Raw genomic sequence first — 95,000 nt, forward strand, 5'->3', positions numbered from 1 at the left:
TGAGAGCACGGGCGGCGGGACGCTTGATCTTGGTGCGCTGTCGAGCGACGGCAATATCGATCTGGACACGAGCGGTCTGGTTACGACCAGCACGATTAACTCGCTGGGTGACCTGACCATTGGCGGGACGACCGATCCAGGCGCGGTAACCTTCACTGGCAATGTCAGTGCAGATGCGATCGACATCGATACGACCGGAGTGGTGACGGCGCTCGATATTGAGTCGACCGATGGCGATCTCAACATTCTGGCGGGGGACTCGATCAACGCAGGCGGTGTGACTGCGACCGAAGGCGACGTGATCCTGTCGGCGACGAACAACATCACGACCACTTCGATCAGCTCGAATGAGAACCTTGGATCGGGCGGTGCAATCGACATCGACAGCACCGGCGGCGGCACGCTTGATCTGGGTGCGGTGTCCGGCGACGGCGCGGCCAACTTGGACACCACCGGAACGCTGACGCTGGGTCTGGTCAATATCGGCGGGGCGCTGGTGATCGGCGCGGCCAATCAGCCGACCACGCTGAACTTGAACGACAACATCACCGCTGGCAGCTTCACGTTTACTTCGGCCAACCCGTTCGTGTCGCAGGACATCACCACGACCGATGGTGATCTGAACATCGATGCGGCGTCGATTACGACCGGCGCGCTGGGTGCGCAAAATGGCGGCGGAGTGATCCTGACCGCGACCGGCAACATCACGACGACGTCGATCGCCTCGAACGAGCCTGGTGTTGTGAACGGGTTTATCGATGTTGAGAGCACGGGCGGCGGGACGCTTGATCTTGGAGCTCTAAGTTCTGACGGTAATATCGATCTGGATACGAGCGGTCTGGTCACAACGACGACGATCAACTCGCTGGGTGATCTGACCATTGGTGGGACGACCGATCCAGGCGCGGTAACCTTCACTGGCAATGTCAGTGCAGATGCGATTGACATTGATACGACCGGAGTGGTGACGGCGCTCGATATTGAGTCGACCGATGGCGATCTCAACATTCTGGCGGGGGACTCGATCAGCGCAGGCGGTGTGACTGCGACCGAAGGCGATGTGATCCTGTCGGCGACCAACAACATCACCACGACCTCGATCAACTCGAACGAGAACCTTGGATCGGGCGGTGCGATCGATGTGGACAGCACGGGCGGCGGCACGCTTGATCTGGGTGCGGTGTCCGGCGACGGCGCAGCCAACCTTGATACCACTGGCGCGCTGATAACAGCAGGCGGGAATGTGGGAGGAGCGTTGGTCGTCGGCGGCACAGCCGATCCGTCTTCGATTACTTTCACCGGAAACTTCACCGCCGCGAGCATGGATCTCGACACGACCGGTCCAGTGAATACCCAAGACTTGTCTGCCCCCACCGGGCTGATCGATATTCAGGCTGGCACGACCATAACGACTGGCGATGTGACAGCTGATGCCGTGAATTTTGTGGGCAATGGTGCGATCCAGACCGGCAATGTGACGAGCAATCAGTCGCTCAGCCTTGCAGCAACGGGCGGAAGTCTAACGACCGGGAACGTGGTCGTGAACAATCTGGGAGCGTCAGTGACGCTGCGGGCCAGCGGCGCGACCAGCGATGTCACGACCGGATCGGTCAATTCGAATGGCGGCGACATTTTCATCACTGCGGAACGCGATATCATGGCCGCTGCGGTTGCGACGGCGCTGGCGGGAACTCCGACCGCAGGGACGGTTGGTATGCATGCCGGTGGTTCAATCACCGCCGGACAGGTGGATGCGGGTGAGGATATCCGGATCGAGTCCGTCGGCAGCACCGTCACGATGGCCGGAGCGACGGCGGGCGATGATGTTGTTATCAGTGCTGCAGGCGCGATTAATGTTACCGGGCCAGTCGTAGCCAGCGGAAGCGGGCCTGATCTGTTCGCGGTCTCCTTTGCCGGAGCGCCAGGTGTCTCGAACATGGTGTTCGGTGCCGAGTCGCTGCTCGGATCGAACATCGATATCGACACTTCTGCGGCACTGAACGCAACCGACCTGACCGCAAGTGCGGGCGGGATTGACGTGGATGCGGACTCGATCGTCGCTGGCGCTGTTAGCGCGACGGGCGGCGACGCTTTGCTGACGGCAACAGGCAACGTCACGACGGTTTCGATTACTGCGGTCACCTCGGGAGCAGGCGGAGCGATCGACGTCGACAGCACCGGCGGCGGGATACTCGATATCGGCGATCTGAGTGCGGATACGACCATCGCGCTCGACACCACCGGTACGCTGGCTGCGAACACGGTGACGTCTGTTGGGGCTTTGACGGTTGGCGCGACCGCTCAGCCAAGCTCGGTCAACTTCACCGGCAACGTGACCGCCGGTAGCATGGACATCGACTCAACGGGCGCGTTGCAGGCTCTCGATCTGACAGCGACCGCTGGCGATATTGATGTCGACACTGCCTCGATTGCTACAAACGCAGTCAGTGCAACCGGCGGTGATGTCTCGCTTACAACCAGTGGGGGCATCACGACGGCCTCGATCACAGCGGTCACATCCGGCGCAGGCGGCGCTATTGACGTAGACAGCACCGGTGGCGGTACGCTCGATCTGGGCGATCTCACTGCCGATACGACAATCGATCTCGACTCGAGCGGGACGTTGGCTGCGAACACTATCGCTGCCACGGGCGCACTCACAATTGGCGGCACGGCGCTGCCTTCTTCGGTCAGTTTCACCGGTAATGTCTCTGCAGGAAGCATGGATATCGACGCTACCGGTCCGCTGACAGCGCTTGATCTCGATGCGACAGCGGGTGCAATCGACGTCGATGCCGGTTCGATCCTCGCTACGAATGTTTCGGCAACGGCAGGCGTCGCGCTGGATGCGACTGGCGCCATTACAACCGGCGACATCGATGGAGGCGGGACGATCAACGTCGCCTCTACCGGTGCAAGCGTGAGTACCGGGGACGTGGTCGGGAACGCGCTCGGAGGCAGCATTACTCTGCGCGCCGCCGGTGCGACGAGCGATGTCAGCGCGGGCACGATTAACTCCAACAGCGGCGACATCTTTGTCTCGGCCGAACGCAATATCACCACTGGTACCGTTTCGACTGCGCTGGCTGGGGCTCCCACAGGAGGCACGATAGGCCTGCATGCGGGCGGATCGATTGCCGCCGGACAGATCGCGGCAGGCGAAGATCTGCTGGTTGAATCCGTCGGAAGCACCGTGACGTTGGCCGGCGTGACCGTAGGCGACGATGCGACGATCACAGCGGCAGGAGCGATCGATCTTCAGGGCCCAGTTGTGGCCGATGGCAGCGGACCTGATGTTTTCTCGGTTATGTTTGCGGGCGCACCAGGTGTTTCCAACTTGTTGTTCGCTGCCGAAGCGCTTCCGAAATCGAATATCGTCATCAATACGCCGGCGGCGGTTACAGCAACTGATCTGACAGCGAGCTCGGGCGGAATCGATATCGATGCCGGATCGATCGCCGCGAACACGCTGGCCGCCACAGACGGCGATGTGGAGCTGACGGGTACAGGCACCATCACCGCGAGTTCGATCACTGCGAGTATCGGCGTAATGGCGATGGGCGGCAACATCGACGTCGACAGCACTGGCGGCGGCATGTTGAACCTTGGCGACTTGGCCGCAGGTGCTGGCATTGCGCTGGATACGAGCAGCACTCTTACGGCGAACACCGTAACTTCCACCGGGGCGCTGACAGTCGGCCAAACCGCCATGCCCACGGCAACGACCTTCACCGGCAATGTCACTGCCGGCAGCATGGATATCGATGGCACGGCGACTGGTACGCTGAACGCCCTGGATCTCACTGCCAATGCTGGTGACATCGACATTGACGTCGGCTCAATCACCGCGAGCAACGTAAGCGCGACCGGCAACGCAGCGCTGGATGGCGCAGGCACGATCAGCCTCGCTAACGCGACTGCAGACAGCGACACGAGCGGTGCAGGCGATCTCAGCATCGGGACCAACACGATCCCGGCGCAGCTCAATATCACCGGCACAGCCAGCGGTGTGAACACCTCGCTCCATGCCGACACTCTGAACGTTATCACCGCCACCGCAACGGGAGGCGATCTGGTCCTTTCTGGTGGCACCGTGACTGTGGGTGCCGCGCAGGCGACCAACAACGTTATGGCCGATGCTACCACGTCGATCACCGCCGACACATTGACTGCTGACAGCGATATGAGCGGCGCGGGTGATCTGCAGGTTGGCCTGATGACCGCGCCAGGTCAGCTGACGGTCAACACGGCTGCAACCGGGGCCAATGTGACGCTGCAGGCTGGCCAGATCAATGCTGCTGCAGTCACAGCCACTGCGGGCAATGCAACTCTCAATGCCAGCGGCAATGTCACAACAAGCACTATCACTTCGACTGGCGGTGGCATCGATGTCGACAGCACGGGCGGGGGCACACTCGATCTCGGCGATCTGACTTCCAGCGCGGGCATTGCTCTCGACACGAGCGGGACATTGACCGCAAACACTGCGACTGCTGTCGGCGCGCTGACGGTTGGCCAGACTGCCATGCCCACGGCAACGACCTTCACCGGCAATGTCACCGCTGGCAGCATGGATATCGATGGCGCCGCTGCGGGTACGCTCACAGCTTTGGATCTGACCGCGAATGCCGGTGACATCGATGTGGATGTGGGTTCGATCACCGCTTCCAATGTCTCTGCGACGGGCAATGCCGCGCTCGATGGCGCGGGCACGATCGCGGTGGCCACCGCGACTGCGGACAGCGACATGAGCGGAGCAGGCGATCTCACCATCGGGACCAACACGATTCCAGCTCAACTGACGGTTGCAGGCGCAGCCAGCGGGGTGAATGCATCGCTGCACGCAGACGTTCTCAACGCCGCGACCGTGACTGCAACCGGAGGCGATGCGGTTCTTTCGGGCGGCACGATCTCCGTCGGCGCAGTGACAGCCACCAACGATGTGATCGCCGATGCGACCACTTCGATCACACTAGATACCGTAACCGCTGACAGCGATATGAGCGGTATGGGCGATGTGGAGATCGGTCAGACCACGCGGCCTGGACAGCTCTCCATCACGACCTCGGTGACCGGTGTGAACGTCACTCTCGAGGCCGACAACGTCAATGTGATCAACGGCCTTTCGACCAATGGCGACAATGTCATTCGCGGCGACTCGATCGCGCTTACCGATGTCACGGCCACAGGCGGTGATGCCATCCTCGAGGCGACTGGTAGTGTCACCACCAACTCGATCACCGCGACTTCTGCCGGGATGTCTGGAGGCAATATCGACGTAGACAGCACTGGCGGCGGTGCGCTTGATCTCGGCGATCTGACCGCTGACGCTGGGATCACGCTGGATACCACAGGCTCGATGACTGCTGGCGCGGTGACTGCAACCGATCATCTTCAGATCGGCGGCACAGCCTCACCAAGCTCTGTCAGTCTTTCCGGCAATGTCACTGCAGGCTCGGTGGAAATTCTCTCGACCGGCGGCATTGCTGCGCAGGACCTTACGGCAACCGCTGGAGATGTTGATCTCGACGGTTCGACAATCACTGCGCTGGACGTTTCAGCGACGGGCAATGTCTCAGCCGATGGGGCGGGCGCGATCTCGCTGGCAAGTGCAATCGCCGACAGCGATATGATCGGCACTGGAGATCTTTCAGTCGGCACAAACACCGCCCCGAGCGATCTGACGATTGCAGGGGCAAGTTCGGGTGCGAACGCCAGTCTTGTCAGCGCAGGAGCGCTCACTGCAAGTACGGTTGAAGCGACCGCAGGCACTGCGACTCTGACCGCCGATACTGTCAACGCTGACACAGTCACCGCGACGGGCGGTGATGCTGTGCTGAATACGAGTGGCGACGCCACGATCAACGCGATTTCGGCCTTCACCGCTGGCATGGCTGGCGGAGCGATCGATGTCGACAGCACCGGCGGCGGTGCACTCAGCCTCGGCGACGTGACTGCCGATACGGACGTCGCGATCGACACGACCGGCTCGGTTGCGGCTGGCCAAGTTGCTGCGGGCGGTGCGCTCACGGTTGGCAGCACTGCGGTCCCGAGCAGCATAACCTTTACCGGCAATGTCAGTGCCGCCAGCGTTGGCGTCGAGACCACCGGCGCTATCTCGGCGCAAGATGTCACCGCGACCGCTGGTTCCATCACGGCGAATGCCGCTGACATTACGGCGGGCGCAGTCGCGGCGACGGACGCAATCACTCTCGATGCTGCCGGGCCGATCAACCTCGCGAGCGCTGTTGCCGACAGCGACAATAGCGGTGCGGGCGATCTTTCCATCGGTACCAACACAGCGCCATCTGATCTCACGATACCGGGCGATGTTTCAGGCGCGAATGTAACGCTAGTCAGCGCAGGCGCTGCCACGACTGGCGCAGTATCGGCTGGCAATGGGGATACGGCGATCACGAGCGCAGGGGATGCGACCATCGCCAGCGTAACGACGAGCGAGCTGGCGGTTCAGTCCGGCGGATTGCTGACGGTCGGCGCGATCGACGCAAGCGGATCAGCTGTTCTCGAAAGCGCCGATGTCGACTTGCAAGCAGCCGTCGATGTCGATGGCGCTAGCCTGACGCTTCGCTCCGCACCGGGTGTCTCAGTGGGTCTCGGTGATGGCATGGGAGACTACCAGCTTTCCGATGCCGAGCTCGCCCTTATCGACACTGGTACCTTGGTGATCGATGCAGTTGATCAGGCGATCGAAGTGAGCGGCGTCTCATTTACCGATCAAGCAGGTGCAAACGAAGTGGTGCTTGCGACTTCGGGCACAGGCAGCCTCATCCGGATAGTCGGAGACATCTCCGGCAACGGCAATGGCCGGATTTTCCGCTTTGGCGGTGATGCCGCGATGGGCACGATGCTGGCCGAGCGGATCACGATGGATATCGAAGCGGCCTCGATCGACTTTGGCGATGCAACCTTCGATTTGCGCGCAGAAGACATCGCGTTTGGCAATCAGGAGTTGATTGATGCAGTCGCCGGCCGCGACAGCGGCGATCTGGCGCTCAACATCGTGGGTGATGCCAACTCGCTGCTTTACAACCCGCTTCTGGCGGGTGGGATCGGAGGCGCTCGCATCGCCGATCCGGTATTCCTGAGAGCAGGCAACATCACGGTGACCTATGGAAACTCGGCACTGTTCCAGAACACTGCACCGCCTCAGGAAGGCGGCACTCTGTTCACCGGGATTGAACTTGGACAACCAGGTTCGAACGGAACGCTGGCGCTGAACACGGTTGACGATACCAACACCTTCGCCTTCTTCGGCCAGATTAACGAGCTGGTCGGGACCGCTGCGGCTCTGGCGGGCAGCAATGTGATCCTGCTCGGCAACGACGTTCGCTTGCCGGATACGCGGGTCAATGGTTGCGTGATCGGTAGCGGCGCGGATTGTGTGACCACGATCGTTGGGACCACAGTCATTTCGATCCCGCGCGAGGTGGTTGAGCTGCTGACGGCGGATGCCGGATTGCTTGTCCCGTTCGATCCGCTGGTCGGCACCAACAACGAAGGTCTGTTTTCCGATGCAGCGACTGTCCCTGATGAAGATTGCGAACGAGATGAAAATGGCGCCTGTGTCGGACCCTAAGGAGATGAAGACGATGCCCGCATTGCGGTGGACGAAGATGTTGCTGGGCGGCGCGGCAATCGGCGTTGTCCTGACGGGCTGCGCGACTAGCCAGCCGACGGGATCTGGGCCTGCATTTGCGCTTGGTACCAATGCCAATGGGGAGCCTTGCACCGCCTCGCAAAACTGGACCGACCAGAGCTACGGTGATGCGACCATCAAATACAGCGATGCCTTCTCGGTCAATTGCCGAGGCGCGACATCCGGAGTGCTGTCGCGGGTGCGGACATTCGATTCAGCGTCTGAACGCAGTGCGTTTTCTGCGGCGTTGACGTGCGGCGATCCGGTTTCGGTGGAGCTTGACGGCTTCAACAACGCCAGTGCCCGCCGATGCCTTGATCCCGCGCTCGGTTTTTCGACCGTCGTGATCGACGCGAGCAATGGCGGCACTGCCTATCAAATCTCGTCGGCGCCCAATGCCGTGGGAGCAGGATTTCAGGCGGCGCGCATTCTGGCGGGACTTGATCAGCCTGCATCCGCCCGTTCGGATCGCACCCCGGTTGAGCTCGCAAGCATTCCTGCTCTTCCAGCGGGCGCGACGCTCGCGCAGGCTGAAGCTGGGGCAGGCGAGGCGCTTGCTTCTGTTCTTGGCCGCGGGACGGCTCTGAACTTCCGGGGCTTGCATGCCGATGCCTCGCGGTTCCTGCGCAATTCTCTTTCAAGTCTGCCCGACGATGCGCCGGGACAGATCCGTGCTGAACTTCTGATGGAAGCGGGTCTTGCGGATTCGAATATCCAGTTCTTTGGCTCTGCAAGGCGCAACCTTGACGCCGCCAGCCGCGAGATCGCTCGCCTGAGCAGCGCGGAGCAGCGCATTTTGCGGCCGAAACTGCAGATTTATCGCGGACTCGACGCGCTCAACCAGAGAGACTTTGCCTCCGCGCGTAGCATTCTCTCCTTCCTCGCATCCGACGGCCTTGGCTCGGCGCGTGACCTGAGTGATCCGGTCACTCTCGTGCGGCTCAATTCTGCGCCAGGCGAAGGTGCGGATGTGCGATCGTCGATTGCGCTGCCCGACGAAGAAGCTCTGCGAGAGGCATTCCTGCGCGTTCAGGGCAATTGGGCGCGTAGTGTTGCGGAACTGGCTTTGGACAATCCGGTCGGCGCCGACGCGGCGATCACGGTGGCGCAGGGCGGACTCGATGAACTTTCCGCTGCGCTGCGGAGTGCGAATATTCGGGAAGATGGCCTCTTCTGGCTAAACGCTCGCCTGCTGCGTCAATCCGGACGGATCGAGGCCGACAAGGGTGATTATGGCGCCGCCATCGAGGCGTTCGACGATGCTATCACAGAGCTGACCCGGGGCGCTCTTGCCCGGTCGGGAACAGGCCGTGATCCGGCAATCGCCGAACTGCTGCTAGAGCGAGCGTCCGTCGTGGCGCGTTCAGGGGCCTCGCAATCTGCGGTCGATGAGGCGTACGGCGACGCGGTTCAGGTTCTGGTGGATGCCCGCGAGGAAAGCGCAAGCTATTCGACGTCACTCCTGCAGCCCTATCTCGATCAACTGGCCCTGCAAATGGAAGCAGGCGATAGCGATGCAGCAGGGCGCTATTTCGAAGTTCTTCAGATTGTCGGCGAGACGGGTGCGGCTCGTCAGCTGAGCGCATTGCAAGACATTGTCGCCGAGGATTCGGGCATCGGCGTCAAGCGCCGTCAGCAGACTGACCTTCTGCGTCAGATCAGCCAGCTTGAACTCGATATCGAAGATGCGCGGGAACTGGGGCAATCGATATCCGAATTGGAGAGTTCGCGCGCGCAGTTCCAGTCGGCTTACTTTGAGCTTGATGCCGAGTTGCAAAGCGAGTCGCGGCTGAGCCAGGTTTCGAGCAAACCCGCGGCCTTGAGCGATCTGCAGTCCGTGTTGCGTCGGGGTGAAGCCTATGTCCGTTTCGCAGCTATGGGAGACCGCGTCTTCGGCATGCTGGTCGAGAAAGACAAAGCGCATTCGATCCGTCCTGGCGCGACAGTCGAAGAAGTGCTCGCGATCACAAACGATTTGCGCGCGTCTATCGATGGCCAGATCGCACGCGGTGACTTGACCGAATTTGGCGTTACAGATTCAGCGTTGCTGTACCAAAACCTCTTCCGCGAAGTGGATGAAGTTCTTCGTACCAAAGAGGAATTGGTCGTCGACGGTGGTACCGTTCTTGCCGGTTTGCCTGCTTCGGTACTCGTGAGCGATCGCGGCGCCGCGCTGCGTTTCACGGAGCAGGAGGATCGGTTCGACTATACCGAAATTGAATTCCTCGCGACGCTGATGCCGACGTCCGTTGCGATGTCGCCGCGTAGCTTCATCGTTTCTCGCAACCTGCCGGAATCGAACGCACAGCGTGATTTGATCGGATTTGCGTCACCGCAGCCCATCACCACCGTTCCCGGTTCTGGCGAGCAGATAAAGATCGGCAATTGCCTGATCACGCCTGCGCAGCTTGCTGGGTTGAGCCGCCGTTTCTCACCAATCCCATCGGACGAGATCGGCTACGCGGCAGAAGCACTCGGCCTAAGGGATGGTCCAACACTCGTCAGTGATGCGGCTTTCTCGGACACCGCAGTGCTCAGCCGCGGACAAGAAGGCGGCGATCTGGGCGACTACAAGGTACTGCATTTCGCCACACACGGATTGACTGAAGGCATGTTCGGGTGCCTCGAATCCCCTTCGGCACTTCTCACCTCGCTCGGGACTGATGGCGAATCCGACCTGCTGCTCGACTTCGAAGAGATCGCCGGTCTCAAGCTGGACGCCAATTTGGTGGTCTTGTCGGCCTGTCAAACTGCATCTGCGATTGGCGAGCGCACTGCTCGTCTCAATGGTGATTCCCAGCCTGGCTCTACTCTCGAAGGCTTGGTGCGATCATTTTTTGCCGCGCAGGCGCGAGCGGTGATGGCAACCTACTGGCAGACGCCCAACACCGGTGAGAGCGAGATATTCATGCGCGAGTTTTATCGCAGCGGCCGGACTAATGACATTGCCAACGCGCTCAATCAGGCGCAGCGATCGATGATTCAGGATCCAGCCACCTCGCATCCCTATTTCTGGGGAAGCTTCTTCGTGGTTGGCGATACGGACAACCGCATGCTCGATCAGGCTGGTTCGCGCAGAGCCGCGCTATAAGATCGGGATAAGAAAAGGAACCGAGCACACATGCCCCCCGCAGCCCGAATTACCGACATGCATACCTGCCCGATGGTCAATCCCGGGCCGGTTCCGCATGTGGGCGGGCCGATTATCAAGGGTCAGCCCAATGTCCTGACATGCTTCATGCCTCAGGCACGGGTGACGGATCAGTGTGTGTGCGTCGGTCCTCCGGACGTTATTGTGAAGGGATCAATGACGGTTCACGTCGGCGGTCTTCCCGCCGCGCGAATGGGTGACATGACGGCGCATGGCGGAGTGATCGTCGTTGGCGCGCCTACGGTTCTTATCGGCGATGGTGCCAATGGCGGTGGCGGCGGCGCTGGCGCAGGTGCTGGTATGTCCAGCAAAGTGCCGTTCGACGCGCCAAACTTGCAGGCTCAGGCGATGATCGCTGCGCACAAGGCTGCGAAGCCCTTCTGCCGCCGCTGCCAAGCATAGGCCGCGCGCATGGCGGGGTGGTATGCGATCGTCGATGGTGCAGCCGACCCCCGGCTCTATCCGGTCATTTCGGAATGTGCGAAATACGCCTGCCTTTATGAAGACGACTACGACGAAGACACACTCGCAGCTCTGCCTTATCTGGTCGAGCTAACCGAAGGCGAGAAATTGCCGGATCTCTGGCGCAAGCACGAATCCGGTAGGTTCTGGGGCATCGTGTGTCAGTCGAACCTCGATCTGCCAGCTTTGCGCCGACATATGCGCAAATTCACGACTGCTCGCCTGCCGCTCGGCGAGGTCGTCCTATTCCGGTTTTGGGACCCGCGTGTCTTTGTGACTTTTGCCGAGGATGGCACCGAAGAAGAAGTCGCTCCGTTTTTCGAAAAGGTCGAAGCAGTGATCGCCGATCTCGGGCCGGACGGCAGGCGTCGCTATCATTGGGATGGTGGGGTGCAATCTTCATTCGCCAAACCGAAAGCCGACGCGCCACACGAAGCAGCACCGGGGGCACAAAGCTGAGGTGCTTCGTTCAGTCGCCCTCGTTGATTGCGGCCTTGGTGGAATCGCGCTGCGTGGTGAACATCGTCAGTGCTTCGCCTGCCAAGGCTTCGACTTCCGACGTTTCGAAGGTCAGCGGGTCAAGCGGTTCACCGTTAATCCGGATCTCGTAGTGGAGATGGGGACCCGTCGATCCTCCGGTCGTGCCGACATAGCCGATGATCTCGCCTTGCTTCACAGCCTTGCCCGGCTGAAGACCATCAGCAAACGCATTGAGGTGCATGTACCAGGTCTGCATCCCTTCGCCGTGGTCCAGTCGGATGAAGTTGCCCGCCGCGCCGCGTGGGGCCGCAAACAGGACAGTCGAATCGCCCGAAGCATAAATTGGCGTTCCTGTCGGAGCGGCGAAGTCGACGCCGTTATGCTTTCTTTGCGCCCGGGAGATCGGGTGCGTGCGGTAGCCATATTTGGAAGTTATCCGCGCGCCGTCGACGGGGGTCCGCATCAACCCGCGCTCGTTGCCTTGCCCGCTTTCATCGAACCAGCGCTGCTCCGATTCATCGGGCGGGGTAAAGGCAAAATAGGTTTTGCTGCCTTTGGCCGTGTCGAGCCTGACATAGAGCAGCTTGGGCGGCGCGGCGTTGCGCCCGCTCTCCGTGACCGTTTCCTCCCAAGTAGCCGAGAATGTGTCGCCAAGCGCGACTTCGCGCTGGAAATCGAAGTCGAACGAAAAGGCTTTGGCGAAAGGTGTCGTCAAACTGTCGGGCAGACCCGCTTCCACCGCCGAGGCGTAAAACGTGTTCTGGTTGATCGTTCCGGTAACGGAGCGAACGCGGGTAGTCGCGGCGTCGAGGATGTTCTCGCGTTTGAACGTACCATCGGATTGGCGCGTGAGTTTCACCGAGGTTCCATTAGGCAATTCGGCGCTGATCGTGCGGACGGCCTTCGCGTCGCCATCTTCAGTGAGTTCCACAGCAACGCGCATTTGCTCCTGCGTGCCGAGTGCAGCGATTGCCTCTTCGGCCATAGTGAACGCATCGCCGGTCGGAACGCCCATCTCTTCGAGCGAAAAACCGAGATCGTCGACCCCGCGCACCTGAATGATCCGCACCGATGTGCTCGGAGTGGGTGTGGGTTCAGACGCCGCGTCCGGAGTGGCCTCGGCAGTCTGTGTTTCGGCGGGTCCTTCAGTGGGATTCGGCCAAAGGCAGTAGGCGCCGCCAGCTATTGCGAGCAGCGCGACTGGCGCAGCAATGTAGGCGGGCTTAAGTCCGCCCGACTTCGCCGGTTCAATCGGCGTATCTTCAGCCGGAGCGGCAACCGGTTTCGGGTCCACCCACGTCTTCGGATCGAAAGAGGTCGTTTCCCGCTCCAAATCCTCCGCGCCCAAGTTTCAATTAGCGAAAGAAAAATCCCCGTGAGGCCAAACAGCGTGCTTTATCTGACCCGTCCTGTATGCTTAGTTGCTCGGGAAAGGGGGAGCAAGGCATGAGCGATCGCAACCGTGTTGCTTGGCGCGAAGGCATGTTCCTTCGGCCACAACACTTTCAGGCCCAAGACCGGTTCATGGAATCGTTCGTCGGCGCTCGGCATGATTGGACGCAGCCGTATTCGTGGGGCTTTTCCGAGATTGAAGTCGATGCAGGATTGGCCGAGCTGGGGCAGTTTGCGATCAAGTCTGCCAAGGGCATCATGCCCGACGGAACGCCGTTCTCGATACCGGGCGATCAACCCCCTCCGGAACCGCTCGCAGTAAGCGCGCAGACCCGCGACGCTGATATTTTCGTAACGCTGCCGCCGCGCCAATCGGGCGCAATCGAGTTCGCCGAATCCGAAGCAGGTTCGCTGGACGCACGCTTCTCGGTCACCGAGACGCAGGTCAGCGACAATTTCTCGACCGATCGAGCGATTGAGGGGATTGAAACCGGCACGCCGAATCTGCGGTTTGGTATGACACCGGATGAGACCGAAGGGCGCTTGCTGCTCGGCGTGGCGCGGGTCCGCGAAGTATCAGGTAAGAAACTGATCTTCGATGATCGTTTCATTGCGCCTGCTGTCGATGTTCGCGCGTCGAGGCTAAAGAGTGCGCTTTCCGACCTGATTGGCCGGTCCGACCAGATGGTTGGGGAACTCGCCTTGCGTGCGGCAGAATCGACCGAAGGCGGACAAGACACCTATCGGGCGTTTCTGCTGCTTCAATCGCTCAACCGTTGGGCTGCCATTCTGCGCCACCTAGTGACGCTGCCATCGGTTCACCCCGAAAGGATGTTCGAGAACCTGGTTGCTATGGCGGGCGAGATATCGACTCTGACACGCAAAGAGCGCCGCCCTCCGGAACTGCCCGAATACGATCATGAGAATTTGCAGGGATGCTTCGATCCTGTGATCGATCTGCTCCAGACATTGCTGTCGGGCGAGTTCGATCGTTCGGTCGAACCACTTGATCTCGATGCTCGGGGCCCCGGTTCTTATATGCACGTCGTCAAGAACCGCTCGCTGCTCAAGCAGAGCTACATCTATCTGGCGGTGGCGGACAAGACGAAGTCACTGGAGGATATCCGCAAGCGCTTCCCATCGGTCTGCAAAATTGGTCCGAACACCAAGATGCGCGAATTGGTTGCGAACCAGCTGCAGCCGGGCGTTGCGCTGCGTCATGTCACTACGCCGCCGACGCAGCTTCATGTGCTGCCGGGATATGTGTATTTTGAGCTTGATCGCGGCGCGGCCGACTGGGCCGAAATCTACGATGCACCGGCCATGGGCCTGTTCGTGGCGGATGACTGGCCTGAGCTGAAACTCGAACTATGGGCGGTTAAGCAGAAACAATGAGCGGGGACGACCGGAACAAGACGGTGTTTCGCCCTTCGCCACTGAAGGGCAAAGGCGGCGGCGCCGGTTCCGGAGCAAACTCGCCGGGCGGACAAAGCGGGCAGCAGTCGTCGGGAGGCTTTAGCAGTACCGACGATTGGGATTCTCCCGCACCCCCGGGAACCCCTCCTCCCCCTCCTCCAGCATCGGGTGGATCATTCAAGCCGCTGGACAACGATCCATTCGGTGTCCCGGCCCAGCCAGCTCCATCTGGCGGACCGAAACTCGACACCAGCGATGCCCAGTTTCACGACACCGTTCCGCCCGCTCCGCAGCCACCGGATGATCGTAACCCATTGATGGCGTATGCTGCGCCGGTTCTGGCGATGGCGGCGGCGCTTCAGTCGGGTCGATGGGAAATCTCGATGGGTGAATTCCATCGCCGTGCACGCGAAGCCATCGGTAAGTTCGAATCCGCAATCCAACCGATCTACAGCGAAGGCGTACGTCAGCGGGCCAAGTATGCAGTTTGCGCAACCGTCGACGATATTGCCCAGAACCTGCCCGGCGTGGGCGGCGGTGGTGCGCAGTGGGCGCAGCGCAATATGGTCGTGACGTTCTTCCGCGAGAGTATTGGTGGGGACCGGTTCTGGGATTTTGTGCAGGAGATGCTGCGCGACCCAGCGAAGAACCGCGATCTTATCGAACTGTTCCACGCTTGCATCGCCACCGGCTTCGAAGGACGCACACGCGCGATGCCGGACGGCTTCAGCAAACGGCAACAGGTCAGCGCAAACCTCATCGGAGCGCTCGAACATGTTCGCAGCCTATCCGAGCGCGACATGGTCACTCAGTGGCAAGGCGCCGATGCACCTCGCAAGCCGAACAATTTTTGGAGCATAGTCGGCTTGGTCGCTGCGGCGACCGCTGGCATCTGTTTCCTGATCTTCCTGATGTTCTTCCTCGCGCTAATGGCGAGCGGATCTTCGCCCTATGACCGGGTGGCGGCTCTGTTGCAGGAGGAGCCGGTGGCACTCAGTCGCAACGCTGCTCCCCTTGAGCTCCCGGCAACAGGCACCGAAACTCGGCTTCGGCAATTTCTCTCCAGTGAGATTGATCAGGGCCTGGTGACTGTCGATGGCAACCGAGTGCGCACGACCATCGGTACCCTGTTCGAACCGGCCTCGGATCAGCTGACGTCAGGCCGCACCCCGATCTTCACGAAGATTGGGCAAGCCATCGAGTTTGAGAGCGGCCCTGTCACGGTCGAAGGCCACGCCGATTCCGACAAAATCTCGACCATCGCATTTCCAGACAACATCGCATTGTCGCGAGCGCGGGCTCAGACGGTGGCGCAGATCATCCGAGGCGAGCTAACCGATGCGTCGCGAGTTACCGTGGTCGGTTTGGGAGACACCGTTCCGCTTGCATCCAACGACACAGCCGAAGGCAAGGCGCAGAACCGGCGCGTTGAATTTGTTGTCGAGCTTGGTGAATAGGCGGAGGCTGGCGAGAGAGCGACGATGAAAAAGTTCTTCACTAGCTGGTGGACGATATCGATCTTCACGATCTTGATGTTGATCCTGCTTTGCTCGGTCGGTCTGCCGCTGTTCGTCGAATGGATGCAGCCGCTGTGGGTGCGGCTTACCTTCGCGGGCGGATTCGTCGCGCTGTGGTTGCTATGGTTCTTCATTCGCCGGTGGCGCGCGAAGCGGGCCGAGGCTGCGCTGGCCAAGGAACTGGCTGGTCCCGATCCCGGCGATGAAGAAGCCGAGGCGGTTCAGCAACGCATGGCCGACGCGCTGGCCGAGCTGCGCAAAGCGACCGGCAAGAAGCGGAATTATCTCTACTCATTGCCTTGGTATGTGATCATCGGCCCTCCCGGCGCCGGCAAGACGACGGCGCTGGTCAATTCCGGGCTACGTTTCCCGTTCTCAGATCAGGCGATGAAGGGCACCGGCGGCACGCGCAATCTCGACTTCATGTTCGCCGAAGAAGCCGTTCTGGTTGACACGGCAGGCCGCTATACGACGCAGGATTCCGACCGCGAAGTCGACAATGCCGGTTGGACACGGCTGCTGGAGATGCTCAAGAAGCACCGGCAGTTCGAACCAATCAACGGTGTGTTTGTGGCAATCCCGGCCGACGATCTGCAGCGCGGCGACGTGCGCGTGATTGATGAACACGCCGCGATCATCAGGCGGCGCTTGCGTGAAATACGCGAAACACTGCAGACTGAACTGCCGGTCTACCTGCTCATCACCAAGAGCGACTTGCTCGCTGGTCTGACCGAGTTCTTTGGTGATCTCGATGTCGAGGGCCGCCGCGCCGTCGTCGGCCACACATTCGACTGGAAACACAAACGTTTCTCGTCAGAGGACGTGACGACCGCATTCGATCAATTCGCCAATGATCTATCCGCACGCACGCCCAAGCGGCTCGAGGACGAGAAAGATATCCGGCGTCGCGGTCTGATCCTTGGGTTCCCAGGGCAATTGGGCGCATTGCGCCCGGCGCTGCACCGTCTGATCGAAGGCGCCTTTATCAACGAAGATCGCCCGAGCGGGCAGTTGCGCGGTTTCTATCTTACCTCGGGCACGCAGGATGGTAGTGCGATTGACCGCATCTTGCAGGGTGTTTCGCAGGCATACAGCCGCGACGACCCAGCGGCGCGCGAGGGGGGAAAAGCCTATTTCCTGAACCGCCTGCTGACCGATGTCGCATTTGGCGAGGCCGGTCTGCCGACTGCCGACCCGGTGGTGGTGCGTAAGCGGAAGATCAGGCTGACCGCAATGGTCGGCGGTATCGCGGCGCTCGGATTACTGTCCGTAGCACTCTGGACCGTCAGCTTCTTTGGCAATCGCGACTTTCAGGATCAGTCCGAGCTGGCAGCGGCTGAGATCGAGCAGGAACGCGACACGCTCCGCGCAGATCTGGTCCGCGTGGGAAGCAATGACACGTCGCTGGAACAGCTACTCCCTCTGCTCGACCGGCTCCGCAACATGCCCGAAGGCTATGCCGCCCGGCAGGAGGGTGGACCTTCGTGGTGGATGCGTTGGGGGCTGTTCCAATGGGGCCTCAGCCGCCGCAATGAAGAGACTTATCAGGCCGCCTTGCGCCGAATGCTGCTGCCGCGCGTGATCCTGCGGCTCGAAGACAAGATGCGGCAGGAAGTGAACAATCCAGTTGCTTTGTACGAACCGCTCAAGGTCTATCTGATGCTGGGCGGAGCTGCGCCAGAAGGTAAGATCGATGCAGAAGCGGTGACCGAATACATCGGCCGCGACTGGGCCTATGAAGTCTATCCCGGTGCCGAGATGGAAGGCATCCGCGGCCGCCTCAACAACCATCTCAAGGCGCTGATCGAGGACCCGAACATTTCGCAGAGTTGGGCTGGTCAGAAAGCTCCGCTCGATGCGGATCTGGTTGCGGCGTCACGCGCTAGCGTCGGCACCATGAGCCTCGCCCAGCGGGCCTATGTGATCATGCGCGCCAAGGCCGCCGATCCGACCAAGGATTGGATGATGGGTGACATCCTCCAGCCCGGCGACGCGGCAGCCTTTGCCAACCCTGACGAAGTGATGGGCAAACAAGTGCCGTTCTTCTTCACGGTGGCCGGGTTCAACACCTATCGCTTGCAAAAAGAACTTATCGGCAGCGATCTGCGCGACGAATTGTGGGTGCTCGGCGAAGATGCCGAGACCGCCAGTATCCAGCGCGAACTCAACAACCTCGATGGCGGGATCGCGGGGGCCTATGCCAACGAGTATATCGAGCAATGGCAAGGCGTGATCGACTCGCTCAAGGCTGCCGATTACTTCAACGACCCGCGCGCATTCAGCGCCTTCACCAAGGGTGTATCCCCGCTCAAACTCGTGCTTGAAGAAGTGCGCAAGAACACGACCTTCGACAACTCGATCGAGGAAGAAGGCGGGCGGATGATCCAGGATGAGCTTAACCGCAACCGCTTTGCGCGCGCCGCCACTCGGCTGGGCGGGGCCGGATCCGATGGGCCGCGTGGTCTCACCGCTGATGCACAGATTGCGCAGCACTTCCGCAGCGTCAATGAGTGGGTCGGCGATGGTGAAGGGCCGGGCGAAATCGACGCATTTATCGATGTTGTGCGCCAAACCTTCACGCAGGTTCGTGCTTCACGCGGGCCGGGGCAAGCGGCTGGCAGCGCAGGTCAGCAACTGGCGCAGGCAATCGCTCCGCTGGAGACTGCGGCACTCGAAGTTCCCGACCTGGTTCAGGAATTTGCTCAGGATGTCGCGGGCGGTGGCAGCGATGCGCAGATCAGCGTGCTGCAAGGTGAAACGTCTCAAGTCTATGGCGATCAGGTCCTCGCTTCCTGCGAAGCGGCGGTCGACGGTAAGTATCCCTTCGATGCCGGTTCGAGCGCCGATGCCAGTCCGGGCGATCTCCGAACCGCTTTTGGTGGTGGGGGGCAGGTCACTCAATTCGTCAACACAAGGCTAGAGCCTTACCTTGACCGCAGCGGTGACTATTGGCGCTGGAACAGCAGCGATCCAGTCACAGCCGATTTCAATCCGGCAACTCCGGGCAGTTTTCAGAAGGCCGCCGCCCTTACTGGCGCGCTTAACGAGGGCGTTCCGCTCGGCATTGAACTGAGCGAGCTCGGTAGCAAGGTCACGAAGGTTGAACTGATCACCGGCGGCATACCACTGGCATTCGATATGGATGGCAATGCAACCAACCAGATCGTTTGGCAGCTTGGCGGCGGGATGGTGCAATCGTCCGAGATAAAGATCTACGAAAATCAGGGGATCGAGGGACTCGATCCGATTGAGGAGGTGATCTTTCGCGACACCAAACAGGGGCCATGGTCGCTGTTTCGCGTTCTTGACCGGGCCCGGATTAGCAACCTGTCTGAAAGCGAGATTGAGGCTACCTTCAATCCCGGACCAGGCCGCGCCAAGTTTGTGATCTCGTTCCCCGAAGATCAAAACCCGTTTAGCGGAGGCGGCCTATGGTCGGTGCAGTGTCCGCAGACGCTGTAATTCAGGGCGCGATCGACCCGCCTGCGATTATCGGGAAGCTTCCGGGTCACGGAGATTTTTTGGCGCGCGGCGTGGACTATGCGCTGCGCGAACCGCTCGACCGCTGGATGAGCGAGTGGATTGAGCTGGCCCGGCAAGAACTGGGCAAAGATTTCGAAGCGTCCTACGAAAGCGCGGCACCGTGGCTTTGGGAAGGCACCGTCAAAAACGCGGTGCTGATGCCGAGCGTCGACTCTGTGGGACGATTGTTTCCCGTGCTGGCGGTCTGCCCGACCACCCTGCGGACTCAAGCGATCTACGACACGCTTATCGCTGCGCTGGAAGAGGGGCTTAAGGCTGACGCACTTCGCGAACGGCTAGGTGATCTTGAAGAGGTGGATGGCGAGACTGATTCGGCGAGTTCGTCCGAATGGTTCCTGCCTGAAGGTGCGGAGCAACTGCTGCCCCGGCCAAGTGCACCGTCGAGCTGGGATTCGATACGGGAGCATTTCGCGTGATCGACTACGCCTATACGAGCTACGGCAAGACTGACCCGGGCCTGGTTCGTGCTCACAATGAAGATTCGATGCTGGTGAATGAGACCGCCGGTCTGTGGCTCGTGTTCGATGGCATGGGCGGCCACGAAAACGGCGCGCTCGCATCGCAAACCGCCGCGTCGGCCTTCGACCCGTTCGAGGTGCCGCCAGATTTCGAAACGGCTGTCACGGCGGTTGCCAATCGCATTCACAACGTGAACGGTGTGCTCAAGCAGGCTGCAGAAAAGCAGGACATCTCCAAAATGGGGACAACGGCGGTCGGATTGCTCCTGCGTGATCGGCGCTTTGCGGCCGTCTGGGTCGGAGACAGCCGGGCCTATATCTTCCGCAGCGGAGGATTGTTTCAGCTCACGGTCGATCACACCCATGTGCAGGACTTGCTCGACGAGGGTATCCTGTCCGCTGCCGATGCCAAAGATCACCCGATGTCGCATGTGCTGACGCGCGCGCTTGGCGTCGAGCCGGAGGTTCAGGTTGATATCGTCCATGATGAGGCGGAACCCAATGATCGATTCCTGCTGTGCAGCGATGGGTTGAGCGGACCCGTGCCTGAAGATGAAATCCGACAGATCATGACGCTTCCCGATCCTCAGCAAGCGGTGGACGAATTGATCGCACGCGCGCATGCGAATGGGGCACCAGACAATGTGACCGCGATTGTGGTTGAGATCGGACAAATCGACCCATGAGCAACGATCCCGGCGACGAAGATCGCACTGTCTACCAGCCCAAAGGCGGTGGCAGTGGCGGTGGCGGCGACAAGACACCGCCCGATGACGCGGGTGCGCCCACGCCTGCGCCGGAGCCTTCGCCGGAGCCCGACGCCGGTCACGAGCCGACCGAGTATCAGCCTGCCCCAAGGCGGGCGTCACCTCCGGCGCATGAACCAACTGAAATCCGACCGTCCGCACCGCCACCGAGTCCCGCACCCACTGCGCCACCGCCTGCTCCAACGCCTACAGCGAAGAAGCGCGCCGATCAGCAATTCTCCCAAGGTGATGTCCTGAACGGGATATACCGGATCGAGCAGTTCATCGCGCGTGGCGGCATGGGCGAGGTGTACGAAGCCCGCAACGTCCACCAGCCGCAGGAACGCGTGGCGATCAAGGTCATGCTTCCACACATGGCGCAAGACGAGTTGGTCGCAGCCATGTTTGCCAAAGAAGCAGAGATGCTGACACGGCTGCATCACGAGGCGATCGTGCCGTATCGCATGGCGGCGCGCGACGATCAGGGGCGACCTTATCTCGTCACCGAGTTCATCGACGGTCCAAGTCTTGAGGAGCGTCTCGGTCAGATCACGCTTTCCGATGAAGAATTTGCCGATCTCGCCCAAAAACTCGCTGCAGGACTGGGCACCGCGCATAGCCTCGGCGCGATCCACCGTGACATTGCGCCTGACAACATACTACTTGCCGAAGGCGATCCCGCCCGGCCCAAGATCATCGATTTCGGGATCGCCAAGGATGCGACCGATACCGGAGCGACGATTGTGGGCGATGGGTTCGCAGGCAAACTCAAATATGTCGCGCCCGAACAATTGGGCGAATTCGATCGAAATGTCGGACCTTGGTCAGACATTTACAGTCTTGCCCTGACCCTGCGCGCGCTAGCTGCAGGGAAGCCATCGGATATGGGCGGTTCGTTGTCCGATGCGGTGCGCAAGCGGCAGTCGGTCCCGGATCTCTCCGATCTGCCACCACGCTTCCATGCCGCATTCGAAATGGCGTTGCAGCCGGATCCGAAAGATCGACCGCAATCGATGGCCGAGTTCAATCTGCGTCTGGGCGATCCGACGTCACCAGGAGGAGCGACGGGCTTTGCGCCAATTGCGGGCACAGGCGACACAACATCGCTCGCGGTAGATGATGAAGGGAAAGCGGAAGGCGGGTATTCTGGCGCACTTGAAGGCTTCAAATCCGTCCTGCCTGAGAGTGTCACCCAAAACCGCATGGTGATGATTGGCGGCGGCGTTGCGGCGTTACTGCTTTTGGTTGTCGGAGTGATTGTCGTTGCGAACCTTGGTGGCAGCGATGTGCCTCCACCAAGCAATCGCGCTGAGCAAGGCGACGCAGATGATCCGGCGGCCAACACTGGCCAGCCAGCGGCGATCGCGCTCGGCAGTCCGCAATTCGAACAGTTGGCGCAGCAGGCCACAAACAGTGTGGAATGCGCCTGGCTGACCTATACTGGTTCCAGCGGCAACACAGCGCGCTTTGTCGGGGGTGCGGCCAATCCTGCCGCCGCACAAACCAGCCTGCTTAATACACTCGAAGGTGCAGGCGTCGCGTCTTTCTCGATTGATCTTGGGGACGTCGTGCGCTTCACCCAGCAGAATTGCGCTGCTCTCGATGCATTGCGTGCCGTTCGGAGCGAGCAATTCCTGATCGCCACCCCCCAGGATGTTTATGAAGCGAAGCGGCAAGCGATCACGTTGGCAGACGGCGCTTCACTGGAAGAGGGCAACTATGCCCGCGTTGTCATTCGGATCGACAACCTCGCGGCCGGTGAAGAAGTCGCGTTTCTTGGCTGGAACACTGAAGATGGTATCGAAGCGCTAGAACCAAGCCGCAGCTCGCTCGAAGGGCTTGCCAATCAAATGCAGGGCAACAAGACGGAGCGCGGTTTTGTACTCCCCTTCGCACTGCCATTCGAAGGCAGCGGCAGGCAAAGCTACGGCGCAATCGTACTTACGGGTTCGTCTGCATTACCCGGCAACCTAGTGGGTCGCGGCACGCAGTTCGATGATGCCTGGGCGACACGCTTTACTCAGGGGGCGCAGGCCAATGGCTGGAAGGCCGATGCTGTGTGGTTCTCGGTCGAGGATCAACAGCGCGACTGAGCAGTGCGCAGACATGCGACATCACTTGTCGCTGACCGCATCCTCATAGGCTTGACGGAACTCTTTCGAGAACACCTCCAAGAACGCCTCTGCCGACCCCTCAGCAACACCGCTGAACTGCTTCTCGTAGGCTTTCCAAAGTGCCGCTTCGCGTTGGCCGGGCATCACTTTTGACAGCAATCCGCTGCTCTCCGTCCGTTCGCTTATCGAAGCGGGAGAGAAGCGGTTGATGGTTTCGCGCAGCGCCCCCTGCATCGCTTTGAGCGTGGCGATCTGGTGCGCTTGCAGGTCGCGATACGAATCTTCGATCGCCTGTTCTGCCTCCATGTAGCCGCGCAGCTTGGGGTTCAGCATCATCTGCAATGCCTGATCGACATTGCGCGCAAATTTGAGCGGATTGTTGCCATCGAAACGGAGTTGCGTCGCGCTGGCTCCCATCTCGTCCTTGGCACGTGCACGCGCTTCGAGCAGGATCATCAAGCCTGCGAGCAAGTGGCGCAGCATTCGCCCGGCTTTGGCGGCGGCTTCTTCCTCACTGATCTCAACTTGGGTTGAGGCAACGCCCAGAGCGCTCAAGAGAGCTGCATATGACGCGTCTGGTCCAGCAGACGGGGCGGAAGGCGGCGGCGCACTTTGAGTTGGAGCGGCTTGCGGCGGCGGAGACGCTGGAGGCTGACCGCCGGAATATGCCGTGGGTTCAGCGGCGGCCTGATCATTGCTGCGAGGAGGGACGGTAGTGTCCTGATCCAATGGCTCGGCCTGAACCGGAGGCGTACCATCGAGCGGACCCCCGAAAGGATCACTCCCACGACCCGTTTCCTGAGACCCCTCAAGCGGTCCGCCGAAGGGGTCTTTGCCAGGCGGCGGTGCTTGGGGTGAACTTTCCAGAGGGCCGCCAAACGGATCACTCGATGGTGCAGCATTACTGTCGGACGAACCGTCCAGTGGTCCTCCGAACGGGTCACTCGTCGGTGCAGGATTTCCCTGTTCAGGCCCGCCCAACGGACCACCAAACGGATCTTTGCTTGGCGCGGGCAGGTTCTCCGGCTCCTGACCAGCGAGCTTGCCGGGTTCGATCGGCGCAAAGCCATCATCAGCTTGCTTCTTCGCCGCTGCCAAGGGAGCAAACCCGCCGCCCTCGGTCTCCGGTCCAACAGCAAACGGATCGAATTCGGGATCGACGGTCCACGATGCGTTCGACCAGTCCACCTGATTCGATCCGGCGAACGTGTCGAAGATATCGTCTGCGCTTTGTTCGTGGGTCGACTTGCTGCCGTCTTCGGACCAGCCGGAGGATCGCTCGGGAGCTGGGCCACCGAGATCCCAGCCGCCATCGTCGGCGAAGTCGGGAGTAGCTGGTCGTCGGCCAGTCGGCCGCGATCCGGGGACTTCATCCCATCCAAGGAACTCTGGGCCTTTGCGGGATGCCTCATCGGCAGCTTGCGAGGCCTCATGCCGGTCCAGAGCAGGTCCTGAAAGCTTGGCTTCGACGATGTAAGGGCCCAACCGGAATCGGTCGCCCGGCGCAATTTTGTGCGAACCGGAAATGCGCTCTGTTGCATCGCCGAGGAATGTACCGTTGGTGCTGTCGTCGATCAGAAAGTAGTCGTTCTGCCGGTATTGAACCTCGCAGTGCCGCCCCGACAGAGTCCGCGTGTCGTCTGGCAACGACCATTCGCATGTCATCGAACGTCCGATGATCGCGCCGCGATCACGCAGCACCAGTTCGGTCGGGCTGCCGTTATCGAGCGCCGTGCGATTTACGATTCGAAGGGTCAGCGTCATGTCGTGGTGAGAGCCTCTCGACCACGTGCGGCGACTTTGTCGGCCAAGTCAAGCGTCTGGTTGGCAAGTTCCGGCTGAGCCTTGATATGGCTCGCAATCGCTGACTGGAGCGCCCCGCCGATCAAACTTCCGCAGATATTGGAATCGCTTGTGACCGGCGCATTTTCCTCTGGCCCAATCGAACCACCTGAAAAGAATATCGCCAGCCCGATCAGTGTTTCGGGCCATTCGCCGCTGGATGAGTCCGCCAGTTCGTACATTGCGCGGCGGTTTTCATCGTCCGGTTCGCCGACCCAGCGGAATGCTGCATCTCGTAGCAGTTGACGACGCGCGAAATCGGGATCGCTTTCTTCCAGTTTCGGCAATGCATGAAGCGCCCAGTCGATCGCTTCCAGCTTGGGCAAGGCCGCCGCAGCGTAAGCGATCGCCATGAAAGGATCGTCACCTTTCCGCAGGCTCTGGAAATAATCTTGCGGCGCCACACCCTCTTCCGGCCACACCGCCTTGGGCAGATTCGCCTCCTCGGCGATCTGGCGCGCTGCGCTCCACAAGACAATGGTCCATTGGGTCATGGTCGCTTCCCCCTGCGATACCATTGGCGGTCTCCGGCGGAGACCAGCCAAAAGCTCGATCAATTGATCTTAATCAGGGCGCCCTTCTCGGTCAAAATGCCGCCTGCGGAAACCTCGGTCATGGCGTCGCCTTTGAAGTTCGCCATGAGCGCTTTTGCGTCCAGATTGGTCGGCGTCAGCTTCACCGAACTGTTGCCAACCTTGAGCTCGATTTCCTGCATCGCTTCGATCTTGATCTTGCCCATGCTAGCCTTAATCGAGATGTTGCCCATATCGACGGTCAGAGAGTCATCACCCTTATTGATCTTGGTATCGCGGCTGCCTTCGGTAATGGTGTTTTTCTCGTTCTTTTTGAGCTCGTACTCTTTGTTGCCGTCAATTTTGACCTTCTCGTCCTCTTTGACGTAGCGATCGCGATTGAAGCCGACCTTGAGTACCTCGTTGTGGCCGATATGCGTGCTGGTGTCGTAGCGCACGCGGACATTCATATCGCGTTCGGCGTGGACGAAGATCTCTTCGTCGCCGCCTTTGTCTTCGAACCGGATTTCGTTGGCCAATGGTTCGCCGGTGTCGAGGCTCTCAGCTTGTGTGTAGGCTTTCTGTGCACCGTAAGTGAGCGTGCGCCAGACCGCGCGTGTCTTGTTGGCTGGCAGATCGTAGACCGGCATGTGTTCCTGATTGAACACGCGTCCGGTAACGACAGGTTGGTCGGGATCGCCGTGAAGGAAATCAACAATAACTTCGTGACCCACGCGTGGCAGGATCACGTTACCGAGCCCGCCTGTCTGCGAGACGCGGATCCAGCAGGTTGAGTTTTCGTCAGCCGTGTTGGCGCGGTCCCAATGGAAGCGCACCTTTATCCGTCCATATTCGTCGGTGTAGATCGTCTCACCGCTCGGTCCGGTCACGATCGCGGATTCGACCCCGACTACGCGCGGCTTTTCGGTGCGTCGCTCGGCGCGGAACTGAGTCTTGGCAGGTATTGCGACGAAGCTGATGAAGTCGGTGTCGGTTTCGCTGCCCGAGGCATTGTAGGCCGCGGTCTGCAAGATGTGCTGGGTCGAGATGACCAGATATTCGCCATTCAGGCGTTCGGTCGGGTGAAACTTCACATTGATCGTCGATCCGGCATGCATCCCTTTGGCGGAGGTCTTGCCAAGATAGGTCTGTCGCAGCGATCTGAATTCCTCGAGTCGCACTTTGCTCAGCCGCTTGGCGCGCGCTTCCTCGATGAATTGGCCGGGATATTCGTAGTGTTCGCTCTTGTCCGAGGGGTGATCCGAGCTGTCAGTGGCTTTGCCGTCGACCGCGAGTTCAGGCTTCTTGAAGTCGTAGTCGCGCAGGGAAACTTTTTCGTGACCGGTGCTGGCCACACGCTCAACAAAGCTTTCAAGAATGTGGTGACCGCCGAGACTATCGCCGGCTTTGTAAGATTGGCCTGACGTAGCCGCCGCATTGAAAGCAAGCGTTTCAACAGAACCGGGTTTGTGCGTGCCGGCCTTGTCGCAAATCACCATCGTGTGTTTCTGTTCGCTGTGTTCGTAGAAGTAATAGAGCCCTTCCTGCTCCATCAAGCGTGACAGGAAATTGAAATCGCTTTCGCCGTATTGCACGCAATATTCGAAAGCTTCGTAGGTCTCCGAAACCCGCAACTCAAAATCACTGACGCCTGCGTTTCCAAACACCTCTTTGATGATGTCGATCACCGACTTTTCCTGGAAGATCGCGTAACCGCGTCGGCTGTCCATGAAATGGGTGAAGGGAGCGAGGATGAGGCTATAGAAAAATCCGTCGCCATCTTCGTGGAGATGATTGGCTTCGACCAGCGTGCCGTTGAACACCCGGGCTTCGTCGGTGTCCTCTGTCAGAGTGACAGCAATTTTCTCGCCGAGATGCGGCGCGAGATCGATCTCGCCCAGTGTGGCGGCGATCTGCACTTCTATGCGGAAAGGTTCCGAAAGCGACTCGGAGGCCGTCATGGTGATGAACTCGACCTGCTCGCCGCCTAGGCCAGCTGTCAGTTTTGCTTCGCGAAATTCTGACGTCATTCCCGGAAATCCCCTGAACCGTCTTTCAATCCTGCGACCCGGAGACGCTGTTACGTCTTTACCGACTGGTGGAAACGATCATGCGATCGCCACTTCGTATCACAGATAATCAATTAGAGCCTCACACTACAAGCAAAGAGAGTCCAGCGCTTGTAAGATTGAGCGCATTTTTTGCGGCGATCGCGATTCGCCATGAATTGAAGCCAGTCTTGCGCCGCTCGGGCGGCAGTCCCGCTTTTTCAAAAGAATCGACCGCGACCGCCAAATTCCGGCAAAAACATACAATCTAACTGCGCGACTCGGAGCTATTACACTGCTCAACGATACTGGATTCTCAGCAAGCGATTGAGAATCAAAGTTATACGTGCGAAGGATTAGCGGGCCAAGCCGATCAGCCTGTGCCTGTTGTTCAGTTTTCTAGGCGGAATGCCTTGATTCGGGACAGGGCCATCGGGACGGTCGGAGCGGTTGCGTTCAACTTGTATCAATGGGACTGGGATGATAGTCCGATTGACAGCAAAAGGGCCGGTAGAGCCCGGATCGGCCGCATCTAGAATTTTACTCCCTGTGTCGGGGGGACACTACTTGTGGAGCTGTATGATGAAACTTCCAATTTCGATTCTGACGCTCGCTGCGGCTATCGCACTGCCAGGCGCAGCTTCGGCGCAGCAGGCGGATCCTGAGCGTGTGGCGCAGATGCGCTGCGAGCTTCTCGATATTTGCGGTGACGTTGCTCAATCAGAGAATGAGCGCGTTGACGAAACCATTGATGGTCAGGAATCGCGCAGCGGCTTGATGGGTTCGGCTGATATCCGCGCCGCTCGTCGTCAAACGACGCAGGCAGCAGCACGGCCTTCGACCCGCCGGGTTTCGACCGCGAGCAACTCGCGCCGCGTGAATCGCACCCGCCGCGTTCCGACTACCCAAACCGCCGGGCGCGGTGTGACGGCTGCTCCAGCGGTTGCCATCACTGATGAGCTGAAGGCAAAGGTCAGTGGTCGTTCGAAGCTGTTTGTGACCTTCGGGACCAATTCTTCGACGCTCACTTCGGCTGCCAAGTCGGAAATCGCCAGCCTTGTCGCTGTCCTTGAAGAATCGAAGGCTGCCGGAAGCCCGGTCAAACTTCGGATCGAAGGGCACGCCAGCGCAACCGGCGGTGAGGCGATCAATCTACCGCTCTCGCAAAAGCGTGCGGCGTCTGTCCGTGAGGCTCTGATCGCGGCGGGGATCGATGCCGATCAGCTGGTTTCCGAAGGGTACGGTAGCGCCAAGCCGCTTGACGACACCAAGCCAACCGATCGTGTCAATCAGCGGGTCGAAGCCGTCATAATTGACTGATCGGCTTATTCCCGGGGGTGGGGCGTGAAATCGCTAGTACAACTTCTACTTCCCGTGTCGGACGAAGCTCCGGCCGGCGAAGATTTGGACGAGAGCAACGAGTTCGATCGTCTGCGCACAGCGTTTGAAGCGAATTTCGCTTACGACGCGCGCGTCTCCGAGCCGGATCCGGACGGGCCCGAGCCAGAGCGGGTTGATTGGGATGAGCTGCTCGAACTGATTGAAGAGCTAAGCGACAAGACCAAGGACCTGTTTCTGGCTGTTGCTTACGCTCGCTGCGGCTTTGCGTTGCAGAATGCGGAAGTCGTCGATCATGGCCTGCAATACACAGCGGGTTTGCTCGAAGAGCATTGGGACTCGGTCTATCCAACGCTGGATGGCGATTATGGCCCTGCTGGCCGCGCCTTGATCTGTGAAGATCTAGCCAAGCGCGGCGCGTTCGGATTGCCGTTTCTCCAGCTGCCGATCATGGACGATGGGCGGGGCCGCGTAACCGCTGGTGAACTGATTGATGTCGGAGAAGATGGCGCCGCTGCGGAAGCCTATCCCGAAGTCATGCGCATGCTTGATCAGATGGATGACGAGCAGAAGGAAGAGATTGCTGCGCGTCTGACCTCGTTCCAGACTTCGTTTGACGAGATTGAGGCCGCGTTCAAGGAAAAGAGCGAAGAGGAAGTTCCTGACTTCTCTGTCACGCGCGAGTTCATCGGGAAGGCATCATCGGCCTATGCCGGGCTAACCGGCGCCGATACGGGCGAGGAAGAATCGGCTGGTGAAGACGCTGCATCAATGCCCGCATCGGGAGGCGGCGATGCTGGTCCCGCGCTTAGCGGCGCGGTGCGATCTCGCGATGACGTGGTCAAGGCATTGACTGCGGTCGAACAGTATTACGAGCGGGCGGAGCCTGGGCATCCGGTCAAAGTTGCTGTTGCTCGCCTGCGCGGCTGGGTAACCAAGGATTTCATGGAGATACTTGAAGACATTGTCCCCAATAGCGTGGATGATGCGAAAAACGTTTTGCTTGAACGGGATGATATGGAATGATGCTCGGGAAAATAATTGAACCTTCCCGGGTCCGCATCCGATTCGAAATTACCGCACAATCGGCAGTGGCCGGTTGGTACTGAGCTAAGAAGGGGAAGTCTCAATGGCAGATTCAGGGCAAAAATTCATCAGCCGGAATCGCTCGCCGCGTGTCCATATCTCGTATGACGTGGAAACCTATGGTGCGCGCAAGTCGGTTGAATTGCCGTTTGTCATGGGCGTCATCTCCGATCTTTCAGGCAAGAGCGAAGTTGCCAAGAAAGATCTGAAGGATCGCGATTTCACTGAATTCGATGTCGATAATTTCGACAAGCGGATGGCCGCAATCGCACCGCGCGCGGCGTTCATCGTCGACAACGAAATCGAAGGCGAAGGCAAACTTGGCGTCGATCTTACGTTCAAGAAGATGGATGACTTCGAGCCTGGCAAGATCGCCGAGAACGTTCCTGCTCTCGCGAAGCTGCTCGAAGCGCGCCAGCAACTGAACGACCTGCTGATCCACATGGATGGCAAGCAGGACGCGACCGAATTGCTCGATAAGGTGCTCAAGGATGAGAACCTGCTCAAAGCTTTGAGCGAGGCGAAAGCCGCAGAAGAGCCTGCGGATGACGGCGCTGAAGCAGAAAAGACCGAAGACTAAGCGCCCGTTCAGGGCATGCCTCGCAGTTTGAGACTGCGCGGCCATTAAGGTGGGTTACGGAGGAATAGATGGCTACTGATGCTGGCAAACTAGAAGAAGGGCAGGAAGCTCAAGAGGCGATCGCGATTGACGATTTTGCCGAGCTGATCCAGCGCGACTTCAAGCCGCGGTCCGACGATAGCCGCGACAAGATCAAGGAAGCCGTCGGTACGCTGGCGCAGCAGGCGCTGTCCGGTGCAGTCAAGATGGGCGACGATGTCTTCTCGACCGTCGACCGGATGGTTGCCGAGATCGACAGCAAGCTGTCGCAGCAGATGAATGCAATCCTGCACAACCCTGAATTCCAGGCTCTCGAATCCGCGTGGCGCGGGCTCGATTATCTGATTTCGGGTAGTGAGACTGGTGCCGACCTGAAGATTCGAGTGCTGAATATCAGCCGCTCGGAACTCTCTTCGATGTTCAAGCAGTATCGCGGTACCGCCTGGGATCAGAGCCCGCTGTTCAAGAAGGTTTATGAGCAGGAATTCGGTCAGCTCGGCGGCACGCCATACGGCGCTTTCGTTTGCGACCTGCAGTTCGACCATACATCCAAAGACCTCGCGGTAATGAAGGGTTTGGCCCGTATCGGCGCGGCCTCGCACGCACCGATTATCGCGGCGGCGGATTCGAACCTGATCGGTATGGATGACTGGACCGAAGTTTCGGACCCTCGCGATCTGGCCAACCGTTTCGATACGACCGATCACATGGCGTGGAATTCGTTCCGCAGCTCGGACGACAGTAAGTATCTCGCGCTGACGATGCCGCGCATACTTGGCCGTGCGACTTACACCGTCAAAGACAATCCGATCGAAGAATTCGAGTTCGACGAGGTCACCAATGGCGACCACGACAAGCACCTTTGGGTGAATTCGGCCTACGCAATGGGCGTGCGCATCAATGCCGCATTCCGCGAATTTGGCTGGTGCACGCGGATCCGCGGCGTCGAATCTGGCGGTACGGTTGAGGAACTGCCGATGGCGACCTTCCCGACCGACGAAGGCGGGGTCGATCAGAAATGCCCGACCGAAGTGGCCATCTCCGATCGCCGCGAAGCCGAACTTTCGGATCTTGGCCTCCTGCCGCTGATCCACCGCAAGGGTACGACCGACGCGACCTTCATCGGCGCACAGACGGTTCACAAGCCCGCCAAATATGACGATCCGAATGCGACCGCGAATGCGCGTCTCGCGGCTCGTCTGCCTTACCTTTTCGCCAGCTGCCGCTTCGCACACTATCTCAAATGCATGGTGCGCGACTGGGTTGGCGGAACCCGCGAAGGTCCGCAGCTTCAAGCGGACCTGAGCGATTGGGTTCACCAGTATGTTACGGCGGATCCCGATTCGTCGTCAGAAGAGACCAAAGCTCGGTTGCCGCTCAAGCGGGCCGAGGTGAAGGTGGAACCGGATCCTGAGAATCCGGGGTATTATAAAAGCCGCTTCCTGTTCGTACCGCACCACCAGTTGGAAGGTATGGATGTGAGTGTCAGTATGGTGTCGCAACTACCCCAGGGACAGGGATAATCCTGCCTTGGGCACTACCAAACCACTCAATCTGAGGGAGAAATGAAATGGAAGTTTCGGTTTTTCTGAAACTTGACGGCATCGAAGGTGAAGCCACCGACGATGGTCACGAGAATGAAATCAAGCTGAGCAGTTGTAGCTTCTCTGCTTTCAACTCGTCGTCGTACAACAATGCTTCGAAAACGGTGTCGAAAGGCCAAGCCAATATGGGCGACATCGCCTTCACCAAGGAAGTCGACAAAACGTCGGTGTCCTTGTTCAAGGCGTGTGCTTCTGGCAAGGTCATTCCGAAGGGCGTGATTTCGTTCCAGTCTAACGTTGGCGACGACAAGAAGATCGATTTCCTCAAGTATGAACTCGACAACGTCGTGATCAATACGTACAACTTCTCTGCATCGCAGATGGCCGACGAAAGCGGCAGCGTCACCTACGCGAAGATCAAACAGATCTACGACCAGCGTGACGAGAAGGGTACTTCCAAGGGCAAGGTCGAAGGCTTCTTCGACGTCCTGCAGAACAAGGCTGGTTGAGGCGCGAAAGCGCTTTGAAAAGCTATGTCACAAGCTGATGAATTGCTCGCCAGTGGCGATATCGCTGGCGCTCGCAAGCAGCTGATTGAAGAGGTGCGTGCGAATCCGGGAGACATCCCGATTCGCATGTTCCTCTTCCAAATCTTCGCGCTGCTCGGTGATTATGAACGTGCCAAGGCACAGCTGGAAACGATAGCCAAGCTGGACCCTGAGGCGCGCATGCTCGCGGTTGCTTACAACCAATGCATGGACGCCGAAGAGAAGCGCGCTCGTATTTTTGCCGGCGAAGAAGCTGCTCCGATCCTTGCCAAGGTCGAGTGGGGCAATGCCCTCGCCGACGCGTTGCAGGCGCGCCAACAGGGCGCGGCCAATGCTGACGCACTCTACGCTGCCGCTTTCGATGCTGCGCCCACCAGCGCAGGCAAGACGGATAGCGGTCTCGAATTCGAATGGATGGCGGATGCCGATCCGCGCCTCGGTCCCGCGACCGAAGCGATCATCGCCGGTAATTACGGTCTGGTCCCGTTTGCCGCGCTCGAAGACCTGACAATCAACGAACCGGTTGATCTGCGCGATACGATCTGGGTTCAGGCCGAGTTTGGCATGGCTCAGGGCGCGCGCGTCGCAGGTTTCATCCCGGCACGGTATCCAGGCAGTGAAAAGGCCGATGACCCCGCGATCATCCGCGGGGTTTCTACCGCATGGACCGGCGATGATGAGAACGGTTATTGCCTCGGCCACCGGCTCTTTGCGTTCTCGGACGGATCGGAAATTCCCTTGCAGCAATTGCGCAAAGTCGAGTTCCGCAGCGCCTGAATATGCCGGCCAAAATCCGCCTCACCCCGACTTTGTTCGACAAGCTCGTGTCGGGCAATGATTTCGGCGGACTGTCCGATGAAGACTCGATGCCGACCGTGGCGCGCGAAGACTTTCGAAATTTCGCAGTCGCCAATGTCGAACGGTTCACTGAGAAGTCGCTGAGATCGTCGATCAAGCGCGACCTTGTCTGGTTGCTCAACACGATCGCTTTTGAATCCGCGCAAGACTTGTCGGAGCATTCGCGCGTGCAGGAATCAGTGCTCAATTACGGCGTACGCGATTTTGCTGGGCGCTCGCAGGGTATCGCCTCTGAACGCGAACAGGCCAGAGCTATTCGCCGGGCAATCCGGCGGTTTGAACCTCGGCTCGATCCCAAGTCCCTGCGCGTCGAACCGCAAGGGCGGGCCGACAGTCCCGGTAAGGTCAGCTTTCTGATCGAAGGCGAGATCCTGGGCGGGCCTCAGCTTATGCCGATCCGGCTCAAAACCGATGTCGATCTTGAAAGCCTGACAGTCGAGGTGCGCGAGTAATGGATCCTCGCCTGATCGACTTCTATGAGGCCGAGCTCGAATATTTGCGGGCGCAATCGCTCGAATTCGCGGAAACTCACGAAACCGTTGCGACACGGTTGGGCTTGAACAGCACCGACCGCGATCCGTATGTCGAGCGGCTACTGGAAGGTGTGGCGTTCCTGTCGAGCCGCGTTCACCTCAAGATCAACGACCAGTTTCCCGAGTTTACGCAGCATCTGCTGCAAGCGGTGCAGCCGCATTATCTTGCGCCCACCCCTTCGATCTGTGTCGCGGCGTTCGAACCTACGCCGGGCGACCCCGGTCTGGTCAAAGGCCACACAGTGCCGCGCCGCACCCGGTTGACCGCGGAACCTCCCGGCAGCTCGAACACACCGGTATTCTTTGAAACCGGTCATGAAGTGACCCTTTGGCCGATCAAACTGACCGGCGCAGAATATGTCGGCAGCCGCGCCGCCGCGTCGAAATTCGCGGCCAAGGCTGGTGTAAGAGCGCACGCAGCCCTTACTCTGCGATTCGAACCACAAGATGGTATCGATCTGACAACGGTCGAAGCCGATGAACTCGATATCTATATCGACGGTGGAGAGGGCGTTCCCAACGAGCTCTATCGCCAGATTGTCGGCGAAGCGATTGCGGTGGTGGCGCGCCCGTTAGATTCTGCCGGTGACGAATTCGCACTGCTCGATCTGCCGCAAGAGCATGGCTTTGGCGAGGATTGCGGCCTGTTGCCGTCCGACGGGCGCACCTTGTCCGCCTATCGCACACTGACTGAATACTTTGCATGTCCCGAGCGGTTCCGCTTCACCAAACTGCGTTCGCTGCGCAAGGCATTCGCCCTGTCGAAGAAAGCGGTCGAGGTCACGATCCTGTTCTCGCGCTCCTCCGATGTGCTCGTGCAATCGGTCAGTGAGCGGAATTTCAAGCTCTATGCCTCGCCCGCGATCAACCTGTTTGAAAAGCAGCTCAGCCGCATTCCCTACAGTGAGACCGAGCATGAGTTCAAAGTCGTCGCCGACCGCGATGGGCCGCTCGAATACGAGGTCTACAGGCTGCTCAAGGTCGAAGCATTCGACCGCGAAAATCAGGACCCACGTGAGGTTGCGCCGCTCTATGCGTTCGGGTCGCTGCTTTACGATTATCGCTCGGCCTTGTTCTACACCAACCGGATCCGCATGCGGCGCCTTTCCCGCAAAGAGCGGCGTTTGCGCGGGCGCGAAGACTATGTCGGGACCGACACGTTCATCTCGCTGACCAGTCCGGGCGATCCGTCGAGGCTGGAGAACATTCATGATCTGGCGCTTCGCGCTCTGGTTACAAATCGCGAACTGCCGATGGAGCTCAAATTCAGCGGCGACAGCCATCTGTCCGTGGCAGGCATCCCGGCGCGTGCGATCAAGGTCGTGCGCTCGCCCAGCGCGCCGCTCCCACCGCTTGGTATTGGCGATGCGGCCTGGCGGGTGATTGGGCATCTGACGCCCAACTACGCCACGCTTGTCGGCGAAGCCGGCAAAGATGGTGAGATCCTGCGCAATCACCTCGCACTGTATGGTCGTCCTGATGATCCCGTGATGCGGTCGCAGATCGACGGTATCGTCTCGGTGAAGGGTTCGCATGTGACCCGCCGTGTTCCAGGGCTAGGCCGCATGGCTCTCGCGCGCGGGCTAAAAATCGATATCGAACTCGATGATGCCGCCTTCGATCAGGCGCGCATGTTCCTGTTCACCGCCGTGGTGGAGCGGTTCCTGTCCGGCTTTGTGACTGTGAACTCCTTCACCGAAACCCATTTCCACACCAAGCTGCAGGGGGAAATTGCTGCATGGCCGCCGAGGATCGGCACCCGCGAGCCTATCTGACCTTTGCTCAGGAGGCGGCGAAAAAGCCGAAACGCTTCAGCCTGTTCGCGCTGGTGCGGGGCCTCGCCGCGCGCGCGCTGGACAAGCCGCCGGTTGGGCGCAGCAAGCTGCCCGATCAGGACATCGTTCGGTTGCGGCAGATCGCGCACACGCATTTTCCAGGGCCGACGCTTGGCGAGATCGAAATCAAGAATGGGCGCGCAGAAGCAGGTGGTTATTGGCTCGGTCTGACCGGCCCAATGTCGCCGCTTCCGCTGCACTTCACCGAATTCGCAGCCTATGAACGGAAATATGCGAAGGAACGCCCGTTCGGCGATTTTCTCGACATGCTGGCGAGTCGGTTCCTGCAATTGTTCTACCGGTCTTGGGCAGTCTCCCAGCCAGCAGTGCAGGCCGACCGTCCCGAACATGATCGTTTCGCGAGCTACGTCGATCGCCTGACAGGCGCGACCGAGGGTGCTGGTGAGCACAACTCTTTCCCGGCTGGGGCGAGGCTCCATTATGCTGCGCTATTTGCGTCGCGGCGTAGTGCGGGAGCGATCGAAGGCGGACTGCGCCATTTGCTTGGATTGCCCGTGACTTTGCGCGAATTCGTGCCCGTCAGGCAGGATATCGATCCATCCGATCAGACCCGGCTTGGTATGCAGCATTGCGGATTAGGTGAGGCGGTGCTTGGCGCCCGCGTCTACATGGTAACCGACAATTTCGAGGTGCAAATTACTGCCAGCGACATTGGCGAGTTCCGCCAATTGCAGCCCGATGGCGCGATGTTCCGCGTGGCTGCCGAAGCTCTTGATGCGCTTTCGCCTTCGCATCTTGAATGGGGCATCACCTTGGCCCTGCCGCAATCCAAGGTGGAACCTGCGCGTCTCAACGGGCAGGCGCGGCTTGGCTGGTCTTCGTGGGTGGGGACCGACACGGCAAAAGCTGCCAACGACGATTTACGAAAAGATGTGCATTTGCGCCGCTCAGCGATGAACTATCGCGCGGGCGGAGGACTTTAAGGGGTAATGCGATGACCGAGATTAGCCGTTCCGCGCTGTTTGGGCGCCTCAATCCGACCGCTTTGAAGGCTATCGAAAGCGCGACGGGTTTCTGCAAGATGCGCGGTAATCCGTATGTCGAGTTGGTACACTGGCTGCATATTCTGCTGCAGGATTCGCAGAACGATCTCGCTGCGATCCGCACCGCTTTCAATATCGACGACACGCAGTTGGCGCGCGATACGGTTCAGGCGCTCGATGCGCTGCCGCGCGGGGCAAGCGCGATCTCCGACTTCTCGCCGCAGATCGAAGAGGCGATTGAGAAGGGCTGGCTTTACGCTTCGCTGCAATTCGGCGCTGCCAAGGTACGCACCGGCCATTTGCTGTTCGGAATGCTCAAGACGCAAACGCTCAGTAACGCCTTGCAGAATATCAGCCTCGAGTTTCGCAAGGTCGAGGCCAACCGTTTGGCGGCGGATTTCGAACGGCTTACGAACGGCTCCACCGAGACTACGCAAGTGTCTGGCGGAACGAGCGAAGCCGGTGCAACGGCGGGTGAGCCGGGCGCGGGCACTCCCGGCGAGGGCGGTGCGCTGGCGCAGTTCTCTGTCGACCTCACCCAGCAGGCGCGTGACGGAAAGATCGAAACGATCATCGGCCGCGATGCAGAAGTCCGGCAAATCGTCGATATCCTGCTGCGTCGCCGTCAGAACAACCCGATCCTGGTCGGCGAAGCTGGGGTCGGAAAGACTGCTGTGGTCGAAGGATTCGCCAAACGGATCGCCGAAGGCGATGTGCCGCCATCTTTGCAGGGGGTCACTCTGCGCGCACTCGATATTGGGATGATGCAGGCGGGTGCGAGCGTGAAGGGCGAGTTCGAAAAACGCCTGCGCTCGGTGATCGACGAAGTCGAAGGCTCGGCCACCCCGATCATCCTGTTTATCGACGAGATTCACACGTTGGTTGGCGCTGGCGGTTCCGCCGGGACAGGCGATGCGGCCAACCTGCTCAAGCCGGCTTTGGCACGCGGCAACCTGCGCACGCTCGGCGCGACGACCTATGCCGAGTATCGCCAATATTTCGAGAAAGATCCGGCGCTGACGCGCCGGTTCCAGACTGTCGACATTGGTGAGCCGGACCGCGACAAAGCGATCCTGATGATCCGCTCGATCGCGCCGATGATGGAAGACCATCACCAGATTGTCGTGCTGGATGAAGCGGTTGATGCCTCTGTGACACTATCGCAGCGTTACGTTCCAGCGCGTCAATTGCCCGACAAGGCAGTTAGCTTGCTTGATACGGCGGCAGCGCGCGTTGCGGTGTCGCAGCATGCGACCCCGGCGCGGGTCGAGGACCGCGCGCGCAAACTCGAACTGCTTGAAGTGGAGCGCGAGGTCGTCGAGCGGGAGCGCGGCGCCCAATATCGCTCGGATGATCGGCATGAGAAGATTCTGGCTGAAATCGAGGAGGCGAAAGCCGCTTTGGAAGTGGCTCAGACCAAGTGGGATGCAGAAAAGGAGGCGCTCGCGAAAGTGGTTGAAGCCCGTCAGGCGCTGACCAAAGCGCGAGGCGTGGAGAGCACATCTGACCAAGCTGAGGATGGTCACAGCGAACCAGAAGAGGGCACAGCCGACACTGAGGCCGCGCAAGAGCCGGCGAACGAACCGACAAGCGAACCTGCTTTGCCGGAAGCGGAGTGCGAAGCCAATCTCGCTGCTGCGCTCGCCGATTTGGAAAAGGCGCAAGGCGACGATCCGATGGTGTTTGGTGTGGTGGATGCCGATGCGGTATCCGCCGTTGTTGCCGACTGGACCGGCATTCCCGTGGGCCGGATGGTCAAGGACGAGATCAGATCGACCCTCGACCTTGCCGATCGCATGAAGCAGCGTGTTATCGGTCAGGATCACGCGATGGATGCGATTGCCAAACGGATTCAGACCAGCCGCGCAAAGCTCGACAATCCCAACAAACCCGTCGGTGTGTTCATGCTGTGCGGTCCGTCGGGCGTCGGTAAGACCGAGACCGCCGTGGTCCTTTCCGAACTGCTGTTCGCAGGCGAGGAATCGATGATTACGATCAATATGAGTGAATTTCAGGAGGCGCATACCGTCTCGACACTCAAGGGCGCGCCCGCAGGGTACGTCGGGTACGGACAGGGCGGCGTGCTGACGGAAGCCGTGCGGCGCAGGCCGTATTCGGTCGTGCTGCTCGATGAAGTCGAGAAAGCGCACCCGGACGTCCACGAGATGTTCTTTCAGGTGTTCGACAAAGGCTTCATGAACGATGCCGAAGGTCGCTACATCGATTTCAAGAACACGCTGATCCTGCTCACCAGCAATGTCGGCACCGATCTGATCATGGATATGGCGGCTGACCCGGAACTGGCTCCTGAGCCAGAAGCGATGGCGACCGCACTACGTCCCGAATTGCTCAAGGTGTTCCCACCAGCGTTGATCGGACGCACTGTGCAGCAGGCGTTCTTCCCGCTGGACAAGGACATGCTGGGCAAGATCGTCGACCTGCAACTGGGCCGTATCAAGAAGCGGATTGCAGGCAATCACAAGATCGAAATGGTCTATGGCCAGGACGTGATCGACCTGATCGTGTCACGCTGCAACGACGCCGATTCCGGTGGCCGGATGATCGACAACATTCTCACCAACACAATGCTGCCGGAAATGTCGGTCCAACTGCTCGAAAAGCAGATGGATGGGCTGGAAGTCACTAAAATCGAAGTGAAGGCCGGAGATGCCGGTTTCGAGTATGAGTTCGGCTAGCTCCTGAAGAGGCTGGTTCCCTGACCACACCAGTGAATGAGCCGAGAACCTGGAGCGAATGTGATCCGGCCAATCGGGTCATCGGCCCCGAATTCCGCCCGCCCGTGGTCGCGAAATGCCACACGGCGGTTGGCGCGGGAGCCGTGACGCCAGCACGATGAATGAAGACTTCCGCGTTGGGGAAGTTGTCCCCACGCACCAGCCCGCCATAGACAAGGTTGTTGCCGACCAAGGTGACGCTGAAATCGATGAAGGTGTCGATATCCGGTGCGGCTGGAATTAGCGGCAAGGCCCCTGCCGTTTGCACTGTGAACTTGAGCTCGCGCGATGTGTGCACCAGTTTGGTGACTTCGCAGCTTGTGTCGCCCGTCTTTTGGCGACTGGGCCAGCGTACGTGATAGGATACGCCTGAGCTGCCAACGCCCTCTGCGGTTCCAGCTATCGGATCAAATTCGACGACGCCTCGGGTTCTTGCGGTTCCTTCATAGTCAGGCACCGACCTGCCATCGCCGTGAAATCCGCCTCCGAACGAATTGAATGGTGCGTACCGGCGAAAGTCTAGAACCCAGCTCATCGTGATCTCCCCAAGTGCGCCAACTTGCTATCAGAGAACGGGGTTATTTCAATCGTAGTAGTCGAGTGTTTCGGAGGACCGCAAAGATAGTGCGAAAAGTTCGTTGTTATTCATCCGAGCGACGAAAGAACGAGCAACTGGGGGTGTTTAGAAACTAACCCCAGCCCGCACATTGATCTGCGGTCCGTCCGGATCACTGCGTTCGCCGCTTCCACCCAGTGGAAACGCGCTTTCGACTTCGAAATCGAACACGCCCCAGCGTCCGCGCACACCCGGACCAGCTGAGAACAGCGAGCCTTCGCCAAAGTTCTGATCGATGTCGGACACATAGCCGCCGTCGATGAAGCTGTAGAGCTGGAGGAAATTGAGCGGCAGATCCTCGGTGTTCACCCGGTAGCGCAATTCGGCAAGGCCAGAGATTCCCTCGTCGCCGAGCACTTCGGCAAAATCGTAGCCGCGCACGCGGTACGCCCCGCCAAGCGAGAGCTCTTCGCTCGCCAGCAGCGGTCGATCCGCGAGTTGCCCGGCTGCGGAAAGGTAGACGTCAAGGCGTTTGACGACTGGGATGCGCGTGTCCGCGTTGAAGCGGAATTTGGTGAAGACACCGTCCCCGTCGCGGCGCGATGCGCTTGGATCGCCCAGGCGCGTTGCGCCGAGAATACCGAGGCCGCGCTCGACTGAAAGGCCGGTGCGAATGAATCCGCCGCCTGCCAATGCAAATCGAGTGCGCAAACCGGCTGATGCGGTGACCAGCGTGTCGTCGCGAAGTAAAGTGCCGAGCTCGTCCTGCTTGATCGAGATGTAGGCGACCTCGCCTTCGGCCCACAGGCTGCTTTTCTTCGTGCGTAGTAGCGGCGCGGTGATGCTGGCATTCGCGCGCACAGTGTCGCCGCTGATATCCGATCCGTCGAGAGAACCACCCGGTGCGGTCCCTCCCAAGGCGCCGCTGACGCGGGCAGTCACTCCGCCATCGGTCACTTGTGTTTCGTAGGAACCCGATACGAACAGCAGCTCATCCAGATCCACTGGATTGATGCGAACCGATGTTCGAAGCTCGTCGGAAGAAGCGAGAAGCCCGAAAACCCTCGTGGAGGCGTTTACGCGGATCGGGCCAAAGGTCTCGGTCCCGTAATTGTCCGCCGCAATCCGTCCGCGATTGTCGCGTTCGCCAAGCTTGACCACCAGAATCGAACGTCCGTCGTCACGATTCAACTTCGCACCGCGGAGGATCACGCCGGGAATGTCGGAGACCCTCAGCAAGGTGCTCTCAAGATCATTGCGGCGCGCAGGCCGCCCGATCAGATCATTCAGCATGGCCTGAGCCTGAGCGTTGGCCACGCCATCGATCTCAATTCCGTCGATCCGACCTTCGTCGATCGCGACCTCAATTATACCCATCGCGGCGGCATCTTCATCGATTGAGGTGCGCGCGTAAGGATACCCGGCTTCACGGGCCAGTTCGGCCAGTTCGTCAGTCAGCCGGTCGAGCACTTCATCGGTGAGTGGTTCGCCAAAAAACTGTTCAACCACCGCTTGATATCGCGCGTCTTCGATTGCTTCATTGCCGCGGATAACAACCGCACCAATCTGATCGGTATTGTCGCTTTCACCGCTGTCGAAGCGCCCATCGGGTTCCACTGTCAGAACATTGGCGAAAGCAATCCGCGGTCCCGCTGATCTCTCCTGCGCATGGGCAGCGTGCATGGGAATGCACACGGCAGCGCCCGCCATCAGCGTGCAGATCAGTGGAAGTCTGGTCCCCATAGCGGGCCGCGAGTAACCAGCCGCGCCTAAGAAATCCTTACGTTGGGGGTCATTTTAACATTCTGGAAAGCAGTCGTTTTCACCACTCATTGATCCATGCCTGCGATAAGCGAGAGGGTATAGATAGACGAACTTCGATTTGGATTACCTATGATTGCACATGCCAAGAAATCGCTAGCACTGGCGGCTTTGCTCGCCAGCACCAGCGCCCTTGCGGCCGCGCCCGATTGGCGCGTTTCGGAAGTAAGCGGCAGTGTGACCGTGAATCGCGGCGGCAAGGTGCTGTCCGTGCGGCAGGATTCGACACTGCGCCCCGGCGATGTGATCCGGACAGGCAGCAAGGGCCGTGCGGTTCTGGTGCGCGGCAAGGAATTCGTCGTGGTGTCTCCGGGTGCTCAGCTCAAGGTTGCCGTTCCTGAGGAATCCGGACCGGTCGTTCAGTTCTTCCAGTATCTCGGCAATGCGCTGTTCAAGATCGAAAAGAAATCGACCCCGCATTTCGGTGTCAAAACCCCGTATCTCGCCGCCGTCGTCAAAGGCACGACCTTTAACGTCTCAGTCGGCGCGGATCGCTCCAGCGTTCAGGTGACGGAAGGGGCAGTCGAAGTCGCAACCGGCGATGATCTCGAAGCGGCTCTGATTACTCCGGGTCTGATAGGCTTCGTCGATGCCGATGACGCAGGCGAGCTGATGGTGATTGCTGGCAGCCGCTCGGGCGAGGACCTTTCCGGTGCTGTGGTGCGCGGGACACCTGAATTTTTGAACACGCCGCCTCAGGCGCGAAATGGTTTGGGTGATACGGACGGAGCTCCTGGAGCGTCGGGAATGACGCCGGCTGCAGGGCAGTCCAACCGTGTGCTAGGCCAGAACCCCGCACTCGCAAGTGCGGGCCAGCAGCTGGCTCTCAACCTGATGGATGATGACGTGTCTGGCGGAGCTTCGGCTGGTGAGATCGAACAGAGCGCGACCGTTCTTGACCAGGATCAGCCTGACGCACTTTTTGACGATGCTGGCGAAAGCAGCACTGATAGCGACGAAACGCAGGCAGTCGCGGCCGTTCCTGAGCCAGTGACAGAACTGGATGACAGCAGTCAGGAAGATGAGGTCGCGCCAGAACCAGAACCAGAACCGGAACCAGAACCTGTCGTACCAGAAGTCGCCGATGATCAGGGCGCAGGAAGCGGTCCAACAGGCAATGACGAACAAGATGGAAGCGGCGTCGAAGAGGATATCGACGACGGCAGCTCTGGCGAAGTGGCGACGCTCGATGTGTCCCCTGACCAAACCGACGATCTTGGCGACGGCAATAATGGTCATGGCAATGACGCCGATGGCGGTGACGACAGCAATCCGGGCCAAGGCAATGGCAACGGCAATGGCAACGGTAATGGCGGCGGCACCACCGGGAATGATGAGCTCGATGGAAGTGGCGTAGAGGTTGATATTAGCGACGGAGGATCGGCCCAAGTCGTACAGGTCGACGTAAATCAAAGTGCATTTGGTCCGGGAGGATTTGGCGGCAGTGACAGCAACGGCAACAGTGGTGATGACGCTGTAGTCGACGCCGACGTCGATATCGATGTGGGTCTTGGCACCGATGACGGTCAGGATGATGGTAATAACGGCCATGGCAACGATCCGGACGGGACGGATGACAGCAATCCGGGGAATGGCACCGGCAATGGCCATGGAAATGGCAGTTCCGCGGGCGACGAACGCGACGGAAGCGGCGTTGAAGAAGACATCGATTCTGGCAGCTCAGATGACGCGATAGACGTCGGCATCGACGACGGGAACGCGGACGGCGATGATGCCGGCGGGCAAGGTGGCAATGGCGGAATCTGCCTTGGCAATTTCTGTTTCGATCTGCGCGGCGATGAAGACGAAGATGGCCGCGACGAGAATGACGATGGTGATGGCCGCGCGTGCGGGCGCATCCTTTGTGTTGAAGGGCCCGGCATCGACGAGGACGATGGCGACGACGGCGAAGATGGTACCGAAGACGAAGATGATATCGACATCGGTGATGACTTAGACCTCGACCTCGACGATGATGATGATGGCAACAACGGCCATGGCAACGATGACGACGACGACGATGACAGCAACCCGGGCAAGGGTAATGGCAAAGGTCGCGGCAACGGCAACGGTCACGGGGGTGACGACGATTGAACCGTAGTGGGAATGATGGATAAGCGTGTGCAGAGCTCCGACTGTCGCTGTTCTTCAAATCGCAAACGGCCCGGTAACCCTTTCCAGTCATAGTGCGCTGTTCTTGGGCGAGATTTCTCGCGCAGCAGGAGACGGGCAGTGTGGCTGACGCGAATTTCGCGTGAGAATCGTGATGCACAGATTGGCGCCGCAGCATTTGCGGCTGCCTGCATCGTCGCGCTTGCCATGGTCATTTCGGGCTTCGCGCACTTCCTTGAGCAGAGCCTCCATGATGGCCGCGATCAAATGCGGCTCTCCCCTGCGTCCGGTGACATTGCGATTGTCGAGATCGACGGGCGTTCGCTAGAGGCGCTCGATCAATGGCCCTGGCCGCGCGGTCACTACGCTTCGGCAATCACTGAACTCGATCGACTGGGCGCGGCACAGATTGCCTTCGATGTCGATTTTTCCGCGAATTCGTCGATTGAGGAAGATGGGAAGCTCGCGAAGGCGTTTGCCGCGATCAGTCAGCCTGCGATCCTGCCGACTTTCCGGCAGACCAATGAAGCCGGCGGCAGTCAAACCATCACCGAAACGCTGCCGATCCCGAAGTTCCGTGAGCACACCTTTGTCGCATCGGTGAATGTCGCTCCTTCCGCCAATGGCAGGATCACGCTCTATCCTCACGGCACGACCACGAATGGCACCGCCCGTCCGTCGCTGGCGAATATGCTGGCCAAGACCAGCGGCGAGGTCGATCAGTCTTTCAGAGTCGATCAGGCGATCGACATTTACTCCATCCCGCGCATCTCGTTCGTCGATCTTGTCGAAGGCCGCGTTCCGCGTTCCGCGATCGCTGGTAAGCGGGTTGTGATCGGGGCCACCGCCATTGAGCTGTTCGATCGCTATCCCACTGCGCTTTTCGGCGTTCAGCCCGGTGTAGTGATCCAGGTTCAAGCGGCCGAGACGCTGCTCCAAGGCCGGGCGAGAGGCGGAACAGGTCAATTGATGCCGCTGATCGCCGTTGCGCTGGTATTGGGAGCATTCCTGTGGCGCCGCGGGCGTTCGGGCAAGGGAGCGGCCAAAGGCACTGCCGTGGCAGCCGTCCTGGCTGTTTCGCTTGTCGCTTTGGCGTTGGCATTTGATCAAGCGGCGCTGCCATATGTTCCATTGACCGGCGCTTTGGCATTTCTGATCACCTATTTCGCTGCGCGCAGAGCAATCAAGGCGGGTGTGAGCTTGCAGGCGGAGCGTTTGACCGACACCGCATCACAGCTTCCTAATCGTACGGCCATGCAGATTGGCCTGAAGCGCCGAGAAAACACCATGATCGCTGTGGCGCGAGTGGCAGATTTTGGCGAAGTACTGACTGCGCTCGGCATTTCGCATGTCGCCGAACTCGACCGTGCTATCGCAAGGCGGCTTCGTTTGATGTCGGGCGTGGCGGAAGTCTACCGGCTGGAGAATGGCCTATTTGGCTGGTTCATGCCTGACGAACACGCCTCCGATCTGGATGACGCGTTTGCGGCTGCCCGATCATTGTTCACCGCACCATTCGAAATCGCAGGTGAACGGCTGCGCCTCGGGGTTCATTTTGGCAATGCGACCGACTCGATCGACAATGCCGAGGCAGCGTCGGAAATGGCCCGCAAGCGCGGGCTGAGCTGGTCTTCGAACGCGCGCGGGCTTCACGAAGAAACGCAGTTCCGCCAACGCCTGCTAGGTGAGCTTGACGATGCGCTGAGCAACGGCGCAATTTCGGTCGTGTTTCAGCCCAAACTGCAACTGTCCGACCAAACCATCTCCGCCGGCGAATGTTTGGTGCGCTGGAACAGCCCTCAATTGGGTCAGATTTCTCCAGCGGACTTTATTCCGATCCTCGAAGAGAAGGGCAGGATTTTCGATCTGACTCTCTTCGTTCTGCGAGAAGCATTGCGGTGCCGAGATGACGCCAGAGATTCGGGGCAGGCCTTGAACCTTGCTGTCAATGTGTCGGCGCAGTTGCTTTCGGATGATGAGTTCATCCAGACCGCGTCAGCGATCCTGAAAGACAACGGTGCGCCCGAAAATGGCGGAATAACGCTTGAGATCACTGAGAGCGCGCCGCTGGTCGATTCCGTTTCCGCGCGGTCGGCGCTCGAAGCCCTGTCTGCCGCTGGCGCGCGAATTTCGATCGACGACTACGGAACCGGACAGGCCTCGCTCAACTACCTTCAGGATTTCCCCGCGCAGGAAATCAAGCTGGATCAGAGCTTTGTTCGCAATCTGGTCGCCGACCGCAAGGATCGCATCATGGTCCAGTCGACCATCGAGCTCGCCCACGCGCTTGGGTTCGATATCGTCGCCGAGGGCGTGGAAGATGCAGAAGTGCTGCAATCGCTCGCGCAGCTTGGGTGCGACTACGCGCAGGGCTGGGAGATTGGCAAACCGGTCGACTGGACCGAATTCTCGGCAATGCTCGGCGACAGAAAAGCCATGCAAGCGGCTGCTTGATCCCGTCACTACGTCAATTCAAGCGAACCGGTTGATCAGGTTCTCAAGATACTCCTGGCGACCGGAAATGGGCCTAGGTTCCAGGTTGTTTTCCAGAGCGTAGTCCGCAGCCTGATCAAGAGCCAGCTCACCGCTGAGCACCTTCGCACCGAAATCGCCTTTCCAACCGGCGTAGCGTTGCTCGACAAAGCCACCAAGTTCGCCATCTTCGATCATGCTGGCTGCAGCCAGCAGAGCTTTTGCCATCACATCGACGCCGCCGATATGCGCAAAGAACAAGTCTTCAGCATCGATCGACTGGCGGCGAACCTTCGCATCGAAGTTGAAGCCGCCTGTCTCGAAGCCTCCGCCCTTGAGCAATTCGTAGATTGCCAGGGTCATCTCGGGGACGCTGTTCGGAAACTGATCGGTGTCCCAACCATTTTGCGGGTCACCGCGATTGATGTCGATCGAACCCATAATGCCCAACGCGTTCGCTGTGGCGATTTCGTGCTCGAAACTGTTGCCTGCCAAGGTTGCGTGATTGGCCTCGATATTGACCTTCACTTCGTTCTCGAGCCCGTATTTTTTCAGGAAGCCGTAAACGGTCGCAGTGTCCCGGTCATACTGATGCTTCGTGGGTTCGTGGGGTTTGGGCTCAATCAGGATTGCCCCTTCGAAACCGATCTTGTGCTTGTGTTCGACAACCATGTTCATGAACCGGCCAAGCTGATCGAGTTCCTGTCCGATATCGGTGTTCAGGATCGTGTCGTAGCCTTCGCGTCCACCCCAAAGCACGTAGTTTGCGCCACCCAAGCGATTGGTGACTTCCATCATTGATCGGACCTGATGTGCAGCCCATGCGAAAACATCGGGATTGGGATTGGTGGCAGCGCCTGCTGCATAACGCGGATGGCTGAACAGGTTGGCTGTGCCCCAGAGCAATTGCACCCCGGTCTGCTCGATCTTTTCGGCCATCTTGTCGGCAATTGCATCGAGCTCGCGCGAATAACCGGCAATGTCCTCATAATCGGCGATCGCGTCCACGTCGTGGAAACAGAAGAATGGCGCGCTCAGCTTGGCGAACATATCGAACGCGGCGTCGAGCTTGATCTGTGCGAGGTCCGGCGTGACCGGATCGCCGGGCTTCCATGGCCGGTCGAACGTGCCCGCGCCGAAGATATCGTGGCCGGGCCACGCGAATGTGTGCCAGTAACATACCGCCCAGCGCAGATGGTCGCGCATCGATTTGCCCAAGACCACGCGGTCCGCGTCATAATATCGATAGGCTAGCGGATTGGTGCTGTCGGGCCCTTCATAGGCAATGGCGGGAAGGTCGGCGAAATAGCCCATCAGATGTCTCCGAAACTGGATTTGAGTGTTGGATAGAGCGAGCGGAACAGCGCCAACCGCTGCTCATCATTCGATTGCGGAGTGACCTCAGCGAGAATGTCCGGCTGAGTGCAAACCTCAGCGACGGGTTCCTGATCGACGGCCAGGCGGGCCAGCCGCGCGGCGCCACTCGCCGGGCCGACGCTTGACCCATCGCGGTAGATCAGCGGGATTTGCAGAACGTCCGCAAGGATTTGCGCCCAATATTCCGAGCGAGCGCCGCCGCCGATGACTGACAATTCGGCAGGTCGGGACGTCATTGTGTCAAGCCCGTCTCGCAGGCCGAATGCCACGCCTTCGAGCACCGATCTGACCAATTCTGCCGGACCGGTACCGTGTGTGAGATTGAAGAACGTGCCTTTTGCCGTTGGATCGTTGTGCGGCGTGCGTTCGCCCGAAAGATAGGGGAGGAAGATTGGCAGATCGGACCGGGCGACTTCGCTCGATTCAGCTGCCGCTAGAGCGCTCGCGACATCTTCGAAACCCGTCAGCCGGGAGACCCAATCGAGACATGCCGCCGCCGAAAGCATAACGCTCATTGTATGCCAGCGGCCGGGCAATGCGTGGCAAAAGGCGTGAACCCCGCGTGCGGGATCGGGTTCGAACTGCTTGCCCGCTGCGAAAACGACACCTGAAGTTCCGAGGCTGAGAAACGCCTCGCCTGGCTCTGTCACGCCTGCGCCAATGGCACCGGCGGCCTGATCTCCGCCCCCTCCGGCGACGGCGACTATGGGAAGCCCCAGCTCATCGGCAATGCTTTGACGAAGCATGCCGGAAGTCTCGGAGCCTTCACCAAGACTGGGCATGTGGCTCTCGTCGAGCCCCACTGCGTCAAGCATTTCGGGCGACCAGCGGCGATGCGCAATGTCGAGCCACAGCGTGCCCGACGCATCCGACATATCGCTGACCTTGTCGCCGGTCAGGATCAGGCGGATGTAATCCTTGGGCAGAAGCACTTTCCGGACTGACGCAAAGACCTGCGGTTCATTGTCTCGCAGCCACGCCAGTTTCGGTGCCGTAAAGCCCGGCATAGCGAGGTTGCCGGTCTGTTTGCGAGCCAGCGCGTCAAGCCGTGTCCCTTGCGCTGCGCTGCGCCCGTCGTTCCACAGGATCGCGGGCCGCAGCACCTCGTCACTTGCGCTGAGCACCACTGCGCCATGCATCTGCCCGGATAGGCCGAGCCCCCGAATTCCAGCTCGAAGATCGGCTGGCAGCGCCAAGATGGAAGCCTTGGTCGCATCCCACCAAACGGCCGGATCCTGTTCGGACCAGAGTGGGTGCGGCCTCTGCACGGACAGCGGCTCGACGCTTTGGGCCAGGACGGAACCGATTTCACCGAGAATGACGCTCTTTACGCCCGACGTGCCGATATCGATGCCCAGCCACATCAGACAGTCTCCTTTAGCATGAAGGAGCATTCGACCGAGAAGCTCTCACCCGGCTCGAGCATTTGCAGTCCGGTCTCTTCTCGGCCCAGCGGGCTGTTGATCGCGTCCGGGATGTGGCTGACTGGCTCAACACAAAGGAAGTCTGCGCCAGGCGGTGTGTAGACATGTGTGAAGGGTAGGTTTGCGCTTGGTCTCATCGTCAGGACGTGGCCCGGCCATGCCAATTGAATGGATTGGCTGCCGCCAGTGAAGCAATTGTCGAAACCTTGATCGGCAAACCATTCTGGTTGCCGGTCTAGCAGGCGGTGTTGAGCGGGCAGACGATCAGGTCCCGTTTGCCAATAGCCGTCGAAGGCGCCGCTCAGAGTCGCTCTCTCCCGCGGGAAGTACGGGTGCAACCCCAGACCCGCGGGCATTGGCACTTTGTCGGTATTGGTGAGCGTGAGCGTGTGTGAATAGCCATTCTCCAGCAGCTGGATGTGCTGCTCACTTGAGAATGTCCATGGCCAAATGGACCCATCATGGGCGAGCCCCAACGTAGCTGCATCTTGTCCCGATTGTTTGACCGACCACGGGCTGACCCAGCCAAGGCCGTGGATTGCATGGTGTGGATCGACGCCCTTCTGGGACATCGGGATCGTCCTGATCTCTCCCGTTCGCGACACACGACCATCCGCAATGCGATTGCAGAATGGCACAAGCGGAAAGCACGCCAGATCAGTCGGGTGATCCCCGCCTGCATGCGGGCGGAACACATCAATGCCGCGCCACAGGAAAGAGGTTACGCCGCCACCTTTCCACGGATCGAGGGTGATCTCCAAATCGTCTGAGGTCAGCCTCAACACACGTTCAGCCCTCCATCGCCTCAAGCTCGCGCCCGGCGGTCTCACGCACCATCTTGGCGACAAAGAACACCGAGATGACCGCCGCCGCGGCGTAGAATCCATAGGTTACTGGCAGGCCGATATTCGTGAGCAGCCAAGGAAAGCTCATGATGATCAGGAAGTTGGCGGTCCATTGCGCAAATCCCGATACGGCGAGACCAGAACCGCGAATCTGGTTGGGGAACATCTCCCCCAGCATGACCCACATCACCGGTCCCCAACTGAAATTGAACGCGACGACATAGGCATTGGCGGCGATCAGCGCGGCAATGCCTGCTCCATCGGAAAGGACCAATTCGCCATCGACAAGCGAGCCAGACGCGAACGCGAATGCCATCACGGTGAGCCCGATCGCCATCCCGACCGATCCGATCAATAAGAGCGGCTTGCGCCCAATGCGGTCGATCAGGGCGATCGCGGCGAACACGGCACCGATCGACAAAGCACCGGACAGCACATTGATCTTGAGCGCGTCATTCTCGGTAAAGCCAACCGCTTGCCAGAGCACCGCTCCGTAATAAAAGACAATGTTGATCCCAACGAGCTGCTGGAAGGTTGCAAGCCCGATGCCGACCCATACGATTGTCCGGATGCGCCCCGTTTGGGTGGAAACAAGGTCAGACAATCGCGGCTGATGATCGCCCGCGAGGCTTTCACGAATTTCCTGGAGTTTCGCAGGGACCTGACTTTCGCCAAGCAGTTTGGCCAGAACGGATTGGGCTTCCTTTTCGCGTCTTTTGGCCACCAGGTAGCGCGGGCTTTCCGGGATAAAGAACAAGAGCACCAGAAACAGGGTCGCGGGAACAAGTTCGGCCCAGAACATCCAGCGCCATGCCTCGAACCCGCCCCAGATTTGCGCGCGGCTTCCTCCTGCCATTTCGGCAAGTAGGTAGTTCGACAGGAATGCCGCTGTGAGCCCGACAATGATCATCACCTGCTGGATCGACGACAAGCGACCACGCCGGTCAGCTGGTGCGACCTCCGAAATGTAGGCGGGTGCAATCACACTCGCCGCGCCGACGGCCAGACCGCCGAGGATGCGCGCTATGACAAAGACAGTCGCATCACCAGCAACGCCCGATCCCCATGCCGAGATGATGAACAAGACAGCGGCGATCAGCAGAACGCTGCGGCGTCCAATCATGTCGGACAATCGCCCTGCAATGAAGGCGCCGACCGCGCAGCCGAGCAGCATCGAGGCAACATTGAAGCCGGTGCCGACAGAGGTGGAGTCGAATGCTTCCTGAAGCCCGTCGACGGTCCCGTTGATGACCCCGCTATCGAATCCGAAAAGGAAACCGCCAAGAGTGGCGACCGACACGATTATGCCGATGAAGCGAATATTTTCCGTCCGTTCCCCGCCCATTCGAATTCTCTCCCTGAACCAATGCGAGAGCGAATGTTAGCGGTAACTTTCAAAATAGCCAGATCAATCTGACATCGTGCATGGACCGGAGGATTCTCGCTCAATCAGAGTGCAGGGATGCACCCGTGCAATCGAGCCGGAACTGTCGCCATCGGCGCGAGTGTCGACCTTCGCAAGGACTAGATCGAAGGCGGCAGCTGCCATCTCGCTAACCGGTTGATCAACGGTTGTTAGTTCGGGCCAAACCGAAATTGCAGAAGGGCTGTTGTCAAAGCCGACTACGCTGAGATCGCCGGGTACAATCAAGCCGTGTCGATGCGCTACGCCAATAGCAGCTGCGGCCATATCGTCGTTGCTTGCAAAGATCGCGCTGGGGCGGTTTTGCAGTTGAAATAGGCGCTCGGCCGCACCGACTCCGGATCGATATGTGAATTCGCCATCAACCACTAGTTCGTCGCTAACCGGATGGCCGGCCTCGGCCATGCGTTCGCGGAACCCTTCTTCCCGCAGCGTGCTTGAAACCTGATCCCTTGGTCCGCGTATGAAGCCGATCCGGCGATGACCCAAATCGAGCAGGTGCTGGGTCATGGTCGCCGCTGCTGCCCTGTCATCTATGTTGATATCCATAGGCTTACGAGCATCACTGCCGTTTGCGACGGTCGCCACCGGAATATCGAGTTCCTCGAATACGGACAAGATTTCGCGCGAGCCGGATGTTGGCGGCGGAAGTATCACCCCAGCGATCTTTGCTTTGGCCAGACGTAGCGCAGAGGCGACATACTCCGCTGCGGTGTCCTCGGCGCAAATATCGACGATCAGGTGATTGTCTGACCGTTTCGCTGCTCCTAGCGCTCCTTGCAGGAATCGCCCGAGATAACTGTCCGAAGGATTTGCATAGATCAGGCCGATATGGATATCGAAACCTTTGGCGAGGCGTCTGGCTGACGGGTTTGGCTGGTAATTGAGGGCCTTCACGGCGCGGAGCACTTTTTCACGCGTGCCCTCGCGGACTCCCTCCTCACGGTTCATGACCCGCGACACTGTCATCGCCGAAACGCCGGCCTGACGAGCCACGTCACCGATCGTAACCGCTTGCTGTGTGCGCCGCTTTGCCCGTGCCATCCTCGCCCTCTTTTTCGAGGCCTACTCCGCTAGCTCAGCCATTGCAATGGCATGACACAGTCACATGGTAGCGCTACCAAAACGGAGTCGAAGAAGGAGGCGGCTGGTGCATACATCTTGACCGCTGACGGTAACGACCGGGATAGGAAGTCAACCGAAGTCACGCTCGACAAGGACTGACGTTGGCTACTTCTTTCGCTTCCGCATTCTTGGCAGCAGGAACAGGTAGATGCCTGTGCCCCACATGATGATCAGCAGCACCCCGGTGGGCAGGAACAGGTAGAGCTTCACCTCGTCCGAGAAGAACGACCCGTCATGGATGCTTTCGATCAGGTCGGACCGGCGATAGGCGACGTTGAGCACTTCGGCGGTACTGGTGTCGACCTGGACCTCCCATCCTGAATGTCCGCGCAGTTTGGCCACACCCTTGTCCACGCGCAGATCGATCCGATCGATGTCTGACCATTCACTGATGCCGGCTTCGGGGTAGGCTCGGCTGGCGGCGATCATCTGCTCATAGGTCGCCGTTGGGATTTGCTCAGACACCGCGCCGCGCTCGGTCGAAGGCTGGATCCAGTCGATCTCCTTCTTGAGCATCAGGAATATGCCCGCGGCGAACATGATCCCCGCCGGCAGGAAGACCACGAGTGAAAGCCAGTAATGGACCTGGCGCAGCAGGCGCTTCCAGTTCATTCAGCGGGGATCTTGGCGCCCGGTACCCACGGCGCACCGGCTGCCTCCAACTCGGCCTCAAACGCAGGAACAGTGCTTTCGCTCAAGGTGCGCAGACGATCACGGATCGCCCCGAAATCGGCCTGTGCGTAGCCGAATTGGTCGCGGTGCGTTTGCGTCGGGCCATAGGTCGCCCCGAACAGCCCGGTCATGATGACGCCCAAGCGGCTGCGAACAGTCGGCTGAGTGCGTTCGAACAATTCGTTGCGCGCCTGATTGCCATTGAGCATCCCATCAAGCGCGAACACTTCACTGCGGATGGCTTGCAGGCGATTGTCGAGCGTGGTCGGATCGCCGCGAGTTGCTCGCGACGCTGCGATCTCAAGCAGTCCGACTTTCCGTTGAAGTTCGGAGAGGGTCAGGGCGGTCGCGGTGACTGAGCGATCGAATGCTGAAATTGCGGCCCAGAACTCGGCAGCGTCGGCTTGTGGTGGCAAAGCGCCATCGCGCAGCTGCTCAACCGTGAACGGTTGCGGCGCGACGAGCTCGGTTGTCTGACCACGCACCCGTTTCGACAGCGAAACGGTGTATTGCCCCGGGCTCGCGAGGAAACCGGCTGGTTCTTCGCCATCGGGGCCGAGCGGGCGGGCGGCAGTCGTGTCCGGGAAACGCAGGTCCCAATTGACCCGGTGGAAGCCCTTCTTGGCCGGTCCCTTGATCCGCCGAACAAGGTTTCCATCGGCATCGCGCACAGTCAGCCAGACTGTCGGCGCTGTTTCCTGAAGCTCGGCCGTCATCGCGTCGAAGCCCGGGAACGGCGTATCTGCCCCGTCTTTGACCAGAGGCTTCTCGCGCTCTTGCCTGATGTCCTTGAGCGATTTCACGTCTTCCGCGAGGTAGTAGGTGAAGTTCGCTCCAAATGGAGGATTGGGCGCGCGGTAATAGCCGTGCCCTTGCGAACCGCCTTCGTCGAAGGCCAGCGGGTGCTGCTCAATGTACCACCACGCCTTGCGGCCGGGGAACAGCATTGCCTCCTGATCGAGACTGGCTTCATTCAAAGTGCGCAGCGGCGAAATATCGTCGACGACGAAGAATCCGCGGCCAAAGCTGGCAGCGACCAGATCGTCCTCACGCCGCTGGATCGTCACATCGCGGAATGCGATTGTCGGCGCGTCGCCGCTCATCTTCACCCATTTGCGCCCGCCATCGAGCGTGAAATACAGCGCAAACTCGGTCGCGGCGAAGAGCAGGTTCGGGTTCTTGTGATCCTGCACCACGCGCCAGACGAGGTGGCGGTCGGGGATGTCGCCCGAGATGTCGGTCCAGCTGCGCCCGCGATTGGTGCTCTTGAGCAGGTACGGTTTGAAGTCGCCATATTTGTGATTATCGAGCGCGACATAGACGGTGTTCTCATCGAAAAGGTCGGCGCGAATGTCATTCACATAGGCGGTCGAAGGGACGCCCGGCAGAGAGCTCGCTTCGATCCTCCGCCAGTTGGTTCCCCCATCTTCGGTCACCTGGATCAAGCCATCGTCGGTGCCGACATAGAGCAAGTTCTCGTTGAGCGGGCTCTCGCCGATATTTGCGATCGTGTTGTACTGTGACATGGCGCGCAGGTCCCAGCCTGCGTCCCAGCTCCATTTGCGGCCTTGGATCGGCAATTGGAGACGGTCTTGATTGCGGGTCAGGTCCGGTGAGATCGCCCGCCAGCTGTCACCGCGATCATCCGAACGCCAGAGCCGCTGCGAGGCATGGTATATGCGTGTCGGTACATGCTGGCTGACAAGGATTGGGGCGTCCCAATTCCAGCGCGGGATATCATCGCCCGGCGCCGGTTGCGGTTGAATGTGGATCACTTCACCCGTGATGCGGTCGACCCGCGCGAGGTTCCCCTGCTGCCACTGCGCATACATGATGTTGGGATTGCCCGGCTCAGTCGCGGACTGGTGACCGTCGGCGAACAGAGTGATGAACCAGTCGTCATTGCGGATGCCGTGGCGGTTATCGGTTCGCGACGGGCCACCTTGCGAATTGTTGTCCTGCGTGCCGCCATAGACGAAGTAGAATGGCTCGGCGTCATCAACTGCGACCTTGTAGAATTGCGTAATCGGCAGGTTGTTGATGAAGCGCCAAGTTTTCGTGTGGTCATAGCTTTCGTAAAGTCCGCCGTCGGAGCCGAACAGGATGTACTCCGGATCGTCAGGGCGAAAGGCGATCGCGTGATCGTCCACGTGCTTGTATTCGTTGTTGAGGTCGGACCAGGTCGAGCCGCCATCATTGGAAATCTGGGTCGTGTTTGAGACCAGATAGATGCGGTCGAACGCATGCGGGCTGGCGTAGAGTTCCTGATAGTAATGCGGGCCGGTACCGCCGCTGACTGCGTCCGACATTTTCTCCCAGCTCGCGCCGCGATTGGTCGATTTCCACACTCCGCCTTCGCGCCGGTCGAGTTCGATCGCGGCGTAGATTACGTCGGGGCGCTGCGGCGAGATTGCCATGCCGATCTTGCCCATATTGCCTTTGGGCAGGCCAGTCTTCAGCTCGGTCCAGTTCTCGCCGCCGTCTTCCGACTTCCACAGCGAGGTTTCCGGACCGCCGCCGACATAAGCGGCAACGGTGCGGTGGCGCTGCCAGAGCGCAGCATATAGACGATCTGGATTGCGCGGATCGATCAGCAGGTCAGTCGCTCCGGTAAATTCGCCGGACGCGAGGACGTTCTCCCATGTCTCTCCGCCATCGGTGGTTTTATAGACCCCGCGCTCGCCGCCCGGAGACCAGAGCGGGCCCTGGGCAGCGACCCAGACCGTGTTGGGGTCTTCTGGGTGAACGATAATCTTTGAGATACGCTCGGAGGCTTCTAGGCCGGACTTCTGCCAGGTCTTCCCGCCATCGTTCGATTTGTAGATACCGTCGCCATAGCCGATGTGTCGGCCACCATGGTTCTCACCGGTGCCGACCCAGATGCGGTTAGGATCGGACGGATCGAGCCCGAGTGAGCCGATGGAATAGGAGCCTTGGCCCTCGAACAGCGAGGCCCAGGTCGTACCGGCATTTTCGGTCTTCCAGACACCGCCTGATCCGACCGCCACGTACCATGTCGCCGGATCGTCCTGCACAATCGCGATGTCGGCAATCCGGCCCGACATGAAGGCCGGACCGATATTGCGGAGATTGAAAGCCTCGAAGGTCTTGCTCGAGAGAGCCGGTTGATCCTCGCTTTCCTCTTCATCCGACTGCGCAATCGCCGCCGAGCTGAGACCAAGCGCGACCGCGCATCCGATCAACACCTTCATGATTTTCATCAACGCTACCCCTGTTTCGCGTTCAATCTCCGCAGTCTAGCACAACCGGCCCGGCGGCGAACTATTCGACGATGTCCATTTCGTCGATCAGAGCCTGCGCTCCGTCGACTTTATCCATCACCCACAGCATGTAGCGCGTGTCGACATGGATCGTGCGGGTTGTGCGGGGATCGAAATCCCAGTCCGAATTGACGCTTTCGAACGTGCCATCGAATAGCAATCCGACCAGTTCGGCGCGCGAATTGAGCGTGGCCGAACCGCTGTTGCCGCCGGTCGAGTCGAGATCCGAAAGGAAGTTGACCGGCACCGAACCGATACTGTCGAGCGCATAAGCGCCATAATCCTTGGCTTCGATCCGCTCGAGCAGTTTGTCGGGCGAATTGAAGGGGTCTTCGCCGGTGTCCTTGTCGGTGATCCCTTCAAGCGTAGTGAAGGGCAGGTATGCCATGCCATCGCGCGGACTGCCGCCAAGCACGCTGCCGAATGTAACCCGCAGTGTGCTGTTGGCATCGGGATAGGTCAGCGTGCCAGTCTCCCTCTGCCACTGCGTGATCGCCTCCATATAGGCTGGGCGCAGCGCGAGCGAGCGACCAGAACGCGTCTTGCTCTCGGTCTCAAGCTGGAACCCGTATTCGTACATTGCGACGGCGAGCTGCATGAACGGGTCTTCGCTCGCTTCCAGATCGGCGGTGGAGGCGTCCATCAACGCCAGCCGCGTCTCAGCATCGCCTAGCGTAGTGTCGGCGTAGAATCTGTCGACCAGCGCAGGCAGTTCTTCGGCTGTGGTTTCCGAAGTGAGACCGAGCGCCTGATCGAAAGCCACTACGCGCTCGCCCATCGGCTGCGCGATATAGCCGCTCAGGAACAGCACCCATTCCGCCTTGTCGACCGCTGGATCATAGCGCCGGTCAAGCGCCTGCAGACCCTGACGGAAAAACGTCATGTCGCGGTCCTGATATCCGGACTCGCGCTCAGCATTGGGCTTCTGCCGCTCTTTCGACAGGCGATAGAGGCGCCTCGCGGTTGAAAACAGCGAGGGCCGCGACACGTTGCGATACCAGAAGCTGGTGCGCGAGGCGGCGGCGCTTTCCTCAGACAGAGCAGCCAATTGCCCGATTGCCTCGCCAAAGCCCGCGCGCGCCGGGTCGGCCGCGATCCACTCACCCAATGCAGCTTCGCGCGCACGGCGGCGGTCGACCAGCCCGACCCGGCGCGCGCCATCGATCTGGCCGCGCAGGTTCTTTTCGAAATTGTTGAGACCGGCGAGGCGGCTTTCATACTTCACCCGGGCATCCGATCCCTCGGGCGCTGCGGTCTCGATCGTGACAATCCAATCGGTCAGCAGTGTCTGGAAGGTCGGATATGTCCAGTTGAATGTGTTCTCGACCTCAGCCAGCAAAGTGTAGCGGCTGGTCGAACCGGGATAGCCCGCGGCCATGACGAAATCGCCGTCGTCGAGCCCGCTGGCGCTCACCTTCAGGTGGTGCTCCGGCTCATACGGAACATTGGCTTCGTCGAAGTCCGCTGCCGAACCGTCGGGCGCAACATAGGCGCGGTAGAAGGCAAAATCGCCGGTGTGGCGTGGCCACTGCCAGTTATCGATATCGCCGCCATACTTTCCGATGGAATCTGCCGGCGCATAGACAATCCGCACGTCGCGCACTTCGAGCCGCTTCACGAGTTTATACTGCGCCCCGCCATAAAAGCTGGCGACCTGGCAGCGGTAGCCCGCCGTTTCCTCACATCCGGCGATGATGTCCTTGCGGCGCTGCTGCACCAGTTCGTAGCGCTCAAGCGCTTCCATTCCCTCGGTGCCTTCGCGAACTTGCCCGGTCACATCGGTGACTTCGGTGGTCACATAAATTCGCGATCCCGGTGCGGCGGGCAGTTCATCGCTTTTGGTGGCGGCAAGAAATCCGTCTTCGAGATAGTTGTTCTCAGCCGTCGAGTTGTACTGCACCGATCCGCGTGCGCAGTGATGGTTGGTGACCACCAGCCCCTCGGGTGAGACGAAGCTTGCCGAGCAACCGCCGAGCGAGACCACCGCGCCCATCGGGAAGCCGGTGAGATCCGCGAGTGCTTCGGGTTCAAGCTCCAGACCGGCTTCGCTGAGTTCGTCGCTGATCTCTTGAAGCTGATCGGGCGTGAACATCCCCTCCTTGGCCGAAAGCGGCGCCGCGAGCGACGCGGCGAGCAGGAGATTGATCGTGAAGAGCTTGGTCGGTGTCATCGTATTGGCCTTGTCTATTGCGGCGCTCGACCGGATGAGTCTCTGCGCCAATGAGATAATGTATCTTTATGCGAGTTGCGTCCAGTCAGTTGCTGGCTTGCTCAGCAGCGATCCCGCGTTTGGTGGTCAGGTAGGTGGCAAAACTGGCCAGCCAGTGACTGCCTGAATAATGCTCGTCAGAAACTGCCGCGACGCCGGTTTCGCGGTGGACCTCGGCTGACGCGAGCAGTGCGCCAATTCGTTGGTCACCCTCGGGAAGAGCCGACGCGATGCCTTCGAGCGCCCAGGCTCGCGACAGATTGACCCCGTCGAGATGCACCAGCTTGCCATCAGACGCATCGAGAACAACGCCCGGTTCCAGCCAGTCTCCGCTCCCGTCCGAAGGAATTTGCGGCAGGAATTCGCCGAGCCATGCAGCATATTCGTTTTGCGCCATCACGCGGCGCATCAAATCGGCTTCCATCAGGCAAGGTGAGAGAAAGTCTTCTCCCGACGGTTCGTAAGCGAGTGGGCAATTCACGTCACCGCGGTGGAACGCCAACGTCTTTTCGCGCAGCTCTGAAGCGAGTTCCTGATTGCCGACACCGTCAGCATAGTCGAGCATCAAGCCAAAGGCGAAAGCGGTTTGATTGTGCGTGCCCAAGCGGATTGGGTAAGATAGCTTCGGGAGCCAATCCCTGACCTGCGCGACGATCGCATCCTCCAGCGGTCGCAGGGTGTCGCGCCACTCAGTCAGCTCGGGATCGTCGCTCTCTTCTAACTCCAAAACGAGCTGTAGGTACCACGCGATGCCATAGGGACGCTCGAACGATCTTCGGCCCTCTGCTTCGTAATAGGCGAGCTCGGCAGCGAGATTTTCCTCGGTGAAGCTCTTTGCGAGTTTGGTCCGGATTTCGTCTGCCAGCACGCTGTCGGGCTGCGTGGTCAGCACCCGGCTCAGCAGCCAATGGCCGTGGACCGATGAATGCCAATCGAAGCAGCCATAGAACGCTGGTGTCAGCTCACTCGGCGCCTGCACGTCGTCGGCAGACTGCATAACGTGGCTGATCTTGTTGGGATATTCGCGGTGAACGCAATCAAGCGCGAGAACGGCGAAACGGTCGACGACGGTTTCCGGCGCGGGCCGGTCCGAAGGCGCGCTTTCGGTTGTTCCATCCTCTGAATTGGAGCACGCCGCCAGCAGCAATGCTGCCAGCCCAACACCCAGATGCTTCATGCGACACGTCCCTTTAGCGTTTGCAGCGGCGTAGAGGTTCAGCAAGGCTTGGCGCAAGTGCAACTTGCGAGCCACCGCTTCGATATTCCGCTTGTACGATCTGGCATATGCCCCCAATATTTGAGGATGTCCGAAGGATCGGGATCCCCCGAAACTGATCATTTACGCCGCGAAATGGCCGAGTATTTGCGCCGCGTCGCAGAGCGTGATCGTGACGCATTCGATGCGCTCTATGACCTCGCGTCAGGGAAACTATTCGGGATCGCGCTGCGTATTGTCGGCGATGCAGCGGCAGCTGAGGACGTAACCCAAGAGAGTTTCGTGAAGATCTGGCAGCGGGCAAACGACTATTCGACCGAACTCGGCAGCCCGCTCGCCTGGATGGGCACAATCGCGCGCAACACGGCGATTGATTGGTACCGCAAACACAACAAGGGCGAGACAACCAGCGATGCCGTATTGGAGAATGCCGCTGACACAGGCGCGCTCGCCGATGACTGGCTCGAAAGCGTGCAGGAAAGTGCGCGGATCAAGCACTGCATTGGCAAACTCGGCGAGGATCAGAAATCACTGATCCTCGATGCGTTCTTTGCTGGTTTCACCTACCTTCAATTGGCAACCAGGAAGGGTATTCCGCTCAACACCGTAAAGAGCCGGGTTCGCCGCGGGCTCAAGAATCTGCGAAAGTGCTTGGACGATGAGTGAGTTTCCTAACACTCCAGAGGAGCGCACGCTCCTCGCCAGCGAAATGGCACTTGGATTGCTGGACGGCGATGAATTGGCGCTCGCACGGCGTTTGCAACTGAGCGACACCGGTTTTGCTGCGCTGGTCGAAAAGGCCGAGCGTGACGTCGCGCCGCTCCACGAAGCCTATCCCGAGGTTGCAGCGCCCGTATCGCTCAAAGATCGGGTCAATGCGGCGATCGACACTGAAGACGCAGGTTCGGCAGCGTCGCATCCCTTGCCGGTGAATGACAACGGTCCCGGCCCGTGGCGCTTGATCGCGATGGCTGCGTCGATCGTGGCCCTGGCGCTAGCAGGCGTGCTGGCATTCCAGACGGTGAACCAGCCGGACAGCGTGCAAACGGTGCCTGCCGCTCAGTATGTTGCGCAGATGGCCACGCAGGAGGAGGGCCAGTTTGTCGTGGTACGGTGGAGCGCTGACCGAGCATCGCTCGATGTGCGTGCGGTTGGCCTGGCCGACGACAGCCTTGCTCCCGCGCTTTGGATCATTCCGGAAGACGGTACGCCGCGCTCTTTCGGAACTGCAAACGGCGAAGGTCGGGGTGAACTTGAAATCCCGCGCGATCTCGCGCCCTTCCTGACCGATGGAGCAACGCTTGCGGTGACTATGGAGGACCCGGCCAGCGCCCCGCATGAGGCACCGACCCCTCCGATTATCGCCACCGGGACGTTGCTCGAAATCTAGTGAGCAAAGGCGTGCTGTCGGACGCCAAAAAACTTTCGCAATTGAAGGCAACCTTTTTCGCAGACCTCTCGTAACGGGGCCGAGAGTTGGGAAACCGCGCGCGTTTTCACGTGTCGCGGCCCGAACCCTCGCCATCGGACGTCGGCTCTACAACCGGCCTCATAGAGGGGAATTCGAATGATACTGGCGAAATACCAATCACCTGCAGGTGAGGACGCGTTGCTGCGGGTTCCGCTTCGCTATCGGCTCGCAGCACGGCTGACCAAGTACCGTTACCTTGCCGCCGGAACGGCAGTGTGCGCCTTGGTGCCTCTGGCATTCCAGCTCGCGGAACTGCCGAGCTCTGCTGCCGACCACCTCGATCCGCCCGCGCGAACAAGCCCGGCATCGGACGACACTCCCGACGCGCCTGCCGATATTGCCGACGTCTTTGCGTTTCACGACGACCAGAACGTCGTACTGATCCTGACTTTCGCTGGCCCGCAAGCGACGGATCAGCCGGCGGTCTACGACACCGATGTGCTCTACCGCCTCAATGTCTCCAACGCGGCACCGCGCACTACCACCGATATGCCTATCGAGATCCAGTTCGGGCAGGATATTTTTACCACCGGTGTACCCTTCGGCGTTCGTGTTCGCGGGCTGCCTGGCGTGACCGGCGACCTGATCGGTCCTGTCGAATCCGACATCGTGACCGATGGTGTCCGCGTGCGTGCTGGCTTGTTCGACGATCCATTCTTCTTCGACCTTCAGGGCTTTCGTGACACGCTCAGCACCGGGCAGCTCAGCTTCGACAACACCCGTGATTTCTTCGCCAGACAGAACCTGACTGCGGTTGTGATCGAGATCCCGCGCGACCGGATCGAAAATGGAGCCAGTCTGATTGACGTCTGGTCTGAAACCGCTCGTCTGGGAGGGCAATTGTGATGACCAACCGTTTCCTGAGCGCCGCTTCGATGGCGGCGATAGCTCTTACCCTTTCAGCCTGCGGTGATGACGAAGTTGAAGTCCCGCCAACCATGATGCCGATGCCGACACCAACACCGTCGCCCACGCCGAGCCCAACCGGCTTCGATGTGAGCGCGTGCCTTAATCAGGTGATCCCTGGAACGGGCGGCGTGACAGTGGCTGGGGCGGTGGTGCCCGACACGCTGACGATCAATCTCGGCGCCGCATCGGGCTTTCCCAATGGCCGTCGGCTGGAAGATCCGGTGATCGACGTGACTTTGGGCGTGATTTTCCTCGACCTGGCGGTTCACGGGGCGGGCACGCTTGCGGGGGTTCCGGTGAACCCGGCAGCGAACGACGTGCCATTCCAGGCCGGTTTTCCATATCTCGCCCCTGCGCAGGGTAGCCCACCGATTACCGTGTCAGGCGGCAGCAGCTTTGTCTTCAACACTGCACCAGTGGGCGATTTCGTGAGGGTCGATCGGATGGGGATGCCAGCCGTATCGACTGCGCTGATCGGTTCGGATCAAAAGGACCCGTACAACGATGCCAGTCCGGCAGACGATGCCAATGGCGATTTCGTTCCCGAGCTGACGGAACAGCTGACTGGTCTCACCAATGCGCTGGCAGACGATCTCACCGATCTCGGCCTGACACCCTGCGCGACACCGAACACCTAGAGCGAAACTGGAGCCAATCGGTCAGGCGGCGCCATTCTCCTCGCCGCCTGACCGCTCCTTCAAAAGGATAATGCAATGCGTTCTCCGTTCCTGAAAATTGCTTCGTTGCTGCTGATTGCCTCCGGGGCGGTCGCGGGTGTGACGTTGTTGTCACCGTCTTCGCAGGCGGAGAGCGACGCCTTGCTCGGCCGAGACCCGAAAGTTTCCTACGGTCCCGCAAATTACGATGCGGCGCTTGAAGCGGTCGACCGCGATTTGGCTCTGGCGCGCCAGCGCGTTGATCGGGCTCCCAAACAATGGCTCGGCTATGAGGGACTTGCGCTCGGCCATCTGATCAAGGCGCAATTGTCGGGCTCCTTCGCAGAGCTTTCAGCTGCCGATGCGATGATAGGCAAGGGATTGATTCTGGCCGGAGCGGGCAAGGGACCGGCGATCGCGGCCAGCACAATCGATCTCAGCCTGCACCGCTATCCGGAAGCGCTCGAACACATCGAGGACTACAACGGATTTGTCGTTAAACGGGGCGAAGCCGAGAAGGCGGAAATGCTCGCGCAGCGCGGCGAAGTTGCTTTCTATTCCGGCGACTATAGCGGCGCGCTAACTCACTACCGGCTGGCCTTCGATGCCGACCCCAGCCCGAACACGATTTTCCGGCTGGCGACCTGGCACAAATATCTGGGAGACTTCGACACTGCGATTGAGCTCTACACCAGAGGTGCGCTGAGTGGTCGTTCGGCCACGCCGCAAATGCTCGCGGCCTATCATCTTCAGATCGGCGCTCTCGAACTGCAGCGCGGCAATTGGGACCTCGCTCATGCGTACTTCAAGCGGGCCGACGACTTGTTTCCGGGCTATTGGCTGACGCAGGCGCATATTGCGCAGATGCTTGCCGTTGAAGGCAAACGCGATGGAGCCAAGCGCATGTACCGCGAGATCATCGAACGGACCGGCAATCCAGATGTGATGATGGCACTCGCGAGCGTTCACGAATTCGAAGGTGATGAGCGTGCTGCAACAACACTACGCAGCCAGGCTGCCGAATTGTTTGATAAGCGCCTCGAAGAACTGCCTGAGGCCTATTTCGATCATGCACTCGATCTGGCGCTGGCCAATGGCGACAATGCGCGCGCCCTCGAACTCGCCAAGGCCAATTTTGAGGCGCGACCTTACGGTGATGCAAAGATGGCGCTGGCCCGGGCGCACACCGCAAACGGCGATCCTCGAAAAGCGGCGGCGTTGCTCGAAGAAGTGGTGGCATCGGGCTGGAAATCGGTCGAGCAGCACATTGATCTGGCCGAGGCATATGAAGCGCTCGGCGACCGGGCGAAATCGGACCAGCAAACGCAGATGGCTCTGGCGCTAAACCCCAAGTCCCAAAGGCCTGAAGCTGATCTGCTCGCGTTTGGCAGTCACTAACCTGGGGCATCAGGGTTGTTCGCAACCAGCACGGCGAAGTGGGAATTTACTTTCCGCACCGGTTGTTCGCATGTCCAAACCAACGTGCATCTATGTAAATCGCAAATAAAAACTCGACGCTCATTTTGCGAAAATCATGGATCAAGACTGCCACGGTGGCATCCCTAACGGCCTGTTAACCATTCTTTTGTAGCTCTTGGCTGCAGAGCGCGAGGCCGTTTGCCGAAGCGCGAGTGGGGGCGCAAAATGCAGCAAGATAGTCGCTTGCATAAGCAGGTGGGGTCGCAAAGCTCGGCCCCGGAGGCATTGACTGGCGGATATGTCGCTGAAGGTTTCGAACCCGTGGCGCATGCTTTCCAGGCCGCAATCCTATCTGGCGAGGCGCTTGGTGCGGCATGCACCATCATCCATCGCGGCGAGACTGTTGTAGATCTGCACGGCGGCTGGAAAGACACAGCGCGCGAGCACAAGTGGGTCGGCGACGACATCGCACTCGTCTATTCGCTTAGCAAAGGCCTGACCGGAATGGCTGCCGCCGTTGCCGTGTCACGAGGTTTGTTCTCTTACGATGAACCGGTCGCCGACATTTGGCCCGAATTTGCGGCACATGGGAAAGACGCAGTTACGGTTGGAGAGGCGCTGTCCGAACAGGCCGGCGTCGCCGCAATCGACTACAAGCTCACCCTTGAGAATATTGGCGATGAAGCCGCGATTTGCGATGCCATCGCGCGGCAGAAGCCCAACTGGGCGCCGGGCGACTATGCCGGGAACCACGCCTACACGCTTGGCTGGATTGCCAGCGAGATGATCCATCGCCGCGATCCGCAAGGGCGGCGTTTGCCGCAGTTTTTCGCTGAAGAGGTTGCGGGTCCGCTTGGGCAAGACGTCTTCTTCGGCCTTCCGGAAAGCTTCGATCGCGATCGCATCGCAAGGATCAAGGGTTTCGGGATGCCGGACCTTTTCATCAATCACACCACGATGCCGTGGGCGCTCACGTTTAAGATGTGCTTGCCGGGCACGCTCGCATTTCGGACACTGAACAATCCGCTGATTCTTCAAGGTCCAGAGGCGCTTGATAGCGAAGGGTTCTGGCGCGTCGGGCAGGGCGCTGCGGGCGGAATGGCCTCGGCGCGCGGATTGGCAACACTCTACAATGCGTTCGCTGAAGGCGGCGAGAAACTGGGCATTACGCCCGAAGTCATGGCCGACCTTATCAAAGGTCATCACTATCCGCGAAAGGGCCTGAAGGACAAGGTCCTGACCGCTGACATGTATTACTCTCACTGCTTCGAGAAGCCATTCAGCGCGTGGGAATTTGCGCGCACACGCAGCGCTTTTGGCAGCTTCGCAGTGGGCGGTTCGCTCGCCTTTTGCGATCCCGAAGACGGCGTTGCTTACGCCTGGATCACCAATCAACTCGGCACCGCAAAGTGGGATGATGCCCGCGAGAAGCTGGTGCGCGATGCCTTTTACGCCTGTCTGGAGAACCGCTCATGAGCATCCGCCACGTCGTATTGTCCGATCTTCACCTGGGTGCGCGCGACAGCTTGCTGACGCACGTTCATGGCAGCGGTGAAATCGCCGAAGGCCCATCGGAGGTGCTGGCCGCCTTCGCCAATGGCATGCGTGAGACGCTGGGCGATGATCCGAAGCCGCAATTAGTGCTGCTTGGCGACGCTCTGGACCTCGGCCTGTCCCCATTCGGAGATGTTTCGAAGAGCTTCCTGCAACTGCTGGACGCTTTCTATCCGGAGGGCGGTTCGGACCTGTTCGAGCGCGAAATCATCTACATCGCTGGCAACCATGACCATCACCTTTGGCGGATTGCGCAGGACAATGGCTTCTTGTCGGCACTTGAAAGCGGTCAAATTCCCGGCGACCTCGATTCAGTGACGAACATCTTCGGCACGCCGTCGCATCGTTGCCGGTTGATGGAATCGCTGTTCAATCACCGGCCGCATTTGACCGACGCATCCGTCAAGATCGCCTATCCGAACTGGGGGCTGTCAGACAATGCAACCGGGCGCGCCGTGGTGATGCATCACGGGCATTATCTCGATGGAATGTACCGCGCGCTTTCCAACGTGCGCGGCTTCCTTGGCGATGGCAATCCGCTGCCTGCCACCATGCGTCAGCTGGAACAGGAGAACGGGCCATGGATCGATTTCCTGTGGTCGGATCTCGGCAGCGCGGGCGAGATCGGCAACGAAGCGGGATCGCTCTATGGAACTATGCTGAGCGCAGGCGCCAGCCATGACTTTGCGGAAAGCATCGCCCGGCGCATCACCGGCGGTTTACACGCAAAGCTCGGCATCAATCCCAAGATGGAGCTCAAATACGGGATCACGCTGGACAATCTGATCCGCGCGGGTGTCGATCTGACGGCTGGACGCGCGGCGGAACGCCAGCGCGACGGATATGGCCATGTGCTGGGAGAAGACGAGATCGAGGATATCGGCTGGTATCTCGGCACACCACTGGCAAACGAGATACGGCGGGAATTGCCGGATATGCCGCGAGAGCTGTCCTTCATTTTCGGCCACACACACAAGCCGTTTCAGGATGAGCTGCTGGTCGATGGCTACAACGTACCGGTTGGCATCTTCAACACAGGCGGCTGGGTGCTGGACGAACCGACGCTCATGCCGGTGCAAGGCTGCGCCGCGATGCTGGTCTCCGATGAGCTAGAAGTCGCGTCGCTGCGACTGTTCAACGATCCAACCGACGGAACAATCGCACCGGTGCGCGTCGAAGGTAGTGGTCGCCTGAGCCGCTTGGTCGACCAAGCCAGCGAGGCGGTCGACGCCGCCTCTGCCCACTGGGCCGACTTCTCGCGCATCGTCCACGCTCGCATTGTCGAGGAGGCAGACAAACGCGTCCGCCAAATGCTCGACCGCTCCAATGAACAAGTACGGGAGGCAGCAGAATGACCATCCAGAATCCCTTTGGGCAGAAACGCATTGCTCGCAGCCTCGATGAGGTGAAATCGCACTACACTGTTCTCGTTGTAGGCTCTGGCTATGGCGCGGGTGTTGCTGCCTCGCGGCTTGCACGGGCAGGACAGGATGTCTGTATCCTCGAACGCGGCAAGGAAATGCTGCCCGGTGAGTATCCGAACAAGCTGGCCGATGCACAGGGCGCCATGCAGTTCAACGCCAAGGGTGGCCGGATCGGATCGCCGGATGCGCTGTTCGAAGTGCATGTGAACGACGATCAATACGCGCTGGTAGGATGCGGCCTGGGCGGCACATCCTTGATCAATGCCAACGTATCGCTGGAACTGGACAAACGCCTGCTCGATCAGGCGCACTGGCCCGCCGCCTTCCGCGACGATCCCCACGCAATCGATACCTATTACGAGCGCGCCCGCGAGATGCTCGCGCCCAATGCCTATCCCGACACTTACCCAAAACTCGGCAAGCTGGAAGCGCTTGAGCATTCGGCCAAAGCGATGGGCAAACGCTTCTACAAGACGCCGATCAACGTCAATTTTGAGGACAAGACCAACAAGTTTGGCGTTCCGCAGCCAGCCTGCACCAATTGCGGCGACTGCACCTCTGGCTGCAATATCGGCGCAAAGAACACGACGCTGATGAACTACCTGCCCGATGCCGCCAATCATGGCGCGGAGATCTTCACGCAGGCGAAGGTTCAGTGGGTCGAACGGGACGGCGACATCTGGCGCGTCCACGTCGAGCACAACGGCGAAGACGGTGCCTCGGTGACGATCACCGCCGACCATGTGGTTCTGGGCGCGGGCGCAATCGGCTCGACCGAAATCCTGCTGAGATCACGCGCAAAAGGTCTGTCGCTGTCCGACCGGCTCGGCACGCACTTTTCCGGCAATGGCGACGCGCTTGGCTTCGCCTATGACAGCTACTTCAAGTCCAAGAAGGACGGCGATGATGTCACCGCCGATCCGATTTACGCGATGGGCATTGGCACATCGGATGTGGGGCAGGAAGCCTATCCCGGTCCCTGCATCACCGGCATCATCGACATGCGGGATAGTAAAGATGTGACAAAGGGATTGGTGATCGAAGAGGGCGCAGCGCCCGGCATCCTTGCCACAGCCCTGGCTCCAGCGTTCTTCTTCGGTGAAGCGCTGGCCGATGGCTTCACCCGTTTCGGTTTCGATCAGGTCAAACCACGCCTGCTCGATGCCAAAGCGATGGGCGAAGCGGTGCAGACCGATCCCGGCAGCATTGCCGAATGGGCTTACAAAGGCCCGATGGCTCGCACACTGACCTATCTTGTGATGAGCGTCGACGATTCACACGGCAATCTCGCCCTCGAAGACGACCGCATCACCATTCGCTGGTCCCATGCCGGCGAGCAGCAAACTTTCCGCCACGATGACGACAAAATGCGCGAGGCGGCGGAGGCCATCGAAGCGCAGTACTTCTCCGATCCGCTGTGGTCCGAGCAACTGGGTCGCAAAGTGATCACGGTGCATCCCATCGGCGGATGCGGCATGGGTGATGATGCCGCTTCGGGCGTTGTCGACGACAGCTGCCGCGTCTTTTCAGGCGCCAGCGGGAATGACGTCCACCCGGGTCTCTACGTTTGTGACGGTGCAGCTATCCCCGGCGCAGTGGGCGTAAACCCACTGCTGACGATCACGGCGGTAGCCGAGCGCGCGGTTGAAAAGCTCGCACTGCGTCAAGGCTGGACTATCGATTACACGCTCGGCGAGGAAGGGCCGCTCCCACAGGAAGTTCCTGCAGAGGAAGCGGGCGCTGAACCGCAAGCGGTCCCACATCATGAAAGTCTGAAGCTGTCTGTCGCCAAATGGGTCGGTGGCCATGCCATCGGGCCAGTCGCAGACGCCGTGACCAACGCAGCTAAGCACTTCGAAAGCGGCGCTCTCGAAGAGGGCAAAGCCGCGATCCGCAATCTCGTGAAAGAGCACCCCGAAGCGATGAGTCCCGGGCTGGCGTTCACCGAAACCATGGCGGGCCATATCAGCGCCACCGGTTGCCACCATCGCCCCTGCGGCCATGTTGAGCGCATTCGCGACGACTACGTCAATGGCGCGGCTTGGGGACAGTCGGAGGACAGCGCATGCAGTTTCAAACTGACCGTTACGACCGACAACCTTCACCGCATGATCGAAGAACCGGAGCATCGTTCGCGTATCACCGGGGAAGTGCTGGTCAGTGCGATTTCGCCTGATCCAATGCCTGTGCGCGAAGGTGTCTTCCGCCTGCTCGTCGCCAATCCGGACAAGGCTGAAAGCTGGAAAATGCTCTATGACATGGTGCTGGATGGGCCAGACGGCCCGATCCACTTTCATGGCTTCAAGACATTGGAAGAGCGCGGCCAAGGGAGCAGCAAGTCGGACCCGTGGACCGATCTGACGACCCTGTTCGTCACTTTGCGCCACGGAGAAGACGAGAGCGGCGAGTTGATCGGGCGCGGTGTGCTCAAGCTCGGCATCGACGAGTTCATGCGTCAGCTGACGACCATCACAGTCCACGATTCGGACACGTTGGTCGGCCACATCGTCAATCTGATCCCGAAAGCCCGCAAGGCTATCGAGACCTACTTCCAGGCCAAATATGCGGGGTTCTTCGCGATGACCGTGTTCCGCGCCTATGGCGGGATGCTGGCAACGCTGAACGACTTTGCGGGCAAGGATGCGGCGAACCTGTCGCTGCGCGATCTGCACCTCCCGCCCGCCGAGCGGCATGTCGTACCGACTGGCGACGGCGTGAATATCGGCCTCACCCGATATCGCGGCGGGCCACGCGGTCCGCTCGTCTTGGCACCGGGATTCTCGGTGCGCGCATCAAGCTTTGCCACTCCTACGATCGACGAAAATCTGACCGAAAGCCTTGTCGCACAAGGCTATGACGTGTGGCTGTTCGACTACCGCGCCAGTGCGGATTCGGGCAACGACACCGAGCACCCGCCCGAGTTCAACATCGACGACATCGCTCGTTACGATTGGCCTGCGGCGGTCGCGAAAGTCCGCGCTGTGACAGGGGCCGACAGCGTTCAAGCACTGGCGCATTGCGTTGGCTCAATGAGCCTGCTGATGGGCATTGGTGCTGGCTGGGTCACGCATGTCCGCTCGCTGATCAGTTCACAGCTGACCCTGCACCCTGTCACCGATTGGCTCAACTATATGAAAGCCGATCTCGGGGTCGCGGGCATGCTCGGGCAGATTTCACTGCTGGGCGGGCATATGGATTTCGTGAGCCAAGGCACTGAGGCCGATTACGAAATCGATGCAGTCGCCTATCAGATCCCTGTCCCTGAAGGTCAGGCGTGCAAGAACCCAACCTGCCGCCGGGTGTTCGGCACGTTCGGCCCCAGTTGGGACCATCGTCAGCTCGGCCATGACACCCATCTCGCTCTCGGCAGCATGTTCAGCCGAGTTTCGCTCACGCCGTTCAAGCAACTTGGCGATATCATGCACAAAGGGCTGGCCGTCGATGCGGAGGGCAAGTCTGTCTACACCAATGAGGAAGCCGCCCGGCGTCTTGCTTTGCCGATCAGTTTCCTGTCCGGGGCGACAAACCAGATATTCTATCCTGAAAGCGGGCAGCGAACGCGAGTCTGGCTGTCGGAGCGTAACAGCAGCGATCTCTACCGCCAGAAGATCATTCCCGGTTACGGCCATATGGACCTGTTCATCGGACGAAATGCACACCGCGATGTGACGCCGTGGGTTTTGGAAGAACTGGAACGGCTGGATCGCGTAGATGGAGCTGCAGAACATCAAGCGACTGCGTAGTTTTCAAGGAGGCGCTTGGGTAAGTTGGCGGAGACGGAGGGATTCGAACCCTCGATACCCGTTACCAGGTATGGTTCCTTAGCAGGGAACTGGTTTCAACCACTCACCCACGTCTCCGCAACGCGCGATCTCGCTGCGAGCCGCGCGCTATAATCGCGCTTGGCGATACCGGCAAGGTGGGAAACGACAAAAACCTACCGCCTGACCTGCCAGTCCTGGCCGTCTGCCATCCGGGATATTCGCGAGCCATTCAGCCTCTGCTCCTTAATTGATTCGCTTCATCGCGTTTTAGATTCGACTCGCCGACGCGCGATTGTCGAATGCGTTTCAAAGGACTCTCCTTACGCGCGCAGGATTGCGAGCGGCTCCGGTAGAGACCGCCAAAGCGAGGACCAGGATCGACATGAGCATTCAAAACTGGACGAGAGGCCCCATTCGCGTGGCCGTTGCAGCCATCGGTGCGATAGGTCTTATGGCGATGCCTGCACAGGCTCAGGACGTTGAAAGCTTCGATCCGGACGAAGCGTTCGAGACTGTCAGTTCCGAAAGCCCGGATTCCGGCGGGATCGACGCCGATCTGATGGGCCCTCAGACCCAGCCTGAAACCCAGAACGAGTCGGTCGCCGATTGGGACGAACCCATTCGCGTACCGACCGATCAGGCAGGTCCTGCGGAAGTTGTGACAGAAACGCAGCCCGGCTTTGACCAGGAATTCGCGGGCTACTCCGATTACGGTGCCGCTGCAGACAGCGACGTTATCGCAGCCGCAGGTGGCGCCGCGACTGATCCGGCCACAGGTGAAGTGATCGCCGCCAATGACAGCTCGACCTACGGCCAGGACGATCTGATCGGCGCGGCAGAAGGCGTCTTCGGCAAAGGCGCAGCTGGTCTTGCCGGCCTGATCGAAGACCTTCTCCGTGAGCAGGGCGAACCCAACGGCTACATCGTCGGCCGCGAGGCGGGGGGCGCCTTCATCCTTGGCGCGCGGTACGGCTCCGGCACGTTGCATCACAAGATCGAAGGCCAACGAAAAATCTATTGGACCGGCCCCTCCATCGGGTTCGATGTCGGAGCGAACGCGGCCAATTCGTTCGTGCTGGTCTACAATTTGTATGACAGCGAAGAGCTGTTCGCCCGGTTTCCCGCCGGTGAAGGTCAAGCGTATCTCGTTGGCGGCCTGCATGTCAGCTATCTGCGTAAAGGCGACAAGGTTCTGATCCCGATCCGGGTTGGCGCTGGGCTGCGGCTGGGCGTCAATGCGGGCTATATGAAGTTTTCCAAGAAGCAGCGCTGGTTGCCCTTCTGACGTCGCATCGATGAGGTCCGCGACTTCCAAAAGGCAGCGCGGAGACAGATTGGATGAAATTGCGGTTGCGGCGCGCCGATCAGCGCGGCATGCGCTTGCACCATGCTCAACCGACTCGAAGCCCAATCGCCCGATGCGCTGCTTGCGCTGATCAAACTCCACGCCGCTGATGAGCGTCCTGACAAGGTAGACCTTGGCGTTGGCGTCTATCGCACGGGTCAGGGCGACACGCCTGTGTTTGCTGCGATCAAGGCGGCGGAGCAGCAGCTGGTCGACCGGCAGGATTCCAAAAGTTATCTCGGCCCGGAAGGCGACATGGGCTTCGTCAATGCGCTGATGCCGTATATTTTCGGCGCGGACGCCACGATGGGCGGGCGCATTGCTGGCATGCAGACACCTGGCGGCACCGGAGCGGTGCGGCTCGCCGTAGCGCTGGCGCAAAAGGCCGGGATGGAGCGCCTGCATATGGGCGTGCCGAGCTGGCCCAACCACGCGCAGATACTGAACGATATTGCGCTGGAGACGGTAACGTTCCAGCACTCCAACCCCGATGGCACCGCAAATATCGATGCCGTGTTGGAAGCGATCCGGAATGCCGGACCGAACGACGGCGTGCTGCTGCACGGATGCTGCCACAACCCGACCGGGATCGATTACTCGGCCGAGGAATGGCAGGCCATCGGAGACGCAATTGCTGAGACCGGCATTTTCCCGATCATCGACACTGCGTACCAGGGATTGGGGCACGGCCTTGAAGAAGACGCTGCCGGGATGCGCAGCGTGCTCGCCAAGGTTCCCGAGGCATTTGTCTGTTACAGCTGTGACAAAAATTTCGGGATGTACCGCGACCGCGTTGGTGCGTTCTACATTCTCTCGGACGGGCAGGACACGCTCGACAACGCGTTCTCCAACGCCAATGCGCTGGCCCGCGCAAGCTGGTCGATGCCGCCCGATCATGGGGCTGCAGCGGTACGGCTGATCCTGCGCGACGAGGAGTTGACCAAGGTCTGGAAAGACGAGCTCGATACGATGCGCAGCCGGATGCGCGATGTCCGCAGGGCTTTGGCCGATGCCGGCACCGCAGGCAGCGTCGATCTGACCCCGCTCGGCGGCCAGAACGGCTTGTTTTCGGTTCTTCCCGTTTCGAAGGAACAGGTGGCCCAGCTGCGCGAAGAGCACGCGATCTACATGGCCGGATCGGGCCGGATCAACATTGCTGGACTGACCATGGGCAATATCGAAAAGTTCGTGGACGCCCTGGCCGATGTAACCGGCTGAGTGCCTGGGTCGCCGGGGCGAAGTTGACAGAGTTGACACCCTGTCACCCTTGCATCTGGCCGATAAACTCCTGTGATGTATGGGAAAAGCGGCGCTCAAGCGAAGTTGACACTTGCCCAACTTTTTCGTGGCGGGTGTTTTGGTTCGGGAAGGTGCCAGACTGCGCATAGCGGCACCAAGGCAGCGTTTCATCGAGTAGGAAAGGGGGTCGTCAATGCCGACAGAAGGTCTGAACCGTCAGCCCATTCTCGAAAATGAGCAGCTGCTTTTGCGGCCGTTGCACCCCGACGATTGGGAGGCGCTGTTTGCCGTCGCCAGCGATCCGGCGATCTGGGAACAACACCCGATGCACGATCGCTGGCGCGAAGATGTGTTCCGCGTGTTCTTCGAGGATGCGCTGGCCCAAGGCGGCGCGCTGGCGATCATCGACAAGGCCAAAGATCAGATCATCGGTTCGAGCCGCTATCAGGCCTATGATCCGGAGGACGGCGGTTCGGTCGAGATCGGCTGGACGTTCTTCGCTACGCGCTGTTGGGGCAAGGGCATCAATCCGGCGGTGAAGAGGTTGATGCTGGAGCACGCCTTCGGCAGCGTCGAGCGCGTCGATTTTCGTGTTGGCGAGACGAATTACCGCTCACGGATCGCGCTGGAGAACATAGGCGCAGAGCGGAGCGATCGGACCGAGCTGACCCGCTACGACGGCAAGCGCGTACTGCATGTGGTGTATGAGATCACGCGTGATGGGTTTGAGAGTGGGCCGCTTGTCCGGTGATAGGCCGACGCCTCACTTGCGAGGCGTTGACTAGGTCACCGACTGACCGCCCCAGCGTTGCAGTCTTTGCAGAGCTCCTAGCAGCCAGTGCACCTCGACCGGAGTGTCCTCTTCAAGACCCAGTAGCATCGCGGCGGCTTCGATCGCTTGAGTATTCTCTGGTTCATCATGCAGTATGGTCTTCAAGTATCCGATAGCTCGCCGGTCGCGACGCCGACCCAGACCAATCAAAGCCTCAAATCGCACGTCCTCATTCTCGTCATTTAGGCGTGCAGCTAGCGCCTCTCTGATTTGTTCATCATCTGCTTCGCTTTGCGTACCGAGCCCAAATGTAGCCCAGTCGCGAATGTCTTCGTCTTCATCCATCATCAATGCGATGAGAGTTTGGATCGCAACCGGATCGTCAGAGAGTTGGCCGAGGGCGCAGGCCACCGCGTATCGCACATCGGCATTGGTGTGCTGCGCAAAACTCACAACAGTCGATATCGCTGCGTCCTGTTGGATATGGCCAAGTGCATGAAGCGCTGAGGCTATGGTCTGAGTTTCACTCTCAACTTCAAGCAAGGAGAGAAGGATGGCAAGCGCCTCATTTTTATAGGCTTTAGTTACCGAAGGGTCCTCGTTCCATCCAACCTGTGCGAGAATATCAGCTCCTCGAGCCCGACGCATGTCATCTGACGATCTGCACCACTCCGCTGCTCGATCAAATACCTGTCTCGTTCCAATCGTGCGCAGATCATGGACTGCTTGCCACGGGGTGCCGTCATCATAGTCACCGATCAAGGTTTGAGAAAACAGGCCTTCAATATCCGTTTCTGACATGAGGAATGCCTCCAACAATCGCGTTGTTAGCGCAAATTGAGTTCGTTCAAATTTTGACCGTAGACTGGACGTGAACGGGCCACGCTTTGTGGCAGTCTACCCCGCCGCAGCCAGCCCCTGCATCCGCTTGAGATACCGCGCTAGCACGTCGATCTCGAGGTTCACTTCGTCGCCAACCGTCAGATCACCCAAAGTCGTCACCGCGCCGGTATGCGGGATGATGTTGAGCATGAAATCGCACATTCCATCGGGCCGGTCGCGCACATCGTTCACGGTCAGCGACACGCCATCGACGGTGATCGAGCCTTTTTCGGCGATGAAGGGCGCCATTTCCGCGCGGGCGCGGATCGCTAGCCGCCAGCTGTCGCCTTCGGACTTTGCCATTACCACTTCACCGATGGAATCGACGTGGCCGGTGACGATATGGCCGCCCAGCTCATCGCCGAGGCGAAGCGAGGGTTCGATGTTGAGCTTGCGACCCTCATCCCACATGCCGCCGACGGTGCGCGAAGTGCTTTCGGCAGAGACATCGACGTCGAACCATGCATCTCCGGCTGAACCGCCGCGGTCGACCACGGTCAGGCACACGCCCGAGCAGGCGATGGACGCGCCGATATCGATTGTCGCTGGGTCGAGCGGTGCAGCGATGCGAATGCGCAGATCGCCGCGTTTCTCGACGTTTGCGATCGTGCCGATGGCGGTGACAATACCGGTGAACATCTGGGTTGGTCCCTGGTTTCACGCGCGCCCTTCGACAGGCTCAGGACGAGCGAACAATATGAAACACCGCTCATGCTGAGCCAGTCGAAGCGTGAGCGCGAAGTCTATCGCGTGCGCAGATAGGCGGTGAAGGCGTCGCTGCCAAGCTGGCGGCGTTCGCTGAGTTGCCAACGATCGTGCGCGCTGGTCAGATTGGGCAGGCCGAGGGCGCCGATGCTGCGCATTCCGTCACCGATCAAGATGGGTGCGGTGTAGATGTGAAGTTCGTCGACCAGGTCAAGCTTGAGGAAGCTCGCAGCGGTCTCTGCGCCGCCTTCGATATAGAGGTTTTGCACGCCATCGAGCTCGCCGATTTGCTCGGGACGGTTGATGATCGAGACGCCGTCCGGCTTCACCCCGCGCGTCAGGAGGAAACGCTGCGGGCTTCGGTCCTCAAGACCCGGCAGGCGCACATCGAGGCGAGGGCGGTCGGCACGCCATGTCGCTCCGCCTACCAGAATGGCGTCGTTCCTGGCGCGTTGTGCGTGGACATGCGCGCGGGCGGCTTCGCCAGTGATCCATTGGCTCGTGCCATCGGCGAGCGCGATGCAGCCATCAAGCGATACCGCGAGTTTGAGCGTTACGAAGGGACGCCCGGCGCGCTGGTTAGACAGGTATCCGCGCAGGCTGGCGGCGGAGGCAGGATCGTCCAGCAGCTCGGCGGTGATGCCTGCCCGCTTGAGCAGCGCCATGCCCTTGCCAGAGGTGCGCGGGTCTGGATCGAGTTGCCCGATGACTACGCGCGAGGGTCGCGCTTTGGCTAGCAATTCTGCGCAGGCCGGACCGCGATCGGAATCATGCGCGCAAGGTTCGAGCGTGACGTACAGCGTCGCGCCTTTGGCCTCACCCGCACCGTACCCTGCAAGCGCCTCCGCTTCGGCATGCGGGCGGCCACCTTCCTGCGTCCAGCCGCGCGCGATCACGCGCTCTTTGCGGACCAGCAGCGCTGCAACTCCGGGATTGGGGCGAGACAGCGGACGGGCACGCGCCGCCAGTCGCGCCGTGGCGGCCATCCATGCACGATCGTCGGGGGTGTAAGCGGCTATGGGGTGCTGCCTTCTTCGCCGGCACCATCATCAGCAGCTTCGCCTGCATCGGCGCTGCGTCCGAACATCGCATCCCGCTCTGCCTGCGCTTGCGCTTCGGCTTCGGCGCGCTCGGCCTCGGCCCGTGCTTCGATTTCCTCGACATCCATGCCCGCCGCAGCTCCCAGAGCCTTGTAAAGCTCACGCTTGCGCTCGGCGAGATCGGCCTCAGCCTGCTCGCGGAGGTCTTTCACTTCCTGATTTTCGAGATTGGAAGCCGCGATTTCCTCATCCGTCCGGTCGGGATCGAATGTGGTGATGTAGGTGATCGAAGGGCGATCGGGTGTCCGGTAGACCGTCTCGTTCGAAAGCCAGTAAAAGATCACGGCGAAAGGCAAAGTCGACGCGATCAGAATCGGCCAGCGAAACGGGTTCGGTTTCCGGAACTCGTTCCAGAAGTCCTTGATCCCCGGCTTGGGATTGAATCGGGAGTTCGCCAATCTCGACATCTGGGCGAATATAGTAGCAGCGGCGGGGCGATGCCAGCCTGCTTGCGATGCGGCGACTTAGTTTAGGGGTATTGGACGCTGATCGGCACCCGGCCGCGCAGTTTGCCAGAGCCGTCAGTGTTGGCTTCGATCACCAAAGTGCCCGAGAAACTGAACTCGAGCCGTCCGTCGAGATCGAGCTGCGGAAGCGCGGGCAGATTCGTTACCAGATCGCGCATGATCGCCTGTCCGCCTGAGGCATCGCGCATCGAAACTTCGGTTGGCAGATCGATGCGAATCTCTTCCATCGGCGCGCCGGTGATCACTGCACGGCCCGACACGGCGACGCCGCCCAGATCATCGATATCGCCGATCAGACGCTTTTCGCCGGTGTTGAGGTCCAGCAGCACACGCCCTTCGCCTTTGCCAAGCAGTACGAGCCGGCCAAAGTCGACATCGCTTTCGATGTTGATCTGAACGCGGTCGCAGTTGCGGCCATTGGGTTTGGGCTTTTGATTGCCCTTGCCCCGGCACCCGGGAGGGAGATCGCAATTCTCACAATTGCCTTGCGCCCACGCCGTAGGCGCGGACGGAATTGCAAGACTAAGAGCAGCCGCAACCATGGCAATGTGTTTGAACATGACCGCTTTCTAAGCGATCAGGGTTAACGAATACCTACGTATTGTGCGTAGGCGGCTCCGACTCAGCCGAAGCTGGAATAGAGCGATCGCCCATTCTGCTTGAGCCAGCGATCAGCGACCTTGATGTCATTCTCGTAAATGTCGCCCAGCAGCGCGTGGAACGCAGGGCTGTGATCGAAATGAACAAGGTGGGCGACTTCATGCGCGACCACCGAGCGGCGGACGTGGTCGGGCGCCTGCACCAGCCGCCAATTGATCCGGATCCGGGCCTTGTCAGAACAACTGCCCCAGCGCTTTTGCGCCCGCGATAGCCCGATCGGGACTGTGTCGAGGCCTGCGGCCGCACAATAGTCGCGCATATCGCTTTCGTAGAAATTCAACGCTTCGCGTTCAAGCCAGCGTTTGACCCTTGCGACAAAGCTGCTTTCCGGACCGCCGAGGATGAGAGTGTCATCCTTGAGCGCGGGACGTCGTGGCGCCGTTTCCTCCCATTCCAGCGCAATTGGCTCGCCGCGATAGAAGACCTCGCCGCCGGGTACCGGTGCCGACCTGCGCGGGATGCGTTCGCGTTGCGATGCCAGCCAGTCGGTGCGGGTGTGGGCAAAGGCAATTGCTTCTTTGGAACTGGCCCAGGAGGGCAAGGTGATCTGGACCGAATTGCCATCGGGCGCGAGGCGCAGCGTGAGGCGTTTTGCCCGCGCATGGCGGCGCAGGACGATGGGCACCATTTCACCGCAAAGCTCGATCTCGGGATCGACCGCCGCGCGCTTGAGCCAATCGATCATACCGGCTCGCTTCGATCAAGCTTTGGCGGGCTCCACTCGACGATGTGATGTTCGAGCGGCCCGGCATCGTCTTCGCTGATGACGCGGCCAGCAACGGATACGCCTGCACGCTTCACCGCATCGCGGTCGCCGGAGATCAGATAATGCCAATCGGGCAGCGAGCGACCCGCCGCTCGCCTGCGATATGCGCAGGTTGACGGCAGCCACGGCACGTCCTCGACAATCGCGAGCGTTAGCCGGAGGCAATCGGGGACAAAGGCTTTGCGATTGCGATAGTCGCTGCATTGCGCGGTGCCGGTATCGAGCAGTTTACACGCGACGTTGGTGTCTTCGATATCACCCGTATCGGCGTCTTCGATCTTGTGCAGGCAGCAGCGTCCGCAGCCATCGCACAAAGCTTCCCACTCCGTCCGATTGAGCTCCGCGAGCGGAAGCTCCCAGAAGGTTTCCCTCAGTTCACCCATTTTTTGATTTCTACTGCGACCGCATCTGCGCCTTGGTCGGTCGGCAGGGTTGCAAGCGGATTTCCGGCGGGATCGAACAGATAGACTATGTTCGAATGGTTCATCAGATAAGTGCCGTCGGGCGTGTCTTCACCGCGCTCGTAATAGACCCTGAACGCATCGGCAGCCGTCTTGATCTGCTCAGGCGTGCCGGTCAGGCCGACGATGTTGTCGGCAAAGGCACTCGTGAATTCGCCAACGATTTCTGGCGTATCGCGCTCCGGATCGATCGAAATGAAGATCGGCTGGATTTTGGCTACCATGTCCGGGTCGCTCTCACCCAGCTGTTTCAGCCCCTGCGCCATCCGCTGCATGTCTGTCGGGCAGATATCGGGGCAATAGGTGAAGCCGAAATAGACGATCCGGTATTGACCATCAAAGTCGGCCCACCGCACCGTCTCGCCAGTGCTGCTGGTCAATTCGAATTCGCCGCCAATGGTTGCTCCGGCAAGCGGAGGTTCGCCGGGCGCTTCGACATCTGGTGTGCCAGAGCATGCGGCGAGCGCAAATGCGGCAGCAGTAGCGACAAAGTGGCGGAAACGCGGGGAGGGCTTGGCGGGTTGGTTCATGCTCTGCTAACTGGCTTTCATGCAGTGAGGAAACCACAGGGGTTCACTCGCTGATCCCTATTGTGAGTGTGTTACAGGAAATGCGGAAGGATCAAAGCGTGGGGCGTATCGTTTTGCGCAAGTTAGGGCTTGGCACGGCGATTGCCAGTGCAAGTCTGGCAAGCTTGCTTGGCCTGGGTGCAATCGCGCCGGCTTCGGCGCAGCTCTATTCGGAAGGGTATGAGTTCCTCGAAGCCGTTGATGAACGCGATGGCGACACCGCCACCGCCATGCTCAACGTGCCGGGCACGACGATCATCAACACCCGCGACATCACCACCGGCGACACTGGACTGCATATCGTGACTGCTCGGCGCGACGCGCTGTGGATCCGGTTTCTCGTTCAGCGCGGGGCAAACCCCAATATCCGCAACAAGAAAGGCGTGACCCCCCTGCAAATGGCGACGACTTTGGGCTTTGTTGACGGTGTCGAGGAACTGATCAAAGGTGGCGCGCAGGTCAATGTCAGCGACCTGACCGGCGAAACTCCGCTCATGTCGGCAGTCCATCAGCGCAATATTCCGCTGATCACCCGCCTGCTCAAAGAGGGTGCAAACCCGGACCAGAATGACAATTCAGGCCGTTCTGCGCGGGACTATGTCGCGCTCATGACCAGCAACGAACAAATCCTGCGCGAATTCGAAGCGGCAGACGCCGAACGCGGAGATAAGGGAACAACTAAGCAGTACGGGCCTTCTTTCTAGCATGAGCACTGAAAGCCCCGATAAGCAGCCCGACTTTGGCGACATGACCCTTGATGAGCTGCGCCTTGCGCTGGCTCCGGACATTGCAGCGTCGGCGATCTTCGACGGCTGGAATGAAACCGCACTGCTGACCGCAGCCGATATGGCCGGAGCCGATCCCGACATCGCCAAGTTGGCCTTCCCGGACAAGCCGCTGAATGGCCGCGCTATGGATATGATCGATGCGTGGGTTCAGAGCGTCGATCAGGCGATGGAAACGGAATGGTCCCAGGAAAAGCTGGCCGAGCTGAAGATCCGCGAGCGCATTCGCACATTGGTCGCGTTCCGGTTAGAAGCGGTGACCGATATCGATGAAGCGGTGCGCCGCGCGATGGCAATCATGGCGATGCCTCAAAATGCCCTGCGTTCGTTGCAGATCGGCTGGCGGTCGGCGGACATCATGTGGCGGCTCGCGGGCGATACCGCGACCGATTACAATCACTACACCAAGCGCACGATCCTGGCCGGAATCTACAGCGCGACGCTGGCAGTGTTCGTCAACGATGACAGCGAAGGCAAGGCCAGGACTTACGAGTTTCTGGATCGCCGGATCGACGGCGTGATGAAGTTCGAAAAGGCGAAAGCCAAGCTGCTGAACTCCGACCGCGAAATGCCAAGCCTGACGCGGTTCCTCGGGCGTCTGCGCTATCCCAGCCGCTAGAACGGCAGATCAGTAAAAATACCTAGATACCTCCAATATGGAGGTGGATAAGCGGGCCGCCGGGTCGCTTCGCGTTGCCGCGTGTCCTATGACCACCGAGAGAATCGCGCAGACGGTTAGTCGCGCAAGGACTTGAGACGGGAAGGACAATTCAATGGCGGGTTCGCTTAACAAGGTCATGCTGATTGGCAATCTCGGGGCCGACCCCGAAGTGCGCAGTTTCCAGAACGGCGGCAAGGTCTGCAACCTGCGGATCGCGACCAGCGAAACGTGGAAAGATCGCAACACGGGCGAGCGTCAGGAACGCACCGAGTGGCACACGGTCGCGATCTTTTCTGAAGGCCTCGTCAACGTTGCCGAAAACTACCTCAAGAAGGGATCGAAGGTCTTCATCGAAGGCCAGTTGCAGACCCGCAAATGGCAGGACCAGTCAGGTAACGATCGTTATTCGACCGAGGTTGTGCTGCGCGGCTACAACGGCACGCTGACCATGCTCGATGGCGCATCAGGTAGCGGCGGCGGTGGTCGCTCCGGTGGTGGAGGCGGCGGATATGGCGGCGGCGGAAACCAAGGTGGCGGCGGAGGCGGCTGGAACCAAGGGGGCGGTGGCTCCGGCGGTGGTAGCGCTGGCGGATCAGGCGGCGGCCAAGGCGGTGGCGGCGGCTACGACGATCTCGACGACGACATTCCGTTTTGATGTGAAGGGGGGCTAGCCCTTCTTCAACGCTGCCAAAGCCTCAGCCAAGGGACCGCTCGGCGCATCGTCGCCGCCGATCCCGGCCTTCTTTCTCGCTTCGTCGGCATGCGGCCCTTCCGCGTAGGGATCGATGGCTAGGCCGAGCGTCTGCGCGATCGCTTCGCCCAAGTCGAACATGTCGCCCGAATATTCGATCTCGTCGCCGTCCCCGGCGCTTAGGTCGATTTCGATTTCTCCATCTTCGGTTTGCGAAGTGGGGAGGGTGGATTCTTCGACGAAGCGAAGATCGACGGGTTCGGAAACGCCGACGGGAAAGTCTTCACCAGACACGGCGCAGGTCTGGACAATCGCTGCCTTAAGGGTGCCGGTTGCCCGGATTGCGGCCTTTTCGGAAACGAGCGACACCTCAGCGCGCAAGCTTTCCACGGAGGACAACGCAAACCGCTTCGCCAGCGCCGCGCGCTCTTCGTCATTTGCCTCGATCACCACCGGATCGGCGGGAAGCGGTCGAACCTTGATCATCCGCGAGAATTCGGGCGCGCTCACCAGATGCCGCTCGCTTTCAATATGTCTTCGTCGCTGAAACCCGCGAGCCGCTCGGAAAGGGCCAGCAGCTTGTCCGCAACACCGGCGGCGCCTGCCGCTTCGTCCTGACCCTCGCTAAAGGTCACATTGCGCGTGACCGCGCCGATCAGCTTTTCGCGGTCTTTGTCGTTCAATGCCCCGCGATAGGCACCGAGCCGGCCGCCGAGCACACTCATCAATTTTCCAACCCGCTTGCCGACGACCACGTCGTTGACCCCGAATTCGCGCAATTGCCCGTCCATATCTTCGACGAACAGCTCGGCGAGTAGCGCGCTCTCGGAGCGCATCTCCGATGCCTCGACCCGCACCATCACGGTGCAAAGGATCGCTGTAATCAGGTCGAATCGTCCCCCGACCGTGTCGGCCACGCCGCAATCCGCATAAAACGAAGGCTCACGCGCCAGCTCGACTACGCGGTGCCAAAGCAGACGGATCGTCTCACGGGGATCGGGCGCTGTACCGAGGAGGCGGGAGATGAAGGACATTAAGTTGCAGTTCTTTCAGTCTGAAACCGTGTTGCGATTATGAGAGGCAAACCGATACCTGCCTTCGATGTTCCGGCACATTCAGCCGCAATTCAACTGGTTCACCCCAGCTGCGATGTTAAGCAGCGTTGCAAGGGCAGGCACAGACCCTTAAAGCCCTCGCTTACGGAATATAGTGTGCCGGTCGCACACGGCAATGGACGGGAATTGGAAGCTTTGGCGCAAGCTATGAACAACACAGGTCTGAAATCGCGCAAGGTTCTGATGGCGCTGATCGTATCGGCCGCTGCAGTAACGCTTTCGGGCTGCACATCGATCCGTGAGACGCGCGGCTATGTGACCGATCAGGTGCTATTGGCCGCGATCCAGCCGGGCATCGACAATCAGCGCTCGGTCGAAGGCACTTTGGGCCGTCCATCCTTTACCAGCCAATATGGCGAGCCGACCTGGTATTACGTGTCCAGCGTAACCGGTCGCCGTCCGTTTGTGCGGCCGCGTATCCGCAATCACGGCGTGCTCGCGGTGAAGTTCGACGAAGCTGGCAATGTTGCCTCGGTCGATCGGACCGGCGTCGACAAAGTCGTCTACCTTCAGCCCGACGCTGACAAGACGCCGACATTGGGCCGTGAGCGCGGCTTCCTCGAAGACCTGTTCGGCAATATCGGCCAGGTCGGCGCTCCGGGCGCAGGCGCTCCAGGCGGTCCATAACTTGACCGGCTTCGCTGAGCGCCCATATCGCGCAGCATGACACAATCAAACGACAGCCACGGTCTGACCCAGTGGCACGGCACGACAATCGTCGGGATCAAGCGCGGCGACAGCACCGTGATCGCTGGCGACGGCCAGGTTTCGATGGGCAACACCGTGATGAAGCCCAATGCGCGCAAGGTTCGCCGAATCGGTGAAGGCGGCAAGGTGATCGCTGGTTTCGCAGGCGCAACCGCCGATGCGTTCACCCTGTTTGAGCGACTGGAAAAGAAGCTCGAGCAATATTCCGGGCAGCTGCTGCGCGCGGCTGTCGAACTCGCCAAGGATTGGCGGACCGACAAATACCTCCGCAATCTCGAAGCGCTGATGATCGTCGCCGATGACGAGGTGCTGCTGGTTCTGACCGGGAACGGCGATGTGCTGGAGCCCGAAGGCGGGATCGCGGCGATTGGATCGGGCGGCAATTATGCGCTCGCCGCCGCGCGGGCGCTGGCCGAGTACGAAGACGATGCCGAGACCATCGCGCGCAAGGCTATGGCAGTCGCCGCCGACATTTGCGTGTTCACAAATGGCAATGTAACGCTCGAAAGCGTCTAGCGCGTCCGTATTCTCCCGGCTGCGACAGGCTGAAACGCAGCACAAGTCGGGGGAGCGATGGGCACTCAAATTCATGATGGCCAAATCTATCAGGGCAAGCTGACGCATATCCAGCTTCTGCGTGCGCTGTCCGGCTTGATTGTGGTTGTCAGCCATGTCGGTTGGGGCTTTGCCGATCATGTCGGGCCGGGTCTTGGTTTCGATCTTGGGGCGAACCTGCCGGGCAACGCTGCGATCATGGTTTTCTTCTTGATCTCCGGATACATCATGGTGGTGTCTTCCGGGCCGCTGTTTGGCGATCCGAAGGCGCGGAGAATTTTCTGGGTACGCCGCATGATCCGCGCGATGCCGCCTTATTGGGCCGCTACGGTCATCTTCCTTGTCGTGCTGTTCGTGCTGCAGGGGCAGACATTCGGCGCGGATAAAATCGCCCAGTCAATCGCGCTGATCCCATACTGGCCCGAGGGCGAGGGCAAACCGCTCCCCATTCTGTGGCCCGGTTGGACGCTCTACTATGAAATGACGTTCTACATGCTTTTCGGTGTGGTGATCGCGCAGGGGCGCAAGGCGGCTGTGCTGTTCACCGGCGCGATGTGCCTGATCCTGTCGGTGATCGGACTGACGATGCAGTTTAAATCGCCAATCCTGCACACATTCACTCAGCCGATCTTCCTGTTGTTTATCGTCGGCATGGCGCTCGGATGGCTTGCCGTCAGGGGAATGCAATTGCCCAGTTGGCTCCGGATTGCGTGCCTTGCGGCATTCGTCCCCGCTGTGGTCTTTGCCGAGGCACCGGCAGCAGGTGTTGGATACGGTCTAGACTACCTGGCCTGGTGCGCATTGCCTGCCGTGCTGCTCTTCACGGCCATTGTCGGCGGGCCGCTGGCGCTGCCTTTCCCGCGCTTTGTGACGCTGGCCGGGGATAGCAGCTACGCGGTCTATCTGCTGCATGTCCCGATCGCGTGGCTGGCGATGTGGGTGTTCGGCCAGTTGCGCTTCTACGGCGGCGCGTGGGCCTACTTCATCCTCGCCAGCCTGATGGTCTATGGTCTCAGCTGGCTGTTCTTTCGCCATGTCGAACGTCCGATGACCCGCGCCCTTAATCGGTTGTTTGCGGTTGACGGGAAGCGCGCGCGGCTTGAACCTGCGGCGGCGGACGCCACATGAGCGCCATGCTTCAAACACCAACAGACCCAATGGAAACGCCCGGCTTGGACAATCTCACCCCGAAAGCGATCGTCGCCGCACTCGATGAACACATCATCGGCCAGAAGGACGCAAAACGCGCCGTAGCCGTGGCGCTGCGCAATCGCTGGCGTCGCCAGCGGCTTGGGGCCGATCTGCGCGACGAAGTGACGCCCAAGAACATCCTGATGATCGGCCCGACCGGCTGCGGCAAGACCGAGATCAGCCGGAGGTTGGCCAAGCTGGCCGAAGCGCCGTTCGTGAAGATCGAAGCGACCAAGTTCACCGAGGTCGGCTATGTCGGCCGCGACGTCGAACAAATCGCGCGAGACCTGGTCGAAGAGGCGATCCGGTTGGAGAAAGAACGGCGCCGTGAAGCCGTGCGCGAAGCCGCTTCCGAAGCGGCGATGGAACGCCTGCTTAGCGCCTTGGTCGGCGATAACGCCTCCGAAGCGACGCGCGAGAGCTTTCGTCAGCGCATCGTCCAGAACGCCATGAACGAGGTGGAAGTTGAAATCGACGTCGCCGACTCGCCGAATATGCCGTTCGACATGGGCAATATGGGCGGCAATGTCGGCATGATCGATCTCAGCGACATGATGGGCAAGGCACTTGGCAAGAAGCCGAGCAAGCGGCGCAAGCTGCGCGTGCCTGACGCGTGGGACAAGCTGGTCGAGGAAGAAGCGGACAAGCGGCTCGATGACGAAGATGTCGCTCGTGTCGCGCTCGAAAATGCCGAGACCAACGGGATCGTGTTCCTGGACGAGATCGACAAGATCGCGGTTTCGGATGTGCGCGGCGGTTCGGTCAGCCGCGAAGGTGTGCAGCGCGATTTGCTGCCGCTGATCGAAGGCACCACCGTTTCGACCAAATATGGGCCGATGAAAACCGACCACGTGCTGTTTATTTCGAGCGGCGCGTTTCATGTTGCCAAGCCATCCGACATGCTGCCCGAATTGCAGGGCCGCCTGCCGATCCGGGTCGAATTGCGTGCGCTGACCGAAGAGGACTTTGTGCGGATCCTGAGTGAGACCCGCGCCAACCTCGTCGAACAATATCGTGCGTTGCTGGGCACCGAAAAGGTCGAGCTCGACATCACAGAAGACGCGATTGCCGAAGTGGCCAAGATCGCGGCTCAGGTGAATGAGAGCGTCGAGAATATCGGTGCGCGGCGCCTGCAGACGGTGATGGAAAAACTGCTCGAAGAAATCAGCTTCGAAGCCGAAGAGCATGTGGGTGAGACGATCACGATCGATGCCACCTATGTGCGCGAGCGGCTCGCGACGCTGGCGGGCAACACCGATCTGTCGAAATATATCCTGTAATGCAGCCGGGCTTTGTCCGCGATCTTCAAGGCATGCTCGCGGGGCTGGAGCCAAAGCTGCATTCCGAACCTTATCGTTTCCTCTCGCTCCCGCTCGAAGATGCGAACGCCGATTGGATCGACGATCCGTTTGCTGTGATCCGCGAGGACGAGGGCGCGACCTTTGTCGTTCGATCCGATGTCGAAGGCGGCAATTCAGACCATTTCGCCCGGATAACCTTGCAGGTAAACTCATCGCTCGAAGGCGTCGGGCTGACCGCTGCCGTTGCCACTGGTCTCGCCGCAGAGGGCATTGCCTGTAACGTGATTGCCGCTTTCAACCACGATCATCTGTTTGTGCCATGGGACCGCCGCGAGGAGGCTTTGGCGATCCTGAAGAAGCTTTCCGACGACGTGCGTCGATGATTCTCGGCTTTTCGCAGGCTCACCCCGCCTGACCCCTTGAGCCTTCCCGGCTGGCGCGCTTTAACAGGCGAACAGAGTTGCAACCGGGGACTATCACATGATCAGAAATATGATGCTGGCTGGCGCAGCCGCTTTGGCGATTGTCGGGTCCGCACCGGCGCTGGCGGATGGACATGATGGCGAGGCGCAAGATGCGCCCAAACTGACCGCGCCCGAGATCGAATACACTTTGTGGGAGCTGGATAACGGCCTCACCGTGATCGCCCTGCAGGACGAAACGACCAGCACCGTCACCACCTCGCTCTGGTACGATATCGGTTCCAAGCTCGACCCCGAAGGGCGCAGCGGCTTCGCGCACCTGTTCGAGCATATTCTCAGCCGCAAGACCGAGAACATGCCATACAATATGATCTACGGTCTGACCGCCGATATCGGCGGCACGCGCAACGCGTCGAACTGGGTGGATCGCACCAATTACTTTGAGCAGGTCCCCGCTGCCTATCTCGAAACGATGCTTTGGACCCACCGCGAGCGGATGGCGAAGGTGGTCGTCGACGAAGAAGTTTTCGAAACTGAGCGCGGCGTCGTGAAAGAAGAATTGCGTCAGCGCGTGCTCGCGCCGCCCTATGGTCGGCTAGCGCGCTTCGTGATCCCCGAAAACGCCTATGACGTGATGCCGCATCGCCGTCCGGGCATTGGCAGCATCGAAGACCTCGACAACGCAACGCTCGACGATGCTCGGTCCTTCTACGAAGCCTATTACGGTCCAGACACGGCGACGCTGATCGTTGCGGGCAATTTCGAGATGGACGGCCTGCGCACGCTGGTCGATCAGTATTTCGGCGATATCCCGCCGCGCAAAAACCCGATCGATCTTGCGCTCACCGCGCGTGAGCCAGAATTGACCGCTCCGCGCATGGTCAATGCAACTGCGCCCAACGTGCCGCTGCCAGTTGTCGGTGGCATTTGGAAAGGGCCGCCGACGACCAGTTCCGATGCCGCCGCTCTCGATGTGCTCGAGGCGATCCTTTCGCGCGGGGACAACAGCCGTTTCGACGCTGCGCTGGTGCGCACTGGCCTGGCAGTCGATGCCTCGGCAGGCGTATCGATGTTCCGCGAAGCCGGGGCAATCAGCGTCTTCGCTGTGGTCTCTCAGCCCGATGGAATGGAAGCTGCCGGAACCACGCTCAACGCAGAGATCGAAAAGGTCCGCAGCGAACCCGTGACAGCCGCTGAGCTCGCCGAAGCCAAAAGCGAGATCATCGCCAGTTCGCTCCGCCGCCGCGAAACCGCGCGTGGGCGCGCATTCGAACTGGGCGAGGCACTCGTATCCTCAGGTGATCCGGGTTTTGCCGACAAGCGGTTGGCGGAGATCGCCGACGTCACTGCCGAGGACGTGCTGCGCGTTGCGGCGAAATATCTCGATCCGCAAAAGCGCGTGACCTTTACTTACACGGCGGGCGAGGACGACCCTTCGCAATACGCCAACCCCACACCGATGCCTGAATTCCGTTCTCTGCCACCAGCAACCGGAGAGATCCGTCAGGTCAAACCGGAAGACGAACGCATGGCTCCTCCGGGACCAGCGGAATCGCCCGACGTGACTGCGCCTGAAATCGTTGAGGCGACGCTCTCCAATGGAATCAAGGTGGTCGCTGTGCAGACCGGCAATGTGCCAATCGCCTCGATCGCGATGCTGGTGCAGGGCGGCAGCAAGACCGATCCGCGTGAAAAAGCCGGCATCGCGCAAATGGCGGCGGCTTTGGTCGATAAGGGTGCCGAAGGTATGGATGAAGCCGCGATTGCGGCAGAGTTTGAAAGCCTCGGTGCCTCTTTCGGGGCGGGCGCGGGCAGTGATGGCGCGACTTTCGCTCTGACTGCGCCGGTAGCAAATCTCGAACAGGCAGGCGCGCTTGCGGCCAAGCTGGTGCGCGGCGCGACCTATCCGCAGGAGGCCTTTGATCGTGAGCGCAAGCGCGCAATGGATGGTCTGACGGTGTCGATGAAGGAACCCGGTCCGCTGGCACGCTACGTCTCGCGCGTGGCCATGTACGGCGATGCGCCCTACGGCACGCAGCCCGACGGCACGCGGGATAGCCTGAGCGCGATCACCCGCGATGATCTGGTTGCTCACCGCGAAGGGTACTTCCATCCGCAGAACATGCAGATCGTGGTGAGCGGCGGAATCTCGCCAGAGCAAGCCGTTACCATCGCGGAAGGGATGTTTGGCGATTGGTCGGTTGCCAGTCCGCCCGCCGCAGTTCCGGCGGAAGCTGCTGGAGATGATCTTCCGGTACGCACGATCGTGATCGATATGCCCGATGCAGGGCAGGCCTCAGTCATTGCAGCGGTGCGCGCGCCTTCGCGCAAAGACGCCGACTACTTCCCGCTCGAACTCGCCAACAGCGTGCTCGGTGGCGGTTCGAGTGGGCGTCTGTTCGAAGAAATCCGGACCAAGCGCTCGCTCAGCTACGGAGCTTATTCCGGCTTTGCCGACCGCGCGGATGAATCGATCCTCACCGCAAGCGCGCAGACCAAGAACGAAACCGCCGATGAAGTCGCCAAGCTGTTCCTCGAAGAGTTTGAGCGGCTCGGCAGCGAGCCTTTGAGCGAAGAGCTGCTGCAAAAGCGGCGGCTCTACCTCTCGGGTAGCCGCGCGCGGGCGCTGGAAACCAGCGGTGGGTTCAACTCGATTGTTGCGACCTTGCTGCAGCAGGGCCTGCCGCCTGAGGAAGCCGCAATGTTCGCAGATCGCCTTTCCGCAGTGGACGCAGCAGCGGCGAGCAAGGCGGCGCAGGAATATGTCGATCCTGCCAAGGCGACCCTCGTCATTGTCGGCGATGCCGAGCAGTTCGTCGACGCGCTGCGCGAATTCCGCAGCGAAGTGGAAGTGATCCCGGCGCAATATCTCGATCTGGCGACGGCATCCCTGATGAAGGCCGAGGCCGCAGCTGACGGGGAGTAGTTGCCAAAGCGCGAGTCCCCGCGAAGGCGGGGGCCTCGTGGAGGTTAGTGCTCATTGGTTGGGGGGTCCCCGCCTTCGCGGGGACTCACTGCGCGGTTACTCAGGCGCCTCTTGTTCGCTGCTGCGCTCAATCGCTTGCTGCGCCCACATCTCCGCATAGAGGCCGCCCTTTGCGAGCAGCGCGGCATGATCGCCGCTCTCCGCCAGCTCGCCGCCGTCCAGCACCAGAATGCGGTCGGCATCGGCGATGGTCGACAGCCGGTGCGCAATTGCAATCGTGGTGCGTCCACGCGCGATGCGTTTGAGTGTTCCGAGGATTTCCTGTTCGGTGCGCGTATCAAGCGCACTGGTCGCTTCGTCGAGCAGCAGGATCGGCGGGTCCTTCACCAGCGTCCGGGCAATCGCCACGCGCTGCTTTTCTCCGCCTGACAATTTCAATCCGCGTTCGCCGACCGTCGTATCAAAGCGTTCGGGCAAGCGATCGATCAGCGGCATCAATGCGGCATCGCGGGCAGCCTGTTCGACGGTGACGTCGTCAGCGCCTTCGGCGCCGTAGGCCACATTGTAGCCAAGCGTATCGTTGAACAGGACGCTGTCCTGCGGGACGATCCCGATGGCGGCGCGCACGCTGTCCTGCGTGACCTGCGCCAGATCCTGGCCGTCGATCAGGATGCGCCCCCCTTGCGGATCGTAGAACCGGAACAACAGCCGCCCAATTGTGCTCTTGCCAGCGCCAGAGGGGCCGACAATTGCGACAGTCGATCCAGCGGGCACTTCAAAGCTGAGACCTTTCAGGATCGTGCGTTCCGGTTCGTATCCAAAAGTCACATTGTCGAACGTGACATGCGGCTCCTTCACGGCAAGTGCGGGCGCGCCGGGCGGGTCTCTCACTTCGACTTCGGTGTCCATCAGGCGGAACATTTCGGCCATGTCGACCAGCCCCTGACGGATCGTGCGGTACACCCAGCCAAGCAGATCGAGCGGGCGGAACAGCTGCATCAGGTATGTGTTCACGAACACCAGATCGCCGACCGTCAGCTCACCCTTGCTCCAGCCCCAGACGGTGTAGGCCATTGCGCCCGCCATCAACGCATTGGTGATCAGTGACTGCGTGATGTTGAGCAGGCCGAGCGAATTTTCCGATTTGATCGCGGCCTGCGCATAAGCGCGGGCAGCGCTGCTGTAGCGCGCTTCCTCTCGGGTTTCCGCGTTGAAGTATTTGACCGTCTCGAAGTTCAGCAGAGAGTCGACCGCGCGGTGCAAAGCTTGCCCGTCGAGGTCGTTCATCTCGCGCCGCAGCTTGGTCCGCCATTCGGTGATCCAGCGCGTGACGGCGATATAGGTGACGACCGTGAATGCGGTGGCCGCGACCAGCTCCCAACCGAAGTTGATGTAGAAAATGACGCCAACGGCGATCAACTCGATCGCAGTCGGGGCGATGTTGAACAGCAGGAAGTACAGCATCATGTCGATGCTCTTGGTCCCGCGCTCGATGATCTTGGTGACTTCGCCGGTGCGCCTGCCGAGATGGAAACGCAGGCTCAGTCGGTGCAGGCGGTGGAACACGTCTTCGGCAAGGCTGAGCGTGGCAGCCTGACCAACCCGTTCGAACGTGATGTTGCGCAGATTGTCGAACAGCACTGACGTGAAGCGGCCCAGCCCATAGGCGGCGACCAATGCCAGCGCGACGCTTGCTCCGTCGCCCACCGGTCCGGCCATCGCATCGGCGGCTCCCTTATAGGCGAAAGGCAATGCGAGAGTGACGCCCTTGGCCGCGAGCACGAACAGCATCGCGGCGACAATGCGGAACCGCAGGGACGGATTATCCTTGGGCCACAGATAGGGCAGGAACCGCCTGAGCGTATGCCAGCCTTCTGCCTCAGGCGGATTGGTTTGGTTGTCGGAGGTGGCGGTATCGGGCGGCATTGCGACCGTCCATGTGGGCGTGAGCGCCCCTGCGAACAAGCCTTAGGCGGCGATTACCGTATCCGCGAATCCGAATAACCGCTGTGGTTGACCCGGCGCATTGCCCGGGCGACATCGCGCGGCACGTCGAACAACACGCGCTGCCGCGAGAAATCAATCGCGACCCGGTCGAACATCTTGAGATGCTGCATTCCCAGCGAAAGTACCGGTTCGTCCTTCAGTCCCAGCGCCTCGAAAGCCGGGGCGTCGGCGAAGGTCAAAGGCACATTGGTCAGCTTGAGTCCTTCGATCTCGAGCGAACGTACGTAGGAAAGATCGCCAGTCATCGTCACGCCGTTGACGTCCATGGTGGTGACTTCCTGCGAATGCCTCGAACGGATGCGGTCGCGCAATGCGGTGTTGGCGAGGCTCGCCTGCGCACCCGTATCGATGATCACCGTCGCTTTCACGCCATCGACAATTGCGTTGGTGATCAGCAATTGTCCAAGCTTCTGCTTTGCGCGCACGATAATCTCGAACCCGCGCCGCGAGTTCTTTTTGGTCACATCCTCAAGCGCGATCGTTTCTTTGCGGAAGTCGATCAGCACGCGGAAGTCCTGCAGACTGTCGAGACCGATAATGCCATCGGCGCCGACATGGTTCCGGTACAGGACCGGCGCGACCAGATCGTTGATCGTGAAGTTTCCGACGACCAGATCGTTGACTTCGACCAGATCGACCGGGCGGCGGCTGGCCATGCCAACCAGTGTGGCGGTGCCGAGCGGCGTCAGAGCGAGGCTGTCGTTGATCCGGTGGGTCACTGCAGTTGCCTGACTGCCAGTGTCGATCATGAAGTCATACGGACCGGCTCCACCAATCGTGACGGGAATGGTCAGGCGCTGGTTGCGTTCTTCATCGAGATCGAGAATTTCGGTCGCGGGATCGGTCATGCTGGGGGCGATGGCCTGCTCGTCGACTTTCTGGCCGAGCCCCACGAGGCTGAGTGAAATGGCCGGTATCGCCCACAGATATGTCATTGCTTTGTCCTATCCCGTCGTCGCACGAAGTCAGGGTCCTCGCGTCGCTCATCACGCAGGATACCAGACTATCGGTGCGCGCCCAAATGGAATGCTTAGGCGGGCGAGGGGATAGGCTCCGGGCTCGTTTCGCGGTTACGCAGCAGCGCCCAGGTTTCGAGCACCAGCGGTTTGTATCCGAACCAGAATGTCGCGGCGTAGACGCTTGCTCCGACGAACCCGTTCCAAGCCAGGTCCAACCAAGGGACACCGAACGAGGCAAACCGTTGGACTCCAATAACCGCAATCACCATCGCCGCGCAGGCTAGCGCAATCGGCGCGAGCTCGCGGAGCAGCGCGAGCGGTGACACACCTATACGGGGCAATGTCATGGTTAGCGTAAAGATGCACAAAGCGGGCGCGGCGATCCACCACGCGTGGACGAGGCCCATCGCTCCGGTTTCATCGCCGAACAGTCCGCCATTTACGCCCCACAGAAAGGCGATCGGCATGATGAAGGCGCCGGCCATGCTGGTGGAGAGATAGACTTTGGGCCTCCCCATCGCGTTGGTGACGGGCGAACAGATCAGTTGCAGAGCAAAGGCTGGCATTACCATCGCAAGGCCGCCGACAACCGGGATCATCCCGGCCCATTTGTCGCCGAACAATGTCAGGATCGCTGCCTCACTGGTGAGCGCAAGGCCAACATAGATCGGCGCGCTGACCATCATCACCATTCGCGCGGTTCGCAGGAAATAGGGTCCCAGCGATTTCTTCGCGCGGTGCAGTTCGGAATAGGCGGCAAGCGCAACCTCGTTGATCGGCGGTATAAAGCGTCCGGTCACGATCAGCGTCAGGAACAGCGCCTCTGAATAGAGGCCGAGATCATAGGTGGGCAGCAGGCGTCCTGCGATCACGATGTCGCTCTGACTCTGGACGATCCAGAACAGCTGACAGAGGGTAAGGGTGCCGCCGAACGTAACCAGATCCCACGCGCCGCGCGGATCGAAGATCGGGCGGACCAGCAGCCGCGCTGCGATCGACAGGCCGATGGCGCGGGTCACGAACATCGCGATTGGCGCATAGACCAAAGCCCAGACGCCGTAGTCGAACCACGCCAGCGTCAACGCAGTGACCGCTCCGATAACGGCAGTCGCCATATTGACCTGCCCCTGCTTCCGAAACTCAAGCCGCCTTGCGAGCAGCTCGCTGGGCAGGGCGGTGAAGGGGACTGTCAGAAAGATGACTGCCTGGATGCGCAGCATGTCAGCGACTAGCGGCTCACGGAAATAGGCGGCAGCTAAAGGCGCAGACACAAACTGGATCGCTGCCATCGAACCGTTGAACAGTAAGAGCAGGCCAAACACCTGCGCGATGCGTCGTTCATCAATGCGCTCGGTTTGCACCAGCGACGTCGCGAAGCTCGATCCGTTGAGGAACGCCAATGCGGTGATCACGACCTGGCTCATGGCAAACAGACCGTAATCCGTCGGCTCAAGCAGACGCACCACCAATATAGTGGACGTCCAGGTTATGATCTGCGCGGCCACCTGCGTTCCCCAGCGCCACGCGACGGCCGAGCGTACGCGC

70 protein-coding genes and 1 tRNA gene are annotated in these 95,000 nt (G+C 60.1%); 42 read left to right on the forward strand and 29 right to left on the reverse strand.

Annotation, left to right across the window (positions count from 1 at the left end; genetic code table 11):
* The 4 genes from Q0837_RS00005 to Q0837_RS00020 all read left to right on the forward strand — a co-directional run.
* On the forward strand, positions 1-7,597 hold a 7,597-nt coding region (locus Q0837_RS00005), incomplete at its 5' end, for a hypothetical protein (RefSeq protein WP_298463561.1).
* A 13-nt stretch (positions 7,598-7,610) separates the two neighbouring features.
* Positions 7,611-10,748 carry a CHAT domain-containing protein gene (locus tag Q0837_RS00010; protein ID WP_298463565.1) on the forward strand — a complete coding sequence of 1,046 codons (3,138 nt, stop codon included), beginning with the start codon at positions 7,611-7,613 and terminating at the stop codon, positions 10,746-10,748.
* Positions 10,749-10,778: 30 nt separating this feature from the next.
* Positions 10,779-11,210, forward strand: a complete 432-nt coding sequence (locus Q0837_RS00015; protein ID WP_298463568.1) for a PAAR domain-containing protein — start codon at positions 10,779-10,781, stop codon at positions 11,208-11,210.
* 9 nt (positions 11,211-11,219) lie between these two features.
* Positions 11,220-11,729, forward strand: coding sequence for a DUF4123 domain-containing protein (locus tag Q0837_RS00020; RefSeq protein ID WP_298463571.1), 510 nt, complete (start codon positions 11,220-11,222; stop codon positions 11,727-11,729).
* 10 nt (positions 11,730-11,739) lie between these two features.
* Here Q0837_RS00020 and Q0837_RS00025 read toward each other — a convergent pair whose 3' ends face one another.
* Complete coding sequence (locus tag Q0837_RS00025) at positions 11,740-13,098, reverse strand: peptidoglycan DD-metalloendopeptidase family protein (RefSeq protein WP_298463574.1); 1,359 nt, start codon at positions 13,096-13,098, stop codon at positions 11,740-11,742.
* 98 nt (positions 13,099-13,196) lie between these two features.
* Between Q0837_RS00025 and tssK the strand changes: the two genes are divergently transcribed.
* From tssK to Q0837_RS00055, 6 genes are read left to right on the forward strand one after another with little or no spacing between them, the layout of a single operon-like run.
* Positions 13,197-14,537, forward strand: coding sequence for a type VI secretion system baseplate subunit TssK (gene tssK, locus Q0837_RS00030; RefSeq protein WP_298463576.1), 1,341 nt, complete (start codon positions 13,197-13,199; stop codon positions 14,535-14,537).
* Positions 14,534-16,015: a type IVB secretion system protein IcmH/DotU gene (gene icmH, locus Q0837_RS00035; protein ID WP_298463579.1), complete on the forward strand. Its 1,482-nt coding sequence runs from the start codon at positions 14,534-14,536 to the stop codon at positions 16,013-16,015. Before tssK ends, icmH begins: the two co-directional genes overlap by 4 nt.
* Before the next feature lie 24 nt (positions 16,016-16,039).
* Positions 16,040-19,537 (forward strand): type VI secretion system membrane subunit TssM, encoded by a 3,498-nt coding sequence (gene tssM, locus Q0837_RS00040; protein WP_298463582.1) that lies wholly within the window; start codon positions 16,040-16,042, stop codon positions 19,535-19,537.
* Positions 19,507-20,034, forward strand: a complete 528-nt coding sequence (gene tagF / locus Q0837_RS00045) for a type VI secretion system-associated protein TagF (RefSeq protein ID WP_298463585.1) — start codon at positions 19,507-19,509, stop codon at positions 20,032-20,034. The genes tssM and tagF overlap by 31 nt, the downstream gene beginning before the upstream one ends.
* A complete protein-coding gene (locus tag Q0837_RS00050; protein WP_298463588.1) occupies positions 20,031-20,762 on the forward strand; it encodes a protein phosphatase 2C domain-containing protein in 732 nt (243 codons plus the stop codon). Before tagF ends, Q0837_RS00050 begins: the two co-directional genes overlap by 4 nt.
* Positions 20,759-22,915: a protein kinase gene (locus tag Q0837_RS00055; protein ID WP_298463591.1), complete on the forward strand. Its 2,157-nt coding sequence runs from the start codon at positions 20,759-20,761 to the stop codon at positions 22,913-22,915. Before Q0837_RS00050 ends, Q0837_RS00055 begins: the two co-directional genes overlap by 4 nt.
* A gap of 21 nt (positions 22,916-22,936) precedes the next feature.
* Here Q0837_RS00055 and tagH read toward each other — a convergent pair whose 3' ends face one another.
* From tagH to Q0837_RS00070, 3 genes are read right to left on the reverse strand one after another with little or no spacing between them, the layout of a single operon-like run.
* Positions 22,937-24,700 carry a type VI secretion system-associated FHA domain protein TagH gene (gene tagH / locus Q0837_RS00060; protein WP_298463593.1) on the reverse strand — a complete coding sequence of 588 codons (1,764 nt, stop codon included), beginning with the start codon at positions 24,698-24,700 and terminating at the stop codon, positions 22,937-22,939.
* Positions 24,697-25,296: a hypothetical protein gene (locus Q0837_RS00065; RefSeq protein WP_298463595.1), complete on the reverse strand. Its 600-nt coding sequence runs from the start codon at positions 25,294-25,296 to the stop codon at positions 24,697-24,699. Before Q0837_RS00065 ends, tagH begins: the two co-directional genes overlap by 4 nt.
* Positions 25,297-25,331: 35 nt before the next feature.
* Positions 25,332-27,320, reverse strand: a complete 1,989-nt coding sequence (locus Q0837_RS00070) for a type VI secretion system Vgr family protein (RefSeq protein WP_298463597.1) — start codon at positions 27,318-27,320, stop codon at positions 25,332-25,334.
* A gap of 597 nt (positions 27,321-27,917) precedes the next feature.
* Between Q0837_RS00070 and Q0837_RS00075 the strand changes: the two genes are divergently transcribed.
* The 10 genes from Q0837_RS00075 to tssH all read left to right on the forward strand — a co-directional run bounded on the left by Q0837_RS00075 (position 27,918) and on the right by tssH (position 39,399).
* Positions 27,918-28,658, forward strand: coding sequence for an OmpA family protein (locus tag Q0837_RS00075; protein ID WP_298463600.1), 741 nt, complete (start codon positions 27,918-27,920; stop codon positions 28,656-28,658).
* 24 nt (positions 28,659-28,682) lie between these two features.
* Positions 28,683-29,702, forward strand: coding sequence for a type VI secretion system ImpA family N-terminal domain-containing protein (locus tag Q0837_RS00080; protein WP_298463603.1), 1,020 nt, complete (start codon positions 28,683-28,685; stop codon positions 29,700-29,702).
* Positions 29,703-29,805: 103 nt separating this feature from the next.
* On the forward strand, positions 29,806-30,342 hold the full coding sequence (gene tssB / locus Q0837_RS00085) for a type VI secretion system contractile sheath small subunit (protein WP_298463606.1): 537 nt from the start codon (positions 29,806-29,808) through the stop codon (positions 30,340-30,342).
* 68 nt (positions 30,343-30,410) lie between these two features.
* Positions 30,411-31,904: a type VI secretion system contractile sheath large subunit gene (gene tssC / locus Q0837_RS00090; protein WP_298463608.1), complete on the forward strand. Its 1,494-nt coding sequence runs from the start codon at positions 30,411-30,413 to the stop codon at positions 31,902-31,904.
* Positions 31,905-31,951: 47 nt separating this feature from the next.
* Positions 31,952-32,434, forward strand: coding sequence for a type VI secretion system tube protein Hcp (locus Q0837_RS00095; protein ID WP_298463610.1), 483 nt, complete (start codon positions 31,952-31,954; stop codon positions 32,432-32,434).
* A gap of 24 nt (positions 32,435-32,458) precedes the next feature.
* On the forward strand, positions 32,459-33,250 hold the full coding sequence (locus Q0837_RS00100; RefSeq protein ID WP_298463613.1) for a type VI secretion system accessory protein TagJ: 792 nt from the start codon (positions 32,459-32,461) through the stop codon (positions 33,248-33,250).
* 2 nt (positions 33,251-33,252) lie between these two features.
* Positions 33,253-33,783 carry a type VI secretion system baseplate subunit TssE gene (gene tssE, locus Q0837_RS00105; RefSeq protein ID WP_298463616.1) on the forward strand — a complete coding sequence of 177 codons (531 nt, stop codon included), beginning with the start codon at positions 33,253-33,255 and terminating at the stop codon, positions 33,781-33,783.
* On the forward strand, positions 33,783-35,639 hold the full coding sequence (gene tssF, locus Q0837_RS00110) for a type VI secretion system baseplate subunit TssF (protein WP_298463618.1): 1,857 nt from the start codon (positions 33,783-33,785) through the stop codon (positions 35,637-35,639). Before tssE ends, tssF begins: the two co-directional genes overlap by 1 nt.
* On the forward strand, positions 35,603-36,643 hold the full coding sequence (gene tssG, locus Q0837_RS00115) for a type VI secretion system baseplate subunit TssG (RefSeq protein ID WP_298463621.1): 1,041 nt from the start codon (positions 35,603-35,605) through the stop codon (positions 36,641-36,643). The genes tssF and tssG overlap by 37 nt, the downstream gene beginning before the upstream one ends.
* An 11-nt stretch (positions 36,644-36,654) precedes the next feature.
* Positions 36,655-39,399: a type VI secretion system ATPase TssH gene (tssH, locus tag Q0837_RS00120; protein WP_298463624.1), complete on the forward strand. Its 2,745-nt coding sequence runs from the start codon at positions 36,655-36,657 to the stop codon at positions 39,397-39,399.
* Here tssH and Q0837_RS00125 read toward each other — a convergent pair.
* A complete protein-coding gene (locus tag Q0837_RS00125) occupies positions 39,347-39,973 on the reverse strand; it encodes a hypothetical protein (RefSeq protein WP_298463627.1) in 627 nt (208 codons plus the stop codon). The two genes, tssH and Q0837_RS00125, sit on opposite strands and share 53 nt — an antisense overlap.
* Positions 39,974-40,120: 147 nt before the next feature.
* Complete coding sequence (locus Q0837_RS00130) at positions 40,121-41,737, reverse strand: ShlB/FhaC/HecB family hemolysin secretion/activation protein (RefSeq protein ID WP_298463630.1); 1,617 nt, start codon at positions 41,735-41,737, stop codon at positions 40,121-40,123.
* 150 nt (positions 41,738-41,887) lie between these two features.
* On the opposite strand from Q0837_RS00130, the gene Q0837_RS00135 reads away from it, so the two are divergent.
* Both Q0837_RS00135 and Q0837_RS00140 read left to right on the forward strand, forming a co-directional pair.
* The gene (locus Q0837_RS00135; protein WP_298463634.1) at positions 41,888-43,909 is read left to right on the forward strand and encodes a FecR family protein; all 2,022 of its coding nucleotides are present in this window, start codon (positions 41,888-41,890) and stop codon (positions 43,907-43,909) included.
* A 138-nt stretch (positions 43,910-44,047) separates the two neighbouring features.
* The gene (locus Q0837_RS00140; protein ID WP_298463637.1) at positions 44,048-46,381 is read left to right on the forward strand and encodes an EAL domain-containing protein; all 2,334 of its coding nucleotides are present in this window, start codon (positions 44,048-44,050) and stop codon (positions 46,379-46,381) included.
* Positions 46,382-46,399: 18 nt separating this feature from the next.
* On the opposite strand, the gene xylA is transcribed toward Q0837_RS00140, so the two are convergent.
* From xylA to Q0837_RS00185, 9 genes are all read right to left on the reverse strand, one after another.
* Complete coding sequence (gene xylA / locus Q0837_RS00145; RefSeq protein ID WP_298463640.1) at positions 46,400-47,713, reverse strand: xylose isomerase; 1,314 nt, start codon at positions 47,711-47,713, stop codon at positions 46,400-46,402.
* Positions 47,713-49,140 (reverse strand): xylulokinase, encoded by a 1,428-nt coding sequence (gene xylB, locus Q0837_RS00150; protein ID WP_298463644.1) that lies wholly within the window; start codon positions 49,138-49,140, stop codon positions 47,713-47,715. The genes xylA and xylB overlap by 1 nt, the downstream gene beginning before the upstream one ends.
* Positions 49,140-49,982, reverse strand: a complete 843-nt coding sequence (locus Q0837_RS00155; RefSeq protein WP_298463647.1) for an aldose 1-epimerase — start codon at positions 49,980-49,982, stop codon at positions 49,140-49,142. The genes xylB and Q0837_RS00155 overlap by 1 nt, the downstream gene beginning before the upstream one ends.
* 7 nt (positions 49,983-49,989) lie before the next feature.
* Positions 49,990-51,390, reverse strand: a complete 1,401-nt coding sequence (locus Q0837_RS00160; protein WP_298463650.1) for a sugar porter family MFS transporter — start codon at positions 51,388-51,390, stop codon at positions 49,990-49,992.
* 63 nt (positions 51,391-51,453) lie between these two features.
* Positions 51,454-52,512 (reverse strand): LacI family DNA-binding transcriptional regulator, encoded by a 1,059-nt coding sequence (locus tag Q0837_RS00165; RefSeq protein ID WP_298463653.1) that lies wholly within the window; start codon positions 52,510-52,512, stop codon positions 51,454-51,456.
* Between the two features lie 186 nt (positions 52,513-52,698).
* On the reverse strand, positions 52,699-53,205 hold the full coding sequence (locus Q0837_RS00170; RefSeq protein WP_298463655.1) for a PepSY-associated TM helix domain-containing protein: 507 nt from the start codon (positions 53,203-53,205) through the stop codon (positions 52,699-52,701).
* Entirely contained in the window at positions 53,202-56,486 is a 3,285-nt protein-coding gene (locus tag Q0837_RS00175; RefSeq protein WP_298463657.1) for a glycosyl hydrolase, read from the reverse strand. Before Q0837_RS00175 ends, Q0837_RS00170 begins: the two co-directional genes overlap by 4 nt.
* Positions 56,487-56,547: 61 nt before the next feature.
* Positions 56,548-58,716, reverse strand: coding sequence for a S46 family peptidase (locus Q0837_RS00180; RefSeq protein WP_298463659.1), 2,169 nt, complete (start codon positions 58,714-58,716; stop codon positions 56,548-56,550).
* 85 nt (positions 58,717-58,801) lie between these two features.
* Entirely contained in the window at positions 58,802-59,932 is a 1,131-nt protein-coding gene (locus tag Q0837_RS00185; RefSeq protein WP_298463661.1) for a DUF2891 domain-containing protein, read from the reverse strand.
* 126 nt (positions 59,933-60,058) lie between these two features.
* Here Q0837_RS00185 and Q0837_RS00190 point away from each other — a divergent pair, with 126 nt between their 5' ends.
* The 8 genes from Q0837_RS00190 (at position 60,059) to Q0837_RS00225 (ending at position 71,147) form a co-directional block, all read left to right on the forward strand.
* Positions 60,059-60,637 carry a sigma-70 family RNA polymerase sigma factor gene (locus Q0837_RS00190; RefSeq protein ID WP_298463664.1) on the forward strand — a complete coding sequence of 193 codons (579 nt, stop codon included), beginning with the start codon at positions 60,059-60,061 and terminating at the stop codon, positions 60,635-60,637.
* Positions 60,630-61,361 carry an anti-sigma factor gene (locus Q0837_RS00195; protein WP_298463667.1) on the forward strand — a complete coding sequence of 244 codons (732 nt, stop codon included), beginning with the start codon at positions 60,630-60,632 and terminating at the stop codon, positions 61,359-61,361. The genes Q0837_RS00190 and Q0837_RS00195 overlap by 8 nt, the downstream gene beginning before the upstream one ends.
* A 177-nt stretch (positions 61,362-61,538) precedes the next feature.
* Positions 61,539-62,288, forward strand: coding sequence for a DUF4331 family protein (locus Q0837_RS00200; RefSeq protein ID WP_298463669.1), 750 nt, complete (start codon positions 61,539-61,541; stop codon positions 62,286-62,288).
* A complete protein-coding gene (locus Q0837_RS00205) occupies positions 62,288-62,989 on the forward strand; it encodes a DUF4331 family protein (RefSeq protein ID WP_298463672.1) in 702 nt (233 codons plus the stop codon). The genes Q0837_RS00200 and Q0837_RS00205 overlap by 1 nt, the downstream gene beginning before the upstream one ends.
* Before the next feature lie 75 nt (positions 62,990-63,064).
* Complete coding sequence (locus Q0837_RS00210) at positions 63,065-64,405, forward strand: hypothetical protein (protein WP_298463675.1); 1,341 nt, start codon at positions 63,065-63,067, stop codon at positions 64,403-64,405.
* 246 nt (positions 64,406-64,651) lie between these two features.
* On the forward strand, positions 64,652-65,902 hold the full coding sequence (locus Q0837_RS00215) for a serine hydrolase (protein ID WP_298463678.1): 1,251 nt from the start codon (positions 64,652-64,654) through the stop codon (positions 65,900-65,902).
* The gene (locus Q0837_RS00220) at positions 65,899-67,335 is read left to right on the forward strand and encodes a metallophosphoesterase (protein WP_298463681.1); all 1,437 of its coding nucleotides are present in this window, start codon (positions 65,899-65,901) and stop codon (positions 67,333-67,335) included. Before Q0837_RS00215 ends, Q0837_RS00220 begins: the two co-directional genes overlap by 4 nt.
* Positions 67,332-71,147, forward strand: coding sequence for a GMC family oxidoreductase N-terminal domain-containing protein (locus Q0837_RS00225; protein ID WP_298463683.1), 3,816 nt, complete (start codon positions 67,332-67,334; stop codon positions 71,145-71,147). The genes Q0837_RS00220 and Q0837_RS00225 overlap by 4 nt, the downstream gene beginning before the upstream one ends.
* Positions 71,148-71,172: 25 nt before the next feature.
* Here the strand turns inward: Q0837_RS00225 and Q0837_RS00230 are convergent.
* Positions 71,173-71,264 (reverse strand) — tRNA-Ser (locus Q0837_RS00230).
* 286 nt (positions 71,265-71,550) lie between these two features.
* Here Q0837_RS00230 and Q0837_RS00235 point away from each other — a divergent pair.
* From Q0837_RS00235 to Q0837_RS00245, 3 genes are all read left to right on the forward strand, one after another.
* Positions 71,551-72,453 (forward strand): DUF1134 domain-containing protein, encoded by a 903-nt coding sequence (locus Q0837_RS00235; RefSeq protein ID WP_298463686.1) that lies wholly within the window; start codon positions 71,551-71,553, stop codon positions 72,451-72,453.
* A gap of 102 nt (positions 72,454-72,555) precedes the next feature.
* Positions 72,556-73,731, forward strand: a complete 1,176-nt coding sequence (locus Q0837_RS00240; protein ID WP_298463689.1) for an aromatic amino acid transaminase — start codon at positions 72,556-72,558, stop codon at positions 73,729-73,731.
* 214 nt (positions 73,732-73,945) lie between these two features.
* Positions 73,946-74,503: a GNAT family N-acetyltransferase gene (locus Q0837_RS00245; RefSeq protein WP_298463691.1), complete on the forward strand. Its 558-nt coding sequence runs from the start codon at positions 73,946-73,948 to the stop codon at positions 74,501-74,503.
* Between the two features lie 30 nt (positions 74,504-74,533).
* On the opposite strand, the gene Q0837_RS00250 is transcribed toward Q0837_RS00245, so the two are convergent.
* The 8 genes from Q0837_RS00250 to Q0837_RS00285 all read right to left on the reverse strand — a co-directional run bounded on the left by Q0837_RS00250 (position 74,534) and on the right by Q0837_RS00285 (position 80,095).
* Positions 74,534-75,325: a HEAT repeat domain-containing protein gene (locus Q0837_RS00250; protein WP_298463694.1), complete on the reverse strand. Its 792-nt coding sequence runs from the start codon at positions 75,323-75,325 to the stop codon at positions 74,534-74,536.
* 96 nt (positions 75,326-75,421) lie between these two features.
* Positions 75,422-76,045: a riboflavin synthase gene (locus tag Q0837_RS00255; protein WP_298463697.1), complete on the reverse strand. Its 624-nt coding sequence runs from the start codon at positions 76,043-76,045 to the stop codon at positions 75,422-75,424.
* A 104-nt stretch (positions 76,046-76,149) separates the two neighbouring features.
* Entirely contained in the window at positions 76,150-77,130 is a 981-nt protein-coding gene (ribD, locus tag Q0837_RS00260) for a bifunctional diaminohydroxyphosphoribosylaminopyrimidine deaminase/5-amino-6-(5-phosphoribosylamino)uracil reductase RibD (RefSeq protein WP_366519695.1), read from the reverse strand.
* Complete coding sequence (locus Q0837_RS00265) at positions 77,127-77,618, reverse strand: hypothetical protein (protein WP_298463703.1); 492 nt, start codon at positions 77,616-77,618, stop codon at positions 77,127-77,129. Before Q0837_RS00265 ends, ribD begins: the two co-directional genes overlap by 4 nt.
* A gap of 62 nt (positions 77,619-77,680) precedes the next feature.
* Positions 77,681-78,238: a DUF4402 domain-containing protein gene (locus Q0837_RS00270; RefSeq protein ID WP_298463706.1), complete on the reverse strand. Its 558-nt coding sequence runs from the start codon at positions 78,236-78,238 to the stop codon at positions 77,681-77,683.
* Between the two features lie 62 nt (positions 78,239-78,300).
* Positions 78,301-79,023: a M48 family metallopeptidase gene (locus Q0837_RS00275; RefSeq protein WP_298463709.1), complete on the reverse strand. Its 723-nt coding sequence runs from the start codon at positions 79,021-79,023 to the stop codon at positions 78,301-78,303.
* A complete protein-coding gene (locus Q0837_RS00280) occupies positions 79,020-79,487 on the reverse strand; it encodes a YcgN family cysteine cluster protein (RefSeq protein ID WP_298463712.1) in 468 nt (155 codons plus the stop codon). Before Q0837_RS00280 ends, Q0837_RS00275 begins: the two co-directional genes overlap by 4 nt.
* Complete coding sequence (locus tag Q0837_RS00285) at positions 79,475-80,095, reverse strand: SCO family protein (protein WP_298463714.1); 621 nt, start codon at positions 80,093-80,095, stop codon at positions 79,475-79,477. Before Q0837_RS00285 ends, Q0837_RS00280 begins: the two co-directional genes overlap by 13 nt.
* 98 nt (positions 80,096-80,193) lie before the next feature.
* Here Q0837_RS00285 and Q0837_RS00290 point away from each other — a divergent pair, with 98 nt between their 5' ends.
* The 3 genes from Q0837_RS00290 (at position 80,194) to ssb (ending at position 82,235) form a co-directional block, all read left to right on the forward strand.
* Positions 80,194-80,838, forward strand: a complete 645-nt coding sequence (locus Q0837_RS00290; RefSeq protein ID WP_366519694.1) for an ankyrin repeat domain-containing protein — start codon at positions 80,194-80,196, stop codon at positions 80,836-80,838.
* Between the two features lies 1 nt (position 80,839).
* Positions 80,840-81,538 (forward strand): COQ9 family protein, encoded by a 699-nt coding sequence (locus tag Q0837_RS00295; protein ID WP_298463717.1) that lies wholly within the window; start codon positions 80,840-80,842, stop codon positions 81,536-81,538.
* A gap of 154 nt (positions 81,539-81,692) precedes the next feature.
* Positions 81,693-82,235 (forward strand): single-stranded DNA-binding protein, encoded by a 543-nt coding sequence (gene ssb, locus Q0837_RS00300; protein ID WP_298463719.1) that lies wholly within the window; start codon positions 81,693-81,695, stop codon positions 82,233-82,235.
* Between the two features lie 12 nt (positions 82,236-82,247).
* Here the strand turns inward: ssb and Q0837_RS00305 are convergent, their stop codons facing one another.
* Positions 82,248-82,781: a DUF177 domain-containing protein gene (locus Q0837_RS00305; RefSeq protein WP_298463722.1), complete on the reverse strand. Its 534-nt coding sequence runs from the start codon at positions 82,779-82,781 to the stop codon at positions 82,248-82,250.
* Positions 82,778-83,305 (reverse strand): ubiquinol-cytochrome C chaperone family protein, encoded by a 528-nt coding sequence (locus Q0837_RS00310; protein WP_298463725.1) that lies wholly within the window; start codon positions 83,303-83,305, stop codon positions 82,778-82,780. The genes Q0837_RS00305 and Q0837_RS00310 overlap by 4 nt, the downstream gene beginning before the upstream one ends.
* A 264-nt stretch (positions 83,306-83,569) precedes the next feature.
* Between Q0837_RS00310 and Q0837_RS00315 the strand changes: the two genes are divergently transcribed.
* The 6 genes from Q0837_RS00315 to Q0837_RS00340 all read left to right on the forward strand — a co-directional run bounded on the left by Q0837_RS00315 (position 83,570) and on the right by Q0837_RS00340 (position 90,489).
* Positions 83,570-84,013, forward strand: a complete 444-nt coding sequence (locus Q0837_RS00315; protein WP_298469693.1) for an outer membrane protein assembly factor BamE — start codon at positions 83,570-83,572, stop codon at positions 84,011-84,013.
* Positions 84,014-84,049: 36 nt separating this feature from the next.
* The gene (gene hslV / locus Q0837_RS00320; protein WP_298463728.1) at positions 84,050-84,610 is read left to right on the forward strand and encodes an ATP-dependent protease subunit HslV; all 561 of its coding nucleotides are present in this window, start codon (positions 84,050-84,052) and stop codon (positions 84,608-84,610) included.
* Between the two features lie 57 nt (positions 84,611-84,667).
* Positions 84,668-85,777 (forward strand): acyltransferase, encoded by a 1,110-nt coding sequence (locus Q0837_RS00325; protein WP_298463731.1) that lies wholly within the window; start codon positions 84,668-84,670, stop codon positions 85,775-85,777.
* A gap of 29 nt (positions 85,778-85,806) precedes the next feature.
* Positions 85,807-87,120 (forward strand): ATP-dependent protease ATPase subunit HslU, encoded by a 1,314-nt coding sequence (gene hslU / locus Q0837_RS00330; protein ID WP_298469696.1) that lies wholly within the window; start codon positions 85,807-85,809, stop codon positions 87,118-87,120.
* On the forward strand, positions 87,120-87,524 hold the full coding sequence (locus tag Q0837_RS00335) for an ACT domain-containing protein (protein WP_298463733.1): 405 nt from the start codon (positions 87,120-87,122) through the stop codon (positions 87,522-87,524). The genes hslU and Q0837_RS00335 overlap by 1 nt, the downstream gene beginning before the upstream one ends.
* A gap of 97 nt (positions 87,525-87,621) precedes the next feature.
* Positions 87,622-90,489, forward strand: coding sequence for a pitrilysin family protein (locus Q0837_RS00340; RefSeq protein ID WP_298463736.1), 2,868 nt, complete (start codon positions 87,622-87,624; stop codon positions 90,487-90,489).
* 96 nt (positions 90,490-90,585) lie between these two features.
* On the opposite strand, the gene Q0837_RS00345 is transcribed toward Q0837_RS00340, so the two are convergent.
* The 3 genes from Q0837_RS00345 to Q0837_RS00355 all read right to left on the reverse strand — a co-directional run bounded on the left by Q0837_RS00345 (position 90,586) and on the right by Q0837_RS00355 (position 94,960).
* Positions 90,586-92,415, reverse strand: a complete 1,830-nt coding sequence (locus Q0837_RS00345) for an ABC transporter ATP-binding protein/permease (RefSeq protein WP_298463739.1) — start codon at positions 92,413-92,415, stop codon at positions 90,586-90,588.
* A gap of 53 nt (positions 92,416-92,468) precedes the next feature.
* Positions 92,469-93,431, reverse strand: coding sequence for an aspartyl protease family protein (locus tag Q0837_RS00350; RefSeq protein ID WP_298463742.1), 963 nt, complete (start codon positions 93,429-93,431; stop codon positions 92,469-92,471).
* Between the two features lie 95 nt (positions 93,432-93,526).
* Positions 93,527-94,960, reverse strand: coding sequence for a lipopolysaccharide biosynthesis protein (locus Q0837_RS00355; protein WP_298463746.1), 1,434 nt, complete (start codon positions 94,958-94,960; stop codon positions 93,527-93,529).
* Positions 94,961-95,000: the final 40 nt, after the last annotated feature.

The sequence above is a fragment of the uncultured Erythrobacter sp. genome (assembly GCF_947499705.1).
GTDB lineage: Bacteria > Pseudomonadota > Alphaproteobacteria > Sphingomonadales > Sphingomonadaceae > Erythrobacter.

Excerpts from the sequence above, each read along its gene's own strand:
- Q0837_RS00010 (WP_298463565.1), top strand. The coding sequence starts at position 7,611 with ATGCCCGCATTGCGGTGGACGAAGATGTTGCTGGGCGGCGCGGCAATC.
- Q0837_RS00015 (WP_298463568.1), top strand. The coding sequence starts at position 10,779 with ATGCCCCCCGCAGCCCGAATTACCGACATGCATACCTGCCCGATGGTC.
- Q0837_RS00020 (WP_298463571.1), top strand. The coding sequence starts at position 11,220 with ATGGCGGGGTGGTATGCGATCGTCGATGGTGCAGCCGACCCCCGGCTC.
- tssK (WP_298463576.1), top strand. The coding sequence starts at position 13,197 with ATGAGCGATCGCAACCGTGTTGCTTGGCGCGAAGGCATGTTCCTTCGG.
- icmH (WP_298463579.1), top strand. The coding sequence starts at position 14,534 with ATGAGCGGGGACGACCGGAACAAGACGGTGTTTCGCCCTTCGCCACTG.
- tssM (WP_298463582.1), top strand. The coding sequence starts at position 16,040 with ATGAAAAAGTTCTTCACTAGCTGGTGGACGATATCGATCTTCACGATC.
- tagF (WP_298463585.1), top strand. The coding sequence starts at position 19,507 with ATGGTCGGTGCAGTGTCCGCAGACGCTGTAATTCAGGGCGCGATCGAC.
- Q0837_RS00055 (WP_298463591.1), top strand. The coding sequence starts at position 20,759 with ATGAGCAACGATCCCGGCGACGAAGATCGCACTGTCTACCAGCCCAAA.
- tagH (WP_298463593.1), bottom strand. The coding sequence starts at position 24,700 with ATGACGCTGACCCTTCGAATCGTAAATCGCACGGCGCTCGATAACGGC.
- Q0837_RS00065 (WP_298463595.1), bottom strand. The coding sequence starts at position 25,296 with ATGGTATCGCAGGGGGAAGCGACCATGACCCAATGGACCATTGTCTTG.
- Q0837_RS00070 (WP_298463597.1), bottom strand. The coding sequence starts at position 27,320 with ATGACGTCAGAATTTCGCGAAGCAAAACTGACAGCTGGCCTAGGCGGC.
- Q0837_RS00075 (WP_298463600.1), top strand. The coding sequence starts at position 27,918 with ATGATGAAACTTCCAATTTCGATTCTGACGCTCGCTGCGGCTATCGCA.
- tssB (WP_298463606.1), top strand. The coding sequence starts at position 29,806 with ATGGCAGATTCAGGGCAAAAATTCATCAGCCGGAATCGCTCGCCGCGT.
- tssC (WP_298463608.1), top strand. The coding sequence starts at position 30,411 with ATGGCTACTGATGCTGGCAAACTAGAAGAAGGGCAGGAAGCTCAAGAG.
- Q0837_RS00095 (WP_298463610.1), top strand. The coding sequence starts at position 31,952 with ATGGAAGTTTCGGTTTTTCTGAAACTTGACGGCATCGAAGGTGAAGCC.
- Q0837_RS00100 (WP_298463613.1), top strand. The coding sequence starts at position 32,459 with ATGTCACAAGCTGATGAATTGCTCGCCAGTGGCGATATCGCTGGCGCT.
- tssE (WP_298463616.1), top strand. The coding sequence starts at position 33,253 with ATGCCGGCCAAAATCCGCCTCACCCCGACTTTGTTCGACAAGCTCGTG.
- tssF (WP_298463618.1), top strand. The coding sequence starts at position 33,783 with ATGGATCCTCGCCTGATCGACTTCTATGAGGCCGAGCTCGAATATTTG.
- tssG (WP_298463621.1), top strand. The coding sequence starts at position 35,603 with ATGGCCGCCGAGGATCGGCACCCGCGAGCCTATCTGACCTTTGCTCAG.
- tssH (WP_298463624.1), top strand. The coding sequence starts at position 36,655 with ATGACCGAGATTAGCCGTTCCGCGCTGTTTGGGCGCCTCAATCCGACC.
- Q0837_RS00125 (WP_298463627.1), bottom strand. The coding sequence starts at position 39,973 with ATGAGCTGGGTTCTAGACTTTCGCCGGTACGCACCATTCAATTCGTTC.
- Q0837_RS00130 (WP_298463630.1), bottom strand. The coding sequence starts at position 41,737 with ATGGGGACCAGACTTCCACTGATCTGCACGCTGATGGCGGGCGCTGCC.
- Q0837_RS00135 (WP_298463634.1), top strand. The coding sequence starts at position 41,888 with ATGATTGCACATGCCAAGAAATCGCTAGCACTGGCGGCTTTGCTCGCC.
- xylA (WP_298463640.1), bottom strand. The coding sequence starts at position 47,713 with ATGGGCTATTTCGCCGACCTTCCCGCCATTGCCTATGAAGGGCCCGAC.
- xylB (WP_298463644.1), bottom strand. The coding sequence starts at position 49,140 with ATGTGGCTGGGCATCGATATCGGCACGTCGGGCGTAAAGAGCGTCATT.
- Q0837_RS00160 (WP_298463650.1), bottom strand. The coding sequence starts at position 51,390 with ATGGGCGGGGAACGGACGGAAAATATTCGCTTCATCGGCATAATCGTG.
- Q0837_RS00165 (WP_298463653.1), bottom strand. The coding sequence starts at position 52,512 with ATGGCACGGGCAAAGCGGCGCACACAGCAAGCGGTTACGATCGGTGAC.
- Q0837_RS00170 (WP_298463655.1), bottom strand. The coding sequence starts at position 53,205 with ATGAACTGGAAGCGCCTGCTGCGCCAGGTCCATTACTGGCTTTCACTC.
- Q0837_RS00175 (WP_298463657.1), bottom strand. The coding sequence starts at position 56,486 with ATGAAAATCATGAAGGTGTTGATCGGATGCGCGGTCGCGCTTGGTCTC.
- Q0837_RS00180 (WP_298463659.1), bottom strand. The coding sequence starts at position 58,716 with ATGACACCGACCAAGCTCTTCACGATCAATCTCCTGCTCGCCGCGTCG.
- Q0837_RS00185 (WP_298463661.1), bottom strand. The coding sequence starts at position 59,932 with ATGAAGCATCTGGGTGTTGGGCTGGCAGCATTGCTGCTGGCGGCGTGC.
- Q0837_RS00190 (WP_298463664.1), top strand. The coding sequence starts at position 60,059 with ATGTCCGAAGGATCGGGATCCCCCGAAACTGATCATTTACGCCGCGAA.
- Q0837_RS00195 (WP_298463667.1), top strand. The coding sequence starts at position 60,630 with ATGAGTGAGTTTCCTAACACTCCAGAGGAGCGCACGCTCCTCGCCAGC.
- Q0837_RS00200 (WP_298463669.1), top strand. The coding sequence starts at position 61,539 with ATGATACTGGCGAAATACCAATCACCTGCAGGTGAGGACGCGTTGCTG.
- Q0837_RS00205 (WP_298463672.1), top strand. The coding sequence starts at position 62,288 with ATGACCAACCGTTTCCTGAGCGCCGCTTCGATGGCGGCGATAGCTCTT.
- Q0837_RS00210 (WP_298463675.1), top strand. The coding sequence starts at position 63,065 with ATGCGTTCTCCGTTCCTGAAAATTGCTTCGTTGCTGCTGATTGCCTCC.
- Q0837_RS00215 (WP_298463678.1), top strand. The coding sequence starts at position 64,652 with ATGCAGCAAGATAGTCGCTTGCATAAGCAGGTGGGGTCGCAAAGCTCG.
- Q0837_RS00220 (WP_298463681.1), top strand. The coding sequence starts at position 65,899 with ATGAGCATCCGCCACGTCGTATTGTCCGATCTTCACCTGGGTGCGCGC.
- Q0837_RS00225 (WP_298463683.1), top strand. The coding sequence starts at position 67,332 with ATGACCATCCAGAATCCCTTTGGGCAGAAACGCATTGCTCGCAGCCTC.
- Q0837_RS00235 (WP_298463686.1), top strand. The coding sequence starts at position 71,551 with ATGAGCATTCAAAACTGGACGAGAGGCCCCATTCGCGTGGCCGTTGCA.
- Q0837_RS00240 (WP_298463689.1), top strand. The coding sequence starts at position 72,556 with ATGCTCAACCGACTCGAAGCCCAATCGCCCGATGCGCTGCTTGCGCTG.
- Q0837_RS00245 (WP_298463691.1), top strand. The coding sequence starts at position 73,946 with ATGCCGACAGAAGGTCTGAACCGTCAGCCCATTCTCGAAAATGAGCAG.
- Q0837_RS00250 (WP_298463694.1), bottom strand. The coding sequence starts at position 75,325 with ATGTCAGAAACGGATATTGAAGGCCTGTTTTCTCAAACCTTGATCGGT.
- Q0837_RS00255 (WP_298463697.1), bottom strand. The coding sequence starts at position 76,045 with ATGTTCACCGGTATTGTCACCGCCATCGGCACGATCGCAAACGTCGAG.
- Q0837_RS00265 (WP_298463703.1), bottom strand. The coding sequence starts at position 77,618 with ATGTCGAGATTGGCGAACTCCCGATTCAATCCCAAGCCGGGGATCAAG.
- Q0837_RS00270 (WP_298463706.1), bottom strand. The coding sequence starts at position 78,238 with ATGTTCAAACACATTGCCATGGTTGCGGCTGCTCTTAGTCTTGCAATT.
- Q0837_RS00275 (WP_298463709.1), bottom strand. The coding sequence starts at position 79,023 with ATGATCGATTGGCTCAAGCGCGCGGCGGTCGATCCCGAGATCGAGCTT.
- Q0837_RS00280 (WP_298463712.1), bottom strand. The coding sequence starts at position 79,487 with ATGGGTGAACTGAGGGAAACCTTCTGGGAGCTTCCGCTCGCGGAGCTC.
- Q0837_RS00285 (WP_298463714.1), bottom strand. The coding sequence starts at position 80,095 with ATGAACCAACCCGCCAAGCCCTCCCCGCGTTTCCGCCACTTTGTCGCT.
- Q0837_RS00295 (WP_298463717.1), top strand. The coding sequence starts at position 80,840 with ATGAGCACTGAAAGCCCCGATAAGCAGCCCGACTTTGGCGACATGACC.
- ssb (WP_298463719.1), top strand. The coding sequence starts at position 81,693 with ATGGCGGGTTCGCTTAACAAGGTCATGCTGATTGGCAATCTCGGGGCC.
- Q0837_RS00310 (WP_298463725.1), bottom strand. The coding sequence starts at position 83,305 with ATGTCCTTCATCTCCCGCCTCCTCGGTACAGCGCCCGATCCCCGTGAG.
- Q0837_RS00315 (WP_298469693.1), top strand. The coding sequence starts at position 83,570 with ATGGCGCTGATCGTATCGGCCGCTGCAGTAACGCTTTCGGGCTGCACA.
- hslV (WP_298463728.1), top strand. The coding sequence starts at position 84,050 with ATGACACAATCAAACGACAGCCACGGTCTGACCCAGTGGCACGGCACG.
- Q0837_RS00325 (WP_298463731.1), top strand. The coding sequence starts at position 84,668 with ATGGGCACTCAAATTCATGATGGCCAAATCTATCAGGGCAAGCTGACG.
- hslU (WP_298469696.1), top strand. The coding sequence starts at position 85,807 with ATGGAAACGCCCGGCTTGGACAATCTCACCCCGAAAGCGATCGTCGCC.
- Q0837_RS00335 (WP_298463733.1), top strand. The coding sequence starts at position 87,120 with ATGCAGCCGGGCTTTGTCCGCGATCTTCAAGGCATGCTCGCGGGGCTG.
- Q0837_RS00340 (WP_298463736.1), top strand. The coding sequence starts at position 87,622 with ATGATCAGAAATATGATGCTGGCTGGCGCAGCCGCTTTGGCGATTGTC.
- Q0837_RS00345 (WP_298463739.1), bottom strand. The coding sequence starts at position 92,415 with ATGCCGCCCGATACCGCCACCTCCGACAACCAAACCAATCCGCCTGAG.
- Q0837_RS00350 (WP_298463742.1), bottom strand. The coding sequence starts at position 93,431 with ATGACATATCTGTGGGCGATACCGGCCATTTCACTCAGCCTCGTGGGG.